The organism is Longispora urticae (assembly GCF_053902585.1).
This window is the reverse complement of record NZ_JAQZSH010000042.1, coordinates 170,977-282,501: the sequence shown is the minus strand read 5'-3', so window position 1 is coordinate 282,501 and position 111,525 is coordinate 170,977. Positions and strand designations below refer to the sequence as shown.

Genomic DNA, 111,525 nt, shown 5'->3' with positions numbered 1-111,525 from the left:
GCGTGGGCCGCGGCGGGTGCGGCCATCCGGAGGCTGCACGACGCGCCCCTGCCGCCGTGGACCGACCAGGGCATCGACGACATCGCCGCGCACCTCGACGGCGAATGCGCGTGGCTCATCGCGAACGGCGTCCTCCCGGCCGATCTGGTCACCCGCAACCGCCAGGTCGCCCAGGCGGCGCTCCGCCCGTGGGCCCCGGTGTTCATCCACGGCGACCTGCAGATCGCGCACGTCTTCGTGGACGGCGCCGAGGTCACCGGCGTGATCGACTGGTCCGAGGCGAGACAGGGCGACGCCCTCTACGACCTCGCCACGTTGACGCTCGGCCACGAGGAGCACCTGGGCGACCTCCTCGCCGGCTACGGCACCGACGTGGACCTCGACGTGATCCGCGGCTGGTGGTCGCTGCGGAGCCTGCGGGCGGCCCGCTGGCTGATCGAGCACGGCTTCGACCCGGACTCCCCGGGCTGCGAGTTCGACGTCCTCAGAGCCCGGATGTAGCCCCGCGGAAACCCGGACCGGCATGAGCCCGTGACGACGCGTGTCGGGCCCCGGGTCGGACCATCACGCCCAGCTCGGGAACGTCGAGCTCCTCCGGGTCCTGGACACCTCGGATGTCCGCGTCCGACGCCAGCCCGTGTCGTGCCAGCGTCTGCGGGGTGGGGAGAGCCCCCGGACGAGCGGTGGGCGGTGCTACGGCCGGGCCTCGCGGCGGCATCCGGCCAGGAGGATGGCGACCATGCGCCTGGCGTCGGCCCGGTCGTAGTCGGGGCCGACGATGCTGAGGTTCCCGATGGCGCGCAGGAGCGTGTAGGCGGTGATGCCGGGGCGGAGTTCGTCGGCGGCGGCGCAGGCGTCGAGCAGTGTCGCGCACGCGGGGACCAGGGTGTCGAGCATGAGGGCGTGGAGATTCTCCAGCCCCGGATCACCGGACCCGAGGGCGGCGCCGAGGCCGTGCTTGGTCACCAGGAACTCCACGAACGCGTCCGCCCAGCGGGTCAGGGCGGTGAACGGCGAGGCCGACTCCGCCAGGAGCCGGGGCGCGAGCGCGGTGCAGGTGTCGATCTGGTGCCGGTAGACGGCGGTGACGAGGTCCGCCCGGGTCGGGAAGTTCCGGTAGATCGTGCCGACGCCGACTCCGGCGCGTTCGGCGATGTCGCGGATGGGGGCCCCGACGCCCTGGTCCACGAAGACCGCCGCCGCGGCGGCCAGTACCCCGCTCCGGGTGCGTTGTGCCTGCGCCTGGCGTACTCCGACGGGTTCCGGCACGACTCCTCCATTTGCTCGCGGAACAATGTTCCGCTAAATTGGCGGAACGACGTTCCGTCAAAGTATGGCAGAGCGATCCCCCGGAGAAAGGGCAGGTCCCCCATGTCTTCCAGCCACCTCGACCAGCGGATCTTCGCAGTCAAGCCCATCACGGTCGCCGCGCCCGGCCGGAGCCTCGACCTGCGGGTGAAGGTCACCGCCCCGCTCTCGGGCCACAACCTGCCCGTCATCGTGTTCTCCCACGGCAACGCGTGGTCCCTGGACGGATACGGGCCGCTCGTCGACCGGTGGGCCGCCGCCGGATTCGTCGTGGTGCAGCCCACCCACCTGGACTCCCGCCGCAACGGCATCGGCTGGGACGACCCGCGCTTCGCCACCATCTGGCGGGTCCGGATCGCCGACCTCCACGCGGTCCTCGACGGCCTCGGCGACATCCTCCTCCAGGCCGGCGACCTGGGGACCCGCGTCGACCGCGAGCGCGTCGCGGTCGTCGGCCACTCCTGGGGCGCCCAGACCGCCGGCGCGGTCCTCGGCGCGCGCGTGCTCGACGCCGACGGCGTTCCCGGCGAGGACTTCTCCCACCCCGCGGTCTCGGCCGGCGCGCTGATCGCCGCGACCGGAACCGGCGACACCCTCACCCCGTTCGCCACCGAGCACCTCGCGTTCATGAGGCCGGACTACTCCACCATGACCACCCCGGCCCTGGTCATCGCGGGCGGCAAGGACCAGTCGCAGCTCTCCACCCGGGGGCCGGACTGGTTCACCGACGCCTACCACCTCAGCCCGTCCCCGAAGAGCCTGCTCACCATCGCCGACGGCGAGCACACCATGGGCGGCGTCGCCGGGGAGAAGGCCGCCGAAACCACCGACGAGGACCCCGCCCGCGTCGCCCTCGTCGCCGACGCGATCTCCGCGCACCTCCTGGACACCTTCACCCTCGACGGCACCGCGTGGGCCGACCTCGACAAAGCCGCCGCGGCGGGCGACGGCGCGTGGACCATCACCAGCAAGTGACCCGACCAGGAACACCGTCGGTGCCGCGTGGGCCACGGAACGGGCCAGGCCGCGACGGGGCCTGCGGGAACGCGTCAGCCCTCGGTGTCGGTCGTGCCGACGCGGCGCATCGTGTGGAAGAAGCCCGGGAAGCTGGCGCACGGGACGGGTTTGACGCGCGCCCGGGCCAGCGGCGTGAACCGTTGCAGCTCCCAGCGGGTGAACCGCGCCAGCGACAGCCGTTCGTCCCGGCATTCCGGGGCGGTGCAGATCAACACCTTCAGCACGGGGGTACTCCGTTCGCGGCACCACCGGACAGGGTGTCGAGGTCCGGACCGCCGACGGGGGCGGCCGGGGAGGCGCCGGGCCGGGTGCGCAGGGCGGCGAGGTGGCGGGCGGCTTCGATCAGGGCGAAGCACGGGACGTGTACGCGGATGCCGGAGGCGCGGCAGGGTGCGCAGTACCCGTCGTCGTCCTCCGTGTGGGTCGCGACGATCGCTCGGGCGTCCTCGTCGGTGCTGATCGCGGCGGCGGGCGCGTGGCCGATCCGTGCCGGGTCCATAGGTGACCTCCCTGGTGGCGGGGCCTCGGGGAGGGCCACCGGCCGTGGTGGGTGGGGCGCCCCCGGCTCACCTACTCGACGTCCGCCGCGCTGGGGAGAGGGCGGGAATTCGGCGAACCAGGAGCGCCCCTGCTGGCGCACCGGCCCCACGGCAGTGACCCTGAGTCCCCACGCGGTGACCAGTGCGACAGGGACGTTACGCCCGATGATGCGCTCATGCAAGATTGCATGAGATGTTGATATCCATGAAGTGTGGACTTGCCGAAGGAGACATTTCGCATAGGATGAGCGGGTGGCTAACGAAACCGGCACGCTCCGGAGTCTCATGCTCGGCAAGCAACTGCGCGAACTCCGGGAAGCGGCCGGGTTCACGTTGGACACCGTGGGCGAACACATCAACAAGAGCGGCGGCACGGTCAGCCGCTACGAGAACGCGCACGTCCCGATCAACTGGCCCGACGTCGACGCGTTGCTCAGCCTGTACGGCGTGCACGACGCGGCGCACCGGGCGGGCCTGATCCAACTCGCGAAGGACGCGTGGAAGCGCGGCTGGTGGGACGACTACACGGACGTTGTGTCGCTGCGGTTCCTTGACGTCGTGTGGCTGGAGTCTCGGGCGACGAGCATCCAGATGTTCGCGTTGGGGATTGTGCCGGGCCTCCTGCAAACGCGGGACTACATGGAAGCACTCATCCGGGAAGACCCGGCATTCGACTCCGACCAGGCAGAACGTGCCATCCAGCTTCGTCTAGCGCGACAAGAACTTCTCAATCAGAAGCATCATCCCGAGTTGAACGTGATCCTGGACGAGTCGATCCTCAGCCGGCCGGTCGGCGGTCAGAGCACTTTGGACGCGCAGCTTCGCCACCTGCTTCTGATGGCAGATCGGCCACACATCTCCGTGCGCGTCCTGCCGCTGGATTCGGGAATCTACCGCGCCCTCAGTGGCGATTTCATGGTGATGCACCTGGGCGAGCCGTTCGCTCCGTTCGGCTATTTCGAGAACCTCGGAGGCTTCCAGTTCGTGGAATCCCCCAAGGTCAATCCGATCCTCGCGACGTACGATGACATCAACCGGGCCGCCCTCTCCCCCGAGGCGTCGGCCAAGTTCATCAAAGCGGCGGGTGGAACAGGGCATGACCACGGACCTGCACGGAGCGACGTGGCGGAAGAGTAGCCGCAGCAACGGCGCCAACCAGTGCATCGAGATCGCGCTGCTCCCCCAGGTCGCCGGGGTGCGCGACAGCAAGGACCAGACCGGCCCGGCCCTCACGTTCGCCGTATCGGATTGGAAGGCCTTCACAGCGGCCATCAAGGCTGACGAGTTCTAGCACGGCTGACCCGAGGAACCCGCCCACGTGATCAGCGGCCAGGACTACCGCGACGGCCAGACCCTGTACGAGTACCACCAGCTTGGTCATGAACTTCGGCGCTGCTCGGTCGGGATCGTCCTGGGCGGCCACGACCTTGGGGTCCCTCGCCACGCCGCAGAACTATTTCACCAGGGCTACTTCGCCCGCATGGTCGTCACCGGTGGGCCCAACCGGACAAGGCCGGAAGAGTTTCCCGACGGCGAGGCCGCACGGTTTCGGGACATCGCCATGCAGTTTGGCGTGCCCGAGCAGGCGATCCTGCTGGAGCCCAGGGCGGCGAACACCGGCCAGAACATCAGCCTGTCCCGACAGGTGCTCGCTGGTGACTCCGTACCCGTCGATTCGGTGTTGATCGTGTCCATGCCTTCCATGCAGCGCCGGGCATTCGCCACCTGCCGCAAGGTCTGGCCGGAGGTCGAAACGGTGCTCTGCTCGTCGGCGGCCCTGGCCTGGCCCGACTACATCGACAGCATCGGCGACGAGGATCTGGTCCTGTCCAACCTCGTCGGCGACACGCAACGGGTCGTCGAATACCCCGCGCATGGCTACGCGATCGCCCAGGACATCTCGGATGACGTTCTGGAGGCCTTCCGACGGCTGATCGATGCCGGCTACACGTCGCGGTTGATGTGACCGGGTGACCGGAGGCGACCTCGTCCACTGGTCGGAACATCCAAACGAGCCCACGTCGGCTACAGGTCGATGGCGAGGGTGGTCTCCAGCGGGGCGAAGCCGTGGCGTTGGTAGAAGCGGATCGCGGCGGTGTTCGCGGCGTAGGCGGACACCCGGAGCTGGACGGCGCCCTTGTCGGCGGCCCAGGAGCGGAACTCGCCGACGAGCCGGGTGCCGATGTCGCGGCCGCGCCAGGGTGCCGCGACGTGCAGGCTGACCAGGTGCGCCTTGGGGGCGGTCCACATCGGGGAGGCCGCGTGGAAGGTACCCGTCAGGTGTCCCACGATTGTGCCCTTGTGGTCCGCCACCAGGACGAGGACCTCCGGGTCGGCGAGGTTCCCCTCCTCGTAGGCCCTGGCGTGGGCCTGTGGCCAGTTGGCGTCGCGCAGCCGGTCGCGGGTGGCCGCGTCCTCGGCGAACAGACCTGCGGTGGAGGCGACCAGGCCGTCGAGGTCGGCCTCGGTGGCCGCGCGCACCACCACCCCGGCCGCCGCGCCAACGAACATGTCCGCTCCGTCGTTGTCCATGGGCCCGAGCCTAGCCGCGGAACGCGCCGGGTGATCGTCTACACCAGGGGCGGACGAACCGGACGGGCGGCGGGTCCTGTGACCACATCGTGCGGGGGCCTAGGATCGGGCGATGGCTCAGTGGACCTTGGAAGAAGCCGTCGCGCTCCAGAAGGAGCTGCGGCATCGCGTCGAGGTCTCCCCGGGCCCGACGAGCCCGCGCACGGTCGCCGGCCTCGACGTCGCCTACGCGGAGGGGTCCGACCGGGTGGCCGCCGCCGTGGTCGTGCTCGACAGCACCTCGCTGCTCCCGGTGCGGCAGGCGACCGCCGCCGGGGTCGCCACGTTCCCCTACGTGCCGGGGTTGTTCGCCTTTCGGGAGCTGCCGACGCTGCTCGAAGCGCTCGGGAAGCTCAGCATCGTGCCCGACGTGCTGGTCTGTGACGGGCAGGGGCTGGCGCACCCGGAGCGGTTCGGGCTCGCGTGCCATGTCGGGCTGGAGACCGGGCTGCCGACGATCGGGGTCGCGAAGACCCTTTTCGTGGGTACCTATGACGAGCCCGGCGACAACCGGGGTGACTGGTCGCCGCTCGTGGACGACGGCGAGGTGATCGGCCGGGTGCTGCGGACCCGCGCGGGGGTCAAGCCGGTGTTCGTGTCCGTGGGGCACTTGTACGACCTGGATACCGCTACGGAGCTGACGCTGGCGTTGACGCCGAAGTACCGGCTGCCGGAGACGACCCGGGCGGCCGACCAGCTGTCGCGGTTGGCGCTGCGCGCGAGCTAGGCGTCACCCGGCTCCCGGTAGGGGACGCGGTCAGCGGTGTTCGACGCCGTCGGCCCGACCGGACGCGTGCCGGCGCGCCGCCTCGGCCGCCTCCCGGGCACCCGGCAGCAGCACCGGCAGGCCGGCGCGCAGGCGGTTCAGGAACTCGTCGATCCGCAGTTCGACGTGCTCGTCGACGACCTCGGGCACGAACGCGGCGGCGACCCCGAACCCTGAGAAGTCGGCGTGCGCGGCGGTGCCGTACTCGTCCACCCGGAGGGCGCCGGGGGCGTGCACCTCCATCACGTGCTCGTGCTCGATCACCCAGGGCGTCTCGACGGTCCCGGTCCGCAGGGTGCCGTCGTTGTGGTAGCCGTGCACGAGGTACGTGAAGGTGCCGTCGTGGATGTGCACCTCCGCGTCGCCGGCCTCCAGGGTCTCCGCCTCGGTGCGACCGCCGACGTAGAGGCCGGGCAGGCTGTCGTGGAACCCGATCCGTCCGGTGACCGTCAGGTTCCCCGTGACCACGACCACCTCGACGGCGCGCTCCACGAGGAGGTCGCGGAACGCGTCCGGGAAGTTCCCGTCCACGGTGAGGTCGCCGTCGAAGAGCAGCACGGTGGCGTACCGGCCGTCGAACGCGCTGGTCAGCGCGCCTCCCAGGCGGGCGTCGGCTTCGTCGTAGGACACGTGTTCAGGGGTGGCGGACTTCGACATGCCGAAGATCATAGGCACGCTCCGCCGTGGCGGTGGTCCAGAGTGGAGTCTCCGTCGCCGGTTGGTCGTGCCTGGCGGCGATAGGGCTTCGACGGGTACGGACCCGCGCGCCCCGATGGTCAGGTCAGGAAGTCGACGCGGTCGATCAGGCCCTCGCGGACCCGGTAGGCGACCAGTACCCGCAGCGGCTCGTCCCTGATGCCGTGGGCCACCTCGTGGTCGACCACCCAGTCGCCCTCGGTGAGGCGTCCGATGATCTCCGCCCGGCACCGGCCCAGCGCGAACTGGTCGGCGTAGCGCTCGCGCAGGGCGTCGCGCCCGACGAAGTGGCTGCCGTCGCGGCGGTTCACCCGGACGTCCGGGGCGTACGTCGCGGCGAAGGCTTCGAGGTCGTGGCTGTTGTAGGCGGCGAGTTGGCGTTCGACGACGGTCTGCGGGTCGGTCATCGCCCGATCATGCAGGGTGGTTTCCCGGATCGTCCAGCGCCGGGCCCACCGGGCGCTCAGCGGCGGAGCTTGTGGCCGGTGGTGTCGTCGATCTGCTCACGGAGGATGTCCGCGTGGCCGGCGTGCCGGGCCGTCTCCTGGATCATGTGCGCCACGATCCACTGGAGGGTCCTCGGCGGCTGCCGCGTGCCGGTGCTCAGCGCGAGCGGGTCGCCCGAGGCCGCGATGTTCGCGTCGCTGCGGGCCGCCGCCGCCCGGTATCCGGCGATCAGGTCGGGGCCGGTGGCGGTGGCCGGGACGTCCATGCCGAGGTCGACCGGGTGGTCCACGCCGAGGAGGATGACCTCGAACCAGTAGGTCTCCGCCGCCGTGAGGTGCCGGATCAGGCCGTAGAGGCTGGTGCCGGAGTCGACGCCGGGAGTGCGGCCCTGGTCCTCGGTGACTCCGGTGGCCTTGGCGATCACGGCTTCGCGCGCGGCGGTCAGGAACGCGGCCAGGACCGGGAGCGCGCCGGGCTCGCGGTGGGTGTCGGCCGGCCAGCGAGGCTCGTTGATCATGGCCGGATGGTAACAGTCCGCCGTACGAAATCATGATCTTGATTTGGGTTTGACGCATGTCACACGCTATTGCGCACGGCCCGTGCGCACGGCATGGTGAAGCCCACCACAGCGACGCCAACGCAGCCGCCGCTTCTTCCCGTCCCGCGAAGGAGCCGTCATGACGTTGTCCGTTGTATCCGGCACGGCCTGGGCAGAGGTGCACGCGCGCGCACTCGCCGCGACCCCCGAGGCGTTCGCCGACGACCGGCTGCTGAACCTGGTCGAGGGCCGCTGGTCCGACGTCGGCCGGCCCGCCGCCCTGCACACCCCCGTGGACGGCACGCTGATCGGCTGGCTGCCGCGGCTCGACGGCGACGCGGCGGGGCGGGCGGTCGCGTTCTCCGCCGCCGAGCACCGCGACTGGGCCGCCACCCCCCTCGCCGAGCGGCACGCGCGGGTCGCCGCCGCCGTGGAGGCGTTGCAGGGTGAGCGGGACCTGCTCGCGCTGCTGCTGTGCTGGGAGATCGGCAAGCCGTGGCGGCTGGCCTGCGCGGACGTGGACCGGGCCCTCGACGGCGTCCGGTGGTACCTGGACGAGATCGGGCCCATGGTGGAGGGCCGCGATCCGCTGCCCGGCCCCGTCTCCAACATCGCCTCCTGGAACTACCCGATGAGCGTGCTCGTGCACGCCGAGCTGGTGCAGCTGCTCGCCGGCAACGCCGTGATCGCGAAGACCCCCACCCAGGGCGGGGCCGTCTGTCTCACCGTCGCGCACGCGTTGATGCGCCGCGCCGGGCTGCCCGTCACGCTGCTGTCGGGCGGGGGCGAGGAGCTCTCGGAGGTACTGGTCCGCGCGCCCGAGATCGGCGCCGTCGCGTTCGTGGGCGGCCGCTCGAACGGTGGCAAGGTCGCCGCCGCCCTCCTCGACTCCGACAAGCCGCACTTCATCGAGCAGGAGGGCCTCAACGCGTGGGGCATCTGGGACTTCTCCCAGTGGGACCTGCTCGCCGGGCACCTGAAGAAGGGTTTCGAGTACGGCAAGCAGCGGTGCACGGCGTACCCGCGCTATGTCGTCCAGCGCGACCTGGTCGACGAGTTCCTCGCCATGTACCTGCCCGTGGTGTCCTCGATCAAACTCGGGCACCCGCTGGCCAGCGCCGACGGGGTGCTTCCGGAGCTGGACTTCGGGCCGCTGATCAGCGCGGCGAAGGCCGAGGAGCTGCGCCGGAAGGTGGACGAGGCCCTCAAGGGCGGGGCCGTTCCGCTGTACCGGGGCGCGCTCGGCGACCACTTCCTCCCCGGCCAGGACACCTCCGCCTACGTGGCGCCCGTGGCCCTGCTCGCCCCGCCCGGCCGGTCCCGGCTGGCGCACGCCGAACCGTTCGGGCCGGTGGACACGATCATCGTGGTGGACACGAAGGACGAGCTGCTCGCGGCCATGAACGCGTCCAACGGCTCGCTCGTGGCCAGCCTCGCGTGTGACGACCTGGAGCTCGCCGAGAAGCTGGCCGTGGACGTGCAGGCGTTCAAGGTGGGCATCAACAAGCCGCGGTCCCGGGGCGACCGGGCCGAGCCGTTCGGCGGGCGCGGGGCGTCCTGGAAGGGGGCGTTCGTCGGCGGGGAGCTGCTGGTGCACGCGGTGACGGTCGGCGCGCCCGCCGAGCGCCTGTACGGCAACTTCGCCGACTACTCGCGGTACCCGGCGACCTGATCCTGCCGGCTCCGGGCGTCCGCGACGGGTGCCCGGGGCCGCACGCCCGGGGTCGCGCCCCGCACTCCCCCGCGCTCGCGTGCGTCCCCGGCGACCCCGGCGGCGAGGATCAGACCTTCTCGCAGTTGCCGCCTGCGCCGATGGCCTGCGCCATCTTCGTGCCGTCGCTGCCGAACACCGTGATGCCCCCGGACGAGTCATCCGCGAGTTGGACAGCTATGCAGATCTTGGTTCCGGGATCGAACACGGAGTCGGGAAACTGGCGGCGCGCTTCCGCGGCCGACAGGTCCAGGTACACCCGGTACCGCTGGGTCGTCTTGTCGTACTCAGCCTTCGCGATGTGCTGGACGATCGGTTCCCACTCGGGGTTTCCCTTGATCGTGAAGACTCCGAGAGCGGCCTCCTTGCGGGTCGCCGTCACATCCGCCCAGCCCTCGGCGCTGTCGGCCGCGCCCTTGTCACGCAGGGCGAACACCAGGACGACGCCGAGGAGGAGGACGAGGAGAAGGCCACCGGCACCGGCGACGATGATCCGGCGCGTCTTTCCCGACGCCTTCACCGGGGCGGGGACGGGCTGCGGTGGCTGTGCTGGTTCGGTCACCGGCGAGAGTCTGCCACAGGTCGCCCGCCGTTTCCGCCCCGTGCGGAGGGTGCTGCCGGCTCCGGACGGCCCGCACCCGCCGCCCGGAGCCGCACGCCTAGCGCTGGACCTCGCGCTCCCCGGCTGGCTCGTCGGGACGTGGTGGCTCCTCCACGAGCACCAGGTCCGCCGGGGCGAGGTCCACCGCGAGCAGCAGCGCCTCGTGGTTCGTGGTGAGGAAGTCCGTCAGGCCCTCGGGACGTAACCGCAGCCCGGTGAGCCCGGCCGGCGGCATTACCCGCGCCAGGTCGTACCGGCCCCGGGACGGGTCGTCGAACTCCGGGCCGTGCCGGGCGGACATGTCCAGGGCGACGAGCCGGCAGACGAAGAAGTACTGCACGACCACGCCCTCGCCGTACGGGAACGTGTTGACCAGCACCTGCTGGTACCGGTCCGCGGTGGCTCCGAGCTCCTCCCGCAGTTCCCGGCGCAGCGCGTCGACCGGCGAGGAGTCCCCCGGCTCGATCCCGCCGCCCGGCGTTGTGAAATATACCGGCCTGTTGGACTTTGTCCGTCGAATGAGCAGCAACTTCCCCTCATCGTCGTACAGGACAGCCCTGGCCGCCCTTCGCACGATCTGCCGCACATCGACCTCCCGACGCCTGCTCGTACCCCTATGAACGGTACGACGTCGAACCCTATGCGTGTGAAGCAAATCCATGACGTCGATAACGTTGCGTCGCGAGCGGTTCCGATATATCGTTTCACTATCGCGATAGCCACCAGGGCTGTCGCGGACGAACGAAGAGGTAACACCATGCGACGACACTTCGAGCGGGCCGGCCGAGAGCACGGCCCCGAACACCACCACGGCCGCGGCGAGGGCCGGGGCCACGACCACGGCCGGCGCGGCGAGCACCCCGGCACCGACCGGCTCTACGCCTTCGGCCCGTTCGGCGGGCGCGGCGGCCTGGGCGGCGGGCGCGGCGGCGGCATGCGCGGACCGCACGGCCGGGGGCGCGGCGCGCGGCGCGGCGACGTCCGGGCCGCCATCATCGGGCTGCTCACCGAGCGCCCCATGCACGGCTACGAGATGATCTCCGAGCTCGACCAGCGCACCGGCGGCGTCTGGCGGCCCAGCCCCGGTTCGGTCTACCCGACCCTCCAGCTCCTGGAGGACGAGGGCCTGATCGCGGGCGAGGAGTCCGAGGGCCGCAAGCGGTTCACCCTCACCGACGCGGGTCGCGAGGCGGCGGGCAAGCTCGACGCCACGCCGTGGACCCAGTACACCGAGGAGGCCGGCAGCGCCGCGCACGAGGGGCGGGCCGCCACGATGGCCATCATGCAGGCCCTCGGCCAGATCGGGCAGGTCGGCACCGAGGAGCAGAAGCAGCGGGCCCTGGAGATCCTCCACGAGACCCGCCGCAAGCTCTACGGCATCCTGTCGGAGTAGCGGGGTGTCCCCCGCGCACGACACCCCGACGCCGGCCCCGCCGCCCGCCGCCGTTCCCGGCGACCGGCGGCGGGGTCCCGGCTAGTAGCGGTGCCGCGCCCCGTTGCGGGTCCGGGTCCGGGTGTAGCGCGCCGGCTGGTCGTTGCGCCGGCCCGCCGGGAGTTTCCGCGAGATGACGGCCCACAGTTCCACCGCGCGCCGGGGCTTCGGAATGTCCTCCGGGGCCACCGCCCACCGCATCGACGTCATGGTCATCCTCCGATCACACCGAGCACTGGGACGTCCGCGCCGGCCGCGTCGCGCGCCTTCACGGTCATGGTCGGGGTCTGGTTCGGCACGGGGCCGAGGGTCAGGTAGGTCTTCGACGAGCCCTTGAGGACGCCGGCCGCCGCCTCGATCCGGTCGACGCCGGGCGACCCGGCCGCCAGCAGGTACCACGAGCCGGACGGGGCCTTCCACCACGCGGTCGCCGCGACCGGTCCGCCGCGCGCGCTGCACAGCCGGGTGCCCTGCGCCACGGTCGTGGCCGTGCCGCCCGGGCCGAGCAGCACCGCGCGGACCATGTTGGCGCCGCCGACCAGGTCGGCGCGCAGGCACACCCAGCTGCCGGTACCGGCCTTGGCGGGCAGCGGGCCCGTCGCGAACTCCCACGCGTGCACCGCGACCACGGCCGAACCCTGCCACTCGGTGACCTGGCAGCCGAGCCGTTCCCACGAGCCCTGGGTGTCCAGGTAGCGCGCGGCCTTCGGGTCGCCGACCGTGATGTGCGCGAGGCTGATCTGACCGAGGTCGGCCAGCGTCAACGGGCCGGGGGCGGCGACGTCCTGGGTGGTCAGCCGCAGCAGCGGCCCCGTGTAGCAGGACCCGGGCACCGGGCGGACCGGATCGGTGATCCCGTCGGCGGCCGCCAGGTCCTGCCACCCGCCGCCGAGCGTCGCCACCTGGGCCTTCTGGATCCACGGGGCGAGCAGGTAGCGGGTGCCGACCAGGTGCAGCGCGCTCGCCCCGGCGGTGCCGAGGACGGGCATGGGCGACAGTTCCAGACCCTTCTCGGAGTACCGGGCGATCCGCGACTTGTCCGCCAGCAGGACGACGTCCTTGCCGTCCACCTTGCCGGCGAACAGCAGCTGCGGCACCCCGACGGGCGGGCTGCCGTCCGCGCCCCGGCCGACGACGAGCTTCTTCCCGGTGCGCCACGCGCTCACGGCCCTGCTGGTCAGGGCCGTGTTCGCGCGTTCGGAGCCGCGGGAGGGCCAGGCGGCCAGCACCGGGTTGGGGTTGTTGCGCCACTCGGTGTCCGTGACCGGGCGGACCGGCTCGACCTTCTGCGGTTCCGGGCCGCTCCACGCGCCGGTGGCCAGGGTCGCGACCCCGACGAGGGCGACGATCCCGGCCGCCCCGCCGAGCGCGCCCCGGCCGACCCGGGCGGTGCGCAGCATCGCGGGCGCGGGGGCCCGGACCTCCGTGGCGGCCGGGTTCATGGCCGGCTCGTCGAGGAGTTCGGACTGCCGTTCCGCGTCGATCCCGTAGTCGGCGTCCAGCGCGTCGCGGACCTTCAGCGCCTTGTTGACCGCCGCGTACGAGTCGGGCACGCCGACCGCCTGGAGCACCCCCGTGGCGCTCTTGCGGTCCATGCCCTCGGCGAGCAGCAGCAGGTACGCCACCCGGGCCTGGGGCTCCACGGCCGCGAGGGCCTGGTCGACCGCCGCGTGCTCGGGCCCGCCGGCCGGAGCCACCCCGGCACCGCGCCCGAACGGGCCGGGCCACGGGAACCGCCGGCCCAGCGACCGGGTCAGCACCCGGGTGAGCAGCGTCCGGTACCCGGCGTCGGGGTCCGCGGCGATCTGCCGGCCGGACCGCAGCGGCAGGGCCCGCCGGACGAGCCGGTGGGCCCGCGCCCAGCGGCGCTGCCGGCTGTCCTGCCCGGCATCGACCACATAGGCGGCCCGCACCAACCGACCGTAGTTCTCGACGAACACGGTCTCCCACCGCACGGCCATTTTGTCCTCCTCGCGTCACGCACCCGGGTCAACGGGGTGTGACACACCGAGGTGACGGCCTTTGCGCCATTTGCCAATCCCGGCTATTTGCCACGCATCAGACCTGGTGGATCGGCAGGTCGTAGCGCCGGCGGACGCTGCTGCCGAGCACGCCGATGTCCGCGCCGTACACGTGGAGTGAGATCGCGAGGGCGTCGGAGTTGTTGCGCACCGAGTGGATGTCCCCGGGCGGGACGAGGAACGACGCGACGCCCTGCGGGGTACGGGTCGTGCGCACCGGGACGAGGTGGTCGCCCGCGAGCCGGTACGCGGTCTCCTCCTCCTCGCCGACGTACGTGCCGACGACGCACCAGGACACGTGGTCGTGCACGCAGGTGGCCTGGCCGGGCAGCCAGACGAGCGCGACCAGGGAGAAGCTGCCGTCGTCCTCGACGTGCAGGACGTGCTGGCGGTAGGCGGTCGGGTCCGGGATCCGCTGGTCCGCGGCGAGCAGGTCGTCCTCGCCCAGGTAGCGGGCGAGGGTCCGGGTGACGCGGGCGGGTCCGGCGGCGACGGCGGTGCGCAGGTCCCCGACGAGGCGGGCCGCGACCGGGGAGAGCAGTCGGGTCGACATGGCAAGGACTCCTTCGGGGTCGGAGAAGACGGCCCGGTCGGCGGACGGCCGGGCCCCTGGAGAGGTGTGGCTCAGGTGAGCAGCAGCGCCCCGACCAGCACGAGGGCCGCGATCAGGGCGGAGGACAGCAGGCCGAGTACCAGCACGGGCAGCCCGGACCGGAACAGCGACCGCAGCCGGACGGCCGTGCCCAGCGCGAACATCCCGGCGGCCAGCAGCAGCCCGTCGACGAACGTGGCCACCTCCAGCACGGGGGCGGGCACCAGGTGCGCGCTGCGCAGGACGGCCATCAGCAGGAAGCCGAGCACGAACAGCGGTACGAGCGGGGGCCGTTCCCCGACCGGGGCGGCCGCGTGCCGGCGGCGTTCGGCGACGCTGACCACGGCGAGCATCGGGGCGAGCAGCACGACCCGGGTGAGTTTCACGGCGACCGCCACGGCGAGCGCGCCGCTCACCGGTGCGGCCGCCGCGACGACCTGTGCGACCTCGTGCACGCTGCCGCCGGCCCAGATGCCGTACCCGGCCGGCGACAGTCCGGTCGGGGGGTACAGGGCCGGCAGCGCGAACATCGCGATGCTGCCGCACAGGGTGACGAGGCCGAGCGCCTTGGCGACGTCCTCCTCGTCCTGTTCGCGGACGCCGTTCATCGCGACCACCGCCGACGCCCCGCAGATGGAGAACCCGGTCGCGACCAGCAGCGACAGCCCCTCGCCGACGCCGAGGACCCGGCCCAGCCAGCGGGTGGCGACGAACGTGACGCCGACGGCCACGACGACCAGGGCCAGCACGCCGGGGCCGAGGGCGAGCACCTCGCCGAACACGAGCTTGAGCCCGAGGAGCGCGACCCCGATCCGCAGCAGCCGCCGGCTGGCGAGCTTGATCCCGGGCGTGAACGACGGCCGCAGCAGCCCGGCGTTGGCGGCGACCGCGCCGAGCAGCACCGCGACGGTGAGCGCGCTGACGGCGGGCAGCAGCCGGTTGGCGAGCACCGCGAGGGCGACGCCGGCCCCGACGACGGCGAGCCCGGGCCACACGGACACGGAAGTCCGGACGGGGGTCTCGATGCTGTCGGTGGCCATGTCGCCACGATGGCAGCGGGCGGCTGTCGTGAGTAGACGGTGCTTTCCTGGGGGCCGATAAGCCTCGGTTATGGGTCCCCGGGGGCCGGCCGGTCCCGGTACCCGGATGAGGGGTCTAGGCCGGGGTCCGGCGGGCCACCGTGACCAGGGCGTCGATCGTGGCCCGGACGACCGGCACCCGGATCAGGTCCGGCCAGGTGTACACGGCCGTGCGCCGCCGGATCGTCGACTCCACCGGCACGGCCACCACGCTCGGGTGCCGCAGGAACGACAGCACCAGCATCGGGACCAGCGCCACGCCCAGCCCCGCCGACACCAGGCTCTGGATCGCCAGGTTGTCGTCGGTGGCGCACACGACGTCGGGGGTGAACCCGGCCCGTTCGCACGCCCGGACGAACGCCCCGGAGCAGCGCGGACACCCGCCGATCCACCGCTCCCCCGCCATCTCGGCCAGGTCCACCCGGTCCCGGTCGGCGAAGGGGTGCCCGACCGGCAGCAGCAGCGCCAGCCGGTCCTCCAGCAGCGGCACCCGGAGCATGCCGGCCGTCGCCTCCTCCTCGTCCTCGTCGCCGTAGGAGAACCCGATCACCAGCTCGCACTCGGCGTGCCGGAGCAGCGCGAACGAGTCGGGGGGCTCGCGTTCGATCAGTTCGAGCCGGAGCCGGGGGCGTTCCGTGGACAGCGCGGCGGCGGCGCCCGGCACGATCGACGTGTTGGCGCTGGGGAAGGCGCAGATCCGCACCGTGCCGAAGTCCAGCGCCGCCACCGCCCGGACCTGCTGGTGGGTGACCGCCAGCTCGTCGAGGACCGCGGCGCCGCGCTCCGCGAGGATCCGGCCCGCCTCGGTGAGCCGCAGGCCCCGGCCGACCCGGAGGAACAGCGGGCCGCCGACGTGGCGTTCCAGGGCGCGCATCTGCTGGCTGATCGCCGGCTGGCTGCAGGTCAGCTCGCGGGCGGCGGCCGAGAACGAACCGGCCCGTACGACGGCGGCGAACATCTCGAGTTGACGGGTGTCTATCACCGCACCACCATAACCACAGCTTTGGGGTACACAAAGGAGCATCGGTCTTGCCGATGGGTTCGCCGGCCCGGGACGATGGTCGGGTGCCCCACTACCTGCGCGACGTCCCGCCCGCCGGCGTCCTGTACGTCGTCCACGAGGCGCTCCGGCGCGGCTTCGCCCCGGGCGACGCCGACTGGGTCAACCTGGGCCAGGGCCAGCCGGAGACGGGCCCGCTGCCCGGCGCGCCGAACCGGATCACCGGCGTGGACCTGGCGCCGGAGGACCACGGCTACGGGCCGGTGAACGGCACCCCCGAGCTGCGCACCGCCATCGCGGAGCACTACAACCGGCTCTACCGGAAAGGCCTCGCGAGCCGGTACACCGCCGCGAACGTCTCCGTCACCCCCGGCGGCCGGCTCGCCCTGAACCGGATCTTCACCGCGCTCGGCGACCTGGCCATCGGCTACCGCGACCTCGACTACTCGTTCTACGAGGACCTGATCGGCGCGCACCTGACCCGGCTGAGCCCCGTGCCGGCCGCCGTCCCGTTCGCCCCCGCCGCGCTCACCGCCCTGGTCGAGCGGGCCGGGATCGGGGCGTTCCTGCTGTCCAACCCGTGCAATCCGACGGGTACGGTGCTCGCCGGCCCCGACCTCGCCGACCTGGTCGACCGGGCCCGCCGGGGCGGGTGTGCGCTGGTGGTGGACGAGTTCTACAGCCAGTTCGTCTACGACGGCGGCCCGGTCAGCGCCGCCGCGCACGTGGCCGACGTGGACGCCGACGACGTCCTGATCGTGGACGGGCTGACGAAGGGCTTCCGGTACCCGGGGTGGCGGCTCGGCTGGGTGCTCGGGCCGCGCGCCGCGATCGAGGTGCTCGACCGGTCCGGGGGCGGCCTCGACGGCGGGCCCTCCCGGGTCACCCAGCGGGCGGCGCTCGCGGCCCTCGACCCGGCGTACGCCGACCGGGAGACGGCAGCGACCCGGGCCGCGTTCCGGGCCAAGCGCGACCTGATGGTCGACGGGCTGCGCGCGCTCGGGATCCGGGTCGACACCCCGCCGGCCGGCGCGTTCTACGTGTGGGGCGACGTGGCGGGGCTGCCGGCCGGGCTCGACCACGCCGACGGGTTCTTCGACGCGGCCCTGGACCAGCGGGTGATCACCGTGCCGGGGCACCTGTTCGACGTGGACCCGGGGCGGCGCCGGCGGGGCGGGCGGCGGCACGGGGAGTACGTGCGGTTCTCCTACGGGCCGCCGGCCGAGGTGCTCACCGAGGGCCTGACCCGGCTCGGCAAACTCCTCGGCTGACCCCGGCCCCGTCGGGTCACCCGGCCGGTCGCGGCTCCTGGTCGGAGATCTCGGCCGGTTCCAGGATCCTGATCTCCGGGGTGCCCGCCAGTGCCGGGGCGTTCTCCGGCACCGCCCACACCCGGTTCCGCAGGAAGGCGAGGAAGCCCTCCGCCGCCGCCCGGGTCCCGAAGTCCAGGTCGACCAGCACGTAGCGCGGGTCGTCGGCCGGGCGGTGGATCCGGTGCCGGAGCGCCCCGGCCTGCCGCCGCGCGTCGGCGAACCGGTCGAACGCGGCCTTCCAGGTGTCGTAGTCGGTGATGGCGTGCTCGATGCGCAGCGTGGTCATGGCTACCTCCTCGGGTTCTCCCCCCAGCGTCGGCCGCGCGGGCGCGTACCCCCATCCCAGGTTTCTGGGGTTTCCCGCCGCCGCCGGGTCGGCGAGCCCGGGAGGCGGCCTAGGCTCGGGGGATGGCGAGGTCGGCGGAGGCGGTGGCGCGGATCGTCCGGGCGTGCGCGGGGTCGGGGGATGTGCGGGAACGGCTGCTCGACGAGCTGCGCCGGGCGGTCGGCTTCGACTTCCACGCGTTCGTGCGCACCGACCCGGAGACCTCCGTCGGCGTCGCGCCGCTGGCGACCGTGCCGACCGTGCGGGACCTGCCCCGGCTGATCCGGCTCAAGTACCTGACCGACACCAACCGGTGGACCGGGCTCGCCGAACCGCCGGTCGCGCTGCTCAGCACGGGGGATCCCGCCCGCAGCCAGCTCTGGCGGGAACTTCTCGACGGGTACGGGGTCCGCGACGTCGCCTCCGTCGTGTTCCGCGACCGGCACGGCTGCTGGGCGTTCCTCGACCTGTGGCGGACGTCCGGCGTGTTCCACCCGGGCGAGGCGGCGCTGCTCGCGGACATCGCCGGGCCGGTGGCGGCGGCGCTGCGCCGGAGCCTGGCGGGCACGTTCGTCGCCCGGCCGGCGGGGGCCCGGCGGCTCGGCCCGCTCGTGCTGCTGCTGTCCCCGGAACTGGCGGTGCTCGGCCAGACCCCGGACACCCACGACTATCTGCGGGTACTCGTCCCGCCCGCCCCGGACCGGCCCCCGATCCCGGCGAGCGCGTACAACGTGGCGGCCCAGCTGCTCGCCGTCGAGGCCGGGGTGGACGGGAACCCGGCGTCGGCCCGGGTGCACCTCGCCGACGGGCTGTGGCTGACCCTGCGCGCGGCCCGGATCGGCGGCCGGGACATCGCCGTCACCATCGAGGAGACCGCCCCGGCGGACCGGGTGCCCCTGTTCTGCCGGGTGCACGGGCTGAGCGCGCGGGAGGCGGAGCTGGTCGGGCACCTGGTGGGCGGGGCGGACACCCGGGAGGTCGCCCGGCGGATGTTCCTGTCGGAGCACACGGTGCAGGACCATCTGAAGTCCGTGTTCGCGCGGACGGGGGCGCACAACCGGCGGGAGCTGCTGGCCCGGGCGCTGGGGTAGGGGCGGCTCCGGTCCCGGCTGGGAGGCGTAACCGGCCGTGCGGTCCCGGCTGGGAGGCGGGGCTGACGTTGCGATCCGGGCCGGCGCGCGGTTTCCGGGCGGACAGAACTCGGCGGCCGGTCGTAGGCTCGGCGGATGACCGAAACCGTCGCGGAGCGCTATGTCCGGCTGGGGCTGCGGCTCGACCGGCTCGTCGAAGGAACCGTCGACTCCTACGTGGGGCCGCCGGAACTCGCGGCCGGGGTCGCCGCCGAGGAGCTGCCCGAGGCCCACGAGCTGGTCGACCAGGCGGACGCGCTGCTCGCCGAGCTGCCGGAGAGCTGGCTGCGCGACCAGGTGACCGGCCTGCGGACCAGCGCCGGGATGGCCGCGGGCGAGGCGCGCTCCTTCAGCGACGAGGTGCACGGGTACTACGGGGTGCGCCCGACCATGACCGACGAGGCCGTCTTCGCCGAGGCGCACGAACGCCTCGACGCGCTGCTGCCCGGCACGGGGTCCCTGGCCGAGCGCCAGGAACAGTGGCACAGGTCCATGTGGGTGCCGGAGGACCGGGTCGAGGGCGCGGTGGCCGCGATCCTCGCCGAAGCCCGCGCGTGGACCGGCCGGCTCGTCGACCTGCCGCCCGGGGAGGGCGTCGACCTGGAGTTCGTGCGCGACGTGCCGTGGAACGGGTACAACACCTATCTCGGTGGGCTGCGCGGCCAGGTCGAGATCAACACCAGCCGGCCGATGACGGCGTACCACCTGCTGCATCTCGTCCTGCACGAGACGTATCCCGGCCACCAGGCCGAACGCGTGTGCAAGGAGGTGGCGCTCGTCCGCGGCCGGGGGCTGCTGGAGGAGACGATCGTGCTGGCGCCGACCCCGCAGTCGCTGATCTCCGAGGGCATCGGCGAGTACGCCCCCGAGGTGCTGCTCCAGGGTGAGGCCGGCGCCACGTTCGCCCGGATCCTGCGGGACACCGGCGTCGACTTCGATCTCGACCGCTCGGCCGCCCTGGCCCGGGCCACCGAGGCGTGCGGGTGGTCCAGCGTCAACGCGTCGCTGATGGTGCATGAGCACGGGGCCGGCGAGGCGGAGGTGACGGCCTACCTGCGGCGCTGGTGGCTGGTGGACGCCGACGGGGCCGGGCGGGCGTACCGGTTCATGACCGACCCGGACTCGCGGACCTACGGCTTCAACTATCCCGCCGGGCAACGGCTCTGCCGCGCGTACGCCCAGGCGGTGCCGGACGGCTTCCGGAAGCTGCTGACGGAGCAGGTCCGGGTGGGCGACCTGCTCGGCGCCAGCGTCTGACCGCGCGGCGGCGTACCCGGAAAGTGCGGTTGACCTGCGGTCTGCGGCCGTGGGCCGGGCGCGGTGCGGCTGCTACGCGGTGACCGCGTCGACCGGCTGGCGGGGGGCGTCGGGGAAGTTCTCCTCGTCGAAGAAGACCCAGCCGTCCACGTCGACCCGGTAGATGCGGTGGTGGTTCTCGCCGTTCGCCATCCGCTGGGCGTCGATCGCGCGCGCCGCCCGGGGCCAGCGGCCGGCGAACACGGCGATCGCGTCGTCCACCCCGGTGGTGGGCAGCTCCACGGCCGTGCCGGTGAACGTCGCGCCCCGGACCTCCTGGCCCAGCTCGGTCAGGTCGATGGCCAGCACGCTGCCGGCGACCCGGGCGTCCCGGCGGATGTTGACGCTGTGGAACCGGGTCGGGCGGGAGATGAAGTACAGCCGGTCCGGGGCCAGGGTGCTCGCGAACCACACGTTGCACACCACCGGCGCGCCCTCGTCGTTCAGGGTCGCGACCTGCATGACCTTCCCGGTCGAAACGTAGTCCTCGAGGAGCTGCCGGGCGTCGGCCATATCGCGGGTACCTCCGTGTCGGGTGCCTTTCCGACACAGTAGACGGTTTGACCCCGCCCTCAACACCCCACGAAGTGCCCTAGTTACCCGACGTGACGTCGGATACCGGGTCGGTGCGCCCGGCCCCCGCACCCCCCGGAAAGCGCCGTGTGGTCGGCCCCGGAACGCGCCGCGTCGTCGCCGGTCCCGGGCGGGAGGCGAGGACGCGGCGCGGGCGTGGTCAGCGCTCCAGAATGGCCGTGACGCCCTGGCCGCCGGCCGCGCAGATCGAGATCAGGCCCCGGCCGGAACCCTTCTGTTCGAGCAGCTTGGCGAGGGTGGCCACGATCCGGCCGCCGGTCGCCGCGAACGGGTGCCCGGCGGCGAGCGAGGAGCCGTTCACATTCAGCCGGGAACGGTCGATGGACCCGAGCGGGGCGTCCAGACCCAGCTTCTCCTTGCAGAACTCGGGACTCTCCCACGCCTTGAGGGTCGCCAGCACCTGGGACGCGAACGCCTCGTGGATCTCGTAGAAGTCGAAGTCCTGCAGGGTCAGCCCGGCGCGCTGGAGCATCTTCGGCACCGCGTAGGCCGGGGCCATCAGCAGGCCCTCGCCGCCGTGCACGTAGTCGACGGCGGCGGTCTCGCTGAACGTCAGGTACGCGCGGACCGGCAGCCGGTGCGCCTTCGCCCACTCCTCGCTGGCCAGCAGCACCACGGCCGCGCCGTCGGACAGCGGGGTGGAGTTGCCGGCGGTCATCGTCGCGCCCTCGCCCCGGCCGAACACCGGCTTGAGCTTCGCGAGTTTCTCCACGCTGGAGTCGGGGCGCAGGTTCTGGTCCCGGTTCAGCCCCAGGTACGGGGTGACGAGGTCGTCGAAGAACCCGGCCTCGTACGCGGCGGCCAGGTGGTGGTGGCTCGCGGCGGTCAGCTCGTCCTGGTCCTCGCGGCTGACGCCCCACTCGGCGGCCGTGACCGCGGCGTGCTCCCCCATGGACTTGCCGGTCCGGGGCTCGGCGTTGCGCGGCATGTCCGGCACGAGCTGGCCGGGACGCAGGCGGGTGATCAGCTTGAGTTTGCCGCCCAGGGACCGGGCCCGGTTCGCGTCGAGCATGATCTGCCGGAGGTCCTCGTTGACGCCGAGCGGCGCGTCGGAGGTGGTGTCCACGCCCCCGGCGATCCCGGCCTCGATCTGGCCGAGCGCGATCTTGTTCGCGACCAGGATCGCCGCTTCGAGACCGGTGCCGCACGCCTGCTGCACGTCGTAGGCCGGCGTCCTCGGGTCGAGTCTGCTGCCCAGCACCGCCTCGCGGGTCAGGTTGAAGTCGCGGCTGTGCTTGAGCACCGCGCCCGCGGCGACCTCGCCGAGCAGCTCGCCGGCCAGCCCGTACCGGCTGGTCAGCCCGTCGAGCGCGGCGGTCAGCATGTCCTGGTTCGCGGCGTGCGAGTACGGCCCGTTGGACCGGGCGAACGGGATCCGGTTGCCGCCGATCACGGCGACCCGGCGAATTTTCTGGGTCATGCTTCCACTCTAACCTACTGGCGAGTAAGATTACGCCGGAGTAGGGAGGCATTTTTCCATGACCGATCGGTACCAGAAGTTCGCCGCGTCCGGCGCAGGGCGCTTTCTCGTCCCCAAGCTGGGGCTGCCCGATCCCGCGAAACTCCGCCGGTACCGGCCGGGCCAGCCCGTCGTGGCCGGCCCCGTCCTGCTGGGCGCCGCCGCAGGTGGCAGGCTCGACGCCGCGCTGACCAAGACCCTCGCAGCCGTCGAGGCCACCGTGCACACGGAGCCGAGCGAGGCCCCCGAGGCGCGGTACCACGCACTGGTCTTCGACGCCACCGGCATCACCTCCAGCGCCGAACTGCGCCAGCTCTTCGACTTCTTCCACCCCACGATCCGCCGGGTCGCCGCCTCCGGCCGGGTCGTCGTGCTCGGCACCCCGCCCGAGGACACCTCCGGCCGGGGCACCCGCACCGCGCAGCGCGCCCTGGAGGGCTTCGTCCGCTCCGTCGGCAAGGAGCTCAAGCGCGGCGCGACCGCCCACCTGGTGTACGTGGCCCCCGGCGCCGAGGAGGCCGCCGACTCGACCCTGCGGTTCCTGCTCTCGGCGAAGTCGGCCTACGTGGACGCCCAGGTCATCCGGATCGGCCCCGGCACCGTCGGCGACGCCCCCGGGGACAAGCCGCTCGACGGCAGGGTCGCCCTGGTCACCGGCGCGTCCCGGGGCATCGGCGAGGCCATCGCCCAGGTGCTGGCCCGCGACGGCGCGCACGTCGTCTGCCTCGACGTCCCCGCGATGGGCGAGGCCCTGTCGAAGGTCGCCAACGCCGTCGGCGGCACCGCCCTGCAACTCGACATCACCCGCGACGACGCGGCCGCCACCCTCGCCGAACACCTCCGCGAACGGCACGGCGGCGTCGACATCGTCGTGCACAACGCCGGCATCATCCGCGACAAGACCCTCGGCCGGATGAAGCCCGAGCTGTGGGACGCCGTCCTCGCCGTCAACCTCACGGCACAGGAACGGATCACCGAGGGCCTCCTCGGGGTACTGCGCCCCGGCGGCCGGATCATCTCGCTGTCCTCCATCGCGGGCATCGCCGGCAACGTCGGACAGACCAACTACGCCACCTCCAAGGCCGGCGTGATCGGCTTCGTCCAGTCCTGGGCCCCGGAACTGGCCCAGCGCGACGTCACCATCAACGCCATCGCGCCCGGGTTCATCGAGACCCAGATGACCGCGTCGGTGCCGCTGTTCATCCGCGAGGCCGGCCGGCGGATGAACTCGCTGTCCCAGGGCGGCCTGCCCGTCGACATCGCCGAGACCGTCGCCTGGTTCGCCCACCCGGGCTCCGGCGGGGTGACCGGCAACGTCGTGCGGGTCTGCGGTCAGAGCCTGCTGGGGGCCTGACGTGGTCAGCGTGCTGCGCGCGTTGGCCACGGTCACCCACCGGGGGGACACCCTGCCGGCGGCCGAGGGGCACCGGGAGGTGACCGTCGACCGGGGGGCGCTCGCGGCGTACGCCAAGGTGTGCGGTTTCCGGGTCTCCGACGTGCTGCCGGCCACCTATCCGCACGTGCTGTCCTTCCCGCTCCAGATGGACCTGCTCACCCGGTCGGACTTCCCCTTCCCGGTACTGGGGATGGTCCACATCGCCAACCGGATCACGGTGCACCGGCCGGTGCTCGCCCCGGAGGCGTTGAGCCTGACCGTGCGGGCGGTGGACCTGCGCCCGCACGACAAGGGGCGGCAGTTCGACGTGGTGAGCGAGGCGCGGGTCGACGGGGAACTCGTGTGGCAGGACTGGTCGACCTATCTGCGCAAGGGCGGCTCCGGGGCCCCCGCCGCGGACGGTGCCGCGGACCGACCCGAGGCGCCGAAGCCCAGCGCGGTGTGGCAGGTGCCCGGCGACATCGGCCGGCGGTACGCGGCGGTCTCCGGGGACGCCAACCCCATCCACCTGTACGCGCTGACCGCGCGCGTCTTCGGCTTCCCCAAGGCCATCGCACACGGGATGTGGACGAAGGCCCGGTGCCTGGCGGCGTTGGAGGGCCGGCTGCCGGCGGCGTACACGGTGGACGTCCGCTTCAAGCTGCCCGTACTCCTGCCGGCGAAGGTCGGGTTCTCCTCCGACGGCGGGGAGTTCTCGGTGCACGACGTGCGGACCGGCAGGCCGCACCTGAGCGGGACGGTGTCGTAGGGGGGCTCGGCACCTGGGCGGCGGCGTTGTTGGGCGCCGCCGCTCCCCCCGGGTCCGGTGGGGGCGGTCGTCGTCACCGGACCCTCCCTGTCTCCGGGGCCGAGCTCTGGCCGGGGGTCGCCGGTTCAGGCCGACGGCGGGGTCCAGCGCGCGCCCGTGAGCAGGGTGCCGAAGCCGAGCCAGACCAGGTTCATCAGCCGGGCCGCGGCCACCTCCGGGTCCGCGTCCGGGTGGTCGGCGATCCAGTCGGCGAGGGCCTCGCCCGCGCCGACCAGCGCCGTGGCCATCGCGGCCAGGTCACCCTTGACCGGGCCGGGTTCCATCAGTTCGGCCGCGCCGCCCAGCAGGGCGCTCACGGCGTCGACGACCCGGGCCCGGCTCTGCTCGACCTCGCTGGCGAAGGGGACGCCCTGGGCGCGGGCCTGGCGGTACAGCACGATCCAGGCGTCGCGGTGCGCGGCCACGAAGCCCAGGAAGGCCCGCAGGCCCTGCCACAGGCGTTCGTCCGGGGCCATGTCGCCCACGATCTTCTCCGCCACGGCCGTCATGAGCGCCTCGGACTCGCGGTGGATGCACGCGACGAACAGCTCCTCCTTGGTGCCGAGGTAGGCGTACACCATGGGCTTGGAGATGCCGGCGCGCTCGGCGATCTCGTCCATGGAGGCGGCGTGGTACCCGTGCTCGGCGAACACGGCCACAGCGGCGTCGAGCATCTGCCGCTCCCGGACAGCCCGGGGAAGTCGCCGCGATTTAGTCGTCGTCATACTTGCCAGTCTACCTACCGCGACGTAACCTTACTCGCAAGTAGGTTAGAGCAAACGGAGGAAACACCATGGCCGAGATCGACGGCTTCGGGAACCTGAGCGAGATCAGCCCGAGCGACTTCGCGAAGCTCGTGAAGACCGCGCCCAAGGAGGTGTTCGCCCAGATCCTGGAGGACCCCGACGCGCGGACCACGGTCCTCGACGAGGTGTTCAACCGGATGCAGCAGGTGTACAAGGGCGGCAAGTCCACCAACGCCATCCTGCACTGGAAGATCCTGGACAAGCCGGGCGGCGGCTACGACCTGTACGAGACGGTGCTCAACGGCACCGAGTGCACGGTGAACAAGGACGGCGAGGGCGAGCCCCGCGCCACGATCAGCCTGAACGGCACCGAGTTCCTCAAGCTCGCCTCGGGCAACGCCTCCCCGCCGGTGCAGTTCATGACCGGCAAGATCAAGATCAAGGGCGACCTCGGGTTCGCGGCCGGCCTCGCCAGCCTGTTCAACATCCCCAAGGCGTAACGACGTGGTCGACTTCGAGCTCACGGAAGAACACGAGGAGCTGCGGACCTGGATCCACGGCTTCGCCGAGTCCGTCATCCGCCCCGCCGCCCACGAGTGGGACGAGCGGGAGGAGACCCCCTGGCCGATCATCCAGGAGGCCGCGAAGATCGGGCTCTACGGATTCGAGACGGTCGCGGAGTTCTGGGCCGACGGCACGGGCCTGTCCCTGCCGATCGCGCTGGAGGAGCTGTTCTGGGGCGACGCGGGGATCGGGCTGGCCATCTACGGCACGAACCTCGCCGTGGCCTCGATCTACTCCGCCGGTGAGCCCGAGCAGCTGGTCGAGTGGATCCCGCAGTGCTACGGCGACGAGGCCAACCCCGCCGTCGCCGCGTTCTGTTCCACCGAGCCCGAGGCCGGCTCCGACGTGGGCGCCATGCGCACCCGCGCGGTGTACGACGAGGCGAAGGACGAGTGGGTCCTCAACGGCAACAAGTGCTTCGCGACCAACGGCGGCATCGCCGGCGTGCACGTCGTGATGGCCTCGGTCGACCCGTCGCTCGGTTCGCGCGGCCAGGCCGGTTTCGTGGTGCCGCCCGGCACCCCGGGGCTGACCAGCCCGACGAAGATGAAGAAGCTGGGCCTGCGCGCCTCGCACACCGCCGACGTGTACCTCGACGACGTGCGGGTGCCCGGTTCCTGCCTGCTCGGCGGCAAGGAGGCGCTCGACGAGCGGCTGGCGAAGGCCCGCGAGGGCAAGAAGGCCAGCAACAAGTCGATGCAGACCTTCGAGCTGACCCGGCCGTCGGTCGGCGCGATGGCGGTGGGCATCGCCCGCGCGGCGTACGAGTACTCCTTGGAGTACGCGAAGTCCCGGGTGCAGTTCGGCAAGCCGATCGTGGAGAACCAGGCCATCGCGTTCATGCTCGCCGACATGGCCATGGACATCGAGGCCGCCCGGCTGCTGGTGTGGCGGGCCGCGTGGATGGGCCGCAACGGCAAGAAGTTCACGATGGGCGAGGGCTCGATGTCCAAGCTCAAGGCCGGCGAGGTCGCGGTGCGCACCACCGAGCAGGCGGTGCAGATCCTCGGCGGGTACGGCTACAGCCGGGAACACCCGGTCGAGCGGTGGTACCGCGATTCGAAGATCTTCACTATCTTCGAGGGTACGTCCGAGATCCAGCGCCTGGTCATCGCGCGCCAGATCTCCGGCGCGTCGCTGCGTTAGTTCCGTGCAGTCGTCGGTCTCCCCCTGGCTCCCCCAGGGGGAGGCCGGCCCACGCCCCGCCCGCCCCCGCCCTCGTCCCCCGGGAGACCGCAGGTGTACTCGATCGGCGCACTCACCCGCCTGGCCACCACCTTCGTCCGCAGCGGGCTGCTGAACCCCGGGCGACCCGACCGGATCGTCCGCCAGGTGGGCGCGCTCGCGCGGTGGGGGCTGAGCCTGGCCGGGGAGTACACGTCGGCGGCCCGGCGGGACCCGCACCGCACGGCCATCATCGACGACGCCGGCAGCCTCACCTTCGCGGAGGTGGACCTGCGGACCAACCGGCTGGCGCGGGACCTCGCGCGGTTCGGTACCCCCCGGATCGGCCTGTTGTGCCGCAACCACCGCGGCGCGGTCGAGACCATGATCGCGGCGAGCAAGGTCGGCGCGGACGTCGTGCTGTTGAACACCGGGCTGTCGGCCGGCCAGCTGCGCACCGTGCTGGAGCAGCAGCAGGTCGAGGTCCTGGTCGCCGACGAGGAGTTCACGCTCGACGGGGTGGACCTGCCCCGCTACACCGCCTGGTCCGACAGCGGCGCCAGCGACCTGGAACGGATCTGCGCCGACGGGGCCGCCGAACCGCTGTCCCCGCCCGCGAAACCCGGCCGGACCATCATCCTGACCTCCGGCACCACCGGCGCGCCCAAGGGTGCCCGCCGGCCCGCCGCGCACAGCCTGGCCCCCGTCGCCGCGATGCTGTCGAAGATCCCGCTCAAGGTCGGCGACAAGGTGCTGATCGCCGCGCCCGTGTTCCACACCTGGGGCTTCGGCGGGCTCCAGTTCTCCACCGCGCTGCGGGCCACCCTCGTGCTGCGGCGCAAGTTCGAGCCGGCGGCCGTCAACCGGCTGCTCGCCGAGCAGGCCTGCACCGCGCTGTGGGTGGTCCCCGTCATGCTGCAACGCCTCCTCGAACACGGGAACGTGCCCCGGCTGCCCGACCTGCGCGTCGTGGCCGCCAGCGGCTCCGCGCTGCCCGGGGACCTGGCCACCGAGTTCATGGACTCCTACGGCGACGTCCTCTACAACCTGTACGGCTCCACCGAGGCGTCCTGGGTGGCCGTCGCCCAGCCCGCCGACCTGCGCGCCGCCCCCGGTACGGCCGGCCGGCCGCCGCTGGGCACCCGGCTGGCGATCCTCGACGGGGACGGCACGGAGACCGCCGCCGGCGCCACTGGGCACATCTTCGTGGCCAACGAGATGCTGTTCGACGGGTACACCCACGGGGACGGCAAGGAGATCCGGGACGGCATGCTCCGGACCGGCGACGTCGGGCACCTCGACGCCGAGGGCCGGCTGTTCGTCGACGGCCGCGAGGACGACATGATCATCTCGGGCGGGGAGAACGTGTACCCGCGCGAGGTCGAGGACCTGCTCAGCCGGCTCGACGCCGTCCTCGAATGCGTGGTGGCCGGGGTGGACGATCCCGAGTGGGGGCAGCGGCTGGCCGCCTGGGTGGTGCTGCATCCCGGGGCGACGCTGGACGCGGACGCGGTGCGGGCGCACGTGCGGGAGCACCTGGCGCGGTTCTCCGTCCCCAGGGATGTGGTCTTTCTCGACGTTCTGCCGCGCAACGCCACCGGGAAGGTGCTGATCCGCGAACTGCCCCGCTAGCCGCCGGTCATGGCGGGAACCCCGGCCGGCGCGCTGCCGCTCGCGGTCCCGACAGCCCTCTGAGGACCCTCGAAACCGGTGGCCCGCGCGCGCCCGCGCAGATTACCCTGCGATCGGTTGAAACTACTGTCGGATACCGGGCTCTATCGCCATACACGATCTTATGCGTGGGATTCTGCCCTGACCTGCTGTAACTCCACGGGAGGGCATGTGTCCACACTCGCACAGCGCAGCCCGTTCAGAACCGTCCACACCTCGCGGATCGAGATCCGGTGCTTCGGCGGATTCCGGCTCCGGGTGCACGGGCGTCCCATCGACTACTCCACGATCAAACCCCGGACCCGCACCGCCCTGCGGCTGCTCGCCATGCGCGCCGGGCACTCCGTGCACCGCGAGACCCTGATCGACGCGCTGTGGCCCGGCACCGACGCCGTCCCCGCGACGCACAACCTGCACGTCACCCTCTCCAGCCTGCGGAAGTTCCTCGACACCGAGGCCGGCGGGTCCTGCCAGCTGGCGCGGTCCGGGGACGCGTACCAGCTCGTGCTCCCCACCGGGGGGTACTCCGACGTGGCCACCTTCGGGGCCGCCATCGACACCGCGCACGACGCCCGGCTCGCCGGCGACTTCGACACCCTGGCCGTCGCCCTGCGCACCGCGCTCGACGTCTACCACGGCGAACTGCTCCCCGAGGACGGCCCCGAGGAGTGGGTCGTCGGCACCCGCGAGGCGCTCCGCCGCCGGGCCGCCACCGCCGCCGTGGACCTGGCCCGCTCGGCCATGCTCCGCGACGACCACGACGAGGCCGTGTCCGCGGCCGAACAGTGCACGGAGATCGACCGGTACTGCGACGCCGGCTGGCGGCTGCTCATCGACGCCTGTACGCGGCTCGGTGACCGGGCGGCGGCGGGGCGGGCCCGGCAGAGGTACGCCGAGGTCGTGGCGACCCTCGGTTGACCCGGCCCGGACCGGGGCGCGGGTCGGGCCGACCGCGCCGAGGGGCGCGGGTCGGATCCGGTCCAGCCCGCACCACAGGCCGGGACCGGTCGGCCCCTGCCGGAGCGCGGTCTTCCGCCGGGCCGACCGGCGGGGTCGGCGTCGGCCCGCGTCGTGCCCGCTCACCGGCCGTAGAACTCGAGTTCGGCGACGGCCGCCGGCCTGTCGGGCGGTCCGTAGCCCGACCCGACGGTGAACCGCGCCCGGCGCGCGTCACTGACGCGCGCCGGGAACGTCTGCGCCCCCGGCGCGTCCCGGACCTGCCACGTCAGCCGGGTCACCCGGCCGGCCCCGTCGGTGACCTCCACGGTGAGCACCGCCGGACGGCCCCCGGCCACGAACGCCTTCTGGTCGGCCGACACCCCGGGCGTGACGATCACGTCGATGAGCCGGAACGCCTTGGCGAAGTCCACCTCCACCCAGCCGCCCGGGCCGGCGGGGGCCCAGTAGGTGTCGCTCTTGCCGTCGTACACGCGTTCCGGAGAGGTGCCGGTCGCCGAGCCGGACGCGCGGGCCGCGCTCGGGACCCGGGCCGCCGGCTTGGAGGTGCGGTCCAGGACGGCCGCCAGGCCCTTGCCGGGGAGCGCGCGCAGGCCCGGGGTCGCCGCGATCGTGACCAGGGCGAGGACGCCGGCCAGCAGCAGGACCGGGCGGCGCCAGCTGATGGGGCGGCGGGCGGTGCGCCGGGTGCCGGCGTCGTACACCCGGCGGGGGAAGACCCACGCGACCAGCCGCCGCCACCGGGTGGGCGGGACCACGACGGCGGCGGGGGTCAGGGGTCCGCCGCAGCGGCGGCAGAACCGGCGGGCCGGGTCGTTGCCGGTGCCGCAGGCGGGGCACGGGGTCTCGCCGGGGAGCAGGGGGCGGTCCTCGGCGTGGTGGCGGGTGGGGCGGCGGACGGTGGGTTCGTCGGTGGGTTGGCGTTCGGTGGGGCGGACCGGGGCGGGGGTCCACTGGTCCGGGGCCGGGGCCGGGGGCGGTGGCGGGGGCGCGGCGGGGGCGGGCGACGCCGGAAGGGCTTCGTGCGACGGCGGGGGCGCGTCGGGGGCCGGGGGCAGCGGGCCTGCCGGGCGGGGTTCCGCGCCGGGCGCCGGACGGGGCTCCGGCCGGGTGAAGTTCCAGGTAGGACGGTTCGCCTCCGGACCGGCGGGCCGGGTGCGCGGGGCGGGTGCTTCCGGCCGCGCGGCCGGTCGGGGCTCCGTCGGCGGGACAGCCGGTCGGGCTTCGGCGGTGGCCGTCCCCTCCCATTCCAGGAACGCCCCGCACGCCCCGCAGAACTGCGCCCCCGCCTCGTTGCGCTCCCCGCACTGCCGGCACACGATCACGACGCCACCACCTCCACCGTCACGAGCACATGGGCCGGCACCGCCTCCACGATCGCCGCCCGCAGCCTCCGCTGGTTCACCTGGCCGGGATCCGGCACGGCCACCCGCACCACCACCTGCGCGGGCCCGCTCCCGGGCACCTCCCCGCCGGCGACGTCCGACCAGCCGCACACCCCGCTGTCGACCACCTCCACGGCCCCGCCGGTGAGCAGCCGGGCGTGCGCGGCCAGGCCCCGTTTCGTCCCCCGCCAGCGGTGCAGTTCCACGGCGTGCGCGACGAGGTCCCGGCGTTGGGCGACCGGCCAGCTCTCGTCGAGGGACAGCGCGACCCAGCCGGCGAGCCAGTCGAGGAAGTCCTCCGGGACCAGGGCGGGGTCGAGGTACGCGGGGAAGCAGTCCAGGGCCAGGAACACCGGGGCGAGCACCTGGTCGAGGGCCTCGGTGAAGCGCTGGGTGAAGGCGTTCTCCAGGTACACGCCGGGGAGGCGCTCCCCGATCGGGTGCGCCGTCGTCAGGCCGGGTGCGCCGAGTCTCATGCCCGGCCCACCCGGACCTGGTGGCCGTAGGAGAAGACCAGGCCGTTCGGGGACAGGGTCAGGCGCGGTACGGCGCCGCCCCGGTTGCCGGAGACCGGGTCCGCGCCGAACAGCCGGACCTCCTCGACGAGTTCGACGCCGGGGATCCGTTGCAGGACGGCGAAGATCTCCCCGGAGTGCACGGGACGGCCGAAGGGCCAGCCGGTGCGGTCGGGGCCGCCGGTGATGGGGTGCAGGTAGGCGTACAGCTCCTGGAGGGCGCGGGCCCGGAGCACCTCGGGTTCGGTGCGCGGCCGGGCCTGGAGTTCGGCGACGACGGTGACGCCCTGGTAGAACGGGGGCTCGACGGAGATCCGGGCCCCGATGCACCGGCGTTCCTCCAGGTGCCGGGACACCTTGGACAGCAGGGCGGCGCTGGGCTTGAGGTCGGCGAACCGCAGGTCGTCGGTCGCGGTGACGGCGGGGACCACGAGCACCCGGACGGCGCCGGACTCCTCGCTGACGGGGACGCACCGGACCCGGGCCGCGTCGGGGGCGGCCTCGCGGGCGAGCTGTTCGTAGTCCTCGGCGGTGACGGCGCGGTCCCGGGTGCGCAGGGTCAGCGGGCCCCGGGTGGCGGCGTCCTCGACGGACTCGCCGTCCACGCCGCCGGTCGCGGGGGCCCGGTTGGCGACCGTGGACACGAACGGGACGGGGTCGCGCTGGGTCTGGAGCATGCCCCGGGCGACGTTGCCGCGCCGGCCGCCGCCCGTGCGGTACACCGGAATCCTGATCGTCGTGCCCTTGGCCGGCACGGCCCCGTAGTGCCGCAGTCCGCCGTCGGCCTCGCGGACGGCCGGCCCGAACAGCAGTTCCCCGGCGCCCCGGTCGACCATGAAGTGCCGGTCGGTGGCCCCGGACCCGGCGAACGACGTCACCTCCCGCCACTCGTCGGCGTCCACGAGCACGGTCAGCGGTTCGGCGTCGGCCACGACCGGGCGGTGTTCCAGGGGGAAGCGCTGGCCGGGGACGCCGGTGGACATGCCGACGACCTCGTCGCGGACCACGTCGGCGTGCACGACCCCGACGGTGCCGCCCATCGTCGACGCGGCGACGGACAGCAACCGGGGCGAGGCGCGGTAGAACGGCTGGCCCTGGGCGGGTGCCACGACCCGGCAGCGCAGCCAGGCGGCGCGGTGCCGGCCCAGGACGGAGGGGGTGTGGTTCGGGGGCACGTGCAGCAGGACGTCGCCGGGCCGGTTGAACCCGCCGGTGGAGTCGGCGTCGACCTCGCACTTCTCCCAGCCGGCCCCGGTCCACGCCTCCCACACCAGCGGCGGGTCGCGCGGGTCCACGCCGACGCCGGCCACGTCGCAGTCGACCCGCAGCAGGACCAGACAGTGCGGCACGGCCACGTCCAGACCGAAGAGCACGACATCGCCGGGTACGGGCTGGGCCGCGAAGCACGCCAGTCCCGCCCCGGCGGCAAGCTCCTCGGACCGGTCGGCGGGCACGTCGCTCCCGGTGGCGGTGAGCACCCGGTCCAGGGCGCAGGGCACGATCCGCAGTTCGCGGTCGACGGTGAACAGCACCGGGTCCTCGGTGTCGAGGCGCTGGCTGGCGACCTGCGCCCCGGCGGGCACCACGACCGTCTCCGGCTGGGCGGCGGCGAGCCGGTAGGTGACCTCGCCGGTCGCGGCGGTCGGCGGGAACAGGCGTACCCCGATCAGGTCGAGGAATTTGAGATAGTGCAGGTCGGGTACGCGGTTCATCCGGTACAGCACCGTGTCGACCATGAACGCGAACGTCTCGATCAGCGTCACGCCCGGGTCGGACACGTTGTGGTCCGTCCACTCCGGACAGCGCTGCTGCACCATGCGCTTCGCCTCGTCGACGAGCTCCTGGAACCGCCGGTCGTCGAGGTTCGGGCTGGGCAGGGACATCAGTCCGCCTCCTCGTGGGTGGGGATCACGTAGAACGGGAACACCAGGTTGCGGGGGTCGTTGTCGCCCCGGATCTCGTACCGGATGTCGATCATGAGGATGCCCTCCTCGACCGAGGCGAACCCGACCCGCACGTCGTGCAGGGTGATCCGGGGCTCCCAGCGCTCGAGGGACAGCCGCACCTCGTACGCGATCCGGCCGGCCGTGGCGACGTCCGCCGGGGCGAACACCAGGTCGTGCACCGCGCAGCCGAACTCGGGGCGCATGGGGCGCTCGCCGGGGGCGGTGGCGAGGATGAGGCGGATGCTCTCGGCGATCTCGCGGTCGCCGCCGACGAGGGCGATGGAGCCGGTGGCGTCGGTCCGCACCGGAAACGCCCAGCCCCTCCCGACGAACTCGCTCACTGCGGGCTCCTCTGGTGTCGTCTCATCCTCAGCCTCCGATCAGGACGGTCGGGCAGCCCATCAGGATCGGCGCGCCGCAGCCCGCCATGTCCCCCATCCGGGCCGCCGGCATCCCGCCGATCAGCACCGTCGGGCACCCGGGCGGGACCAGCGGGGTCGGCGGGTGCACGGCGGGCGGCGGGAAGGAACAGGTGTGCAGGTCCCCGACCCGGGCGGCCGGTACGCCGCCGATCAGGACGGTCGGGCACCCCGGTCCGGTCACCACCCCCGGGTGGCCGGTCGGATCGCCGACCCGCGCCGCTGCTGGCATGACTCCCCCTAGTTGATCTTGACGATGCCGCCGCTGACGGTCACCTGGCCGGTGGCCTTCAGCTCGGCCTCGGCCGTACCCTGCGCCGAGACCTTCTGGCCCTTGATCTCGACCGGGCCGCTGCCGCCGTCGACGCTGACGCCCATGCCCTTGATCTCGACCTTGCCGGTGCCGGCGTCGAGCACCAGGCCCCGGGCCCCCGTGACGGTCACCTTCCCCGACTTCCTGTCCAGCTTCACCGAGAGCTTCCCGTCCCCGGTCGCGAGCAGGACGCCCTCGTTCTCGACCAGTTCGAGCCGGTGCCCGGTGCGCGAGACCAGGGCGCGGGCCGCGATCTCGCCACTGCCCCCGTCCACGGGCTGCGCCGACAGCTTCGGCAGGGTGTCCTTGCCGTTGTAGAGGCCGCCGAGCACGTACGGGGCGTCCATGTCGCCGCCCGTGAACCCGACGAGCACCTCGTCGCCGACCTCCGGCAGGAACAACGCCCCGCGCCCCTTGCCCGCCCCGGGCGCCACCAGCCGGGCCCAGCCGCTGGTGAAGTCCTTGGCCAGCCACGGGTACGTGAGCCGCACCCGGCCCAGCTCCAACGGATCCCGCACGTCGCTCACGAGTCCCGGCACCAGTCCCCGGTCGCCCCGGGTGTCCGCGCCGCCCGCCTGGACCAGCCCGAACAGCGACCGCTCCTGCCGGCCGGAGACGATGAACGCCGTCTCGTACCCGTGGTCGCTGAACAGGTGCCGGGTACTCGTCAGCACGTACTTGCCCGCGAACTGCTCGCCCACCCCGCCCAGGGCCACCGACGCCCCGGCCCGCAGCTTCGGGTTCCCCTTGGCCACGCCGTCGAGCTCCACACACGCGCCGCCGAGCTGGGCGGCCACCGCGGCGGCCGTGGCCCGGACCGAGGCGGTGGTGCGCCAGGACGGGTCGGCGGCCACGTACGGCGGACTCTGGAACCTGCGCCCCAGGGCCACCGGGTCCAGCCCGGCCACCTCCGCGCCGGCCGTCGTCGGGGCGGCGGTGGCCGAGACCTCCTGCTTGCGTTCGAAGTCCCAGCCGCGTACCTCGACGCTGGGTACCTGCTCCGCGGCCGACACGCACGCGCGCAGCGAGACCAGGTTGCGGCCGGCCTCCAGGACCAGCGGGTCGGTGTGCGCCTTCGCCTTCGGGTCCGGGGCGCCCTTCGGGGCCGCCGGCAGCCGGAAGTCCAGCTTCCCCTCCGCCACCGCGAGCTGCGCGCCGACGAGGTCCGCGAGCCGGGACAGGAACTCCCAGTCGCTCACGTTGTCCTGGCTGAGCTGGGTGTGGGCGGCGCCGCTGACCCCCGGTACCGGATCGAGGGTCCCGGTCCTCACCCCCGCCCGCTGGGCGACCTTGCGCACGATGTCGGGCACGGTCATGTTGGGGTACGCGGCGACCCGGCGGCCCCGGAAGAGCCGGTGCGCGACATCCAGGCCGCGGACCTCCGTCACCGAACCCGACGGGTCCAGCTCGACCTCCACGGCCGTGACCTCCCCGGCGAGCAGCAGCTGCGGGCCGGTCGGCTCGGCCGTCTGCACCTTGAGCGCCACCCGCGCGCCGATCACGAACTTGGCCTTGCCGAGCACCACGTGCTGCGGGTCGCGGAACCGGAGCACGAACAGGTCGGGCAGGTTGCGGCTGTCGTCCACATAGGCGTAGGTCAGCATCGTGGCCACGTCGGCGGCCAGCGGCACGTCCTCGACCTCCACGACCAGGGTGTTGGCGAAGCTCTCATTGGCCACGGGTGATCTCCTCCAGCCCGGGGACGAGCAGCCGGCGGCCCGGGGCCAGGCGCAGCGGATCGTCCACCCCGTTGGCCTCGGCGACGGCCCGCCACAGCGCCGGGTTCCCGTACGCGCGGTGCGCGACCGACTGCAGGGTGTCCCCCGCGACGACCACGTGCACGTCCCGGGCCGCGAGCGCGCCGGACGTCGGGTTCTGGCCGCCCTGCTCCCCGGAGATCTCCTCCAGGCTCACCGTGCACACCGCCCGCACCGGAATGCCGCCCGGCGTGAACAGGGTGTACTTCGCCGACACCGACTTCAGGAACCCGGGGAAGCTGGTCAGCCCGCCCCAGTGGAAGATCACCCACGGCGGGGTCTTCATCTTCTTGTACCGCACCGTGCACGTGAACAGCTTCTCCACCGCGTTGACCACGTCGTCGTTCATCTTCTCGGTGGCGTCGAAGAACAGCTCCAGCGCCAACTTCGCCGGCTCCGAACCGAGGAACTCCGGCGGCCCGGCCTTCTTCGCCTTCGCCTGCGGGTTGCGCCCCCACTTCGCCGCCTTCGTGAGGGTCAGCTCCTTCGGGTTGAACTGGAAGTCGATGTTGCCGATCACCGTGGCGCCCGGGGCCGCCGTACCCCCGTCGGCCGGGGGTTCGCGCATCTCCAGGAACGCCCGTTGCAGGCTCGCCGGCGCCCCGTCCCGCCCGCCGCCCGGATTGCGGTGCGTCGACGTGCCCGCCGCCGTGAACGTGACCGGCCCGGTCATGACGCCACGAACCCGTGGTGCGCGAGTTCCAGGGTCTCCGTCGCCACCTTCGGGCTGTCCAGGGTGAGCTGCGGCCCCGTCCAGCGCACCGGCACCACCCCGTGCAGGTTCCACGCCACGATCTTCAGCCCCACGGCGTTGCGGGCCTCGATCATGGCCGTCATCCGCTTGACCCCGTTGGACAGGTCCGCGAACCAGGCGGCGATCTTCCTGCTGTCGGCGGTGACCGGCCGGGTGAGCTTGATGTTCGGGTACTTGATCCGGGTCGGCAACTGCCACACCCAGCCGTTCTGGCCGCCCTCCTCCCGCTGCTCCATCACGACCTCCACGCCCAGGCCCTCGCAGCTCTGGAACGCGCCGAGGCTGTTGCCGTCCACGGTCACCACGAAGGAGATCGCGACCGCCTCGACGTCGGGCCTTCCCGCCATGGGTTCCTCCTGGTGGCTCGGGTGGTTCTGTGGTGCGTCGTGGGACGCGTGGGGCCGTCGTGTCGCTGGTCGGGTGCCGGGGCGGGGTTCGGGCGGTGTGGCAGGTGGTCGGGTGGCTCTTGTCGGGGCTCTTGTCGGGCTGTGGCTGGTGGCTGGTCAGTGGCGCAGGTCGGTGAGGGAACCGCGGCGGTCCCGGTCCAGTCGGAGTTCGGCCTTCAGGCGGCGGAGCAGCGGGTCGAACAGCTTCTTCAGGAGTTCCTCCTGCGGGGCGCCGTCGCCGGTCGCGGGGGCCTGGGCCGGTGCGGCCTCCGCCCGCTGCACGAACGCTTCCTCGGTACGGACCAGGGACGGTGTTATCGGCGGCGGGTCCGGTTCCGGGAGGCGTTGCACGGGGGCCGGTGGGTCGGGGTCGGGCGGGTCGGGCTGGGTGGTGGCCGTGGGAAGCGGCAGGGTGGGCACGGGTCGGGCGGCGGCCCATGGAGTGGACGTGGCTCCGGTGGTCCATGGTGCGGATGGTGCCCGGGTGCCGGGAAGTGGCGCCGTCGCCGGGTAGGTCTGGGCGGTCACCTCGGATCGGGTCGGGTTCCGCGTCCCGGCGTGGAACGGGGAGGTCGTCCCGGCGTGGGGCGCGGAGGACGCCCCGAAGTGGGACGCGGAGGCCGTGCCCAGGTGGGACGCGGAGGCCGTGTCGGTGTGGGACGGATAGGGCGTCCCGGGGTGAGGTGGAGAAGTCGCTCCGGGGTGGAGCGGGGCGGTCGCGCCCGGGCCGGACGGGTCCTGGATTCGTTGCAGGGCCATGGGCAGGGACTGGTGGCCGAGGAGACCCGTGCTCGGCCCTGGGCTCGGAGCGGGTAGGGCCAGGACCCGGACGGCCCCTGATCGGGCGTCCCCTGCGGATGCCGATCCCGAACCGAGGGGAAGGTCTCCGGTGGTGTCGGACCAGGTCGGGCTGGTGGCCGGCGCGTTCTGGGCCGACAGGTCGCCGGGGGCACGCTGCGACGCGGGGCCGCCTGGGCCACCTGGGCCGTTGCTGTCCGCGAGGCGCTGCACGACTCCGCCGACGGTCGGGGCGCCCGACGGGCCACCACCTGGCACGGACCCGCCGGACCGGGAGCCCTGGGTGCCAACCGGCAGACCAGCTGTCCCGCTGCCGCCGAGCGGATTCGCCGAGCCCGGCGTTTCACCGAGCAGGCCGAACGAGTCCCCGCTGTCGCCCAGGCGATGGGTACCGAGGAGTCCGGTGGAGTCCCCGGTTTCGCCGGACGGAACCGCCGAGGCCCCGGCATCCGATAGGTCATCGAAGCCAGTGGTAGCCGACAGGTCGGCGGAGCCCCCAGCCCCGCCCGACTGTGCGGTGTCCCAGGGGCTGTTCGACTGTGCGGCGTCCCAGAGGCCGTCCAGAAGGCCGGAGGTGCCCTGTGGGGGGCCGGAGAACGGGGAGGTGTCCGAGGTGAGGGCGGAGTCGCCGATGCTGCCCGGGGGGCCGGTGAGGCCACCGGCGGGGTCGCCCGGCAGGTCGGCGGTGCGCTGGACGGCACGGTCGTCGTGGCCGGTGCCCGGCTGGTCCGGGTTCGTTTGACGGTGCAGGGCCGTGGGCAGCTCGCCCGGGGCCAGAGGCGCGCCCAGGCCGAGCCGGCGGTGTCGCGGACCGTCGCCCATTCGTGCCGCGCCCCGTTCAGACGACGTCTGGCCGCCCGATGACGGATCCGCGCTGGTGGAACGCTGGAGGAAGGGGCCCGCCGAGCCGGTCCGGTCCGTGCCCGGAGCCGGCCCTGTCGGGAACGTGCCGGAGCTGAGGTCGCCGGAGATGCCGAGGTCGCCGGAGATCAGGCCGGTACTCCCGCTGGCCATCTCGCCCGAGGTGGCGGTGGATCCCGGGTACAGGTCGAACGTCGTGCCCACGCCGAGCCCGGATGCGTCCGGCGCGCCGGGGGTCGCCTCATCCGCCAAGCCGTCGGTCGGACCTCCGGCCGGTCCCGTGGTCGGCCCGTGGCCCGGGGCCAGGGAGAGTTCCCGCTGGATGGTCGGCCCGTGGCCGTGGGAGGAGGTGGGGTCCGGGTGGGCGGTCCCGGTGTGACCGGTGCCCAGGTCGGCGGTGCCCAGGTCGGCGACGCCCAGGTCGCCGGTGTCCAGGACGCCGGCTCCGGGGGTCCCGTCAGGATCGGCTGCGAGGTCGGCACCGTCGCGGGTGGAGGCCGGAGACGCGGCCGCACCGAGCAGCGGCGCGTCCGTGAGGTCGCGCTGCACCGACGACGCAGCACCATCCGTTGCCGTGGCATGGTGCGGCTCGTCATGTGGATGGCCCCAGTGCGCGGCGTGCCCCGCGTGCTCGGCGTTCCCGGCGTGGCTGGTGTGCTCGGCGTGGTTGGCGTGCCCGGCGTGCTCGGCGTGCCCGGCGTGGCTGGCGTCGTCCCGGTCCGGGTGGGCGTGCGGAGCGACACCCTGGCCGGTCGCTGCGAAGTCGCCATCCGTGCGCCGCGCCGGGGATGTGCCTCCGATGGGTGCCCCGACATGAGACCCGCCGACCGAGCGCTGGACCGACCCTTCACCCGCGCGCGTGCCCGACGCCCGGCCGCTGTCCGCCGTGGGCCGGAGTCCGGACGTCGGGGGCTCGGCCAGCGGAACCAGCGTAAGGACCAGGTCCGACCGGCCACCGGTCGTGGTCACGGCACCGGATCCGGGGGTCCGTCCCGCGCGGGACCGCCCTCCGGAGACGTCACCGGCTCCGCCGCCGAACCGCTGCACCACCCGGTCCACCAGCCGTGACACCGGCCCGGGCTCGACGATCGGCAGGCTCTCCTCCACCGGCTCGGGATCGACAGGTCGTACCGGTGCGGCCTCGACCGTCCCGGACGGCTCCCCCGGCCCCACCGTGTGCCGCAACGGGGCAAGGAACGTCGGGTCCTGCCAGGCCGCGAGTCCGGCGCTGAACCGCGCGGTCGGGTTCGTCACCGGATGCTCGGCGACCACCCGCTGCAACGGCGGCAGGTGCCGCCAGTCCCCGACCGGCGCCCGCGCGACCTCGGGCAGGGACGAGTCCCACCCGGCCCCCGCCTCCCGCGACCGCCCACCGTCGGCCGCGCCCGACGCCTCTGACCCGCCGGCCGCGCCTGAGGTCTCGGACCCGTCGGCCGGAGCTGCGCGCTTCCACGGCCACATCGGGCTCACCGACCCCGCGCCACGGGCGGGCACGTTCCCGCGCGCCCGCCCCGGACCGACGACAGCTCCAGGACCCCGCGGCCGGTATCCCCTACGACCGGCCAGCCACGAGCCACGGGCTGCTCCACGCCGACGACGGCACAGGTCCCGCGCCCACCGCCCGCGGCCAGGCCGCCTTCCACCGCCCAAGCCGTGCCCCGCCCCACGGCAGCATCCGGGCCGCCGGCCACGAGCCGGCCGTCTGCCGCGAGCGGGCCGTATCCCACGAACCGGCCACCTGCCACGAGCCCGCCGTATCCCGCGAGCCGGTCCGGCGCGAGCAAGCCGCATCCCGCGAGCCGGTCCAGCGCGACCCGGCCATATCCCACGAGCCGGTCCAGCGCGACCCGGCCGCATCCTACGAGCCGGCCCGGCGCGATCCGGCCATATCCCACGCGTTCCGCCGCGAGCCCCGTGTCGTACCCCATCAGCCCGGCCCTTTCATCCGTGTGTTGATCTTCGCGATCTCGTTGGTGTACCGGAGCCGGTCGGCGTGCTCCAGGTCGAGGATGTCGTCGAGCGCCCAGTGGAAGTGGTAGGCCACGTACGCGATCTCCTCGTGCAGCCGGTCGGTCGCGTACGTCACGATTCCCCCGGGCGGCCACCGCCCGCCATGTCCACGGTGAACGCGTGTCCGCAGGACGGGCAGGCCACCCCGGCGCGGGTGTGGCCCTCGCTGTTGATCCGCCGGTACAGGTCCTGGAGGAACGCGAGGTCCGCCGCGAACAGGTCCTCCACGACGCCGGCGTGCACGTCGGTCACGTCGCCGAGCTGGGTGATGACCCGGGCGAGGAGGACGACGGTGAGGTACGCCGGGTTCTCGCGGACCCGGTCGTCGCGCAACGGGACCAGCTCGTCGCGCGCCGTGGCCAGCCGCATGACGCCGGAGCGGTGCAGGGTGCCGGCGGGGTCCACGTACCCCCTGGGGAGCTCGAACGCGAACTCGGTCCGCAGCCGCTCCGGGGTCTCGGCCGGCGCCGGGGCGGTGCGCCTCATTCGACGATCAGCTCCTCGTAGGTGACGACGGCCTTCTCGGTGAGGATGCTGGTGTCGCCGGCCTTGAGGGAGCCGATCTCGAGGCTCTTCAGCCATGCCCCGTGCAGGATGTACCGCTTGATCGCCTTCTGCTCGTAGTCGAAGATGATCACGGCGGCGGTCTTGCGGGCGTCGGCCATCTTGCCGAGCCGCGAGTCCTTCATCCACTTCTCGAAGCTGTTGCTGCCGGTCAGGCCGCGGGTGAAGGTGACCTCGCCGGCCTTGGCCCGGCCGGGCAACTTCTTGATCATGTACTTGCCGTCGGGGGTGTTCGTCTTCAGTTCGATCACGTCCTGCTCGAACTTCAGGCCGCTGACCTCGTTGATCTGCGTGATCATCACGCCGTCGACCTCCAGCCCGAAGGAGTGGCCGACCGAGCTGTCCAAATCGGGGAGCGCCATCCGCTTCTACCTCTCCGCTACTCGTTGACCAGGCTGGTGCCGCCGGAGAACTGCGACAGCCGGAAGATGACGAACTCGGCGGGTTTGACGGGCGCCACCCCGATCTCGCAGACCACCTGGCCGAGGTCGATGCCCTCGGCGGGGTTGGTCTCCCGGTCGCAGCGCACGAAGTAGGCCTCGTCGGGGGTGAGCCCGAACAGCGCGCCCTTGCGCCACTCCATGACCAGGAAGGACGCGACCGTGCGCCGGATCCGGGCCCAGAGGGCGTCGTCGTTGGGTTCGAAAACCACCCATTGGGTACTGTTCATGATTGACTCCTCGAGGTAGTTGAAGAGCCTTCGCACGTTGAGGTACTTCCACGCCGGGTCACTCGACAGGGTCCGCGCGCCCCACACCCGGATCCCCCGCCCGGGGAACGCCCGGATGCAGTTCACCCCGATCGGGTTGAGCAGTTCCTGCTCGGTCTTCGTCATCTGGGTCTGCAGGGCCACCGCGCCCCGGATGATCTCGTTGGCGGGCGCCTTGTGCACGCCCCGGGAGGCGTCGTTGCGGGCCCACACCCCGGCCATGTGCCCGCTGGGCGGGATGAAGTTGTTGGTACCCGTCGCCGGGTCGAAGACCTTGATCCAGGGGTAGTACAGGGCGGCGTACTTGGAGTCGTAGCCGGCGTCGTTCATCCGCCAGTCGCGGACCTGCTGCGGGTTGAGCCCGGGCGGGGCGTCCAGGATGGCCATCCGGTCGCCCATCAGCTCGCAGTGCGCGATCATCGCCAACTGCACGGCCTTGACGGTCTCGCCGTCGACGGCCCCGGCCTGGTACGCGCTCATCAGGTCGGGCACCGCGACCATGGTCACCTCGTCCACGGCCTCCAGGCCGCCGAAGCCGGTGCGGTCGGAGACGTCGCCCACGTACACGTCGGCGACGACCCGGGCGGGGACGGCCGGCGGGGCGGGCGGGGCGCTCAGGGCCACCGAGCCGAGGTCGGGCCGGGTGGCCGCGCCCGTACTCTGCTGTTCGGTCAGGGTGATCAGCTTCGAGCCGTCCTTGACCCGGGTCACCACGTTGTCGCGGCCCTTGCGGGCGGTCACGTTCTCGAAGGTCTCGGCGGCCTTGCCGTCCCGCTTCACGACCAGGGTGAACCGGTCGTCGGGCGGGTTCTCCCCCGTCGGTCCGGTGACCTCCACGACCAGGTCGCGGGCACCGGCGTCGCGGGCGGCGACCCGGTACGGGCCCAGCACGGCCTGCGGGCCGGCCGGCAGCGCGGTGGTCTCCTCGTCGGCGCGCTCGCCGCCCACCCGCACGATGTAACAGTTGCCGCCGCCGTTGAGGAAGTAGCCGTACACGGCCTGGGGCAGGTAGCAGCCCTCGGCGAACTCGCCGAACGCCTTCGTGTACTGGCTCCAGTTCGACACCAGGGTCGGCGTGTTGTACGGGCCGGCCGCCGCGAAGCCGACGAAGGCCGCGATGGCGGTGCCCACGCCCTCAATGGGCCGCGAACCGGCTTCGACCTCCTCGACGTACACGCCGGGGGATTGGTAGGTGGGCATCCGGTCCTCCTTGTCGACACGTAACTAGATCTTGTGCCGGGCCCTCGTCGCCCGAAACGGGCAGCTGGTCCCGTCGTGGGGGTAGTGGTCCGTGCCCCATCGGGCACCCCGGGGCCGGAGCCCGCGCGCCGTCAGGGCACCGTCCGCGACGCACCCGCCGCGTTGTCCGCCGCCGTCTGGCTCCGGACCGCCGGCAGCACGCACACGTGGTCGGCGTCCCGCGCGCCCCGCCACACGTAGCCCGCCTTACAGGTGTCCGCCCCCGACGGTCCCCCGTTGGGTTCGCGGCGCGCACCTGCCTGGGCGTTGTCCTGGCCGGCCTGGGTGCGGACCGCCGACGTGACGCACACGTAGTCGGTGGAGAACGCCTCGCGCCAGACGTACCCGGAGCGGCAGTTCTTCGGCGGGGTCTGCAACCGGGCCGTGGCCTGCGCGTTGTCCTGCCCCGTCTGGGTGCGCACGGCCGAGGTCACGCACACCGTGTCGGTGGGGATCGCCTCGCGCCAGACGTAGCCGGCGACGCAGGTCCGGGAGCCGTACGCGCCGTTGGTCCACCGGGACGCGGCCGCCCCGTTGTCGGCGAGCGCCTGGCTGTGCGTGGCCGGGAGGACGCACACGTGGTCGGACGGGAACGCCTCCCGCCACACGTAGGCCGGCTTGCAGGCGTCGGCGGGTCCGGCCGTGGCGCTCGGACTGGGCGAGGGGGACGGCGACCGCGGGGCGGAGGCGGACGGGGACGGCGCGGAGGAGGGCGACGGCGGCGACACACTCGGCACGGGGCTCGCCGCCGTCGCGACTGGGGTCGGGGTCGGGCCGGACGGCTGGCCGGTCAGCAGGGGCGCGACCTTGGCCGCGCCGAAGCCGATCCCGGCGAGCAGTACGAGGACCCCGACGAGGATCGGCACCGACCGGGTGAACAGGGCCACCGCCTCCCGGCCGCCGTCGAGCCGGGCGGGCGGCACGGGCGGTCGGGGCGTGACCTGCACGGTGAACCGGTGGGGCCGGGGCGCGCCCACGAACCGCCAGGGCGCGGTGACGGTGAGGGGGACGGCGGTGCCGCCGGGCGGGACGGCCACGTCGCCGGCCGGGACGCCGAACCGGAGCCGGCCGTCCGGGTCGCTGGCCGTGATCCGGACGGGTTCGACGGTGTTGCCGGCGTTGGTCAGTTCGAGGCGGTGCCGGGTGCGGCTGCGGCCGGAGGTGTTCTGGGGGACGAGGACGGCGCCGAGTTCGCGGTACGCGCCCACGTCGAGGGTGCCGTCCGCGGTGGCGACCAGCCCGGGGTGCACGGTCGAGGCGGCCTGGACCCGGAACGACGCCCGGCCGGCGGGGCTGGCGGAGCTGCGCGGCGGGGCGAACCGCACGGTGGCCTCGGCCCGGTCTCCGGGGTACACGGACAGGGTCGGCGGTTCGACGGTGGCCCACGCGGCGGCGGGGCCGAGGACGGCGAGGGTGAACTGTTCGACCCGGGTCCCTCCGTTGTGGACACGGAGGGTGACCGCCGTCGTCTCCCCCGGCTCGACGGCCGCGTGCCGGTCGGCGAGGACGAGGGACGCGCCGGCCCGGTCGCCCTGGGGCACGACGGGTACGGCCGTGGTCGGCTGCCGCACGGGCTGGCCGGCGGGGCCGTCCCAGCGGAGGTAGGCCCCGCACGAGGGGGCCGAACAGAACTCCGCGCCGTCAGGGTTCGCCTGACCGCACTGTCGACACTCGAGGGCCACAGTTCACGATCCCGCCGGGGGCGGGGTCCGCCACAGGGCGCGCGGGGCAGTCCCGGTGGCACTTTGGGGCAGGACGGGGTTTGGAACCGGGCGGGACCGGGCACTAGGAGGTACTTATCGACAGGAGGCACTATGTTCGCCATCATCGCAGCCGTGCTGTTCGGCTTGGCGTTGCTCTTCCAGCTCGCGGGCATCGACCCGGGTCTGATCGACGCGGCGACCCTCACCACGGCGGGCCTGCTCTTCCTCGCACTGAACTTCGCGGTCGGCACGGCGACCGGCGGGTGGTCCCGCCGCTTCTCCCGCAGGCGCTGACCCCGGCCGGTCCCGGCCCGCACCCCTGACCGGGGCGGCCGGGCGCCCGGCAACGGGACGACCGGGGACCCCGGACGGCAAAGGTGTCGTCATCCGCACGTAGGGATGACGACACCTTTCCGCGACTTCATTCGAACACCTGGTCGGTTACAGTTGTCGATCATGCTGGAGAGCTGCCCCTGATTGTCGACATTCAGTCACCTGATCCTGGTCTTGGGGACGTGTGGTGGGCAAGAATGGGGATGCGAGGAGGAAATGTGGCCGACCCCGATGATCTTCGGGCCCGGGTCGCTGGCGAGTTGCAGCGGGCCCGGTCGCGGAGCCTGTTACTGACCGACGCCGTGGACGACGCCGATCTGGTGCGGCAACACTCCCCCCTGATGTCCCCGCTCGTGTGGGACCTCGCGCATATCGGCAACCAGGAGGAACTCTGGTTGCTCCGGGACGTCGGCGGCCGCGAGCCGGTCCGGTCCGACATCGACGCGTTGTACGACGCCTTCAAACACCCCCGCGCCGACCGCCCCACCCTCCCCCTGCTCGGCCCCGCCGAGGCCCGGGGCTATGTCCGGGATGTCCGGCACAAGGTCGAGGACGTGCTGGAGACCGCCCCGCTGGAGGGCCGGCCCCTGCTGACCGACGCGTTCGCGTTCGGCATGATCGTGCAGCACGAGCAGCAGCACGACGAGACGATGCTCGCCACCCACCAGCTCCGGGTCGGCGACCCCGTGTTGCCCGCCGTCCCGCCGCCGCCGGGGAGTCCGGTGTCCGGCGAGGTCCTGGTGCCGGCGGGACCCTTCACGATGGGTACGGACTTCGAGCCGTGGGCCCTGGACAACGAGCGCCCCGCGCACCGGGTCGATGTGCCGGCCTTCCTGATCGACGCGGCCCCGGTGACGAACGCCCAGTTCGAGGCGTTCATCCGGGACGGCGGCTACTCCGACGAGCGCTGGTGGACGCCCGACGGCTGGGCGCACGTGCGCGCGGCGGGGCTGACCGGGCCGGCGCACTGGGGCCCGGACGGGACGTACACCCGGTTCGGCCGCACCGAGCCCCGGATCCCTGACGAGCCCGTGGTGCACGTGTGCTGGTACGAGGCCGACGCCTACGCCCGCTGGGCCGGCAGGCGGCTGCCGAGCGAGGCCGAGTGGGAGAAGGCGGCCCGCTGGGACCCGGCGACCGACCGGTCCCGGCGCTACCCGTGGGGCGACGACGACCCCACCGAGGAGCACGCGAACCTGGGCCAGCGGCACCTGTCCCCCGCCCCGGTGGGCGCGTACCCGGCCGGGGCCTCACCGCTGGGCGTGCACCAGCTGGTCGGCGACGTGTGGGAGTGGACGTCCTCGGTGTTCACGGGCTACCCGGGCTTCCGGGCGTTCCCGTACCGGGAGTACTCGGAAGTGTTCTTCGGGCCGGAGTACCGGGTGCTGCGCGGCGGCTCCTTCGGCACCGACGCGGCGGCGTGCCGGGGCACGTTCCGCAACTGGGACTACCCGATCCGGCGGCAGATCTTCGCCGGGTTCCGCTGCGCTCGGGATGTTGACGACGACGAACGGAGCTAACACATGTGCCGTCACCTGGCGTACGTCGGAGAACCGGTCACCCTGGCCGAGCTGTTGTTGGACCCGGAGCACTCGCTCCGGCACCAGGCGTGGGCCCCACAGGACATGCGCGGCGGCGGCACGATCAACGTGGACGGCTTCGGCGTCGGGTGGTACCCGGGCGACGGCGCTCCCCCGGTGCGGTACCGGCGCGCGGTCCCGATCTGGGGCGACACCAACTTCGCCTCCCTCGCCCAGTCGGTGCGCTCCGGCGCCATCGTCGGCGCGGTGCGCGCGGCCACGCCCCGGATGCCGGTGGTGGAAACCGCGTGCGCGCCGTTCACCGAGGACCAGTGGCTGTTCAGCCACAACGGGGTGGTCCGTGGCTGGCCGGAGATCATCACCGGCGTGGCCGCGAAGCTGCCCGTGCTCGACCTGATCACGCTGGACGCGCCGACGGACTCCGCCCTGGTGTGGGCGCTGGTCCGGGACCGGCTGCGGTCCGGGATGGACCCGGTGAAGGCCGTGGCCGCCACCGTGACCGAGGTGTACGAGGCGGCCCCGACCGCCAGGCTCAACCTACTGCTGACCGATGGGGAGACGATCGTGGCCAGTACCTGCGGACACTCGCTGTGGACCCGCCCCGGGACCGTGGCATCGGAACCGTTCGACACCGCCGGCGACTGGGTGGCGGTGGACGATCACCGGATCGTGACCGTGACCCGGACCGGTACGACCACGGAGGCCATCTGATGGAACTCGACATCTACCTCGACCATACCGACCTGGCCAAACAGCTTCGGGCCGACGCCTCGGCCGGACTGACCGCCACCCCGAAGTGGCTGTCGCCGCGCTGGTTCTACGACGCCCGGGGCAGCGAGCTGTTCGAGGAGATCACCCAGCTCGACGAGTACTATCCGACCCGCACCGAGCGGGCCATCCTCACCGAGCGGGCCGCCGAGATCGCCGAGCTGACCGGCGCGCGGACCCTGGTGGAGCTGGGCTCGGGGTCCTCGGACAAGACCCGCCTCCTGCTCGACGCGCTGGCGCCCGAGCTGTTCATGCCGCTGGACGTGTCGGTGAGCGCGTTGAAGGCGGCGGCGGTGGCCGTGCACGCGGAGTACCCGAACATGCGGGTGCACGCCCTGGTCGCCGACTTCAACCGGCACCTGGAGCGGATCCCGGCGGCCGAGTCCCGCCTCGTCGCTTTCCTGGGCGGCACGATCGGCAACCTGATCCCCGACGAGCGGGCCCGGTTCTACGCGGACCTGCGCGGCGCCCTGGAGCCCGGCGAGTGGCTGCTGCTCGGCACGGACCTGGTCAAGGACCCGGGCACCCTGGTGCGGGCCTACGACGACGCGGCCGGGGTGACGGCCGAGTTCAACAAGAACGTGCTGCGGGTGCTCAACCGCGACCTGGGCGCGGACTTCGACGTGGACTCGTTCGCGCACGTCGCGCACTGGGACGCCGAGCACGAGTGGATCGAGATGCGGCTGCGCGCCGAGCGGGACATGCGGGTGCACCTCGCGCGGCTCGACCTGACCGTGGAGTTCGCGGCCAAGGAGGAGCTGCACACCGAGGTGTCGGCGAAGTTCCGCGAGGCGGGCGTGGCGGCGGAGCTGCGCGCGGCCGGGTTCGAGCCGACGCGCTGGTGGACCGACCCGGACCGCCTGTTCGGCCTCACCCTGGCGGTCGCGGCCTAGAATCAAGATCATGAACATCGGGGTACTGGGTACCGGCACCGTGGGCCGGACCATCGCCAGCCGGCTCGTCGAACTGGGGCACGCCGTCACCATGGGCGCGCGCCAGGCCGGCAACGACAACGCCACCGCCTGGGCGGCGGCGCACCACGGCCGGGCCGGGACGTTCGCGGAGGCGGCGGAGTTCGGCGCGATCGTCGTCAACTGCACGGCCGGCACCGGCTCCCTGGAGGCCCTCGCGGCGGCCGGGGAACGCCACCTGGCCGGCAAGGTGCTGATCGACGTGTCCAACCCGCTGGACTTCTCGGCCGGGCTCCCGCCGACCCTGGCGGTGGCCAACACCGACAGCCTGGCGGAGCGGATCCAGGCGGCGTACCCGGCGACCCGGGTCGTCAAGGCGCTCAACACGGTGACGGCCTCGGTGATGGTCCGCCCGGCCACGGTGCCCGGGGACCATGTCGTGTTCGTCGCGGGCGAGGACGCCGACGCCAAGGAGCTGGTCCGGGGGTTGCTGGCCGAGTTCGGCTGGCCGGCGGCCCGGGTGCTGGACGTGGGCGGGGTCCGAGCGGCCCGCGGCCTGGAGATGTACCTGCCCCTGTGGCTGTCGCTGTACGGGGCGCTGGGCACCGGGGAGTTCAACATCGCGGTGCACGCCGCGCGGTGACCCGCGGGGAGGGGGCGCCGCCGGCCCGCGGCGCCCCCTCCCCGTGTCCTCCCCCTAGAGGTGGCAGGGCCCGTCCTCGACGTTGGCCCGGGCCTCGCCGATCACCACGTCGGTGAGCAGGGTGTCCAGGGCCACGGCCTGCTGGACGACCACCCCGCCGGAGATCGTCGTGCTGTTCAGCCGCAGCTCACCCACGACCAGCGGGATGGTCAGCGGGGCGCTGCCCACGGTGACCGGCACCCCGTTGATCTTCAGGCTGGCGATGTGCGAGGCGCCGGCCAGTTCCGGCACCAGGCCGCTCGGTCCGGCCACGCAGGTGACCGACGCCTTGGACTGCACCACCCCCAGTTCGATGGTGACCAGCGGGACGATCGCCCCCGCCGTGATCCGGCTCTGCTCGATCCGGGTCGTGGACGTCGCGTTGTCCCCGGCCGCGGGCGGCAGGTTCTGGTTGTCCGGGGTCAGGTCGGTGGTCGCGTCGAGCCCCGTGAGCTTCACGGTGACGATGCCCGCCGACAGGTTCACGTTCGCCAGCACCTCGTGGTCGTCGACGCAGGGCACGTCCGGCGGGTTCGCCCGGGTCACGATGATGCCGGCCAGGTTGAGCGCCGTCGCCTGACAGGAGAAGGTGCCCGCCCGCTTGGATGTCTGGATCCGCAGGTCCGACAGGATCGGGCTGGCCCCGCTCGGGCTGGCCTTCAGCGTCGTGCGGACCTCGATGTACCGGCCGACGAGCCCGAACTGGACCCCGTTGCCGACCGGCAGGTACGGCTGCGCGGCGAGTCCGGCCTCCGTGTCGGCGGTACGCGCCTCCACGGTGATCGACGTACCCGGCGGCACGCTGCCCTGCGGCTCCGTGTTCCAGGTGACCTTCCCCCACGGCGCGCCCGCGAACCCGGCGTCCTGCACGACGTTCCAGGTACCCTGCGGGGCGGTGATCTCGCCCAGGACGGACCCGGTCATGTCGCTGTAGTTGTACGGGCCGGCCCCGGCGCCCAGGTCCACGGTGAGGTCCACCGCGCCGATCCTGTGTCCGCCGCCGCCGACCGCCCCGCCGGCCGGGTCGATCCGCATCGCGTTGCTGGTGTTGAGGTTGGCCACCCAGACCTTGCCGTTGGTGTCGACGGACACCCCGGTCGGCCCGGCGCCGCCCGGCAGGGTCACGTTGCCGACGTAGGTGCCGTCGGTGCGCAGGTGTCCGACCGTGGTCTGCGCGCCCAGGATGGAGTGCGCGACCCACACGTTGCCGCTGCGGTCGACCGCCACGCCCTGCGCGTACTGGTTGCCGTGCGCGAACGTGCCGAGCACCGTGCCGTCCGCCGCGAGCTTCACCACGGCGCCGCGGTCGACAGTGGTGTGCCAGATCTCGCCGGTCACCGGGTCCATGCCCAGGCCGTAGTCGCCGTGCGTCGTGTTCAGACACGCTCCCCCGGTGCCGGGGACGTAGCGCAGCAGGTTGGCGCCGTACCGGGCCGACCACAGGGTGCCGGCCTTGTCGATCAGGCCGCCGTAGCCGCCGCAGCCCAGGTTGAAGGAGCTGCCGGGCACGGTCTGGCCGGTGACCCCGTTGACCTTCTGGTGCGCGGTGTTGGAGCCGCCGGTCCACACGTCGTTGTTGCCGTCCACGGCCACGGTCCGGGTGTTGGTGCCGTCGACCCGGGTGTAGTTGACCAGGCACTCGTCGGCGGCGGTCGTGACCCCGCCGTTGCTGTCCGCGCCGCCCGCGTTGGTCCACGGCCGGATGTCGCCGAGCCCCCGGGACGTGGCGTACAGCCCGTCGGAGTTGCGGTCGACGCAGGTGTTGTAGCCGAACGGGCCGGCGAGGTAGTCGCCCGCCGGGTTCGGGCTGCCGTCGGAGTTGACCCGGGTGCCGCCGACGATCACGCCGACCCGGGTGATGGAGCCCTTGCCGCCGCCGGCTTCCGCGCGGTTGGACAGCCAGGTGTTGCCGAACCGGTCGACCGTGGTGCGGGACGGGTCCTTGCCCTGACCGGCGGGCGCGGAGTTCCACTCGCCGACGATCGCGCCGGTGTTGACGTCGGCGCGCACCATCGTGCCGCGCGCCGAGGCGGCGATGTTCACGAACGGGAAGAACGCCTGGGCCTTGTCCAGTTGCAGCTGGTTGCCGTTGGGCGCGTTGTGGTTCACGTCGTTCAGCACGCCCTGGTCGAACTGGGCGTCGGTGGTGTAGAGCACGTTCGATCCCGGTACGGGCGCGGCCTGCGCCGCCGACGGGATCACGAGGAGGGACAGGGGCAGGGCGAGCGCGAGGAGCGCTCCGAGGGTTCTTCGCATGGCGGTTCCCCTTCACGACGTGATCACCGAGAGTAGTGAGCACGTTGCGAGGAGCCTAGATTGACCACAGTGGACACATTGTCCTCGATCAGACGCATAGCTCCGGGCTCAGGGGGAAGTGCCCCGCAGCACCGACCGGTGCCGGACACCCATCCCGACCAGCTCGATCATGCCCATACGCTCGTAGAACGGCTTCACGTCGGGATCGCAGACGAGGTCCACGGAGTAGAGATGTACGGCTTCGGTAAGAATCCTGTGAACCAGCTGTGAGCCGATCCCCCGGCCCTGGTACTCGGGGAGCACCTCCAGCCACGGCACGAACCCGGTGAGCACGCCGTCACTGATCAGGTTGACGAACCCGACGATCCGGTCGCCGTCGAGGGCGAGGACCACCCGGTGGCTGCCCCGGAGCGCGGCGGCGTGCGCCTCGGGGGTGGGCGCGGCCGGCCAGCCCACGAAGAAGCCCGCCAACTGGTCGGCGCGCAGGTCGGAGGTGTCAGTCGAGTACCGGATCATGAGGTTGATTGTCGCGGACCGCGCCAGCCGTTTTTCCCGTGGCAAGATCGACGGATGACGGAGACAGCGGTGGAACGGCGGCGTCGGATCCTGCGCGGGTGCCGCAGGTGGCTCGGCGGCGCGCCCATGCCCACCCCCGGGCAGCGGCTCGCCCAGCTCACCGAACACGTGGGCGCCTTCGAACGCGGGGACATGTACGGCGACGGCGGCCCGGTCGGCGCCCTGGAGACCCGGGTCGCGGAGCTGCTCGGCACCGAGGCGGCCCTGTTCGTGCCCACCGGGACGATGGCCCAGCAGGTGGCGCTGCGGATCCACGGCGGCACGGTGGCCATGCACCCGCTGTTCCACCCGGAGGTGCACGAGCGGCACGCGTACTCGACGCTGTCCGGGCTGCGGGCCGTGTGGCCGACCACCGCGCCCCGGCTGCCCACCCCCGACGAGGTCGCCGGGTGCGAGCCCTTCGACACCCTGATGCTGGAACTCCCGCTCCGCGAGGCCGGCTTCCTGCTGCCCACCTGGGACGAGCTGACCGCCACCGTCGCCGCCGCCCGGGACCGGGGCGCGAAGGTGCACCTGGACGGGGCCCGGCTGTGGGAGTGCACGGAGCACCTCGGGCACGGCCTGGCGGAGATCGCCGCGCTCGCCGACTCGGTGTACGTGTCCTTCTACAAGACCCTCGGCGGCATCTCCGGCGCGGCCCTGGCCGGCTCGGCGGACTTCGTGGCGGAGGCCCGGGCGTGGCGGCACCGGTACGGGGGCAACCTGTTCCAGCAGTGGCCGGCGGCGCTGTCCGGGCTGGTCGGGCTCGACACGGAACTGCCCCGGCTGCCGGAGTACCTCGCGCACGCCAAGGTGGTCGCGGGGGCGCTGGCCGGCCACGTGACGGTGTACCCGGAGGTGCCGCACACCCACGAGTTCCAGGTCTGGCTGCCGTACCCGGCCGAGCGGGTCAACGAGGCCGGGCTGGCGCTGGCGGAGCGGACCGGGGAGTGGCTGTTCGGCGGCTTCTGGGACGCGGGCACGCCGGGCTGGTCGAAGACCGAGGTCACGGTGGCGGCGTGGAGCCTGGAATGGTCGGCCGAGGATGTCACGGCGGCGGTGGAGGGACTCCTGGCCGAGTTGGCCTGAGGCGGGCGGCACACCGGCGACGGACGGGGTCGCGCACACCAGCCGACCCGGCGCGGCCGCGTCTACCCGCCGGCGCCGGCCCCGGCAACCAGCCCCGCCAGGAACTCGTCCAGCAGGCTCAACTGCCGCTCCGCCGGAAACGCCGCCGGATCCAGCAGCGCCTGCACCACCACCCCCAGCGCGAACGACTGCGCCGTGGCCGCCACCTCGGACGGGTCGGCCCCGGCCGGCAGTTCCCCCCGCCGCTGGGCCGCCTCGACGTGCACCTGGAGCTTGTCCCGCGACCGGGCGTAGCGGCGGGCCTGCTCGGCGCCCAGTTCCGGGTCGGACAGCGCGACGTCCCACGAGCCGACCCAGATCCTGCTCATGGCCGGCTCGTCCCCGGTCAGGGGCAGGATGTCGCACAGTCCGGACCGGAGCGAGGCCAGGCCCTCGGCGGGCGGCTCGAACCGGTCCCTGGCCTCGGTGCGCTCGAACAGCACGTCGAGCGCGTGGCCGACCAGGGCGCGCTTGTTGGGGAAGTAGTGCACGAGCAGGCCGGTCGACGCGTCCATCTCGGCGGCGACGGCGCGCAGGGTCAGGCCGCCGAAGCCGCGCTGGGCGAGCACCCGCCAGACGGCCTCGGAGACGTCGCGGCGGCGGGCATCGTGATCTCCTCGGGCGGGCGGCATGCGTGTTAGCGTACCTACCGAACGTTCGTTATGTATAAGGAGGCTGCCATGTTCGCCCTGCCCCTCGGTGACCGCGCCGAACTCCGCCCCCTGGAGCCCTGGCGGGCGGAGGAGTTCCTGGCGAACCTCGACCGGTGCCGCGAGCACATCGCGCCCTGGGTCGGCGCGTCCTTCGTGGCCGCCGACCTGGACGGCGCCCGGCACGTGCTGCGCCGCTACGCCGAGCGGGTGGCCACCGACTCCGGCGGGATCTGGGGCATCTGGCTGGACGGCACCCTGGTCGGGGGCGTGCTGTTCGTGTCGTTCGACGCCACCTCGGGGGTGGCCGAGGCCGGCTGCTGGCTGGAGGAGTCCGCGCAGGGCAACGGCCTGGTGACCCGGGCGATGGGGTACCTGCTGGACTGGACGTTCGGGGTGCGCGGCCTCAGCCGGGTCGAGTGGCGCACCATCGCCGGCAACGAGCGCAGCATCGCGGTGGCCCGCCGGCTGGGGATGAGCCGGGACGGGGTGCTGCGCGAGGTCAACCCCGGGCCCGACGGCCGGCTCGACGACGAGATCTGGTCGCTGCTGGCGCGGGAGTGGCGGGCGTAGCAGGCCGCCGGAACGCACGAAGGGTACCGGCTCAGCCGGTACCCGAACGAGGATCTGAAGCGGTGGGACCAGGGCTTTCAGAGGAGGAGTGTCCAGAGCCTCCCAGCAGGGCCACTCCTCCCCTGAAAGCGCGAGCGGTGCCCCGGACCTCCTGAGGGGAGAAGGTCCGGGGCACAGGCCTCTAGAAGGTCAGGTTCCAGGCGTCGATCTTGCCCACGTCCTGACTCGCGATGTCCTGGACCTTGAGCTTCCACACCCCGTTGGCGACCTCGGAACTGGCGTTGACCGTGTACGTCTTGATGACGTTGGCCACGCTGTCGTTGTTCGCGAAGTCCTCCAGCAGGTACACCGTGCCGTCCGGGGCCACCAGCGAGATGACCAGGTCACCGCGGTAGGTGTGCTTGACGTCCACGCCGACCTTCAGCGTGGCCGGGGCGTTGCCCGTGACGCCGCTGACCGTGATCGAGGACGTCACCGTGGTGTTGTCCCCGACGGTCACGTCGTTGAGGTTCTCGAAGTACGCGCCCGGCGGGACCGTGGAACCCACGGCCTTGAGCGCGTCGACCTGGCCCTCGCCGAAGAACGCGTTGTTCGCCGTCGTGCCGGTGCACCGGGTGTCCGACGGGCACGCCACGTCCTTGGCCTGGCTGGTCAGCTTCGTCCGGAGCTGGGCCGGGGTGTCGGTCGGGTTGGTGCTGGCGAGCAGCGCCGCGACGCCGGCCACGTGCGGGCTGGCCATCGAGGTGCCGTTCATGTTGCCGTACTTGCCGCCCGGCAGGGTCGAGTAGACCCCGCTGGAGCCGTCGCCGCCCGGGGCCGCGACATCGATGATGCCGTTGCCGAAGTTGGAGTACGACGCCTTCACGTTGCCGTTGCCCATCGCCGCCACGGTCACGACGCCCGGCAGCTCGGTCGGGATGTCGATGCACGCGTTGGTGATGGTGCGGGTGACCGGCGTCGAGTCGTTCGGGCTCTCGGAGTCCGTCGTCTTGTTCGCCAGGTTGTAGTTGGAGTTGCCGGCGGCGGCCACGTTCAGCACGCCCTTGCCCTCCGCGTACGCCGTGGCCCGCTTGACGCCCTCGATGATGGCGGCCTGGTCCACGTTGTCCGGGCAGTTGAACTGCCACGGGTCGGTGAAGTAGCTGTTGTTGGTGACCTTGAAGCCGTGGTCCCCGGCCCAGATGAAGCCGCAGATCGTGTTCTCCGCGAAGAACAGGCTGGTCGAGGGCTCGGCGATCCGGACCGAGGAGATCTTCACCCCGGGGGCGACGCCGATGACGCCCTTGCTGTTCTTGGCCGCCGCGACGGTGCCGGCGACGTGCGTGCCGTGCTGGCCGACGTCGCGCCACGCGCCGGTGCGGGTGTCGGCCTTGCCGTACGCGCAGGACGCGGAGTCAGCCGCGTTGAAGTTCGGCGACAGGTCCTGGTGCTGGTCGTCCACCCCGGTGTCGAGGATGCCGACCTTGACCGACGACGAGCCCGTGGTGACCGCCCACGCCTGGTCCGCCTTGATCTGGGTCATGTCCCAGCGGTTGGACTCGGCGAGGGTGGTGGTGCTCTGGGTCGGGTTCGGCGGGAGCGCCGGGTTGTACGCGTCGGCCGGCACGTCCGAGGTCCGGGTCGCCCCGACCTGCTGGACGCCGGAGACGCCGCGCATCGTCGCCGCGAACGACGCCGAGGAGGAGTGCGCGACGATGACGCCGATCGCGTCGTACGAGGCGAAGACCGTGCCGGAGTTGTTCGCCACGGCCGTCTTGGCGCCGGCCGTGTCATTGGGGGCGGTGATCACCAGGTACGCCCGGGTGCCCGCGGCCCACACGGCGGCCGGTGCGCTCGGAGCCGCGGCCGTGACCGTGGCCGGGGCCACGAACGCGACGGTGGCACCGAGTGCGACGGCGGCGAGGGCGGATCGCCGCAGTCGACTGGCAGTGAGGGGGTTCAATGCGTCCTCCGCTTGCTAGGGGGTGACGCAACTTAGCCAAACTCTGACTTAAGAAGAAAAGGCATTGTGCTTAAGAGTCACTTAAGAGCCCCGCGACCGTGATCAGATGGCTACTTGTGCCCAGCATGGCCGGTTCCTCCTCGACACCCCGGAGCAGCTCCAGCATCAGCGCGCGCTGATCAGGGGCCGCCAGGACCTCCGGGAGCCGGGCCGCCATCCACAGTGCACTCTCCACACACACCACCCGGCGCACGGCCAGTCCGGCGTCGCGCGCCTCGGCCGGCGGCTCGTCGGGGTGGTGGAAGTAGGCGGTGGTGAAGTACGGGCCGCCGCCGTGCACGCCGGTCGCCAGGACGTCGCGGACGAGGCCGACGAAGAGCGGATCGGCGGCGTACCCCTTGACGAAGCCGTCGAACAGGGACGCGAACCGGCCGATCGTCGCGCCGAGCACCACCCCGCCCGGCCGGAGCACCCGGCGGGCCTCGGCCCAGGCCAGTACCCGGTCGGCCCGGTCGGTCAGGTGGTAGAGCGGGCCGAACAGCAGCACCGCGTCCACGCTCGCGTCGCCGACGTCCAGGGCCCGGGCGTCGCCGAGCGCGGCGGTGACCCCGGGCAGGGCACCTGCGGCGGCCACGTGGTCGGGGACCGGGTCGATGACGTGCACCCGGTGCCCGGCCGCGGCCAGCGGAGCCGCGTAGACGCCGGTCGCGCCGCCCACGTCGAGGATGTCGGCCGGGGCGGCCGGGAGGGCCCGTTCGAGGATGTCCCAGGTGCGGAGGTACTCCAGCAGGCCGGTGCCGGCGGTGAGCCGGGTGCGCTCGCCGCCGCGGTTGTAGTAGTCGAGGACGTCGGGTCTCAGCATCGCCCCATCCTGGCTCGCGCGCCCGCCCCGGTCGATCGAAATACACCACGATCAGAGGGTTACGGCGACACCTCCCCCGGCGCGCGGCGGCCGTCCGGGGCACCCGGCACGGGATCCGACGGCTCCGCCGCCGGAGGGCGCTCCGGCACGTGGCCCGGGCGGGGCCGCCGGGTCGAGGGGGCGCATCGGCCGGGCGGGTCAGCCCAGCCGCGCCAGGATGCCCGTCAGGTCCGCGCCCGCCGGCAGGGTGCCGAACGCGATCCCCCAGTCCCCGCCGAGCCGCGAGGCGCAGAACGCGTCGGCGACGGCCGGCGGCGCGTACCGGATCAGCAGGGAGGCCTGGAGCAGCAGCGCGAGCCGTTCCACCAGCCGGCGCGCCCCCGCCTCGGTCGCGTCCGCCAGCGCGAGGGCCCGCAGCGCGGCGTCGTAGCGCGGGTCGACGCCGACGGCCAGGGCCAGCTCCGCCTGGAACGCCTCGACCGTCTCCGGCCGGCGCATGGCGCGCAGCGCGTCGAGGGCGGCCACGTTGCCGGAGCCCTCCCAGATCGAGACGAGCGGGGCCTCCCGGTAGAGCCGGGGCATGCCGGACTCCTCGACGTAGCCGTTGCCGCCCAGGCACTCCAGGGCCTCGGCGGCGTGCGCGGCGCCGCGCTTGCAGACCCAGTACTTGGTGACGGCGAGGGCCAGGCGGCGGAAGTCGTCCTCGCCCCGGTCCTTGGCCCCGGCCAGGCGCAGGGCCACCGTCGTGGCGGCCTCGGATTCGAGGGCCAGGTCGGCGAGCACGTTGCGCATCAGGGGCTGGTCGCGCAGGGCCTTGCCGAACGCCGTGCGGTACGTCGCGTGGTGGGCCGCCTCGCGCACCCCGGTCCGCATCCCGCTGGCCGCGCCGAGCACGCAGTCCAGCCGGGTCATGTTGACCATCTCCAGAATGGTGCGCACCCCGTCGCCCTCGTCGCCGACCAGCCAACCGGTCGCGTCCTCGTACTCCACCTCCGCCGACGCGTTGGACCGGTTGCCGAGCTTGTCCTTCAGCCGGACCAGGCGCATCGGGTTGCGGGTGCCGTCGGGCAGCACCCGGGGCAGCAGGAGACAGGACAGCCCGGCGGGGGCCTGGGCGAGCACCAGGAACAGGTCGGACATCGGGGCGGAGGTGAACCACTTGTGCCCGGTCAGCCGGTAGGTGCCGTCCGGCCGCGGCACCGCCGTCGTCGTGTTGGCCCGCACGTCCGAGCCGCCCTGCTTCTCGGTCATCGACATGCCGGCGACCAGCCCGCGCTTCGTCGACGGCTCCCGCAGGCCGAAGTCGTAGGCCGTGGAGGTCAGCAGCGGCTCGAACCGGGCGGCCAGCTCCGGGTTGCGGCGCAGGGCGGGCACCACGGCGTAGGTCATGGAGACCGGGCAGCTGTGCCCGGCCTCGACCTGGCCCCAGACGTAGAACTGGGCGGCGCGGGCCACGTGCGCGCCCTTGCGGTCGTCGGCCCAGGGCGCGGCGTGCAGCCCGTACCCGACGGCGGTGGTCATCAGCTCGTGCCACGCCGGGTGGAACTCGACCTCGTCGATCCGGTGCCCGTACCGGTCGTGGGTGCGCAGCACCGGCTCGTTCTCGTTGGCGAGCCGGCCCAGCTCCCGGGAGTGTGCCGTGCCCGCCAGGGTGCCCAGCTCGCGCAGCGTGGGGACCGACCAGTCCGCGCCCTCCCGCTCGACGCCCTCCAGGAGCGCGGGGTCGTCGGCGAGATCGCGGCCGACCAGCGGCGGCACCTGGTTGGTCACCTCGTGGGTGGCGGACATGGGGTTCCTCCTCACACCGGGAACCCCATGTTACCGCCAGGTAGCCCTGCTCAGCAGGCCGGCGGCGCCGGTTGGCCCGCGGTCAGCTTCACGAACGCGGCCGAGATGTACCCGCCGTCGGGCTTGCGGTCCCAGACCGAGGTGGTGCCGTACGGGCCGGTGACCGAGCCGCCGGTGGCCACGCACGCGACCTGGATGACGTCGTTGTGCGCCTGCGAGCCGACCACCGAGTACGTCGTGCCGGGTCCACTGCGCACGTTCACGCTGGTGAAGGTGCCCGAGTTGACCGTGCCGGTCGTACCCGTCGGGGTGGGGCCGCCGCCGCCGTAGTTGACCAGGTTGCAGCAGGTGTTGCCGTAGATCTTGGTGCCGTTGCGCTCGGCGTAGCCCTGGTAGGCGCTGGTGCCCTCGTACCAGGTCCAGCCGCCGATGTCCTTGCCCTGGACCGCGATGGCCGTGCTGCCCTGCCACAGCGTCCAGTGGGTGTGGTCGCCGTTGGCCGAGCCGCCGCACGGCAGCTCCTCGGCGATGTTGCCGAGCTGCTCGCCGAGGGTGACGTCGGAGCCGTCCGCCTTGGTGGTGGTGTTGCGCAGGTGGTAGTAGCCGGTGGTGTAGCCGTTGTCGTGCACCACCTTCAGGAACGGCCAGGTGCCGCCGGTGGTGCAGAACCGGTAGAGCTTGCCGGCCCGGGAGGTACGGACCTTGCCGTCACCCCCGTAGAAGTCGATCGAGTTGTACGGCCGGGAGGTACCCGAGTTGCCGTGCACGCCCCAGTGCGCCCAGCCCTTGTTCTGCTCCCAGGGCAGGGCCAGCCCGGTGGGCGTGCCGGCGAGGGGGGCCGGCTGGTTGAAGAGCGCCTTCTCCTCGGCGTCCACGACGGCGAGCGGAGCCTGCCGGGCCGCCGCGCCGAACTCGGGGGTGCCCTCCAGCGTCACCCGCCACGCGCCGCGCACCCGCTGGGCGAGGAACAGGGCGGTGACCGGGGAGGCCTCGACCCCGCCGGGGACCCGGATGATCGCGCCGCCGAACACCCAGGCACCGGAGCGGCGCTTGGGCTCGACCATCGTCTCGAGGGTTGGGGCCGCGAGGGCCGGGCTCGCGTACGCGGCTCGGGCCTCGGCGCCGTGCTGGGCGACGAGGGTGGTCGCGACGGTCTGCCGGAGGGTGGTGTCGTCGGTGGGGGCGGCCTGGGCGGGGACGGAGCCGACGGCGATCGCGCCGAGCAGAGTGCCGAGGGCGACTCCGGAGCGTAACCAGAGTGGAGACATTGGGTACTCCTTGAGAGGGGTGGTACAGCAGGTTTGATATTCATCGCCTTCAGTACCACCGGTCAAAGGATGTCCACTGTGTGAACGTTCCACCGAAATAACAGCCGTGACCTGCGGGGATGCGGCCCGCCGGTCGGCAATCAGTGAATCATGAGAAACTCGGCAAACGGGGAGATTCCCGAATTGGCCACGGTTGTCACCCGGAGTCTCCGGGGTCCGGAGCCGTCCCGGCGCAGGGCGCGCGGACCGGGGCTGGAGCCTGGTATTACAACGCTCAGTTGCGGGTTTGTCAGTCGTGAACCCGACGCGCGGGACGCTCTCTATTGCAAATGGCGCACCAATTCGTGACCCGGCGAAAATGATCAGAAGTCAATAGCTGGAGAAAATTTGTTTTCCCGAGATCGTGACACCCGTTTGCTTGATTGGGCCAAATCTTTGCCATAGCCTGGCCGAGTTATCGATTGACACCCCCCGTTGACGATAAGGAACCCGGCAATGAGTGAAGCACTCACGTCGTCGGAGTACATGGCCGCCACCTACCGCATCGCGCTCGCCGAGACGACCCGCGCCGTACTGAGCATCGGACGATGCTCCGACGGCGACCGGGTCATCAACTACTGCGCCGGCACCGGCGAGGACAACCTCGCCATCGCGGCGGCCGTGGCCCCGACGGGGGTCGTCTACGCGGTCGACGTCGATCCCGCCAAGCTGGCGCAACTCGATGCGCTGGCCACGGCCCGCGGCCAGGCTGACCTGGTCAGGGCCTGGCCGAAGGACGCCATGTTCGCCGCCGACACACCTCATGTACCCACCCATGTCGCCTGCCTGTTCGGCCTGCACCGGCTGCCCGACCCCGCGTTGGCCACCCGGCGCTGGGCGGAGGGCGGCAGCCCCGCCACGAAGCTGCTGACGGCCGACTGGGCCACCCAGGGCGAGTCCACGCTGCCGGCCGTCTCGGCCGCGTGGACCCTGGTCACCTCGGTCACGCTGGAATTCCCGGTGCCCGCTATGGTGCCCACCGCCCGCCGTTCCGGTGACGCCGCGCCGGCCCCGCGACTGATGGCGAGTGTGGTGGTGCGGGAATGGACGGGAGCGACGCGTTGACGGTCGTTTCTCCGACCGTATTAGCGACGAGAACCGGACTGACTTAATCCATCATGTACAGTCGCGCGGCCGCTCATTCGACCACTGAGGACGACTGGTCGACTTTGCAGACAATTGAAGCGGAAAGGGGTGGCTCGGGCTCTCGCCCGGGCCACCCCTCCTCAGTTCCCGCTGATTAGCAGACCACGGTCTTCTCGACGGTGACCGTCGGTCCGAACGGGCCGTAGTTCGCGCTCGCGTTGAACTCCGCCTTCACGGTCGCGCCGCAGCCGACCGCGTCGCCGCCGAGGAAGTACTGCGCGTTGCCGTAGACCCGGGACGGGCCCGAGGTCTGGCCTAGCTGGTTGCCGCCGACGACGTAGCTGCGGCCGCCCGTGTAGACGTTCACCGGGCTGAAGGGACTGCCGCCGGTCACCTGCGCGTACGAGTGCGCCGAGGCGCCGTCCGTGTAGACGCAGACCCGGTAGGTGATGCCGCCGCCCGAGAACGTCGAGCTGCACGACTCGCTGCTGCTGGCCGAGGCCGGACCCGCCGCGACCATCAGCCCCGCGGTGGCCAGCCCGGCGAGAACCGCCGCCGCCGCGCCCCGCTGTGCGTACTTGCGCATGCCTACTCCTTGAGTTGGTGTTCCCACGCCGGCTCCCCCGGCGACATCCACTGTGGATCGGATGTAATACATTATGTATCACTCGTCTGGATGGATGATCAACTTTGACCGGAGGGGTGAGGTGCAGATCACAATGGAGTGTGCGCAGGCCAGGGGTGCCGTCACCCTGATAACCCACTGTGGCTGGTTGCCCACTGGGAGACGCACACCTATTCTGTAGCCGCATCGACCCTGCTTGGCACGGCACGCCCGACACATCAATACATCCAGTGATGTTTACGAGGTCCCGCCCACGCCTCGCGACCATGGCCCGTTTCTAGGAGACAACCCCGGTGCTACTCGCCGACGAGTTCTTCCTGATCGCCCACGACGACACCGACGGGCGTCGCCGGTTGCACGGCAGGGCCACCGACCTCGGGCTCGCCGGCGCGCTCCTCGGCGAACTGGTCCTGTTCCAGTGCCTGGCCATCGAGAACGGCATCGTCACCGTCATCGACCGCCAGCCCCCCGCCGACCCGCTCGCCGCCGTCGTCCTCGGCGACATGCTCGGCTCCCCGCAGCACCGCGACATCCGGACCTGGCTGGCCTACCTCAGCCAGAACGCCCACGAGAACGTCGCGCACCGCCTCGTCGAACTCGGCTTCCTGCACCGCGAGGAGTCGCGGATCCTGTGGCGCACCACCGTGAAGTACGTGCCCGTGGACTTCGCCCAGACCGGCTGGCCCGCGCCCCGGCTCCGGATGTCGCTCACCGAGGGCCGCCCCATGGACCTGCACGAGATGGCCCTCGCGTCGCTCGTCGAGGCCGCCGGGCTGTTCGAGACCGTGGTGTGGGACGGCAACCAGGCGACCGCCCGGCGGTACCTGCGGCGGATCGTCTCGACCCTCCCCGCCTCCCTGCGCGAGCTCGCCGGGCACGTCGAAGCGGCCGTCGGGGACGCCGTCCTGACCCACAGGGGTTGACGCCCCCACGTCTCCCCTGTGCACCTCCCCATCCCCCATCCGAAGGAAGACACCCCCCATGTCCACAACCGGACGCAACAGCCCGGACCGCGTGTCCCAGGCGTTGGCGAGCAGCAGACTAGGCGTGCCCGCCGTCGTCTTCTTCGTCATGTCGGCCGCCGCCCCCCTGACCGTCGTCGGCGGCGTCATCACGACCGGGTACGCGGTCACCGGCATCACCGGCCTCCCCCTGGCCTTCCTCGCCGTCGCCGCCGTCCTCATCCTGTTCTCCGTCGGCTACGTCGCGATGGCCCGGCACGTGTCCAACGCGGGCGCCTTCTACACGTACGTCACCCGGGGACTCGGCCGGCCGGCCGGGATCGGGGCCGCGTGGGTCGCGCTGCTCGCGTACAACATGATGCAGGTCGGCCTGTACGGCGGCTTCGGCTTCATCGCCAAGCCGCTGCTCGACGAGTGGTTCGGCCTCGACCTCGCGTGGTGGGCCATCGCCCTGGTCTCCTGGGCGCTCGTCGCCATCCTCGGCGTCATGCGGGTCGACATCAACGGCAAGGTCCTGGCCGTCCTGCTCGTGGCCGAGATCGCCGTGATCGTGGTCTACGACGCGTCCAGCCTGCTCAACCCGGCCGGCGGCACGGTCAGCTACGAGACCCTCAAGCCGGGCAACCTGTTCGTGTCCGGCCTGGGCGCGCTGCTCGTCATCGCGGTCACCGGCTTCGTCGGCTTCGAGGGCGCGGCCGTGTTCGCCGAGGAGACCAAGAACCCGCGCCGCACCGTGCCGATCGCCACCTACGTCTCCGTCGGCATCATCGCCGGCCTCTACGCCCTGTCCGCCTGGGCGATGACGGTGGCCACCGGCCCGCTGAACATCGTCGACACCGCCCGCAAGGACGGCCCGGAGACCATCTTCGTACTGGCCGGCGCGCACCTGGGCACCACGGCCGTCCACATCGGCCACGCGCTCCTGCTGACCAGCCTCGTCGCGGCCATGATCAGCTTCCACAACACCATCGCCCGGTACGCGTTCGCCCTCGGCCGCGAGCGGGTGCTGCCCGCCGCGTTCGGCCGGACCAGCCGCCGGTCCGGCGCGCCCAAGGTCGGCTCCCTCGCCCAGAGCGCGCTCGGCCTCCTCGTGATCATCGTGTACGCCGCCGCCGAACTCGACCCGCTCACCCAGCTCTTCTTCTGGGCCGGCACCAGCGGCGCGTTCGGCGTACTCCTCCTGATCACCGCCACCTCCGTGGCCGTCATCGGCTTCTTCAACCGCGAGCCGAACGGCGAGTCCGCGTGGCGGCGGCAGATCGCCCCGGGCCTGGCGGTCCTCGCCCTCACCGCGATGGTCGTCATCTCCGTGAGCAACTTCTCCGGCCTGCTCGGCGTCGAACCCACCTCGTCGCTGCGCTGGATCATCCCGGCCCTGTTCCCGCTGGCCGCCGCCGTCGGCATCGGCTGGGCGCTGATCCTCAAGGCCACCCGCCCCGACGTGTACCGGTCCATCGGCCTCGGCGCGAACAGCTCCATCGGCCGCACCGGCCCGAGCGTGCTCGCCCCCGAGGCCCCGGTCCAGCCCCGGGTCGGCGAGGGCGTCCGATGAGCACCGTGGGCATCACCCGGGCCGGCGACACCGACGCGCACCTCGTCGCCGGCCTGATCGCCCAGGCGTTCAACGACCTCGACGTCGCGCGGTGGCTCGTCCCCGACCCGGTCGACCGGGCCAGGATCCTGCCGCCCCAGTTCCTGATCCTCGTCGAGCACGCGCTGAAGTTCGGCGAGGTGCACCTGACCGTCGCCCGGGACGCCGCCGCCGTGTGGTTCCCCCGCGACGGCTCCCCGCTGCCCGCGCCGAACGACTACGACCGCCGGCTCGCCGAGATCTGCGGCCCCTGGACGGACCGGTTCCACACCCTCGACGAGATCTTCGACGCGAACCACCCGCACGAGCCGCACGACCACCTCGCGCTGCTGGCCGTCCTCCCCGGCCGGCAGGGCAAGGGGATCGGCAGCGCGCTGCTCCGGCACCGGCACGAGGCGCTGGACGCGGCGGGCCGGCCCGCGTACCTGGAGGCCAGCAGCCCCGACAGCCGGGATCTGTACCTCCGGCACGGCTACGAACTCCGTGGCGAGCCGTTCACGGTGCCGGACGGCACTCCCCTGTGGCCCATGTGGCGTCGCCCGCAGTGATGTCCGGTCGGCCCCGGTCCCTGGGGTTTCCGGTGCCCCTCCGCGGGCGCCGGAAACCCGGGGACCGGGGCCGCCGGCCCGGCGTCCGGGGCCGCGCCGGAACCCGGTGACTCCGCCCTCGACCGCCCGCAGGCCCGCCCCGGCCTGCCCGGTGACAGGCCCCGGCCGCACCATGGGCCCGGGTTCCCTTTCTCCGGGGGCCGACCCCGCTCCGGACCAGCCCGGGACGAGATCGCGACCGGGCCCGCTCCGGACCAGCCCCGCGACGAGGCCGTGACCGGGCCCGCTACAGCAGGGGCTTCAGGACCGCCACGGCCGTGTCGATGTCCGCGTCGTCCACGTCCTGGTGCGTGACCAGCCGGACGATCGTCGGACTCATGGCCCCGATCAGCACGCCGCCCGCGCGGGCCCCCGCGATCACCGCCGCCGCGTCCGGCACGTTCAACAGGACGATGTTCGTCTCGGCGGCCACGCCGAGTGCCCCCGCCAACCGGGCCGCCCGCGCGTGGTCCTGGTCGAGCCGGGCGATGTTGTCCAGCGCGTAGTCGCCGGCCGCCGCGTAGATGCCGACCTGGCGCAGGCCGCCCCCCATCCGCTTCCGGATCGGCCGGGCCCGCGCGATCCGCTCCGCACTGCCGAGGACCAGCGAGCCGGCCGGCGCGCCGAGCCCCTTCGACAGGCAGACGGCCATCGTGTCGAACAGCCGGCCGTACTCGACCAGCGGCACGCCCGTCGCCACGTGCGCGTGCCAGATCCGCGCCCCGTCGCAGTGCACGGCCAACCCGCGCTCGTCCGCCACCGCGCGCAGGGCCCGGAGGTCGGCGAGCGGGACGACCGTACCCCCGCGAAGGTTGTGGGTGTTCTCCACGACCACGGCGGCCGTGGGGACCGCGTGGTAGCCCCCGGAACGCACCATCGCGGGCACCTCCGAGAGGTCGCGGAACGTGCGGCTGCTGATCCCGCCGTAGGCCGCCGCCGCGCCCAGCTCGTAGGCCAGCACGTGTGCGTCGGTGTCGGCGAGGATCTCCTGCCCCGGCTGCGCGACCAGCTGGACGGCGATCTGGTTGGCCATCGAACCCGTCGGCGTCCACAGCGCCGCCTCGTGGCCGAACATCGCGGCGACCCGGTCCTGGAGGGCGTTGACGGTGGGGTCCTCGCCGTACACGTCGTCGCCGACCTCGGCGCGGGCCATCGCGGCGCGCATCTCCGGTCCGGGCCTGGTCACCGTGTCGCTGCGAAGATCAATCATGCTGACACCCTACGTCCCGGGCGGGGCGGTCGCCGGGCTCTCCGGCACACCTTGTGCGGCCGCGCTCAGCTCACAGGTTCACCGGCTCGGGCCCGTTGGCACCTGGGCCTGATGCGACGACCATGTTCGCCGGATGGGCCCGCGGTGTGCCGACTGAGCTCAACGAACACATTTGCTGGCCTGTGCCCCATTCTTTTCAACGAACATGTTCGTCGGTCCGGGCTGAGGCACCCACGGACTTCCCACCAGACCCCTTCGACAGGTACGCGGCGTCAGAGCCGCCCGGCCACCGACAGCGCGAGCGCCGCGAGGACCAGGAGCACGGTCAGCAGCGTGGTGGTGCGCAGGGCCAGTGTTGCCCGCGAGGCGCGTGGCCGGGTGGCGTGGCCGGTGCGCCGGGCCACGTGGCAGCCCCCGCAGCGCCGGCAGAACTCGGCGCGCCAGGTCCCCCGCCCGAGGGCGACCGTCTCGACGGCCTCGTCCACGCTGACCGTCGGGAACCCGGCCGCCCGAAACGGACACGGCCGCTCCACCACCCTCGCCCGGCCCGTGGCGGTCACCGGGCCCGCCGGTGGGGGCGGGTCGCCTCGATGGCTTGCAGGGCTGTGGTCGCCGCGTCGCACGGATAGCGTTCCCGGCGGAGCCACAGCACGCGGCAGCACAGGCACAGGCCGCCCTCGCCGAGACTGTGCGCGGCCAGGATGTGATCGGCGAGGAGCTTGACCAGGGCCGCGAAGGGGGACGGCTCCCCTGCCGGCCGATCCCAGAACTGACCGCGTGACCTGTGGTGCTCGCCCATCGCGCTGACCCTCCTCCGTCTGGGAGGGGCGGCAGGAGTCCGAGACCGGGGAAGTTCGATCGGACTCCCGCCGCACCCACACGGCCTGGGAATCAGCCCGTGACGGAGAAACTACGAGAAGTCGGGCGAAGGATTATTCCGCCAGGTCATAGACACCCAGCCGGGAGGCGACCCTGCGCAGATCGGAGTCGACGGTCCTGCGGCGCGCCCGGTGAACCATCGCGGACACCTCGTCGCGGGCGACCGTCGACAACCGGAAGAACTGCGGGGCCGCCCGCTCGGCGTCCAGGAACGCGGCGAGCGCCTGCCGGTCCCGTCGACCCGTCGCGGCCAGCGCGCGTCCACGGTCCAGGTGGTAGGTGCAGGCCCGGTCCTTGTGCGGTAGTGCCCCGGGGTGGACCTGGTCCGCGAGTTCCAGTGCCCGGTCGGGTTCGCCCGACTCCAGCGCGACCGCCATCCGCCACAGGGTGATGTTCGTCGGGCCGAAGGAGAAGTGCGTGCCGGGGCCGGTCGGTTCGCCCAGGGTCCGGGCCTCGCGTTCGGCCTCGGCGAGGTGTGCGGCCGTGTCCGTGGGGCGGTGCGTGACGGTCGACAGGAACGCGGCGGACAGGTGCAGCATGCCGTAGGCCCGACGGGCCATCGGGTCGGCGGTGTGGGCCTGGAGGGCGGTGGCGGCGTTCTCGGCGAGGGTGGCGGAGGCGCGGGCCTCGATCGGCATGGCGTGTGCCAGGGTGTGCCGGGCGACCCCGACCCATGCGGGGTCGCCCGAGTTCTCGGCGGCCCGGACGCACAGCTCGGCGGCGTGCCAGGCGAGGTCCCGGTATCCGATCGCACGCAGCAGCGAGGACGTCAGGTAGGCGCCCTCGGCGAGGTCCGCCGGTCCGGTCCACGCGAGATCGTGCAGCAGGTCGGGCAACAGTGGCGCGAATCCGCCGAAGTCGCACTCCTGCCGGAGCGCCATCACCTGCCGGGCTGCGGCCCTGGTCTCCTCGGGTGTGCGGCGCGCCGGCCGGCGCTCACCGTGCAGGAGTTCGGCGACCGCGACCCGGATCGCCGGCACCGCAGCGACGGCCTGGGACCTGCGCGGATCGGCGGGGTCGCCCGGCTGGTCGAGGAGCTGGGCGACGGTGATGTCCAGCGCGCCCGCGATCGCGACCAGGGTCGCCCGGCGGTCGACCGTCTTGACGCCCTTCTCCACCTTTGAGATGTAGGACTGCGAACAGCCCGACAGGCCCGCCAGGACCTCCTGGGTCATCCCGCCGCGCACGCGACGCCAGTACCGGATCCGCTGCCCGAGGAACTCCATGCCCCGAGCCTACGTCCGCGTCCCACCGGTCGACAGCCCACGATTCCGGCGCGTTCCCTAGGTTCGACGCGCACCTCAGCCGGGCTCCGAATCCGGCGGCGGCGGCGAGCGACGAGGTGGAGCCGGCCGATCGCGGTGCGAGCGAGCCACGAGGCAGGACTGCGGAGTCAGGGAAGATTGAGGGATGGGGCGGGTCGAGTATTGGAATGAGGCTGGGGCGCCGGCGGCCAACAGTCTGGTGCAGGCGTGCGGGGTGCTCGCCGTGGATGGTGGCGGGCGGATCCTGTTGCAGCGGCGACGGGACACCGGGCAGTGGGCGCTGCCGATGGGGAAACAGGAGATCGGGGAGACACCGAGTGCGTGTGCCGTGCGGGAGACACACGAGGAGACCGGCGTCCGGGTCGAGATCACCGGGCTGCTGGGCATCTACTCCGACCCCGGGCACATCGTCGCCTACACGGACGGCGAGGTCCGACAGGAGTATGAGGTCACCTTTCTGGCCCGGCCGACCGGTGGCGCACCGGCCGCGAACGACGAGGCCAGCGACGTCGGCTGGTTCGCACCCGACGAACTCGACATCCTCGACATCCATCCGACGATGCTCCGCCAGATCGGCCACTACCTGGCCGGCCGCTATCCCCATGTCGACTGACGCCACGGCCGACCACCGCCCCGGCTACTTCGAGGGACGGCGGGGCCGGCGATGGCGGCTGGCAACGTCAGGTGGGGGGCGGTACCTCGTAATCAGAAAAAGGGTTAGAGGGTTTCGATTTTCAGGTCGCCGGAGGCGTGGCGGGCGCGGATCTGCTTCTTGTCGAACTTGCCGACCGAGGTCTTCGGGACCTCCTCGAGCAGGGTCCAGCGCTCCGGGAGCTGCCAGCGCGGCAGGCGCTCGGCGAGGAAGGCGTGCAGCTCCGTGAAGGACACGGCCGCGTCCTGGCGGAACACGACCGTCGCCAGCGGGCGTTCGCCCCACTTGTCGTCGGGGACGCCGACGACGGCCGCCTCCAGGACCGACGGGTGGGCCATGATGTGGTTCTCCAGTTCCACAGAGGAGATCCACTCGCCGCCGGACTTGATGACGTCCTTGGAGCGGTCGGTCAGTGTGAGGAAGCCGTCGGGGCTGATCCGGCCGACGTCGCCGGTGCGGAGCCAGCCGTCGGGGAACACCTCGCCCCGGTAGTAGCCGGCGGTGATCCAGGGGCCGCGGACGAGGAGTTCGCCGACGCTGGCGCCGTCGTGGGGCAGGATCTCGCCGTTCGGGCCGAGGAGGCGGGCCTCGACGCCGGCGTGGAACCGGCCCTGGGTGAGGCGGTAGGCCATGACCTGGTCGTCGGGGGTGCCCAGCGGCGCGCGGGCCAGGGAGCCCAGCGGGGACATCTCCGTCATGCCCCAGGCGTGCAGCAGGGTCACGCCGTGCCGGTCGTAGGCCTCCATCAGGCTGGGCGGGCAGGCCGAGCCGCCGATGATCGCCTCGGTGATGGACGACAGGTCGCCGCCGGTGGCCTCGACGTGCTGGAGCAGGCCCTGCCAGATGGTCGGCACGCCGCCGGCCTTGTTCGGGCGGGTGGCGGCGATGAACGCGGCCAGCGGCTCCGGGGTGAGGAACCTGTCCGGCATGGCGAGGCCCGCGCCGGCCAGGAACGCCGAGTACGGCAGGCCCCAGGCCAGCACGTGGAACTGGGGCACGATGCCCAGGATCAGGTCGCGGGAGGAGATGGCGAACACGTCCGGCATGACGCTGGCCATCGAGTGCAGGTAGATGGAGCGGTGGCTGTAGACCACGCCCTTGGGTTCGCCGGTGGTGCCGGAGGTGTAGCACATCGCGGCGGCGGTGTTCTCGTCCAGCACCGGCCACGGGTACGTGCCGGGGCGGTCGCCGATCAGCTCCGAGTACAGGTGGAAGTTCTGGCCCTCGGGCTGCTCGAACGCCCCGTTGACGATGACGTGCTCGACGCCGGGCAGGTGCGGGAGGAGCTTGACGAAGCCGGGCAGCAGGGAGTTGTCGACGATGACGACCCGGTCCTCGGCGTGCCGGGCGGTGTAGATGATCTGGTCGGCGGGCAGCCGGATGTTCAGCGGGTGCAGGACGGCGCCCATGCAGGGCACCGCGTAGTACGCCTCGACGTGTTCCTGGTTGTTCCACATGAACGTGGCCACCCGGTCGCCCTCGCCGATCCCGAGCTCGGCCAGGGCGTGCGCGAGGCGGGCGGCGTTCGCGGCGACGTGCGCGAAGCTGGACTCCCGGTAGCCGCCCGGCTCGGCGGTGAGGAGGCGGGCGGTGCCGTGCACGGTGCCGCCGTACTCCAGGAGCCGGGAGAGGTTGAGCGGGACATCCTGCATCGTACTGCGCATAACGGAACCCCCAGGGTCGACGATTACTCATCAGTATGGTGTCTCAGGTCACACTGGGGGAAGGTGTAACCCGCCGGGACGCGGCCCCGGATCGCACCTCCGGGGCCGCGTCGGACTCAGGTCGGCCAGGTCGGTCGGGGGCCGCGCCCTGGGTTCCGACCGGGATTCAGGCCCGGCTCCGGCCTTTCGGTGGCCAGGCCGGAGCCGGAGCCTGTGGCCCGGGTCAGATCCGGGACGTGAACGTGGACAGGAACAGCTCCGCCTTGGGGTTGCCGGCGTTGTCGAAACAGATCACGTCCACGACGGCGTCCACGCCCGCGTAGCTCCACGCCGACGTCAGGTTGCAGTAGTTGGACGTCGGGCTGTTGGCCGTGAGCTGGGTGGTGGTCTCCTTCGTGCCCAGGTTCGGGTACTTCACGATGTACCGGCCGACCGGGATCGTCGCGCCGATCGTGTTGGCGTTCAGCGCGGTCGGGTAGTTGAAGTTCGTCTGCCCGACGTTGCCGGCGCTCCACACGTAGCCGAAGTACTTCGGCGGGGCGAAGGAACCCAGGACCGTGCGTTCCCGGTGGTAGGACAGGGTGAACTCGGCGTTCGTCGGGGCGCCGGCCTGGTTGTAGCAGTACACCGTGGCCAGGATGTCCGTGCCCGAGGAGCTCCACTTGTAGATGTTGCACCGGCGCGGGGCCGCGTTCGGCTGGATGGCCGTGGCCTGGAGGTTGCCGGAGAGCATCGTGGCGAGGCCGACGCCGTAGAGCTTGAACGTGTACTGGCCGACCCCGATCGGGCCGCCCGCCGCGCCGAGCCCGGTGGAGTTGTAGGAGTCGGTGATGCCGGCGGTGCCGTAGCGCAGGTAGGCGTGGCTGCCCGGCTGGCTGCTCGGCAGCACCCCGGAACTGACGCTCCACATCACGGTGAACGGGGTGTCGTCGGCCGCGCCGCCCGGCTTGTGGCACTGCACGTCCACGATCTCGTCGGTGCCCGACGGGGTCCAGAACACGATCTCGCAATAGTTGCCGGTCCGGTTCACGGGCGTGACGTGCACAAAGCCCTTGGGGGTACCGATGTGCGGGAACTTCACCCGGAACCGGCCCGTCGCGAGCTTGCCACCGGACGCCCAGCTGGCCGGGAACGCGGTCTTCCACGTCCCCCACTGGCGGCTGGTGTTGAGGGTGGTGAAGAGGGGGACGGTGGGGTTGTCGACGAGGGCGAAACCCCACTGGTCGGCGGTGGCGGCCTGGGCCGGGGCGACCGGCCCGAGCACCGCGCCGCATACCGCGACCAGCAGGGCGACTATCAAGGATCTAGCGCGCATGGAGTTCATCCAATCGACATCTGACGATGGTTGACTGGAGGGTCCCACTGTCACGCCAAGGTCACAACGCGCTGTCGCCTTTGCTACAGGGGGGCCGCCCCGGAAGATCCGGAACGGCCCCTTTTCGGGTACTGACCTGGTCAGTCCACACAGGATCGGCGTGGACCGTCCGCGCGGCGGGGTGGCGCGCGGCGCGGGGTTGTGGCGCGGGTCGCCCGTGGGCTAGAAGGCGCGGGTGACCGTGATCGTGACGTTCGAGCAGCCGTTGGCCAGGGTGGTCAGGGCCGACTTCTCGGCGGAGTCGACGGTCAGCCGCCAGCGGAGCTTGGTCGCGACCCACTCGCCGACGTAACGGCACTTCTCCAGCTGCGGCATCCACGTCGCCGGGTCCTGGTCGCCCTTGGCCTGGTTGACGTTGTCGGTCACCGCGACCAGCGAGCGCACGTCGCCCAGGTCGTTGGCGAACAGCTGGCGGCGCGCCGTGGTCCAGCTCCGCGCGCCGGAGTCCCAGGCCTCCGCGAGCGGTACGAAGTGGTCGATGTCCAGGTCGGCGGGGTTGGTCCAGGAGGCGCCGTCGTAGTAGGAGTACCAGCGGCCGCCGGACAGGGTGCAGCCCGAGCCGACCGAGGGGGTGGTGGTGGCCTCGGCGATGAGGACCTCGTAACGGGTGTTGCAGCCGTCGCTGTCTGCGTCCACCCAGTGCGGGAACAGGTCGCGGCTGTAGCCGGTGCGGACCTCGGCGGCGACCGGGAGGCCGGCGACGGCGGTGCGCAGCGGCTGGGAGACGGTGTCGGCCCAGGCGGGGGTGGCGAGCAGGGTGCCGGCGACGGCGGCGGTGAGCAGGGTGGCGAGGCGGGCGAGGGTTCGCGTCATGCACGCATCGTGTTATTTGTCCACTATAGACAACAACGTACGGGATCCGAACGGCGGCGGAACGGTGGGCGACCGGCGGCGGACAGCTGGGACTCCGGCGGATCCGGGGACGCGAGGCCGGCACGGGTCCGCCGGGAGCAGCGGGGATGCGGACCGGACCACGTCGTCGGATGGCGGGTGGCGCGGGACGGCGCGTGAGAGGGGGCCGCTCCGGGGTCAGGCGACGCGGGTGATCAGGGACGGGCCGTTGTTGCGGACGTTGTTCACCTCGCGCGACACCTCGTCCGCGACCACCAGGCTCGTCGCCGGGACCAGCAGGGCGCGCAGCGCGTCGGAGTCGTGGCCGGCCGGGGACAGCCAGGCGTCGTACGCGTCGGCGGGGACCACGAGCGGCGCGCGGTCGTGCACCTTGCCCGCCTCGTCGGTGGCGACCGTGGTCAGCACGACCGCCGACCACAGCCACGCGTCCGGGTCCTCCTTCGGCAGGGCCGGGTCGCGCCACAGCTCGTAGAGGGCCGCCAGGGCGAGGACGCCGTCGTCGGGGCGGTGCATGTAGAAGGGGGTCTTCTCCGGAGTCCACTCGTAGAAGCCGTCCGCCGGGAGGATCGCGCGGCGCTTCTCCCAGGCCTTGCGGTACGCCGGCTTCTCGTCCGCCGACTCCAGCCGGGCGTTGATCAGCTTGCGGCCGATGTTGACGTCCTTGGCCCAGGACGGGACCAGGCCCCAGCGGACCGCGCGCAGCTGGCGCTCCGGGTGGTCCTCGTGGATCCGGTCGAGGACCGCGTACACCTGCTTGGTGGGGGCCACGTTGAAGTCGGGCTCCAGCACCTCGGACACGGCGACCCGGTCGACGCCGAACTCCTCGACGATCGCCTCGGGGGCGAGCCGGGACACGTACCTGCCGCACATGCCCCCATCCTGCCCGAAGACCGGCCCGGGCGGGCGCCGGACGGCGGAGCCGGCGGGCGTCTGGCGCGCGTGGCGGGTGGCGGGTGGCAGCGGGTGGCGGGTGGCTGGTTGCGTCCGGCGGCGGGCGCCTCCGCGCGCTGGCGCGTGCCCTCCGCGCGGCGGGCGGGCGCTGCCCCGTGCCCTCCGCGCGGCGGGCGGGCGCTGCCCCGTGCCCTCCGCGCGGCGGGCGGGCGCTGCCCCGTGCCTTCCCCGCGGCGGGCGGGCGCTGACGCGTGCCCTCAGCGTGGTTCCGGCGGGCGTCAGACCGACCGGTACACCTGGCCGTGGGGTTCCAGGCAGTGCCCCTCGGCCGCCGCGTGGTCCACCTGGAGCGTGGTGTGGTCCAGGTGGTGGCCCTCGCGGAGCAGCACCTCGATCTCGGCCTGCACCGCGTGGCAGTCCCCGCCGCGGTCGACCAGGATGTGCGCCGACAGCGCCGGCTGCCCCGAGGTGATCTGCCAGACGTGCAGGTCGTGCACCTCGGCGACCCCCCGGACGGCGGCGAGCTCCGCGCCCAGCGCCTCCGGGTCCAGGCCGGCCGGGGCGGCCTCCAGCAGGATCCGGCCGGACTCGCGGAGCAGGCCCACGCCGGCCTTCACCATCAGGGCGACCACGATCAGGGTGGCGATCCCGTCGGCCCGGGTGAAGCCGGTGAGCAGCACGAGCAGGCCGGCGACGGCGGTGGCGACGAAGGCGAACAGGTCGTTGAGGACGTGCTGGAACGCGCCCTCGACGTTGAGGCTGGACCGGTTCGCCTTGCTCAGGCACCACGCCGCCGCGATGTTGACCACGATGCCGGCCATCGCGGTGACCAGCATCAGCCCGCCCTTGACCTCGGGCGGGTCGATCAGGCGCTCGATCGACTCGTACGCCAGCCAGGCGCCGAGCAGCAGCAGGCTCAGCCCGTTGGCCTGCGCCGAGAGGATCTCCGCCCGCTTGAGCCCGAAGGTGTACCCGCCGCGCGGCGGCCGGGCCGCGAGCCGCATCGCGATCAGCGCCAGGACGATCGCGGCCGCGTCGGTGAGCATGTGCGCGGCGTCGGAGATCAGGGCCAGGGACTGGGCGAGGAGGCCCACGACGACCTCGACGGCCATGAAGCCGGTGATCAGGACGAGGGCGATGGTCAGCCAGCGGCGGTCGGCGTCGGCGGAGACTCCGTGCGAGTGGGAATGGCCGTGGCCGTGGGAGTGGTCGTGGCTCATCGGGCGTCCTGGTCTGCGGGGTGGAGCCCGGCGGGCTCGGCGGCTACGGGAAGGGGCGTTCCGGGGCGGCGGTGCGGCGTGACGTGCTCGGTCCGGTGGGCGTCGTCGGCGGCCGGGTGCCCGACCACGGGCGGCAGCGGCACGGAGCTGACTCCGGACCGGGCCAGGCGGGTGTCCGCGGCCGGCGGGGGTGCCTCCGTCGCCGGCACCCGCCCACCGGGCGCAGGTCCCTCTCCCCCGTCGGGGGGCGGGCCGTCGGCCTCGGGGTGGGGTTCCACGGCGAGGACGACGCCGAGCAGGTCGCCGAGCGCGTGGGTGAGCCGGGGGTCGGCGATCTCGTAGCGGACCTTGCGGCCCTCCCACGACGCGACGACGAGGCCACAACCACGCAGACAGGACAGGTGGTTACTGATCTTCGACCGGGACTCGCCGAGCCGGTCGGCCAGCTCGCTAGGGTAGGCCGGCGCGGCGGCCAGCTCCACGAGGATGCGGCACCGGGTCTCGTCCGCGAGGGCCCGGCCGATCCGGGTCATGGCGTCGAGATGGGTCTCAGCGGTCAGCACGCCTGAACCATACAGGATGTGCTGAACCATTACCAGACCCTAACCCGCGCGGAGCACCTCCAGGACCACCGGGTCGATCCTGCCCTCCACCAGGCGCTCCTCCATGTTCGCCGAGCCCGCCCAGGCCGCGAGTCCGGCGTCCAGGCCGCGGTCCACGGCGTACCCGAGGGCGGTCAGGCGCGCCGTGACCTCCTCGGCCACCGCGCCCTCCAGGGGCAGCAGCGACTCCGGGTCGGCGTGCCCGAACAGCTGGTCGTGCAGCACGTACAGGCGGGCCAGCTCGGCCACCGGGTCCTTGTGGTCGTCCACCCGCAGGTCCACGGCCACGTCGCTCCCGCCGCCGTAGCCGCCGCCCGGGGAGACGACGTACAGCGCCGCGCTCTGCCGGCCCCGGCTGTCCCCGCCGGCCGCCTCGCCCGCCGCCAGCGCGCGCAGCAGCCGCTCCGGGAAGGGCAGGTCCGCGCTGCCCAGCCAGGAGCGTTCCATCTCGGCGACCACCTCGGGGCCGGTCAGGATGTTGCCCTGGATCGCGTAACCGTCCCCCGCCAGGCCGCCGGCCCAGTCGAAACACCCCTCACCGGTGTACGTGGCCCCCTCGCCCGTCGGCGCCACCACCCCGAGCTGGCGGTCCGCGCGGCCCTGGTCGGCGGCGGTCAGGCCCGCGACGACGTCGGCGGCGGTCAGCCCGGTGCGGAGCAGCGCGAGGGCCTGGGGCCGGTACGCCAGGTTCGCGTACGCCTGGGTGGCCAGCGCGCCGACCCCGGCCTCGGCGGCGGGGACGGCCATGCCCACGGCGAGGAACTTGCTGGCCACGGCCACGCCGAGCGCGGATCCGTCGGCCGAGCGGGCGACGATGGAGTAGGTCATGGGCCGGAGCCTACCGATCGTTCAGGGGGCTGCCCACCCCCCGAGCGGCGCTTCGGAACCGACCCGTCGGACGGTGCCGGGCGCGCCGGGCCGACGCCGTGGTCAGTGCCTTCAGGTGCCGGGGACCGCTCACCGTAATCATCTGAAAGCAGTTGATCGGGGGGGTTAGAGCCAGCCGCGTTCCTCGGCGATCCGGGCCGCCTCCGGGGAGGTGCGGGCGCCCGTCTTGCCGATCGCCGAGGACAGGTGGTTGCGGACCGTGCCCTCCGAGAGGCGCAGTGCCCGGGCCAGGTCGGAGACGGTGCCGCCGGCCACCGCGGCGAGGAGGACCTCGTGTTCGCGCGGGGTGAGCGGGCTCGCGCCCGTGGCCAGGGACTCGGCGGCGAGGGCGGGGTCGACGACCCGGAGGCCGGCGTGCACCCGGCGGACCGCGTCGACCAGCTGCTCCGGGGGCGCGTCCTTCACCACGAAGCCGACGGCCCCGGCGGCCATGGCCCGGGCGAGGTACCCGGGGCGGCCGAACGTCGTGCAGATGACGATCCGGACCGCCGGCAGGGCGCGGTGCAGTTCGGCGGCGGCGGTCAGACCGTCCTTGCCGGGCATCTGGACGTCGAGGAGCGCCACGTCGGGGAGGGTCTCCCGGGCGGCGGGCAGCACCTCGTCGCCCGAGGCCACCTGGGCGACGATCTCGATGTCCGCCTCCAGGCTGAGCATCGCGGCCAGTGCGCCCCGGACGAGCGCCTGGTCGTCGGCGAGCAGTACCCGGATCATGCCTTCTCCTCCACGGACGCCCTGATCATGAAACCGCCGCCGGGCACGGGGCCCGCGTCGAGGGTGCCGCCGACGGCCGCCAGACGTTCGCGGAGGCCGGTGAGGCCGTTGCCGGGGAGGGCGGCCGGACGCGCGGTCCCGTCGGTGGCCGCCTCGGCCGGGCCGTGGTCGCGGACCTCCAGCCAGGTCGCCCCCAGCCGGATCTCACACCGGGTCGCCCCCGAGTGCCGCAACACGTTGGTGACCCCTTCCCGGACCACGTACGCGAAGGACTCCTGCAGCTCCGGCGGCACGTCGTCCACTGCCTGCGGCAGGTCCGCCACGATGTCGGCGGCGGCGAGGGCCACGTTCGCGCCGGCGAGCTCGGCGGCCAGGGAGGCCTTCCGGTACCCGGAGACCGTCGCCCGGACCTCCGTCAGCGCCTGTCGGGACAGCCGTTCCAGGTCGGCGATCTCGGCGACGGCCCGGTCCACGCCGGTCGGGTCGGACTCCAGGATCCGCCGGGCCAGGCCCGCCTTCACCGTGATCGTGGTCAGGCTGTGCCCGAGGACGTCGTGCAGGTCCCGGGCGACCCGGGCCCGTTCCTCGCTCACGGCCATCGCGGCCAACTCGTGCCGGGCGGTGTGCAGCTCCCGGTTGACCGTCATCAGCCGGCCCATCAGACCCACCGAGGCGGCGATGGCCAGCAGGCCCAGCCACGCGCCCATCACCTCCTGGCCGGTGACCACCATCGCCGCCAGCAGTCCCGCCATCAGACCGCCGGTCAGGCCGACCGCCCAGCGGAACGGCAGCATCACGGACAGCGGGCCGATGATGTACGTCGCGAGCATCATCGTGCCCAGCCCGCCGATGACCAGCAGCGCGACGAGCAGCACGGTCAGCCAGCCGACCAGGGCGAGCTTGCGGGGCAGGGGCGCGTTCCACAGCGCGAGGACGCCGAAGCCGTAGCTCAGGCCGTAGACGGCGAGGATCGCGAGGTGCACGGCCTTCGCGGTCGTCGAGGTGTCGTCGGCGCGGAGGATGTCGACCGCGAACGAGAGCAGGAACAGCGAGAAGAACACCGTGACCACGATGCCGACCCGGCGGCCGAGAGGGCCGCGCACGGCGCCCGGCGCCGGGGGTACCGGCGCCGGGCGGGTGGAAGTCGTCATATCGGGAGACTAGACGCGGGCCGAGTCGGTCACGTACCGGCGGGCGGCCAGCAGACCGGCCAGCACGGCGTACCCGCCCAGGACCGCCGCCGCCGTGCCGAGCACCGGGTGCGGGGCGAAGGCGGCCTGGCCGACCTCGCGGAGCCAGTACGTCGGCGTGATCTTCATGATGTTCTGCATCCAGTCGGGCACGATCTGCGCCGGGATCCACATGCCGCCCAGCAGGCCGAGCACCATCATCAGGCCGCTGACGATCGGCTGGAGGCTGTCGACCGTGGCGTACTGGCCGATCATGATGCCGAGCACCGCGAACGGGGCGGCGGCGAGCCACAGCCCGATGATCAGCCGGGCCCACTGGCCGCCGCTGAGGTCCACGCCCTGGATGACGCCGAGCAGCGAGACCAGGGCGATGGTCGGGAACGCCATCAGCATGGCGAGCAGCCCCTTGGTCAGCATGTAGGTCACGCCCGACATCGGGGTGAGCCGCAGTTGGCGCTGCCAGCCGATCCCGCGCTCCATGGCGATCTGCGCGCCGGTGGACAGGGCCGCGCCCATCGAACCGTAGCCGGCCATGGCGACCATCAGGGACGCGGCGACCGGGGAGCCGTCGGGGTAGGTGGCCCCGTTCTTGGCCCACAGGCCGCAGTAGATGAGGAACAGCACCGAGGGCATCACGACCGTGAAGACCGTGAAACGGCTGTTGCGGAGTACGAGGCGGGCCTCGATGGCCAGGTAGCGGAGGTTCATCGGGCGTCCTCTCCGGTGAGCGCGAGGAACGCGTCCTCGAGGTTGACAGCGGTGATCTCGATGTCGTGGGCTTCGGGGTGGCGGTGCAGCAGGGCGCGGACGGTCGCGTCGGAGTCCGCGCAGCTCAGGACCGCGCGGCCGTCGCGGAGTTCCAGCGAGGTGACCCCGGGCAGGGCCGCGAGCTGGGCCTCGGTGGCGTCGGGGACGACCGCCCGGAGGGTACGACCGGACGCGGCGGACCGGACCTGCGCCACGGTGCCGTCGGCGATCACCCGGCCGGCGCGGAGCAGGACGACCCGGTCGGCGTACTCCTCCGCCTCCTCCAGGTAGTGGGTGGCGAACAGCACCGTGCGCCCCGCGTCGGTGTACTCCCGCATCGACCGCCAGAACTGCCGCCGGATCTCGACGTCCATGGCGACCGTCGGCTCGTCCAGTACCAGCAGATCGGGGTCGCTCACCATCGCGAGCGCGAACCGGACCCGCTGCTTCTGCCCGCCGGACAGCTTGCCGCACTTCTGCTTCGCGATGTCGGTGATGCCGACGGTGGCCATCGTCGGGGCGACCCGTTCGGGCTTGCCGTGCAGGGTGGCGACGATCTCGATCGTCTCGCGGACCGTGGCGTTGGCCCGCAGGTTGTCCTTCTGGAGCATCGCGCCGATCACGCCGGCCCGGACCGCCTCGCGCGGCGTCTTACCGAAGATCCGGACGTCGCCCGCATCGGGCCGGCTCAGGCCGAGGAGCATGTCGACGGTGGTGGACTTGCCGGCCCCGTTCGGGCCCAGGAGGGCGACGACCTCGCCGGGGGCGATGGTGAGGTCGATGCCGTCGACGGCGCGGAGGTCGCCGTAGCGCTTGTGCAGTCCGGTCAGACTGACGGCCGTTCCGGCCTGGACAGTCGCTGTCGTTGTCATGCCCATGACTCTGCCGGGGGTGGGGCGGGTGGGCCTCGGTCGCGAGTCATGATCTTGGCATGACAGTTGTCATGGGCGGGTGGGTGCGGCGCGGACGTCGGCTCGGTCTTGGGTCCGCTCGGTCCCGGGTCGGCACGGCTCCGGGCCCGGTGGTCAGGACTCGTCGAGGGTGATCGTGTCGCCGGACTCCGCCAGCCCGCGCACCCCGGGGTGCAGCGCCCGGGCCGCCAGGAGCTTCGGCAGCAGGTCCCGGTCGGTGGTCATGGCCCGGAACGCCAGCCCCACGGTCACGTCGTGCTCCGGCCGGTGGATCACCTCGACCGGGTCGCCGGCCCGGATCTCCCCGGGCACGATCACCCGCAGGTACGCCCCCGGGACGCCGCGTTCCGTGAACCGCTTCACCCAGCCGCGCTCCCCCAGCCAGCCGGCGAAGGTCCGGCACGGGATCCGGGCGGCCGTCACCTCCAGCACGACCTCCGCGCCGACCCGCCAGCGCTCGCCGACCAGCGCGCCGGTCACGTCGAGGCCGGTCGTCGTCAGGTTCTCGCCGAACACGCCGTCGCGCAGCTCGCGGCCCAGTTCGGCGGCCCAGGTGTCGAGGTCCTCGCGGGCGTAGGCGTACACCGCCTGGTCGTCGCCGCCGTGGTGGCGCAGGTCGCGGATCCGGTCACCGACCAGGCCGCTGCCGCCGACGCCCTTGGGGCCGGGGGCGGCCACGGCCACCGGGCCGGGCACGGGGCGCTTGTCGATGCCGGTCTCGCCGACGCCGGCGTGTTCGGTCGGGGTGATCCGGCCGAGGTTCAGGGAGAGCACGGAAGCCATGATCGCCAGCCTATCCGGCGGGTCCGGGGCGGGTCGCGGGGAATATCTCCGGGTCACGGCCGGCTCTCCGTGGCTCTGTGGCCGGGGGTCAGGGCCGGACCCAGCCCCGGCGCACCGCGAACACCCCCGCCTGGAACCGGCTCTCCGCCCCCAGCCGCTCGACGGCGAGGGAGATCAGCCTCCGCACGGTACGCACCGACACGCCGAGCCGGCGCGCGATGGCCTCGTCCTTCTGCCCGGCGGCGAGCGCGTCGACCACCTGGCGGAGCCGGGCCTCGTCCGCCTCGTCCAGCGGCTCGGCCACCGGCCCGAACAGCTCCGACTCGCGCCACAGCACCTCGAACACCGTCGTGAGCGGGTGCACGAGGGCGGGGCCGTGCAGGACGTACGCGCCCTGGCCGTGCCACGCCGGGTCGTACGGCACCAGGGCCACGTCCTCGTCGACCAGCAGCAGGCGCAGCGGCGGGTCCGGGTGCAGCCGCACCTCGTCGCCCTCGGCCACGCACTCGCGCAGGAAGTCCGCCATGTCCGGATCCGCCGCCGCCGCGACCGACACGATCGTCCGGCTGTGCACGCCGCGCGCCCGGCTCTGCTGGGACATCGCCCGGCCGGCGTCCAGCGCGATCGGCGGCAGCGCGGGTCCCGGGTTGACGCTCCACACCCGGCGCTGCGCGCTCCGGGAGAACTGGTGCATCCGGGACCGGACCGCGTCCGGGCCGCGCAGTTCCTCGATCAGCCCCTCGACGGTACGGCTGCGGCCGCCGATGAACTCCGACACCAGCCCCTCGGCGGAGTCCCGCAGCCCGGACAGCGCCTGGCGACGGGCCTCCAGGGCCTCCTCCTCGCGGGCGATCAGCAGGTCGACGGCGCGTTCGGGGCCGAGGATCTTCACCGGGCCGTCGGGTTCGGGGACCTGCTTGAGGAGTCCGTGCTCGGCGAGTTCGGCGAGCGCGCGGGCAGCGGCGTCGGGGCCGAGCTGCGCCTCGAGTTCGGGGACGGTGGTGGGGTGGGCCAGGAGGATCCGGTAGGCGGACACGGCCACACTGGACACTCCGAACTGCTCGAACACCGGCACCCTCCCCCACCGCGGGGCTCACCGAAGGCCCGGCGGCTGACCGGGCGCGTCGGGTGTCCACTTGTGGACACGCCCTTCTTTGCCAGAGGGAAGCCTTACATTCGCCCGGCCGGGCGCGCAATGATCCCCTCCGGCATACCTGGCCGACGAGGGGGAAGAATGAAACGTTTGGCCGCCATTGTAGGCGGGGGGCTGCTGATCGCGGCGCTGCTGGCCGCCGGGGCCGCCGGTGGGCCGGCCGGGGCGGTGACGCCGTCGGTCTGGCCGCAGCCGTCGCCGTCGGGCACCACGGTGATCAACCCGGAACCGGACGAGCCGGCCGAGTCGCCGAAGCCGTCACCCTCGGAAACGGTGTGGACCCAGCCGCCGTCCCCGTCGGGGACGCCGCCGCCCGGGACGTACCCGTGTGTGCATCCGCCGGTCTACCCGCAGCAGCCGAAGGAGTGCCTGAACAACTGGCTGTGGCCGGAGAAGAAGGCCTGAGCGGCCCCTCGTCCCGGGCGGGGAATGCGTCGTCGCGGGCCCGGCGCGTGTCGTTGCGGGCCGGGCGCCGGTCGTGTCCGGCCGGGGACGTTTCGTCGTCGACCGGGGGCGTGTGGTCGCCGGCCGGGGGCGTGTGGTCGCCAGCCGGGGGCGTTTCGTCGCCGGCCAGGCGCGGGTCGTGTCCGAGCTGAGGGCGCGGAGGAGCCGCCGGTCGTGGTGGGACCGGCGGCTCCGGACTTACCGTTCCTAGTAGACGCGGGTCACCGGGGCGACGAAGGTGTCATCCCGACCGGCGAGGGCCGGCGCGAAGGCGAACAGCGAGTTCACCCGGGACGCCTCGGTGGTGCTGGGGTTCGGGTTGGTGCAGGACGTGCCGGCGCTGCCGCCGGACATCAGGATCGCGCAGTTGCCGTTGTAGTTGTCCGGCAGACCGAGGATGTGGCCCAGCTCGTGCGCGAGGATGCGCAGCGGGCTGTGACCCTGGTTGACCTGGGTGGTGTCGATGTAGACGGTGCCCCGGCCCAGGCCCTGGACGTAGGCGCGGGAACCACCGCTGTTGGTCACGTAGACGCGGATCGTGGGGGTGCCGGTCTTGACGAGCCGCAGGTTGGGGACCCGCTGGTTCCAGATGGCGGCGGCCTGGTCGGTGGTGCCCGAGTACTGGCCGGCACCGCTGGCGTTGTAGACCACGGTCCGGACGGCGAGCGGCGCCGGGGCGGCCGCGGGCGCGGCCTGGGCGATGCCGCCGCCGAAGAGCAGTGCGCTGCTCGCGACCGCGACAGCGATGGTCACGTTCCGCACACCGCGCAGGAAGCTCTTGGGAGTCATGTTCACGCTCCATGATGAGGGGTTCATGTAACAGGGCCTGTTAGGCCTTACACAGATTTAGATTTATGAATAATGCACTGTCAAGGGGCAGACACGAAGTTGTCCTCCGATGACGCGCATCTGCGCAGGATGCCGCGCAAATCAAGGGTTTTCCCTATGTGACAGCCGGAGCCCGCAAGGGTCCGCACTGTGCCACATTCAGCATGCATCGAAGTTCATCACTAGCAAAACGTGAGAAGTTTCCACTATCTTCGGCGGAACCCGGTACCACCTCTCGACTGTTGGAGTGTGAGACCACATGAACCGCACCCTGTGGCGTTCCGCCGCCGCCCTCCTCACCACCGGACTCAGCGTCGTGGCGTTCTCCGGCACCGCCGCGGCCCGCCCCGCCGACACCCTCGTCACCGACCGGTCCCAGCAGGCCGCGCGGGACTTCTGGACCCCCGACCGGATGCGCGCCGCCGCCCCGATGGACGCGCCCCGGGTGGCCGTCCCGCCGACCCACCAGGTCGCCGCCGGCACCCCGGCCACCGTCGCCCCGACCGTCATCCCGCAGGCCGGCGGCCCCTGGACCGGGGCCGGCGCCATCGTCAGGACCGCCGGCCGGGTGTTCTTCACCTACCAGGGCCGGACCGCCTCCTGCTCCGGCAACGCCGTGACCAGCGCGAACAAGAGCACCGTCATCACCGCCGGGCACTGCGTGAAACTCGACGGCGCGTTCCACACCAACTGGGTGTTCGCGCCGGCCTACAACAACGGCAACACGCCGTACGGCACCTGGAGCGCCCGCGCCCTGCAGGCCACCCCGCAGTGGGTCGCCAGCGAGAACATCAGCTACGACATCGGCGCGGCCATCGTCGGCACCCTGAACGGGGCGTACCTGACCGACGTCGTCGGAGCCCAGGGCATCGCCTTCAACCAGGCGAAACAACAGAACATGTACGCGTTCGGGTACCCGGCCGCCGCCCCCTACGACGGCACGAAGCTCATCTACTGCAGCGGCAAGGCGTTCAACGAGTTCCTCGGCACCGGGGACCTCGGGCTGACCTGCAACATGACGGGCGGGGCCAGCGGCGGGCCGTGGTTCCTGCAGTTCAACGAGAGCGCGGGCACGGGCCTGCTGAACTCGGTGAACAGCTTCAAGTACAGCTTCTCGAACACGTGGATGTTCGGCCCGTACTTCGGCGCGGACGCGGCGAACCTGTACAACGCCACGCAGAACGCGTAGCGGGCGACCGGGCCGGCCCCCGTCGCGGGGTCGGCCCGGGGTCGCGGGGGCCGGCGCGGCGCGTTCTGCCCCGCGCCGCGCCGGTACCGTCCCGCCGGGAGTGCCGGAGGCGGCGACCGGTCCGGGTCGGTCGGCCCGTGGTCGGCGGAAAGTCGCTGGCACGGGGGCGGTTCGGTGCCCGGAGAGGGTTTTGTCGGGGGTGGCGACTAAGGTTTCGTGGCGTGGCAACATTGACCGAACTCGTCGATCCGGGCTGGGCTACCGCGCTGGAGCCCGTGCAGCCGAACATCACCGCGATGGGTGAATTCCTCCGCGAGGAGATCGCCGCCGGGCGCAGCTACCTGCCCGCCGGGGAGAACATCCTCCGCGCCTTCACCCAGCCGCTGGACAACGTCCGGCTCCTCCTCGTCGGCCAGGACCCCTATCCGACCCCCGGCAACGCCGTCGGGCTGAGCTTCTCGGTGTCGCCCGAGACGCGCAGGATCCCGCCGAGCCTGATCAACATCTTCAAGGAGTACATGACGGACCTGGGCCTGCCCAAGCCCGCCACCGGTGACCTGACGCCGTGGGCCGAGCAGGGCGTGCTGCTGCTCAACCGGTCCCTCACCACCGCGCCCCGCAACCCGGGCGCGCACAAGAACAAGGGCTGGGAGAAGGTCACCGACCAGGCGATCCGCGCCCTCGTCGCCCGGGACAAGCCGCTGGTGGCGATCCTGTGGGGCCGCGACGCCCAGGGGCTCAAGCCGCTGCTGGGCTCGACGCCCTGTGTGGAGTCGGTGCACCCGAGCCCGATGTCGGCCGACCGGGGCTTCTTCGGCTCGCGGCCGTTCAGCCGGGCCAACGAGATGCTGGTCGCCCAGGGCGCCGAGCCGATCGACTGGACCCTGCCCTCCTGACCGACCTGCGCCGGGTCGGCGGTCCGCCCGCCGGCCCCTGACACCCGGAATCACACCGGCCCGGGGTGGGAGCACGACTCCCGCCCCGGGCCGGACGCGTTCGTGCCCGCACAGCGACCGGCGGACCCGATGCGCGGGCCCTGCCGGGCGACAGCGAGCTGATCCCGCCCCTGCGCGGTCCTGCCAGATGACGGCGAGCTGATCGATTTCCCGACCCGATGCGCGGTGACACCTCCCGACCCGACAGGCGGCGGCACGTCCCGGTCCGGTGGGCGGCGACACCCGGTTCGGAGTCCTTGGCTGGCACAGCCCTGGAGCGGCGATCCTGCTCGGCCGTGGGCCGGGCCGTGGGCCGCAACTGTTGTCGCGGGCTGGGGCGCGGCGGCTCCCGCACGTGCGCAACTAGTGGTCATGTCCACTTCGTGAACCCGGTTCGACGTGCCGATCGGCGGGCCGGCGGGGTCTGCTGGAGGGGCGCGGGAGGTTCCGCGTACCCAACCCAGGAGGCAATGATGACTTCTGTCCTTACCCGTTCCCGGTTCGCGGCGCTCGCCCTCGCCGGCGCGGCCACGCTGGCGGCCGTCGCCGTGCCCACGGCGGCCTCGGCGGCGGTCCCCAACCACTGTTTCTACAACGTGACCGCGGCCGGCGTGGGACAGCCCGTCCGGTCCGCCCCGTCGTTGAGCGCGTCCGTCGTGGGCAGCCTGGGCGGCTCGCCGGTCATCACGCACAACTACACGTGGACCAGGGACAACATCGTCTGGTCGGCGGACTTCTACGTCGCCAACCGGGTGTACCCGCTGCGCAACCTCGCCACCGGCGTCGTCTACGCGGCCAAGGACCACTGCGAGAACTCGAACTCCTGACCCGCTGACCGCCCGGCCCGGACTTCGCCACACCCCTCGGGCACGCGACTCCGGGCCGGCACCACAGCTCCGCGTCCGCTCACGGCCCACACCGACACACCGGCGGCCCACCGGACCGAGCCCGCACCGGCACCGCGGTTGCGAACCCCGCACCGCCCGGGGCGACGGCACACCCACCGCACCGAGCCCAGGCCGGCACCACAGTTCCGAACCCCGCACCACCCGAGGCAGCACACCGGCCCGCCCGGAGCGACGGCACGGACCCGACGCCGCGCCGCCGCCCCGGCCGAACCTCGACGTTCTCCGGTTCGACGAGCCGCAGGGTGACGTGGCCGCACGGAAACGGCCGAGCGGTCCACCGGCGCCCGGGCTCGCGCCTGACCGGTCGAACCCGCCCGGTCACCGGTGCCCGCCCGGCCGGCCCCGTGCCACGAGCCACACGGCGGGCCGAGCTGGAGGCCCTAGCTCTGTGGGGCGTAGGTCACGGTGACCGGGGTGTGGTCCGACCAGCGGTCCTCGTAGGTCGCCGCGCGCTCCACCCGGGCGGCGGTCGCGCGGGCGGCCAGGCCGGGCGTGCTCACGTGCAGGTCGATCCGCCAGCCGGCGTCGTTGTCGAAGGCCTTCCCCCGGTACGACCACCAGGTGTACGGGCCCGGGCCCTCCGGGTGCACGCTGCGGACGACGTCGACGTAGCCCACCTCGTCGTACAGCCGGGTGAGCCAGGCGCGCTCCTCCGGGAGGAAGCCGGCCGTCTTCTTGTTCGTCTTCCAGTTCTTCAGGTCCTCCTCGCGGTGCGCGATGTTCCAGTCGCCGCAGACCAGCACCTCGCGACCCTCGGACTCGGCACGTTTGCGCAGGCCGGCGAGGTAGTCGATGAACTCCGCCATGAAGCGTTCCTTCTCCGACTGGCGCTCGGTGCCGGTCTCGCCGGAGGGCAGGTAGAGGCTGGCGATGGTGACGCCGGGGAGGTCGACCTCCAGGTAGCGGCCGGAGCCGTCGAACTCGGTGGAGCCGAAGCCGACCCGGTGTTCGAAGGGCTCGCGGCGGGTGAGCACGGCCACACCGGCCCTGCCCTTGGCGGCGGCGGGCGCGTAGAACGTGTGCCAGCCCTCGGGTTCGCGGACCTCGTCGGCGAGCTGGTGCGCCTCGGCGCGCACCTCCTGCAGGCAGACGACGTCGGCGCCCGTGGTGGCGAGCCACTCGAGGTAGCCCTTGCCGGAGGCGGCGCGCAGGCCGTTGACATTCACGGTGGAGACAGTCAGCACGGAGAGCAGGCTACCCGGTACCACCGACATTCCCGGGGACCGAGGAACCGCCGCCCAGCTTGTGGCACGTTTTCGGCACTCCCGCGCGTTCCGGGACGGCACCGAAGCCGTAGACGGCCGACACGGTCACCATGCGGCACTCCCGCGCGTCCCGGGACGGCACGGTCAGGGTGCGCGGAGGGTGGCGAGGTGGTCGCGGAGGGTGGTCACCACCGGGTCGGTGTGCCAGCGGTCCAGGTCACGGACTGCGGCGAGCACCGCCTGGAGCCCGGCCGCGCCCCGGTGCCCGTCGAGCTGGCCGACCGCCCGGTGCAGGGTGCCGACCGCCGCGTCGAGGTGGCCCTCGCCCGCGTGGGCGCGCGCCAGCGTACCCAGCAGGAGGGTTGTGGTCTTGGTCGTCGGCAGTGCGGTGGCGCCCTCCAGGAGCGCGCGGGCCCTGGCTGGGTGGCCGAGCCGCAGGTGGCAGGCCGCCGCGAGCCTGGGGCCCGGCACCGGGCCGAGCAGGAACCGGCCCACGTCGTCCACGTCGAAGTCCGCGAGCAGGGCGTGCGCCGCGTCGAGGGTCGCCTCGCAGTCGCGGGCCGCGCCGAGCATCGCGTGCGCCTCCGCGACGTGCAGCAGGCCGAGGGCGCGCAGGGACGGGCTGTGCCGGGCGCTGGCCACGGCGCGGCGGGCGAGGGCGGCCCCGGCGGCGGGGTCGTGCCGGCCGTAGAGGGCGACGTAGCTGGTGCGGAGCAGGGCGTGGGTCTCCGCGACCGGGTCGCCGGCCTCGCGGGCGGCCGCCGCGGCCCGGTCGAAGTGGGCGAGGGCGGTGGTGTGGTCGGTGCGGGCGGAGGCGTCCCAGACGACCCGGCCGTGGAGGGTGGCCGCCTCCGCGAGGGCGGTGTGCGCCCGGGGCCGGAGGATCGGGTCGCGGAGGGTGCGGGCCAGGTCGGCGGCCTCGCGGTGGCAGGCCGCGACCGGGGCGAGCAGGCGGGCCGAGGGGACGGTGTCGTAGCGGCGGGCCAGCGCGTAGAGCTGGTCGTGCAGGTCGAGGAGCCCCTCCTCCTCCGGCAGGACCGTCCCGGTCGGAGACGCGACCCCCGGCCCCGGCACGTCGACGGCGAGGGCGCTCCGAGGCGTGGGGCCCGACGACCGGACGGGGGTCGGGGCGGCTCCCGAGGGGGCCGCGTGAGCCGTCGCGCCGTCCACCGCCCCGCCGGGCAGGACATCGGCGGGCTCCGTTGGCGCCGGCGGGTCGGCGGCGCTCCGATCCTCCGTCCCCGGGGCGGTCGGGACGCCCGTGCCACCGGACTCCGCGAGGGCCGCGTGCAACTCGTCGGCGGACCAGCCCAGCGCCGCCGCCAACCCGGCCCGGAACCCCGGCTGCGGCACGGTCCGCGCACCCTCCCACCGCGCCACTGTGGACCGGTCGACCCCGAGCCGCTCGGCGAGCGTCTCCTGGCTGAGGCCCCGGGCCCGGCGGCGCGTGGCGAGAGGGGTGCGGGGACGGCGCATGCCACAAAAATGCCACATGGATGCGACATGGATGCCATGGTCCGCGCGGGGCCGGTTCGCGAAGCTGGGGGCATGATTCCGCGCACCGCGACGGCGTTGGGCCTCCTCGACACCCGGGAAACAGCAGGACTCTTCCGGGTACGTGGGCTGGTCCTCCACGCCGACACCGACTATCCGTACTGGCTCGCCCCCGGCCCGACCTACGGCCTCGTGCACGACGGGCGGTCCTGGACCGTGTCGGGCGGGCCGTGGGTGACCCCGGGGCGGACGTACCGGCTGTGGCGCTCCGGGGTGCCCGCCGCCGCGGTGCCGACGTCGCACGGGGAGGCGTGCCTGGCCCGGGGCAGCGTGTATCTGGCGCGGTGGGGGCCCGGGGGCGGGTGGCGGCTGTGGCGGCTGGCGGGGGCTCGGCGCGCGGAGTGGTCGGGCGACCCGTGAGCCGCGCGGCGGCGCGGCGGTGGCACGGCAGGGACCCGTCGGCGCGGGTGGGGCCCGGCGGTGCTCCGACCGGCCCGGACGCCGGGGTCAGCCCGTCGCCAGGGCCGTGCGCTTCGCCCGGACCCGTTCGTCGTGCAGCCGGATCCGCCGGTCGCGGTACTTGAGGTCGACCGTGATCGGGGTCGCCAGCAGGATCGAGGAGAACACGGCCGTGGCCATGCCGACGAACAGGACGAGGGCAAGGTCCTTCAGGGTGCCGGCGCCGAGGAAGCCGACCCCGATGAACAGCATCCCGGCGACGGGCAGCAGCGCGATGACGGAGGTGTTGATGGAGCGCATCAGGGTCTGGTTGACGGCGAGGTTGGCCGCCTCGGCGTACGTCTGCCGGGTGCCCGCCGTGACCCGTTCGGTGTTCTCCTGCACCTTGTCGAACACGACGACGACGTCGTACAGGGCGAAGCCGAGGATGGTCAGCATGCCGATCACGGTGGAGGGCGACACCTCGAAGCCGATCAGGGAGTACACGGCGGCGGCCACGACCAGGTCGAAGATCAGGGCGACGATCGCGGCCACGGCCATCCGCCACTCGAACCGCACGACGAGGTACGCGATGACGAGCGCCAGGAAGATGAGCAGTCCCCACAGGGCGGCCTGGGTGATCTGCGAACCCCACGCGGCGCTGACCCGGTTGTCGGACACCTGGTCGGGGCTCACCTTCAGGGTGGTGGCCACCGCGTTCTTCACGGCGAGGGTCTTCTCGGCGGTCAGCGGGGCCGTGCGGACCAGGTAGGTGGGGGTGGTGCCGCCGACCCGCTGGGCGGACACCACGACCGCGCCCGCGGCGGTGACCGCGTCCCGGGCGGCGTCCACGCTGGCGGCCGACGACGCCGGTACCTGGAAGGAGTTTCCGCCCTTGAACTCGATGCCCAGGTGGAAGCCCCGGAACACGAAACTCACGATCGCGATCGCGACGATGACCAACGAGACGGTGTACCAGATCCGCCGCTTCCCCACGATGTCCAGCTTCGCCTCGCCCCGGTACAGCCGGGCCAGGAAGCCTCGCCCCGGGGCCGCTGTCTTCAGCACCCGGCCCAGGCCCGACACCCGGGGCGACAGGAACGCCCGCATCCCGGCGAGCATCGTCATCATCGGGTGCCGGAACAGGAACACCACCAGGAGGTCGAGGATCGTGGCCAGGCCGAGCGCGAACGCGAACCCCTTCACCGCGCCGACGGAGACCACGTACAGCACGACGGCCGCGCCGATGGTCACCACGTTCGCGGAGATGATCGTGCGCCGGGCCCGGATCCAGGCCCGGTCCACGGCGCTGCGCGGCGAGCGGCCCTCGTGGATCTCGTCCTTGAGTCGTTCGAAGTAGATGACGAACGAGTCGGCGGCCACGCCCAGGGACACGATGAAGCCGGCGATCCCGGCCAGGGTCAGGGTGAAGCCGATCTGCCGGCCCAGCAGCACCAGCGCGGCATACGTGAGCAGGGCCGAGATCACCAGGCTGCCGAGGATGACGGTGCCGAGGAGGCGGTAGTAGAACAGGGCGTACACGATGACGAGGAGCATGCCGATCCCGGCCGCGAGCAGGCCCGCCCGGAGCTGTTCGGTGCCCAGGGTCGCCGAGATCGAGTTCGCCTCGCCCTGCTCGAACGACAACGGCAGCGCGCCGTACTTCAACTGGTTCGCCAGCTCCTCCGCCTGCTGCCGGCTGAACGAGCCCGTGATCTGCGCGTCGGAGTTGATCACGCCCTGGATCCGCGGCGCCGACACCACCCTGTTGTCCAGCACGATGGCGACCTGGTTCATGGCCCCGTTGTCGTAGGCCTCCCGGGTCAGGTCCGTCCACCGCTTCTGGCCGTCCCCGGTGAACGTCAGGGTCACCTGCCAGCCCTGCTGGAACCCGAAGCTGGCCCCCGACACGTCCGTCCCGACGACCTTGGCCACGTCCAGCAGGTACTTGAACCCCTCGTCGCATGCCACCACCTGCACGTCGGCCTGGTCGATGCTGCCGGGCGGGCGCTCGTTGAGCTGCCGGCACGTCACGGCCGGCACCCGGAGCTGGAGTGCCGCCGGCAGCACCGCGACCTCCTTCGGCGTCAGCGTGCCGAACGGGGCCAGCTCGGCGGCCTTCGCGGCCGCGTCCTCGGGGGTCGCCATCGCCTCGGCGACCGCGTACGCCGGGCCGAGCTTCGCCCTGACCTGGTCGAGGGTGGGCGTGCCCGGGCCGTCGGCGGGCGGGGCGGGCTCGGCGGCCGTGATCGGCGCCCCGCCCACCACCTTGCGGAACTTCAGCTGCGCGGGCTGCCCGACCTGCTTGATCGCGTCGCCGCCGGAGCCCGCGACGGACACCTTGATGTTGGAGTCGCCCTCGGTGACCACCTCGGGTTCGGCCACGCCGAGGCCGTTGACCCGGTTCTCGATGATCCGCCGGGCCTGTTCGAGGCTGCTCGGGGAGGGGGGTTTGCCGTCGGGGGTGCGGGCGATCAGGGTGAGGGTGGTGCCGCCGACCAGGTCGAGGCCCAGCCGGGGCTTGAGGCGTTCGGCGCCGAACAGCTTCCCGGGGCCGGTGAACAGGACCAGGGACCACAGGCCGACCAGGATGACGCCGAGTACGGCGACCTGCCGCCACGGCCGCGTCCGCTCCCCCGCCATCGCCGCCCCATTTCTCGACAATTACCCCTCATTGAACCACCGGGGAGGGCGGCGGGTCCGGCGATGTCCGGGATCCACCGTCCGCCGGCCGTCCTGGGGGCGGCGGGGGCCCTGCCGACCACGCTGGCCGGGTGATCACGTTCCGGGCTTCACACCGCCGGATCGCTGACGCAGGTTTCCCCGGGACTCTTGTGCTCCGCGAGGAAGATCGTCTGAGCCATCATCCGGTACCCGGACATCTGCTCGCGCAATGTCTCCAGCGACTCCTCGGGATGCACGGAGTCGATCACGGCGTTGGGCCCGTCGGCGTTGAACTGGTGCGACACCCCTCGTGGCACCTGCATGTCGACCCAGGAGTTCTCCGGCACGATCACGTTGTGCCGGGTCAGCGGAGGGCCGCCGTCCTCCGCCGGGAACTCGTCGGTGAACTCGTGGAGGCTCCCGCCCCGCCACCCCACCGACGGCGACACCGTGAACGCCGTGAGGCTCGAGACCCGGATCGACGTCGCACCGCCGGTCATCATCCGGACGAACCGCAGGCCGGTGTGCATGTGCATCCGCGAGCACAGGTCGCGGCCGCGCGCGTCGTAGAAGTCCATCAGGTACCGGTCCGCGAAGAACCCGTCGAAGGGCGCCTCCAACATGTAGACGTCGCCCTCCTCGAACGCCTGGGCCCGCCTGATCTCGCCGGCCGGCGTGGGCCGCGCGGCCTCCTGCCGGTGCGCCTCGCGGACGAGCTCCGCGAGGCCCGTCACCACCGTCATCGCCGCCTCCGGCGGTAGCCGCAGGACCGGCGTCAGGCGGTTGCCCTGCGGATCCGAGTGGTCACGGATACTCATGAGCTCGTTCTGGCTGTCCGGTTCCGACTTCATTCGGCCCATGTACTGAGACCCCCTTCGTCCACTGAGAACCTCTCGGTAACTGACGGCGACGTGTTGGCGGCGCCAACCCTGCCCGGGACGTGATACATCGTGCCACGATCGGCGTCCGCCGTGTGCCCGCACAGAGGCCGATGGCCGACTCTCCATGAAAGACTCCACGAGCCGTCCGTCCACTGTGCACTAATGACCGGGCCGCGGGTCCGAAACGGGTCAGACGGGCGACGCGCTTCCCGCTAGTGTGAGCCCGACGAGACGTCCAGGACTCTGACGGCGCGGCTCACTCGGAGGGTGGCGAAGGCGATGCACGGCGTGTTCAGGGAACAGGAAACCAACGCCCACGTGGCCGCCCGGACAGATCTGCTCGCCGGGGAGCCGCTCCCCCCGCCGGCGTGGACCCCGGTGGCGGCGAGAGCTGAGTCCTTTCTCGACGGAGGCGACGCCGCGACGCTGGCGACGCTCGCTGACCGCGGTGTCGTGCTGACGCGCCTGGACGAGCCCCTGACGGACGACGCCTTCCGCGCGTTCGGAGAACGGCTCGGATCGGCGATGCCGGAGCTCGACCCGGCGGTGCAGCCCTTCGTCACGGACGGCGTGATCCTGAATCTGGTGACGACGGGGCCGGGGACCGCCGACGCGGACCTGGCCCCGTTCACGACCAGCTACCTGTCGCTGCACAGCGAGGGCAGCGGCCGGCCCGCCGACGGACAGCCGCGGTACATCGCGCTGCTGTGCCACGAGCCCGGCGGCGAGGGCGGCGCCCAGACGGTCCTGACCTCCATGGCCGGTGTCTCCGACCGGCTCGCCGACCACCACCGCGCCCTCCTCTCGCGCACCCGGTACCGGCACGGGGCGGGCAGTCCGTACGTGCTCCGCACCATCGCCGGCGTGGACCGGTACTCGTTCCGCGACTTCATGGCGCAGCCGCTCGACTGGACCTACGACGGAGAGGACGCCGGACCTGACGACGTCAACGCGGCGCTGCTGGCTCTCCTCGACGCCATGTACCACCGGGCCGGCTCCGTCGGAGTGCGGTGGAGCCGGGGCCTGCTGGCCGTCATCGACAACACCCGACACTTCCACGGCAGGACCGCCGCCACCGCCGATCCGGCGCGGACCCAGCGGCATCTCAAGCGACTGCGGATCGTCTCATCGAAAGGGTGTCAGGGAGTCCATGCAGCTGTTCGGATCTGAGCACCGGCCCCGGTCCTTCACGGTGCCCCCCGCCGCCGTCGACGCCGCGGAACGTCTCGCGGTACTCCCGCACGGGCCGGTCGACTTCATGTCGGACGTCGACGAGCGGATGCTGGAGGTCTACCGGCGGGCCACGGACCCGGACGACCCCTTCGAGCTTCGCGACCTCTGGCTGGGGCGGGTGGAGCACGAGCTCGGTCCGCACAGCCGGCGGTCCGAGCTCGCCGAACTGTGGCGTTCCAGCCGCGTCCGCCGGAACGTGGAGCCCGCCGACGTGCTGCGATCCCGCGCCACGGCCAGGTTCGTCAAGGAACTGTTCAACTCCTACTTCCGTGACGACCTCTACGGCGAACTGCGGCCCCAGGCCCAGATCGTGCTCTCGGGCGGCGCGGTCGACGAGCAGGAGTGGGGCCTGCCGGAGACCCTGAAGGAGTGCATCCGGTTCGCGCTGGAACGGGACTGGTACGGGTACTCCGACTCCCGGGGACGGCTGCCCGCCCGCGAGGCCATCGCCGCGTACGAGAACGCCCGCATCGCCGGGGACGCGTACGGCCCGGAGAACGTGGCCATCACGATGGGCGGTACGGCGGCGATCAGCTCCATCGCGGACTTCGTCCTCCAGGGCGGCTCGGTGCCGTCCGGTCCCGTGCTGTGCGCCACCCCGAACTATCCGCCCCTCGTGGAGGCGGTGGCCCGCCGGCACGACGTGCGCCTGGTACCCGTCGGCTCGGAGGACGGCCGGACCTCCCTCGCCCCGTTGCTGGCGGCGCTGACCCCGGACACGCCGATGGTGCTGTTGCAGACGGTGGGCAACCCCACCGGAGCGGCCGTGTCGGAGGCGGAACTGGCCACCCTGATCGACGCGTGCGGGCCCCGGACGCTGATCGTTCTCGACGAGTGTCACGAATGGCTCGGCCCGCCACCGCGGCTCACCGCGAGCCGCACCGCGGCCAACGTGGTCCGTGTGTCGAGCCTGTCCAAGAACTGGTCCGCGCCCGGCATCAAGACGGGCTGGCTGCTCGCGGACACCGGCTTCGTCGCGGAGTACTACGAGTACGCGTCGACCACGTTCGGCGGGCCGCCGTCGTTCTTCTACACGCTCGTCGAGGTCCTCGCCCGGATGGAGCGGTGGATGCTCGACGGCGTCGACCGCCTCGGCCTCTCCCACCTCCACGAGTTCGAGGCCGGCTACAACATCCGGCACGACCTGCTCCAACGGGCCTACGACTCCTACCGCCGGGAGCGGAGGGAACGCGAGTCGGGTTTGCTGACCTTCCGGGACGCGGCCTGTGCCCGGTTCGTCGAGGCGTCGGCGGGGATCGTCCGCCCGCACTACTCGATCAACATGGCGGTCCAGTTGTCGGGCTGGGACGACTCGTACCTGTGCTTCCGTGACCTGCTGCGGGAGACCGGGGTGTCGGTACTGCCCGGCATCATCACGTTCTGCTTCTCCGGCAGCTTCATGCGGGTCACCTCGGCCCGCCGCTGGGAGGATCTGTCCACGGCCGTCGACCGGATCGGGAGCTATCTCGCGCCGGTCGGCCCGGTCGAGCTCGCCGGGCTCGGCTAGGGATCGCGGATGAGCCTACGATTCGGTACCGGAAAGGTGGTCCTGGGAATGGTCCACCTGGCGCCGCTGCCGGGAACGCCGTTCCACGAGGAGGGGTCGTTCGGGCGGACCCTGGAGACCGCGGTGCGCTCCGCCCGCGCGCTGTACGACGGCGGCGCGACCGGCTGCCTGGTCCAGACGGTGGACCGGGTGTATCCGGTGGCCGACACCGCCGACCCGGCCAGGACGGCCGCGCTCGCGCTGATCGTCCGGGCGATAGCGGACGCCACCGGCGACGGGTTCCACGTCGGGGTCCAGATGATGCAGAACGGCGTGCGGCCGGCGCTGGCGGTCGCGAAGGTCGCGGGCGGCGGATTCGTGCGTGTCACGGCGCTGGTCGGCCAGACCATGTCGGTGCACGGGCTGGTCAGCCCCGACCCGCACGCCATCATGGAGTACCGGCGCGGGATCGACGCCATGGGGATCACGATGATCGCCGAGGTCGCCACCATGCACTACAGCTGGCGCGGCACGGAGCGCGGCCCCGGTGAGGTGGCACGGGGCGCCCAACTCGTCGGAGCCGACGCCGTCGCGGTCTCCCACCCGGTCGAGGAGGAGGCCGTCGCCCTCGTCGCGGCCGTCCGGCGATCCGCTCCCCGGCTGCCCGTCCTCCTCGCCGGGCACGTCAACCACGACAACGCGGCCCGGCTGCTCTCCGTCGCCGACGGCGCCTTCGTCGGTACCTGCCTGGAGCGCGACGGGTGGGGTGGCGCCATCGAGGTGGACCGGGTGCGCGCGCTGATGGCGATCGTCGACGACATCGGGGAGACGGGCTGATGGCCGAGGAGATGCTCCGGGAGATCCACCGGCTCCCCGCCGACCTGGCGACGCTCCCCGCCGAGCTCGCCGGGGAACTGACGGCGGCCGTTCCGGTGCGGGTCCTCGCGGACATCCAGCGGGTGGTCGTCGTCGGCGACGGCGACAGCCACCACGCCGCGCTCGCCACGACGCTGGCGTTCCGGACGTTCGCCGGCCTCGACGCCACACCGACGACCGCGCTGCCCCTGCTGCGGTACGGCGCCGACCGGCTCCGCCGGCACGCGGCCGGCACCACGCTGGTGATCGGCGTCAGCGCGTCCGGTGCGACACCCCGCGTCGTGGCCGCCCTGCACGCCGCCCGTGCGGCCGGGGCGAGGACCCTCGCCGTGTCCGGCGCTCCGGACAGCCCGATCAGCCAGGTCGCGGACGGTGCCGTGTGGTACCGGCTGCCGGGCAAGGAGGCGTCCCCGGGCATCCGGACGTACCAGGCCTCCCTGCTGGCGTTGCTCACCGCCGCCATCCACCTGGGCGGCGCCCGGGGCACCGCCGACGTGCCGGGCCTGACCAGCGAACTGGCGGCCGCCGCGGCGGTGGTGGACGCGACCTCCGCCGCGCTCGCCGCCACGGAGGGGCCGGCCCTCGACCTGATCGCCGCGGCGGGGGCCCTGATCACGCTCGGCAGCGGCCCGGGGCACGGCACGGCGCTGTACGCGGCGGCCAAGTTCATCGAGGCGGCCGGCCTCCTCGCCTGGGGGCAGGAGACCGACCAGTGGTGGCACGTGGAGCGGTTCGCCAGTTCCGCCAGTCCGCCGCTCGTGTTCGTCGCGCCGCCGGGACGGGCCGAGCAGGAGGTCGCCGAGCTCGTCCGCCGGGCCTCCGACCTGGGCCGGAGTGTCTGCGTGGTGGTCGACCCCGCGCACCGGTCGCTCACCGAGCACGCGACCGTCGTACTCCCCGTGGTCGGCCACGTGCGGGAGGAGTTCTCCCCGCTGGCCTACCACCTGTTCGCCGGCCGGCTGGCGGCCCGGGTGGCGCAGGCCATGGGCCGTAGACCGTTCCAGGTGCACGCCGCCCGTCGACCCGAGAACCCGTGAGGCAGCCGATGACGCGCAGCTTCGACCCCGTCCACCACTACCTCGGCCAGCCGCCGTCGCCGCCGTTCGGTGGACGGGGAACCGTCCTCGAGTGCCTCGACCACCAGGTCCGGTGTCAGGCGGCGGCCCCGTTCCTGACCACTGTCTCTCCGGACGGCGGACGGACCACCCTCTCGTACGGCGAGGTCGACCGGGCGAGCCGGGCGCTGGCCGGCTGGCTCCTGACCGAGGCCGGACTGCACCCCGACCTGGCCGTGGGGTTCGCCCCGCGCAACGACAGCCGCTCGGTCGTGGCGATCCTCGCGTTGCTGCGCGCGGGCTGCCGGATCCTGCTGGTCAATCCGGCCGACCCGCCGGCCCGGGTCGAGCAGCAGGCCACCCAGATCGGGGTCACGGCCTGGGTGCGGCACACCGGGGCGGCACCGACCGGGATCGGTACCGACATCACCGTGCCGGACGCGGCGCCCGCCGACCGCGGGTACCCCCTTCCCGCACTGGATCCGTTCTCCGACGCGCTCTACTTCGGCACCTCGGGCTCGACGGCCGCCTCGAAGCTGGTCGCCCAGTCCCACGTCAACGCGGCGGCGAACGCGGCGGCGGTGATCCGGCACCACCGGCTCCGGCCCGGCGACCGTCTGTTGGCGTGCCTGCCCATCCACCACGTCAACGGCCTGCACTTCACCGTGTTCGCGGCCGCGGCGGCCGGGACGCACGTCCTGCTCCTGGACGGGTTCGACCCGTTCGGCTACGGGGGCGTCCTGGAGATCTTCCAGCCCCGGATCGCGAGCGTGGTGCCCAGCATCCTCGAGGCGCTGGCCGCCTCCTGGCGGCTGCGCACCCCGCCCCCGGGTCTGGACTACTTCGTCTCCGCCGCCGCCCCGCTGGCGGCCGCCACGGCCGGTGCCGTGCTCGGCAGAATCGGCACCAGGGTGGTACAGGGCTACGGGCTGACGGAGACCACCAACTTCTCCACGACCCTTCCGACCGACGTCGACGGCGACGAGTACCGGCGGCTCATGGTGGACGTGGAGATCCCGACCGTCGGCACCGCCGTCCTCGGCAACGAGGTCGCGGTGCTGCGCGGGGACGGGACCCGGGCCGACCCGGGAGAGGTGGGCGAGATCTGCATGCGGGGCCACAACGTGATGTCGCGGTACGTGAACAACGCCGAGGCGACGGAGGCCGCCTTCCGGCACGGCTGGTTCCACTCGCAGGACCTGGGTGCCGAGCGGACCGACCCCGGCACCGGCCGGAGCTACCTGGTGATCACCGGAAGACAGAAGAACATCGCGAAGGTACGCGGGGAGGCGGTCTCCCTGGACGAGATGGAGCGCGTCCTGCGCACCGTCGGGGAACTACGCGACGCCGCGTGTGTCGCCGTCCCGGACCGCTTCCTCGGCGAACGGGTGGTGGCCGTCGTCGCCTGGCGGAACGGCACGACCGGCCCGGACGGGATCCTGTGGGCCCGGCTGCGCGCGCACTTCGCCGAGACGTCGCTCCCCAGCCGGATCGTCCCCGTCACCGACATTCCCCGGACCGCCACGGGCAAGCTGCTGCGCCCCCAGCTCACCGCCCGGGTGGAGGCGGACGGGCTCTAGCTCCGGGTCACAGCGACCGTTGGAGGTGGATCCAGCGCCGCCCGGTGTCGTCGCCGTGGACCTGGCCGCACCGCACGAACCGATGCCGGGTCAGCAGTTCGACGGACCCGGTGAGGTCGGGGTGCGCCTCGGCCCGGACCGCGTCCGCGCCCTGCTCGGCCGCGACCTGCAGCGCCATCCGCAGACACGACACGCCCACCAGCGAACCCGCGACGATCTCGCCGGGGGCCACGACCAGTCTCCGGAGGTACCGGGGCCGGGCGGCAGGGGGGAAACACGCCCGGTCGACGTCCTCGGGCGGCGTGTCGGTGAGGGTGAACATCCCCACGGGGTGGTCGTCGCGGAGCAGCAGCCAGACGGAGCGGGCCGCGACGAGTCCGGCGGTCGTCCCGGGCCGCCGCACCGGTGCCGCCGTCCCGGTGGCCGCCGCGTGGTGGGCGTCGCTCGCGCACAGCAGCTCGTGGACGACCGGGGCGTCCGAGGCGCGCTCCCAGCGCCAGGCGGGCGTCCCGGCGGTCACGGCGCCCCCGCCCGTCCCGTCCTGCCCGACACCAGGCAGATCCTCTCCCGCGCAACCAACAGCATCAATCGATCGTACATAGTGGAACGTCGGCGTGGGGGGCGTTCCGGGGTTGACAACGCCGACCCGATTCGGCGAATGTAAACACTCTCACAGCCGAGCTCGGGGTCGAGATCGCTCACCGCTCGCCGCGATGGACATCGCACGTTGTGACGACTCCTGGAGGCCGTGAGTGCGTCGTTGGTGGCAGAACACGGCCGGTGGCCTTCCCGAGGCGTACTGGTACCTGTGGGTGGGCAACCTCATCAACCGGTCCGGCGGGTTCGTCGCGATCCTGCTGACCTTCTACCTGAACCGCGAGCGGCACTTCGACGCCACCCTGGTGGGCCTGATCATCGGCCTGATCGGCGCCGGCGGCACCCTGGGCGTGATCATCGGCGGTCAGCTCGCCGACCGGTGGGGCCGGCGTAGCACGCTGCTGGTCGCCCAACTGAGCACCGCCGCCAGCCTCCTCCTGCTCGGCCTGGTGCACCAGAAGATCGCGATCATCGGGGTGGGCTTCCTGCTCGGCCTCAGCCAGAGCATGGCCCGGCCGGCGTTCTCGGCCATGATGATCGACGTCGTGCCGGCGGAGGCGCGGATGCGCGCGTTCAGCCTGAACTACTGGGCCAACAACCTCGCGTTCTCGATCGCGGCGCTGCTGGGCGGCTTCGTCGCCGACATGAACTACCTGACCATCTTCGTGGTGGACGCCGTGACCACGATCGTGGCGGCCCTGATCATTCTCTCCAAGGTCCCGGAGTCACGCCCGAAGCCGAAGGAGAAGACCGGCGAGGTCGTGGCCTCCGGGTCCCCGCTGCGCGACCCGGCGTTCCTCGTGATCTGCGGCCTGACGTTCCTGATGTCGCTGGTGTTCATGCAGTACGCGACGAGCCTGCCGCTGGTGATGGCCGGGGAGGGGCTGGGCGCCAAGACCTACGGCGCGGTGATCGCCCTCAACGCGGTCATGATCGTCGCCGGCCAGCCCTTCGTGCCACGGCTCCTGGAGGGCCGGGACCGGACCCGGATCCTCGCGGTGGCCGCGCTGGTCGTGGGCGCCGGCTTCGGCCTCACCGCGCTGGCCCACAACGTCTGGATGTTCGCCCTGACCGTGGCGGTCTGGACCGTCGGCGAGATGATCCAGTCCCCCGCCGGCTCGACCGTGCTGGCGGAGCTGTCGCCCGAGCACTCCCGCGGCCGGTACCAGGGGGTGTACTCCTTCGCCCTGGCCATCGCCGCGTTCGCGGCCCCGGTGACCGGCGGCTTCGTCCTCGACCATCTCGGGGCCAAGGTCCTGTGGGTGTCCTGCCTGGGCGTCGGGGCCGCGGTCGCCGTGCTGTACCTGGTGTCGGGTCCGGCCCGGGACCGGCGACTGGCCCTGCTCGCCGAGCAGGACCAGGAACCAGCGAACCGGTAGCGGCCGGCATGCGCGTCCACGGGCCGGCGCTGCGCCTCGGCCTGCACTCCGGCCAGCAGTACCGCGACTTCGACGAACCGCTGCTCCTCTGGCGGCGGGCCGAGGAGCTCGGCTACGACTGGATCTCCCTGTTCGACCACTACCGGCCCCCGATCGACGGTCCTGGCGGTCCCTGTCTGGACGGCCCCAGCCTGCTGGCGGCGCTCGCGGCGCGTACCGGTCGGATCCGGTGCGCGATGCTGGTCTCCGCCGTCACCTGGCGGCCGCCGGCCATCGCCGCGGCCATCGCCGCCACCCTCGACCACGTCAGCGGCGGCCGGCTCGAGTTCGGGCTCGGTGCGGGGAGCGCCGATCACGGGTACGCCCAGTACGGCATCCCGTTCCCCGACGTGGCCACCCGGTTGGGGATGCTCGACGAGGCGTGCCGGATCGTCCGTCGCCTGTGGACCGAGCCGGTCACCACGTTCGACGGCGCGCACTTCCAGCTTCGGGACGCCTACCTCGAACCGAAGCCGGTGCAGGCCCGGGTGCCGTTGGTGATCGGCGGCTCAGGTCGGCGCCTGCTCGGGATCGCCGCCGAGCACGCGGACATCTGGAACACCCTCGCGGGCGACCTGACGCGGTACCGGGCAAGGGTCGCCGTGCTGGAGCGGCACTGCCGCGAGCTGGGCAGACCCGCCGCCGACATCCGGCGTTCGGTCACCTTCCGGGTCGTGCTCGGCGCGGACGAGGCGACCGCGCGGGCCCGGATGGCCGAACGCGTCGCCCTCCTCCCCGCCGACTCGCCCGACCTGGCCGAGTACCTGATGTGCGGCACTCCCCGGCAGTGCGTCGAGGCGCTGGCACCGTTCGTCCGGGACGGCGTGGGCGACCTGATCCTGGCGGTGCGCCCGCCCCTCGACTGGGCGACGATCGAGCTCTTCGCGCGGGAGGTCTCCCCGGCGTTGCGCGCCCTGGCGTCCCGCGGCGCGGCGTGATCGCCCCCATGGCGATTGTGGACAGCGGGGCGGCGCCGCGTTGACTAGATTGCAGCTATGACCGAAACAGTGACGCGGGTGATCGCTCTGGCCAACCGGCACATCCCCGGCGGCGGAACGCTCTCCGTGCACGATCTCGACGTGGAGCTGGTCGGGCTCGGATTCGGGTCCCTGAGGACCGTCGCCTTCATGGTGGACGTCGAAGAGGCCTTCGAGATCTCGTTTCCCCCGCACCTGATCACCGCTGACACGTTCCGCACCCTGCGTTCCATTGTGGACGCCGTCACCGCACTGGGGCCCACGTGCTGATCTCCCGGCGGGACGGCAGCACACCCGCGCGGGCCGTGCCCGCGGTGGGCGAGGTCGCGGCCCGGGGGGTGCACCACCTCGTCGAGGCGCAGCGGGACAGCCGGCCGGACGCGTGCGCCGTCCGGTGCCACCGCGGCCGGCAGCTCACCTACGCGGAGCTGTGGGCGGAGTCGGGCCGGGTCGCCCGGGCACTGGTCCGAAACGGGGTCGGCGCGGCCGATCCGGTGGTCATCGCGATGGACCGCTCGGTGGAGATGGTCGTCTCGATGCTGGCCGTGGCCCGCGTCGGAGCCTGGTACGTGCTGCTGGACCCGTATGCCCCGGCCGCCCGCAACCGCCTGATCGCGGACGAGATCGGCGCGCGGGCGGTGGTCGAGGCGGCCGACCAGCCGGACTGGGCGATGCCGGAGCTGCCGGGACGCGTGGTCCTGCCCCTGCCGGCGGATCCGGACGACCCCACGCCGGCACCACACGCGGTGACGAACGGCGAGGACGCGCTCTACGTCGCCTACACGTCGGGTTCGACCGGGCACCCCAAGGGGGTCGTCGCCCCGCACCGCGCCGTCGTGAACTTCCTCGCCGCCCACGACCTGTGCCGCGTCACCGGCACGGACCGGGTGGCGTCGCTGTCCAGCCCCGCGTCGGACGCCACGACGTTCGAGGTGTGGAGCACGCTCGCGGCGGGCGCCACGATCGTGGTGCTGCCCGGGATCGGGGAACTGGACCTCGGTGACTGGCTGGCGGTGCTGCGGCGCGAGCGGGTGAGCGTGATGTTCCTGATGACGCCGCTGTTCAACCTGATCGCCCAGGAGGACCCGGCCGCGTTCGCCGCCCTGGACACCGTCATCTTCGGCGGCGAGGCGCCCAACCTGGCGACCGTCCTGCGGGTCTGTCGGAGTTCGCCGCCACGGCGCCTCGTGCTCGGCTACGGGCCGACGGAGTGCACGGTGTTCGCGACCCGCTTCGAGTGCACCACGGAGTCGCTGGCCGGGCGCGACCGGATCCCGCTCGGCGATCCGCTGGCGAACTACGAGATCTACCTGCTCGACGCGGAGGGCCGGGACGTGGGCCCCGGGGAGACCGGGGAGATCTGCGTCGGCGGCCCCGGGGTCGGCAACGGGTACCTCGGTCGGCCCGAGCTGTCCGCCCGGCAGTTCGTCACGCTGCCCGGCGTCCCCGCGGTCGCCCTGCCGCCGGCCGCGGTCTACCGGTCCGGTGACCTCGCCGTTCACCTGCCGGACGGGTCGTTGCGGTTCGTGAGCCGGGCAGATCGACAGATCAAGATTCGGGGGTACCGGGTGGAGCTCGAAGAAGTCGAACAGGGCGTGCTCGCGACCGGCCTGGTCCGGGCGGCGGTGGTGGAGCGGGTGGAGCGCGGACGGCCGGCCCACCTGGTGTGCTTCTACACGGCCGCCACCGAACCGGCACCGGGCGCGTTCACCGTCGAGCTCTCCGCCGCGGTGGCCCGGCACCTGCCCGGGTACATGGTGCCCGCGCGGTGGGTCGACGCGGGCCGGATGCCGATGACCAGCAACGGAAAAGTGGACCGGGCCAGGCTGCTGGCCACGCTCGACAGCGCGGACGGACGGGGTGGCGAGCATGACTGACCAGGGAGTTCCGACAGATCCGACCGACGCGGTCCTGGAGGTCCTGCGGGACGCGATCGGCACGACGGACATCTCACCGGCGGACGACTTCTACTTCGTCGGTGGGCACTCGCTGCTGATCGTGCGCGTGATCCAACGGCTGCGCCGGCAGTACGGCCTCGAGTTGAGTCCGCGCCAGTTCGGCGCGAACTCGCAGATCGCGGCGCTGATCGCCGCCTGCCGGCCGGTCGTGCCCAGGGAGTCGCCCGATGGCGGCTGAGCCCCGGGCGCTGCGCGTGGAGGCCGTCGCCGAGCTGCCGCCCGACGTGGGGCCCACCGGCTGGCGGTACCCGGCTGTGTCGCTCTCGCCCGGTGCGCTGCGACTGAGCGCGGCCGATCCGCGGTGGCGACGGCACTACCTGGTGGCGCGCCAAGGGGCCGCGACGGTGGGTGTCCTCCCCGTGGACATCCCGTTGTCCGACACCATCGCCGACGCCGCCTACGACCTCGCGGTGATCTCGGCGCGCTGGTCCGCTCCCGCCCGCCTGACGTCGCTGGCATATCTCGGCGGGCGCCAGGGCCTGGTCAGCGGCGTGCTGGTGTCCACCGAACTGTCCCCCGCCAAGGCCGAGCGGGCCTGTGCGGCGCTGGTGTCCCGGGGCGTGGCGATGGCCACGGAGGCCGGGCGGCTGGCCATCGCGCCGTACGTCCAGGCCGACACCGGCGCCGCCTTCCAGGCCGGCTTCGGTTCCGGGGCCAGCCGGGAGGTGATCGGGTCCGCGAGCGCGCTGCGCCTGCGGGGCACCGGGCCGGACGACTACCGCGCGCGGCTCCGTCGCGACCAGCGGCAGACGCTCGCCAGTGACGACCGGCGGTTCGCCCGGTGCTCGTTGTCCAGCGCGACGGTGGACGCCGGCACGGTCGTGGACGAGATCGCGCCCATGGTCACCGCGGTGAAGGCGAAGTACGGGCTGGCGGAACACCCGCGGTTCGTGGCGCTCCGGCTCCGGCGCTGGATCGCCGCTGGGGCCGGCCGGTATCCCGCCTTCGTCGTCCGCGACGCCGACGCGGTGGTGGCGGCCACCGTCTGCTGCCACTTCGGCGACCGGCTCGAAGTGCACGAGCTGGGCATGGCCGGCCCGGAGTCACCGGGACGCCTGTCCGCCTACCTGGAGGCGACGATCCACGCGCCGCTCCGCTACGCGTACGCCCACGGGTGCGCCGACGTGGCACTGGGGCTGGCGGCGACCACAACGAAACGGAAGCGGGGGGCGACGGTCACCGACGTGACGGCGTTCGCCGCGGCCACGACCATCGGAGGGCCGGATGGCCAGCAGTGAACATGTCCACGCGGTCGTGTGCGGGGCGTGGCGGACCCACCTCGGCGGCGCGGTGGACACGGCGTCGAACTTCCTGGCCGTCGGCGGCGACTCGATGCGCGCCATCTGGATCATGGAGGAGGTGGAGTCGGCGCTGGGCATCGAGTTTCCGCTGGAGACCCTGCTGACCGGGGTGCTCGGCGAGGTCGTCTCGGAGTGCGAGTCCCGGTACGCGGCGGCGGCGGGGTGAGTCTCGCCCGGGCCGTCGCGTCCGCTGTCCGGCGGCACCCCGAGGAACCGGCACTGGAGGTGCGCGGCGCTCAGCTCACCTACACGCAGCTCTGGCACGCGTCCGGCCAGCTGGCGCGGGAGATGGCGGACCTCGTGCCGGCGCCCCGCCGGGTCGGACTGCTGGGCGGACGCTCGCTGATCAGCTACGCCGGGTACCTGGCGGCCCTCCGGCTGGGCGCGACGGTGGTACCGATGAATCCGCAGTTCCCCGCCGCCCGCACCGTGGCGGTCGCCTCCGCCGCCGGGGTGGACCTGATCCTCGTCGACGACACCGTCGACCCGGCGGTCGCCGAGGGCCCGGCCCCCGTGCTGCTGCCGCGCCTCGACGGGCCGGCCATCGCGGACGGCACCTGCGCCGAGGTCGACGGGGCGGCGGTGGCCTACATCCTGTTCACCTCCGGCTCCACCGGAACACCGAAGGGCGTTCCGATCACGCACGCGAGCGTGCTGAGCTACGTGCGGCACATCACCGCCCGGTACGGCCTGGGCCCGGGGTGCCGGCTGACCCAGAACTTCGACCTGACGTTCGACCCGTCCGTCTTCGACCTGTTCGGTTCGTGGGTCAGCGGCGCGACGCTGGTGGCGCCCGAGCCCGCCGAGGTCCTGTTGCCCACCCGGTACGTCAACCGGCGCGCGATCACCCACTGGTTCTCCGTGCCGTCCACCGTCTCCTACGCGCGCCGCGCCCGGACCCTGGCCCCGGCGGCGATGTCCGGCCTGCGGTGGAGCATCTTCATCGGTGAGCCGCTGACCCTGGAACAGGCCGAGGCGTGGCGGACGTCCGCCCCGGGGAGCCAGCTGGAGAACGTCTACGGCCCGACGGAGCTGACGGTCAGCTGCACGGAGTACCGGCTGCCGGCCACCGCGCCGGTGACGAGCAACCGCACCGTTCCGATCGGCGCGGTACTGCCGGGCCTGGAATGGATCCTGGTCCGGGACGGTGCGGTCACCCCGGACGAGGGGGAGCTCTGCGTCCGGGGGACCCAGCGGTTCCCCGGCTACCTCGATCCGGCCGACAACGCCGAGCGCTTTCTGCGGGTCGTCGACGGGCAGGTGCGGGTGCACGCCGGTGGTCCGGTCGGCCCGGACCACTGGTACCGCACCGGCGACCGGGTGCGGTCGGAGGACGGCGAACTGGTTCACCTCGGCCGGCTGGACCGGCAGATCAAGCTGCGCGGCTACCGGGTCGAACTCGGCGAGATCGAGGCGGCGCTCCGCCAACAGGACGGGGTGGACGACGCCGCCGTACTGTGCGACCCGACCGGGCAGCGCCTGCACGCCTTCTACACCGGCCGGGAACTGGACGGCACGGTGCTGGTCGCCGGCCTGGCGGCGCGACTCCCGGCGTACATGGTGCCGGCGGAGCCGCGACACCTTGCCGACCTGCCCCTCAACCCGAACGGCAAGACCGACTATCTCCAGCTGTCGGCCCTGCTCCGCGACGAACGGTGAGGTGACCGCGGTGCGGGTGGAACGACACAGCGTGGGGCGGATCCTCGACGAGCCGGTGGACGCGTACGTCCTCGACTCGGGGCGGGGCATGCGGATCGTGGTCTGGACGTACGGGGCGACCCTGGTCGAGGTGCGGGTCACCGACCGCACCGGTCGGATGGCCAACGTCGTCGGCCGGCTCGACGACCTGCCCGCCTACCTGGCCAACACGGGCTACGTCGGAGCGACCGTCGGACGGTACTGCCGGTCGGTACGCGACGCGACCTTCGCCCTCGACGGCACGCCACACCTCCTCGACCGCAACGCCGGGCGGCACCACATCCACGGCGGCGGCCACGGCTTCGACCGCCGGGTCTGGCGGGCCGAGACCGAACAGGGGAAGGAACACGCGGCCGTGCACCTGTACCTGGTCAGCCCGGACGGCGACCAGGGCTACCCGGGAACCCTGTCCGTGCGCAGCAGCTACCTGATCGACGTCCGGAACCGACTGACCATGGAGTACGAGGCCACCACCACGGCGTCGACGATCGTCGGCCTGACCAACCACGCCTACTGGAACCTCTCCGGGGGTGGCGTCGTCGACCGGCACGAACTGGCGCTGAACGCCGGGAGGTACCTGGGGTTCGACGCCGAACTCCTGCCCACGGCGGAGCCGCCCCGGCCCGTGCGCGGCACCCCACTGGACTTCACCCGCGCCAGGGTGCTCGGGCGTCAGCCGGTGGACAACTTCTTCGTGCTCGACGGGACCGACTGGGCCGCGGACCTGTCCGACCCGGAGAGCGGCCGGCGCATGCTGGTGCGGACCGACGCCCCGGGCCTCGGTGTCTACACCGCCGACAGCTACGCCGCACCGCGGTCGGGCATCTGCCTCGAAACGGGGGCGTGGCCCGACGCGCCCAACCGGCCGGACTTCCCGTCGGTGCGCCTGGACCCGGGTTCGGTCCACCGCAGCAGCACCACGCACGAGTTCCGCGTGCTGGCCGGTCAGCGGTAGCGGACGGCCAGGGCCTCGACCGCCGCGCGCACGGTACTCCGGGCCGCCTCGTGGTCGTCCGCGTCGCCGTGCAGCACCGCGACGTGGCCGTCGGTGCCGTTCCGCCAGTCGACCGGATCGCCCGCCCCGCGCCGCAGATCCACCCGGCGCACGCCCGGCAGGTTCAGGGCCGCGGCGGGCGGCGCCAGGGCGGCGACGTGCAGGGCGTCGGTCGGCGGCTGGACGAAGTACTGGAACGCCACCCGCCGGAAGGTCAACGGGACCGACCCGGTGGGAAGTCCCAGCGCGTTCCGCAGCGCGGCGCGCACGACGTCGAACCCGGCCGCCCGCCGCACGGTGGCGGACAGCGCGCCGCCGAGCCGCCCGTTCACCTCGATCAGGCGGGGCCCCGACGCCGTCAGCTTCACCTCGGTATGGGTGACCCCGTGTCTGATGCCCAGTGTCCGCACGGCCCGCTCCGCGAGCTGACAGGCCGACCGTTGGACCTCCGGCGGGACGGTGGACGGGAGGACGGCGCCCGTCTCCCGGAACGGCGGGCAGAGCGGGAAGCGTCCGGTGACGAACAGGTGCTCGACCGCGTCGCCCCGCACGACCGACTCCACGGACAGGTAGTCGCCCCAGTCCGGCCCGGCGACCGACCGGTCCCCGAGCAGCATCTCCTCGACGACGAACGGGTACGTCAACAGGTCACCGTCGACCACGCCGAGTTCCGCGAGGACCGCCGCGGCGTGACCGGCGTCGTCGACCGCGACCGTCCGCGCGCTGCCGACGCCGACCCGTGGCTTGAGCACCGCCGGCACGCCGACCTGGGCGAGGGCGCCGGACAACTGGTCGGGCCGGGTGATGGTCGCCGAGCGGACGGTGTCCACCCCGGCCCCGGCCAGGGCCGCGCGCTGGGCCGCCTTGTCCACGCAGCGCCGTGCGGTCTCCACCGAGTGGTACTCCAGGCCGGCGGACGCCGCCACGGCCGCCGTGAACGGGAGGCGCCCCTCGCTGAACGTCGTCAGGTGCCGGATCCCCGCCTCCGCCAGGTGGTCGGCGACCGACCGCGCCGACCGACCCGTGATGTCGACGAGCGTCCCGCAGGAACCGATCAGCCGGCGGTTCGCCGCGACGTGTGGCAGTCCGAGGTCGCACAGGAACACCGGCCGGCACAGGTCGGCGCTCGCGGCCAGTACGTCGACCGGACTCGCGGCGCCCAGGTCGTAGCAGACCGCGACGGTCGGCAAGCTTCGGGCATCGGTGGGTGCGGGGGCCGGCATTCCTAGCCGACCAGCGCGCGGCTGACCGCCGCGGCCAACAGGGCGACCTGTTCGCCGCCCCGGTCCCCGGTGTACAACCGGAGGAACGGCGGTTCGGTCTCCGCCATGCTCGACGCGGCGGAGACCCTCGGCACGGAGAAGCCGAAGCTGACCCCCTTGGTGAGGTGCAGGTGGCTCCGCCGCGCGGTGGCGAGCATGTGGTCGATGAGCGGCTCCAGCTCGTCGCGGTGGTTGCGCCCGGCCTCGTGGAAGGAGAACGTCACGCAGCCGCCCGCGTAGGGCAGCGTGCGGGCGATCGCCAGGTCCGGATGGTCCCCGAGCCCCGGGTAGCAGACCTGGCCGAGTTCGCGGACGCGTTCGTCGGCGTGCAGCGTCTCCGCCACGTACAGCGCGTTCGCGCTGATCCGGCGCATGCGTCGTTGGAAGAAGGCCCGGTCGAACCGGGGGAACAGCTGGGCGTGGTGGCGGTAGAGGATCGCGCCGAGATTGCGTCGCAGCCGCTCGAAATGGGGGCGCAGCCGCACCGGGTACGCGACCAGGCCCGCCATCCCGGCGTCGAGACCGAGCTGGAGGTACTTCGAGCAGCTCTCGTAGTACAGCACCTCCACCAGGTCGTCGCTGGCGAGCGCCGCGTCGGGCAGCGCGCCCGACACCATCGTGCCGTCGATGACGACCGTGGTGCGGTGGGTGACCACCGACCTCAACTCGGCCAGGAGCCGGGGAATGTCGATCATCCGCTGCTGCGCCGTGTTGGCGACGGGGTCTACGAAGAGACACCTCGGACGGTGCTCCCGGACGCCCGCCAGGATCTCCTCGACCGAGTACCCGGGCGCGTGCGCGATCCGGACCGACGGCAGGGCGGTCAGCTGCTCGGCGGCCTCGAAGTAGATGTACGGGGCGAGCAGCACCGTGTCGCCCGGCCGCAGTCGGGCCCGGAGCAGGAACGCCTCGATCAGCGAGTACGCGGCCATGCCCGAGGAGGTGACGCTCAGCCCCCGCTGGTCGGGTGCCAGGCCGAGCACCTCCAGGAGTTGGGTCTCGATGCCGTGGCAGCTGGCGTGCTCGTAGCGTTCGTAGTTGACGCCCGGGGAGTCCTGCGCGCCGGTGTCGAAGAACTGGACCGCCCTGGACTGCGCGTACGACGGCGAGCACCACTCCATCGCGCCCCGGACGTAGGAGAGCGTCGCCAGGCCGTACCGGAGGATCACCTCGCCACCGGCCAGCGTGTCCGCCGGGTCCCGGTCGGCCCCGGCCTCGACGGCCACCCGCTCCGCCGTGATCCGCTGGACCGTCGCGTCGGTGGCCTCGCGGAGCCGGGCCACGACCGAACCCTCGACGGCGAGGAGGTTCTGCGCGCAGTACTCCGTGTGCTCGTCGATCTCCTGCCTGGCCGACAGGAGGTCCAGCCGGACGGTGCCCAGCTGCGTCAGGAGGTCGGTCCGCTGCGCGGCGAGCGCGCTGCCCGGGGCCTCGACGGGGTCGGGTGCCTCCCGCATCGGCCGGGTGATCCGGACCGGCAGGTCCGCCACCGCACGGCCGCGCAGGTCCAGGAGCCGAATCAGGTCCGGGTCGGTGAACGGGAAGCGGTGGATGCGGGACAGGGTGCTGTGGTGCAGGTTGCCGCCGCACAGCGGAATCCCGACCGGGCCGGTCAGCCGGCCCTGGGCCGCCAACCGCAGGCACGCGATCACCGCCGCCGCACCGGCCGGCTCGACCAGGATGCTCTCGTGCACCAGCAGCGCGTACGTCGCCGCGGCCAGCTCCTCCTCGCTGAGCACCACCGTGTCGGCGAGGTACTCGCGCAGGATCGGGAAGGTGATCGACCCCGGATCCAGGTTCACCGCGAGACCGTCGGCGAACGTCGGCTGGTGCAGCACCTGCGTGACCTCGTCAGCGGCGAGGCTCGCGGTCACCGACGCGTACC

111 protein-coding genes and 3 pseudogenes (2 of these 114 cut by a window edge) are annotated in these 111,525 nt (G+C 72.7%); 48 read left to right on the top strand and 66 right to left on the bottom strand.

Annotated features, from left to right (window positions below; genetic code table 11):
* On the top strand, positions 1-501 hold the 3' portion of the coding sequence (locus PT931_RS30985) for a phosphotransferase family protein (RefSeq protein WP_456249338.1). The gene continues 246 nt to the left of window position 1, outside the view; only the last 501 of its 747 coding nucleotides appear in the window; the start codon falls outside the window, past its left edge; the stop codon is at positions 499-501.
* A gap of 192 nt (positions 502-693) precedes the next feature.
* Here PT931_RS30985 and PT931_RS30980 read toward each other — a convergent pair whose 3' ends face one another.
* Complete coding sequence (locus PT931_RS30980) at positions 694-1,269, bottom strand: TetR/AcrR family transcriptional regulator (protein WP_456249259.1); 576 nt, start codon at positions 1,267-1,269, stop codon at positions 694-696.
* A 102-nt stretch (positions 1,270-1,371) separates the two neighbouring features.
* Here PT931_RS30980 and PT931_RS30975 point away from each other — a divergent pair, with 102 nt between their 5' ends.
* The gene (locus PT931_RS30975) at positions 1,372-2,283 is read left to right on the top strand and encodes an alpha/beta hydrolase family protein (protein ID WP_456249258.1); all 912 of its coding nucleotides are present in this window, start codon (positions 1,372-1,374) and stop codon (positions 2,281-2,283) included.
* A gap of 74 nt (positions 2,284-2,357) precedes the next feature.
* Here PT931_RS30975 and PT931_RS30970 read toward each other — a convergent pair whose 3' ends face one another.
* Both PT931_RS30970 and PT931_RS30965 read right to left on the bottom strand, forming a co-directional pair.
* Positions 2,358-2,549, bottom strand: coding sequence for a hypothetical protein (locus PT931_RS30970; protein ID WP_456249257.1), 192 nt, complete (start codon positions 2,547-2,549; stop codon positions 2,358-2,360).
* The gene (locus PT931_RS30965; RefSeq protein WP_456249256.1) at positions 2,543-2,824 is read right to left on the bottom strand and encodes a hypothetical protein; all 282 of its coding nucleotides are present in this window, start codon (positions 2,822-2,824) and stop codon (positions 2,543-2,545) included. The genes PT931_RS30970 and PT931_RS30965 overlap by 7 nt, the downstream gene beginning before the upstream one ends.
* Positions 2,825-3,116: 292 nt before the next feature.
* Here PT931_RS30965 and PT931_RS30960 point away from each other — a divergent pair, with 292 nt between their 5' ends.
* The 3 genes from PT931_RS30960 to PT931_RS30950 are packed head-to-tail and all read left to right on the top strand — an operon-like array spanning position 3,117 to position 4,830.
* Entirely contained in the window at positions 3,117-4,001 is an 885-nt protein-coding gene (locus tag PT931_RS30960; RefSeq protein WP_456249255.1) for a helix-turn-helix domain-containing protein, read from the top strand.
* Positions 3,961-4,155 (top strand): DUF397 domain-containing protein, encoded by a 195-nt coding sequence (locus tag PT931_RS30955; protein WP_456249254.1) that lies wholly within the window; start codon positions 3,961-3,963, stop codon positions 4,153-4,155. Before PT931_RS30960 ends, PT931_RS30955 begins: the two co-directional genes overlap by 41 nt.
* Before the next feature lie 27 nt (positions 4,156-4,182).
* The gene (locus tag PT931_RS30950; protein WP_456249253.1) at positions 4,183-4,830 is read left to right on the top strand and encodes a YdcF family protein; all 648 of its coding nucleotides are present in this window, start codon (positions 4,183-4,185) and stop codon (positions 4,828-4,830) included.
* Between the two features lie 59 nt (positions 4,831-4,889).
* Here PT931_RS30950 and PT931_RS30945 read toward each other — a convergent pair whose 3' ends face one another.
* A complete protein-coding gene (locus tag PT931_RS30945; protein ID WP_456249252.1) occupies positions 4,890-5,396 on the bottom strand; it encodes an N-acetyltransferase family protein in 507 nt (168 codons plus the stop codon).
* 112 nt (positions 5,397-5,508) lie between these two features.
* Here PT931_RS30945 and PT931_RS30940 point away from each other — a divergent pair, with 112 nt between their 5' ends.
* Positions 5,509-6,162, top strand: a complete 654-nt coding sequence (locus PT931_RS30940) for an endonuclease V (RefSeq protein ID WP_456249251.1) — start codon at positions 5,509-5,511, stop codon at positions 6,160-6,162.
* A 30-nt stretch (positions 6,163-6,192) separates the two neighbouring features.
* On the opposite strand, the gene PT931_RS30935 is transcribed toward PT931_RS30940, so the two are convergent.
* The 3 genes from PT931_RS30935 to PT931_RS30925 all read right to left on the bottom strand — a co-directional run bounded on the left by PT931_RS30935 (position 6,193) and on the right by PT931_RS30925 (position 7,861).
* On the bottom strand, positions 6,193-6,858 hold the full coding sequence (locus PT931_RS30935) for a hypothetical protein (protein ID WP_456249250.1): 666 nt from the start codon (positions 6,856-6,858) through the stop codon (positions 6,193-6,195).
* A 119-nt stretch (positions 6,859-6,977) separates the two neighbouring features.
* A complete protein-coding gene (locus tag PT931_RS30930; protein WP_456249249.1) occupies positions 6,978-7,304 on the bottom strand; it encodes a nuclear transport factor 2 family protein in 327 nt (108 codons plus the stop codon).
* 56 nt (positions 7,305-7,360) lie between these two features.
* On the bottom strand, positions 7,361-7,861 hold the full coding sequence (locus PT931_RS30925) for a DinB family protein (RefSeq protein ID WP_456249248.1): 501 nt from the start codon (positions 7,859-7,861) through the stop codon (positions 7,361-7,363).
* A 160-nt stretch (positions 7,862-8,021) separates the two neighbouring features.
* Between PT931_RS30925 and PT931_RS30920 the strand changes: the two genes are divergently transcribed.
* On the top strand, positions 8,022-9,554 hold the full coding sequence (locus tag PT931_RS30920) for an aldehyde dehydrogenase family protein (RefSeq protein WP_456249247.1): 1,533 nt from the start codon (positions 8,022-8,024) through the stop codon (positions 9,552-9,554).
* Between the two features lie 109 nt (positions 9,555-9,663).
* Here the strand turns inward: PT931_RS30920 and PT931_RS30915 are convergent, their stop codons facing one another.
* Both PT931_RS30915 and PT931_RS30910 read right to left on the bottom strand, forming a co-directional pair.
* A complete protein-coding gene (locus tag PT931_RS30915) occupies positions 9,664-10,155 on the bottom strand; it encodes a hypothetical protein (protein ID WP_456249246.1) in 492 nt (163 codons plus the stop codon).
* A gap of 97 nt (positions 10,156-10,252) precedes the next feature.
* Positions 10,253-10,855, bottom strand: coding sequence for an NUDIX domain-containing protein (locus tag PT931_RS30910; protein WP_456249245.1), 603 nt, complete (start codon positions 10,853-10,855; stop codon positions 10,253-10,255).
* A gap of 96 nt (positions 10,856-10,951) precedes the next feature.
* Between PT931_RS30910 and PT931_RS30905 the strand changes: the two genes are divergently transcribed.
* On the top strand, positions 10,952-11,587 hold the full coding sequence (locus tag PT931_RS30905; protein ID WP_456249244.1) for a PadR family transcriptional regulator: 636 nt from the start codon (positions 10,952-10,954) through the stop codon (positions 11,585-11,587).
* 81 nt (positions 11,588-11,668) lie between these two features.
* Here the strand turns inward: PT931_RS30905 and PT931_RS30900 are convergent, their stop codons facing one another.
* The 5 genes from PT931_RS30900 to PT931_RS30880 all read right to left on the bottom strand — a co-directional run bounded on the left by PT931_RS30900 (position 11,669) and on the right by PT931_RS30880 (position 16,300).
* Positions 11,669-11,842: a hypothetical protein gene (locus PT931_RS30900; RefSeq protein WP_363727679.1), complete on the bottom strand. Its 174-nt coding sequence runs from the start codon at positions 11,840-11,842 to the stop codon at positions 11,669-11,671.
* Positions 11,839-13,587 carry a hypothetical protein gene (locus tag PT931_RS30895; protein WP_456249243.1) on the bottom strand — a complete coding sequence of 583 codons (1,749 nt, stop codon included), beginning with the start codon at positions 13,585-13,587 and terminating at the stop codon, positions 11,839-11,841. Before PT931_RS30895 ends, PT931_RS30900 begins: the two co-directional genes overlap by 4 nt.
* Positions 13,588-13,684: 97 nt before the next feature.
* Positions 13,685-14,200 (bottom strand): hypothetical protein, encoded by a 516-nt coding sequence (locus PT931_RS30890; protein ID WP_456249242.1) that lies wholly within the window; start codon positions 14,198-14,200, stop codon positions 13,685-13,687.
* Between the two features lie 71 nt (positions 14,201-14,271).
* A complete protein-coding gene (locus tag PT931_RS30885; RefSeq protein ID WP_456249241.1) occupies positions 14,272-15,279 on the bottom strand; it encodes a YeiH family protein in 1,008 nt (335 codons plus the stop codon).
* A gap of 115 nt (positions 15,280-15,394) precedes the next feature.
* Positions 15,395-16,300 carry a LysR family transcriptional regulator gene (locus PT931_RS30880; protein WP_456249240.1) on the bottom strand — a complete coding sequence of 302 codons (906 nt, stop codon included), beginning with the start codon at positions 16,298-16,300 and terminating at the stop codon, positions 15,395-15,397.
* An 83-nt stretch (positions 16,301-16,383) separates the two neighbouring features.
* Between PT931_RS30880 and PT931_RS30875 the strand changes: the two genes are divergently transcribed.
* A complete protein-coding gene (locus PT931_RS30875) occupies positions 16,384-17,589 on the top strand; it encodes a pyridoxal phosphate-dependent aminotransferase (protein WP_456249239.1) in 1,206 nt (401 codons plus the stop codon).
* Positions 17,590-17,605: 16 nt separating this feature from the next.
* Here PT931_RS30875 and PT931_RS30870 read toward each other — a convergent pair whose 3' ends face one another.
* Positions 17,606-17,917 (bottom strand): hypothetical protein, encoded by a 312-nt coding sequence (locus PT931_RS30870; protein WP_456249238.1) that lies wholly within the window; start codon positions 17,915-17,917, stop codon positions 17,606-17,608.
* A 122-nt stretch (positions 17,918-18,039) separates the two neighbouring features.
* On the opposite strand from PT931_RS30870, the gene PT931_RS30865 reads away from it, so the two are divergent.
* Both PT931_RS30865 and PT931_RS30860 read left to right on the top strand, forming a co-directional pair.
* Positions 18,040-19,047 carry a helix-turn-helix transcriptional regulator gene (locus tag PT931_RS30865; protein WP_456249237.1) on the top strand — a complete coding sequence of 336 codons (1,008 nt, stop codon included), beginning with the start codon at positions 18,040-18,042 and terminating at the stop codon, positions 19,045-19,047.
* A 135-nt stretch (positions 19,048-19,182) separates the two neighbouring features.
* Positions 19,183-20,343, top strand: a complete 1,161-nt coding sequence (locus PT931_RS30860) for a hypothetical protein (protein WP_456249236.1) — start codon at positions 19,183-19,185, stop codon at positions 20,341-20,343.
* A 72-nt stretch (positions 20,344-20,415) separates the two neighbouring features.
* Here PT931_RS30860 and PT931_RS30855 read toward each other — a convergent pair whose 3' ends face one another.
* Positions 20,416-20,895, bottom strand: coding sequence for a pyridoxamine 5'-phosphate oxidase family protein (locus PT931_RS30855; RefSeq protein WP_456249235.1), 480 nt, complete (start codon positions 20,893-20,895; stop codon positions 20,416-20,418).
* 220 nt (positions 20,896-21,115) lie between these two features.
* The gene (locus PT931_RS30850) at positions 21,116-22,396 is read right to left on the bottom strand and encodes an acetyl-CoA C-acetyltransferase (RefSeq protein ID WP_456249234.1); all 1,281 of its coding nucleotides are present in this window, start codon (positions 22,394-22,396) and stop codon (positions 21,116-21,118) included.
* Positions 22,397-22,454: 58 nt separating this feature from the next.
* Between PT931_RS30850 and PT931_RS30845 the strand changes: the two genes are divergently transcribed.
* Positions 22,455-23,789 carry a 3-oxoacyl-ACP reductase gene (locus PT931_RS30845; RefSeq protein ID WP_456249233.1) on the top strand — a complete coding sequence of 445 codons (1,335 nt, stop codon included), beginning with the start codon at positions 22,455-22,457 and terminating at the stop codon, positions 23,787-23,789.
* Position 23,790: 1 nt separating this feature from the next.
* Positions 23,791-24,579: a MaoC family dehydratase gene (locus PT931_RS30840; protein ID WP_456249232.1), complete on the top strand. Its 789-nt coding sequence runs from the start codon at positions 23,791-23,793 to the stop codon at positions 24,577-24,579.
* Between the two features lie 125 nt (positions 24,580-24,704).
* On the opposite strand, the gene PT931_RS30835 is transcribed toward PT931_RS30840, so the two are convergent.
* Complete coding sequence (locus PT931_RS30835; RefSeq protein WP_456249231.1) at positions 24,705-25,343, bottom strand: TetR/AcrR family transcriptional regulator; 639 nt, start codon at positions 25,341-25,343, stop codon at positions 24,705-24,707.
* 68 nt (positions 25,344-25,411) lie between these two features.
* On the opposite strand from PT931_RS30835, the gene PT931_RS30830 reads away from it, so the two are divergent.
* The 4 genes from PT931_RS30830 to PT931_RS30815 all read left to right on the top strand — a co-directional run bounded on the left by PT931_RS30830 (position 25,412) and on the right by PT931_RS30815 (position 29,681).
* On the top strand, positions 25,412-25,864 hold the full coding sequence (locus tag PT931_RS30830) for an SCP2 sterol-binding domain-containing protein (protein WP_363727652.1): 453 nt from the start codon (positions 25,412-25,414) through the stop codon (positions 25,862-25,864).
* Positions 25,865-25,868: 4 nt separating this feature from the next.
* Positions 25,869-27,074: an acyl-CoA dehydrogenase family protein gene (locus PT931_RS30825; RefSeq protein WP_456249230.1), complete on the top strand. Its 1,206-nt coding sequence runs from the start codon at positions 25,869-25,871 to the stop codon at positions 27,072-27,074.
* Positions 27,075-27,167: 93 nt separating this feature from the next.
* Positions 27,168-28,724, top strand: a complete 1,557-nt coding sequence (locus tag PT931_RS30820; protein WP_456249229.1) for an AMP-binding protein — start codon at positions 27,168-27,170, stop codon at positions 28,722-28,724.
* 210 nt (positions 28,725-28,934) lie between these two features.
* On the top strand, positions 28,935-29,681 hold the full coding sequence (locus PT931_RS30815) for an AfsR/SARP family transcriptional regulator (RefSeq protein ID WP_456249228.1): 747 nt from the start codon (positions 28,935-28,937) through the stop codon (positions 29,679-29,681).
* Between the two features lie 161 nt (positions 29,682-29,842).
* On the opposite strand, the gene PT931_RS30810 is transcribed toward PT931_RS30815, so the two are convergent.
* The 14 genes from PT931_RS30810 to PT931_RS30745 all read right to left on the bottom strand — a co-directional run bounded on the left by PT931_RS30810 (position 29,843) and on the right by PT931_RS30745 (position 45,058).
* Entirely contained in the window at positions 29,843-31,045 is a 1,203-nt protein-coding gene (locus PT931_RS30810) for an NADase-type glycan-binding domain-containing protein (RefSeq protein ID WP_456249227.1), read from the bottom strand.
* Complete coding sequence (locus PT931_RS30805; protein ID WP_456249226.1) at positions 31,042-31,581, bottom strand: phage tail protein; 540 nt, start codon at positions 31,579-31,581, stop codon at positions 31,042-31,044. Before PT931_RS30805 ends, PT931_RS30810 begins: the two co-directional genes overlap by 4 nt.
* Positions 31,578-33,503 (bottom strand): putative baseplate assembly protein, encoded by a 1,926-nt coding sequence (locus PT931_RS30800; protein ID WP_456249225.1) that lies wholly within the window; start codon positions 33,501-33,503, stop codon positions 31,578-31,580. Before PT931_RS30800 ends, PT931_RS30805 begins: the two co-directional genes overlap by 4 nt.
* Positions 33,503-33,907, bottom strand: a complete 405-nt coding sequence (locus PT931_RS30795) for a GPW/gp25 family protein (protein WP_456249224.1) — start codon at positions 33,905-33,907, stop codon at positions 33,503-33,505. The genes PT931_RS30800 and PT931_RS30795 overlap by 1 nt, the downstream gene beginning before the upstream one ends.
* A gap of 28 nt (positions 33,908-33,935) precedes the next feature.
* Entirely contained in the window at positions 33,936-34,217 is a 282-nt protein-coding gene (locus PT931_RS30790) for a PAAR domain-containing protein (RefSeq protein WP_363727635.1), read from the bottom strand.
* Between the two features lie 8 nt (positions 34,218-34,225).
* Entirely contained in the window at positions 34,226-35,977 is a 1,752-nt protein-coding gene (locus PT931_RS30785) for a VgrG-related protein (RefSeq protein ID WP_456249223.1), read from the bottom strand.
* A complete protein-coding gene (locus PT931_RS30780; RefSeq protein WP_456249222.1) occupies positions 35,967-36,728 on the bottom strand; it encodes a CIS tube protein in 762 nt (253 codons plus the stop codon). Before PT931_RS30780 ends, PT931_RS30785 begins: the two co-directional genes overlap by 11 nt.
* The gene (locus tag PT931_RS30775; protein WP_363727629.1) at positions 36,725-37,156 is read right to left on the bottom strand and encodes a phage tail protein; all 432 of its coding nucleotides are present in this window, start codon (positions 37,154-37,156) and stop codon (positions 36,725-36,727) included. Before PT931_RS30775 ends, PT931_RS30780 begins: the two co-directional genes overlap by 4 nt.
* A 156-nt stretch (positions 37,157-37,312) precedes the next feature.
* On the bottom strand, positions 37,313-40,315 hold the full coding sequence (locus tag PT931_RS30770; RefSeq protein ID WP_456249221.1) for a hypothetical protein: 3,003 nt from the start codon (positions 40,313-40,315) through the stop codon (positions 37,313-37,315).
* Positions 40,316-40,781: 466 nt separating this feature from the next.
* Positions 40,782-40,940 (bottom strand): DUF6760 family protein, encoded by a 159-nt coding sequence (locus PT931_RS30765; RefSeq protein WP_456249220.1) that lies wholly within the window; start codon positions 40,938-40,940, stop codon positions 40,782-40,784.
* Positions 40,937-41,350: a hypothetical protein gene (locus PT931_RS30760; RefSeq protein WP_456249219.1), complete on the bottom strand. Its 414-nt coding sequence runs from the start codon at positions 41,348-41,350 to the stop codon at positions 40,937-40,939. Before PT931_RS30760 ends, PT931_RS30765 begins: the two co-directional genes overlap by 4 nt.
* Positions 41,347-41,790: a phage tail protein gene (locus PT931_RS30755; protein WP_363727622.1), complete on the bottom strand. Its 444-nt coding sequence runs from the start codon at positions 41,788-41,790 to the stop codon at positions 41,347-41,349. Before PT931_RS30755 ends, PT931_RS30760 begins: the two co-directional genes overlap by 4 nt.
* Before the next feature lie 17 nt (positions 41,791-41,807).
* Positions 41,808-43,337 carry a phage tail sheath family protein gene (locus tag PT931_RS30750; protein ID WP_456249218.1) on the bottom strand — a complete coding sequence of 510 codons (1,530 nt, stop codon included), beginning with the start codon at positions 43,335-43,337 and terminating at the stop codon, positions 41,808-41,810.
* Positions 43,338-43,468: 131 nt separating this feature from the next.
* Positions 43,469-45,058, bottom strand: a complete 1,590-nt coding sequence (locus PT931_RS30745; RefSeq protein ID WP_456249217.1) for a hypothetical protein — start codon at positions 45,056-45,058, stop codon at positions 43,469-43,471.
* A gap of 132 nt (positions 45,059-45,190) precedes the next feature.
* Between PT931_RS30745 and PT931_RS30740 the strand changes: the two genes are divergently transcribed.
* The 5 genes from PT931_RS30740 to PT931_RS30720 all read left to right on the top strand — a co-directional run bounded on the left by PT931_RS30740 (position 45,191) and on the right by PT931_RS30720 (position 49,275).
* The gene (locus PT931_RS30740) at positions 45,191-45,373 is read left to right on the top strand and encodes a hypothetical protein (protein WP_456249216.1); all 183 of its coding nucleotides are present in this window, start codon (positions 45,191-45,193) and stop codon (positions 45,371-45,373) included.
* A gap of 242 nt (positions 45,374-45,615) precedes the next feature.
* A complete protein-coding gene (gene egtB, locus PT931_RS30735) occupies positions 45,616-46,932 on the top strand; it encodes an ergothioneine biosynthesis protein EgtB (RefSeq protein ID WP_456249215.1) in 1,317 nt (438 codons plus the stop codon).
* 3 nt (positions 46,933-46,935) lie between these two features.
* Positions 46,936-47,664, top strand: coding sequence for an ergothioneine biosynthesis protein EgtC (gene egtC / locus PT931_RS30730; RefSeq protein ID WP_456249214.1), 729 nt, complete (start codon positions 46,936-46,938; stop codon positions 47,662-47,664).
* Positions 47,664-48,614 (top strand): L-histidine N(alpha)-methyltransferase, encoded by a 951-nt coding sequence (gene egtD, locus PT931_RS30725; RefSeq protein WP_456249213.1) that lies wholly within the window; start codon positions 47,664-47,666, stop codon positions 48,612-48,614. Before egtC ends, egtD begins: the two co-directional genes overlap by 1 nt.
* A 10-nt stretch (positions 48,615-48,624) precedes the next feature.
* A complete protein-coding gene (locus PT931_RS30720) occupies positions 48,625-49,275 on the top strand; it encodes an NADPH-dependent F420 reductase (protein ID WP_456249212.1) in 651 nt (216 codons plus the stop codon).
* A 54-nt stretch (positions 49,276-49,329) separates the two neighbouring features.
* Here PT931_RS30720 and PT931_RS30715 read toward each other — a convergent pair whose 3' ends face one another.
* Positions 49,330-51,570 (bottom strand): Vgb family protein, encoded by a 2,241-nt coding sequence (locus PT931_RS30715; RefSeq protein ID WP_456249211.1) that lies wholly within the window; start codon positions 51,568-51,570, stop codon positions 49,330-49,332.
* A gap of 108 nt (positions 51,571-51,678) precedes the next feature.
* Positions 51,679-52,086, bottom strand: a complete 408-nt coding sequence (locus PT931_RS30710) for a GNAT family N-acetyltransferase (protein ID WP_456249210.1) — start codon at positions 52,084-52,086, stop codon at positions 51,679-51,681.
* Positions 52,087-52,140: 54 nt separating this feature from the next.
* Here PT931_RS30710 and PT931_RS30705 point away from each other — a divergent pair, with 54 nt between their 5' ends.
* A complete protein-coding gene (locus PT931_RS30705; protein ID WP_456249209.1) occupies positions 52,141-53,214 on the top strand; it encodes a threonine aldolase family protein in 1,074 nt (357 codons plus the stop codon).
* 62 nt (positions 53,215-53,276) lie between these two features.
* Here the strand turns inward: PT931_RS30705 and PT931_RS30700 are convergent, their stop codons facing one another.
* On the bottom strand, positions 53,277-53,885 hold the full coding sequence (locus tag PT931_RS30700) for a TetR/AcrR family transcriptional regulator (RefSeq protein WP_456249208.1): 609 nt from the start codon (positions 53,883-53,885) through the stop codon (positions 53,277-53,279).
* A 48-nt stretch (positions 53,886-53,933) separates the two neighbouring features.
* Here PT931_RS30700 and PT931_RS30695 point away from each other — a divergent pair, with 48 nt between their 5' ends.
* Positions 53,934-54,476, top strand: a complete 543-nt coding sequence (locus PT931_RS30695) for a GNAT family N-acetyltransferase (protein ID WP_456249207.1) — start codon at positions 53,934-53,936, stop codon at positions 54,474-54,476.
* 181 nt (positions 54,477-54,657) lie between these two features.
* Here the strand turns inward: PT931_RS30695 and PT931_RS30690 are convergent, their stop codons facing one another.
* The 4 genes from PT931_RS30690 to PT931_RS30675 all read right to left on the bottom strand — a co-directional run bounded on the left by PT931_RS30690 (position 54,658) and on the right by PT931_RS30675 (position 60,336).
* Positions 54,658-56,418 (bottom strand): S8 family peptidase, encoded by a 1,761-nt coding sequence (locus tag PT931_RS30690; RefSeq protein WP_456249206.1) that lies wholly within the window; start codon positions 56,416-56,418, stop codon positions 54,658-54,660.
* Positions 56,419-56,488: 70 nt separating this feature from the next.
* The gene (locus PT931_RS30685; protein ID WP_456249205.1) at positions 56,489-57,280 is read right to left on the bottom strand and encodes a class I SAM-dependent methyltransferase; all 792 of its coding nucleotides are present in this window, start codon (positions 57,278-57,280) and stop codon (positions 56,489-56,491) included.
* A 198-nt stretch (positions 57,281-57,478) separates the two neighbouring features.
* Entirely contained in the window at positions 57,479-59,068 is a 1,590-nt protein-coding gene (locus tag PT931_RS30680; protein WP_456249204.1) for an isovaleryl-CoA dehydrogenase, read from the bottom strand.
* A gap of 50 nt (positions 59,069-59,118) precedes the next feature.
* Positions 59,119-60,336 carry a peptidoglycan DD-metalloendopeptidase family protein gene (locus PT931_RS30675; protein WP_456249203.1) on the bottom strand — a complete coding sequence of 406 codons (1,218 nt, stop codon included), beginning with the start codon at positions 60,334-60,336 and terminating at the stop codon, positions 59,119-59,121.
* A 495-nt stretch (positions 60,337-60,831) separates the two neighbouring features.
* On the opposite strand from PT931_RS30675, the gene PT931_RS30670 reads away from it, so the two are divergent.
* Positions 60,832-61,440 (top strand): hypothetical protein, encoded by a 609-nt coding sequence (locus PT931_RS30670; RefSeq protein ID WP_456249202.1) that lies wholly within the window; start codon positions 60,832-60,834, stop codon positions 61,438-61,440.
* A 175-nt stretch (positions 61,441-61,615) separates the two neighbouring features.
* Here PT931_RS30670 and PT931_RS30665 read toward each other — a convergent pair whose 3' ends face one another.
* Positions 61,616-62,047: a hypothetical protein gene (locus PT931_RS30665; protein WP_456249201.1), complete on the bottom strand. Its 432-nt coding sequence runs from the start codon at positions 62,045-62,047 to the stop codon at positions 61,616-61,618.
* A 332-nt stretch (positions 62,048-62,379) separates the two neighbouring features.
* Between PT931_RS30665 and PT931_RS30660 the strand changes: the two genes are divergently transcribed.
* The 3 genes from PT931_RS30660 to PT931_RS30650 are packed head-to-tail and all read left to right on the top strand — an operon-like array spanning position 62,380 to position 65,187.
* Complete coding sequence (locus tag PT931_RS30660) at positions 62,380-63,009, top strand: GOLPH3/VPS74 family protein (RefSeq protein ID WP_456249200.1); 630 nt, start codon at positions 62,380-62,382, stop codon at positions 63,007-63,009.
* 58 nt (positions 63,010-63,067) lie between these two features.
* The gene (locus PT931_RS30655; RefSeq protein ID WP_456249199.1) at positions 63,068-64,600 is read left to right on the top strand and encodes an APC family permease; all 1,533 of its coding nucleotides are present in this window, start codon (positions 63,068-63,070) and stop codon (positions 64,598-64,600) included.
* Positions 64,597-65,187: a GNAT family N-acetyltransferase gene (locus PT931_RS30650; RefSeq protein WP_456249198.1), complete on the top strand. Its 591-nt coding sequence runs from the start codon at positions 64,597-64,599 to the stop codon at positions 65,185-65,187. Before PT931_RS30655 ends, PT931_RS30650 begins: the two co-directional genes overlap by 4 nt.
* Positions 65,188-65,473: 286 nt before the next feature.
* On the opposite strand, the gene PT931_RS30645 is transcribed toward PT931_RS30650, so the two are convergent.
* From PT931_RS30645 to PT931_RS30630, 4 genes are all read right to left on the bottom strand, one after another.
* Positions 65,474-66,436: a threonine aldolase family protein gene (locus tag PT931_RS30645; RefSeq protein ID WP_456249197.1), complete on the bottom strand. Its 963-nt coding sequence runs from the start codon at positions 66,434-66,436 to the stop codon at positions 65,474-65,476.
* 272 nt (positions 66,437-66,708) lie between these two features.
* Positions 66,709-66,969, bottom strand: coding sequence for a hypothetical protein (locus PT931_RS30640; protein ID WP_456249196.1), 261 nt, complete (start codon positions 66,967-66,969; stop codon positions 66,709-66,711).
* A gap of 23 nt (positions 66,970-66,992) precedes the next feature.
* Positions 66,993-67,235 carry a hypothetical protein gene (locus PT931_RS30635; RefSeq protein ID WP_456249195.1) on the bottom strand — a complete coding sequence of 81 codons (243 nt, stop codon included), beginning with the start codon at positions 67,233-67,235 and terminating at the stop codon, positions 66,993-66,995.
* A 133-nt stretch (positions 67,236-67,368) separates the two neighbouring features.
* Complete coding sequence (locus PT931_RS30630) at positions 67,369-68,541, bottom strand: helix-turn-helix domain-containing protein (RefSeq protein ID WP_456249194.1); 1,173 nt, start codon at positions 68,539-68,541, stop codon at positions 67,369-67,371.
* A gap of 184 nt (positions 68,542-68,725) precedes the next feature.
* On the opposite strand from PT931_RS30630, the gene PT931_RS30625 reads away from it, so the two are divergent.
* Positions 68,726-69,193 (top strand): NUDIX domain-containing protein, encoded by a 468-nt coding sequence (locus tag PT931_RS30625; protein ID WP_456249193.1) that lies wholly within the window; start codon positions 68,726-68,728, stop codon positions 69,191-69,193.
* Between the two features lie 104 nt (positions 69,194-69,297).
* Here PT931_RS30625 and PT931_RS30620 read toward each other — a convergent pair whose 3' ends face one another.
* The 13 genes and pseudogenes from PT931_RS30620 to PT931_RS30560 all read right to left on the bottom strand — a co-directional run bounded on the left by PT931_RS30620 (position 69,298) and on the right by PT931_RS30560 (position 82,135).
* Positions 69,298-70,896: a long-chain fatty acid--CoA ligase gene (locus tag PT931_RS30620; protein ID WP_456249192.1), complete on the bottom strand. Its 1,599-nt coding sequence runs from the start codon at positions 70,894-70,896 to the stop codon at positions 69,298-69,300.
* 223 nt (positions 70,897-71,119) lie between these two features.
* Complete coding sequence (locus PT931_RS30615; protein ID WP_456249191.1) at positions 71,120-72,211, bottom strand: hypothetical protein; 1,092 nt, start codon at positions 72,209-72,211, stop codon at positions 71,120-71,122.
* Between the two features lie 222 nt (positions 72,212-72,433).
* Positions 72,434-73,084 carry an HNH endonuclease family protein gene (locus PT931_RS30610; RefSeq protein ID WP_456249190.1) on the bottom strand — a complete coding sequence of 217 codons (651 nt, stop codon included), beginning with the start codon at positions 73,082-73,084 and terminating at the stop codon, positions 72,434-72,436.
* A 216-nt stretch (positions 73,085-73,300) separates the two neighbouring features.
* Positions 73,301-73,993, bottom strand: a complete 693-nt coding sequence (locus PT931_RS30605; RefSeq protein ID WP_456249189.1) for an SOS response-associated peptidase — start codon at positions 73,991-73,993, stop codon at positions 73,301-73,303.
* 299 nt (positions 73,994-74,292) lie between these two features.
* Positions 74,293-75,234: a cation diffusion facilitator family transporter gene (locus PT931_RS30600; protein ID WP_456249188.1), complete on the bottom strand. Its 942-nt coding sequence runs from the start codon at positions 75,232-75,234 to the stop codon at positions 74,293-74,295.
* A 254-nt stretch (positions 75,235-75,488) separates the two neighbouring features.
* Positions 75,489-75,827, bottom strand: a pseudogene (locus PT931_RS30595) (ArsR/SmtB family transcription factor); the annotation flags it as partial.
* Positions 75,828-75,836: 9 nt separating this feature from the next.
* A complete protein-coding gene (locus PT931_RS30590; RefSeq protein WP_456249187.1) occupies positions 75,837-76,664 on the bottom strand; it encodes a DUF1028 domain-containing protein in 828 nt (275 codons plus the stop codon).
* A 165-nt stretch (positions 76,665-76,829) separates the two neighbouring features.
* Complete coding sequence (locus PT931_RS30585) at positions 76,830-77,435, bottom strand: response regulator (protein ID WP_456249186.1); 606 nt, start codon at positions 77,433-77,435, stop codon at positions 76,830-76,832.
* Positions 77,432-78,586, bottom strand: coding sequence for a sensor histidine kinase (locus PT931_RS30580; protein WP_456249185.1), 1,155 nt, complete (start codon positions 78,584-78,586; stop codon positions 77,432-77,434). Before PT931_RS30580 ends, PT931_RS30585 begins: the two co-directional genes overlap by 4 nt.
* Positions 78,587-78,595: 9 nt before the next feature.
* Positions 78,596-79,333 carry an ABC transporter permease gene (locus PT931_RS30575; RefSeq protein WP_456249184.1) on the bottom strand — a complete coding sequence of 246 codons (738 nt, stop codon included), beginning with the start codon at positions 79,331-79,333 and terminating at the stop codon, positions 78,596-78,598.
* Positions 79,330-80,244 (bottom strand): ABC transporter ATP-binding protein, encoded by a 915-nt coding sequence (locus PT931_RS30570; RefSeq protein WP_456249183.1) that lies wholly within the window; start codon positions 80,242-80,244, stop codon positions 79,330-79,332. The genes PT931_RS30575 and PT931_RS30570 overlap by 4 nt, the downstream gene beginning before the upstream one ends.
* Before the next feature lie 153 nt (positions 80,245-80,397).
* Positions 80,398-81,066 carry an MOSC domain-containing protein gene (locus tag PT931_RS30565; RefSeq protein WP_456249182.1) on the bottom strand — a complete coding sequence of 223 codons (669 nt, stop codon included), beginning with the start codon at positions 81,064-81,066 and terminating at the stop codon, positions 80,398-80,400.
* A gap of 88 nt (positions 81,067-81,154) precedes the next feature.
* Complete coding sequence (locus PT931_RS30560) at positions 81,155-82,135, bottom strand: helix-turn-helix transcriptional regulator (RefSeq protein ID WP_456249181.1); 981 nt, start codon at positions 82,133-82,135, stop codon at positions 81,155-81,157.
* A 165-nt stretch (positions 82,136-82,300) separates the two neighbouring features.
* Here PT931_RS30560 and PT931_RS30555 point away from each other — a divergent pair, with 165 nt between their 5' ends.
* The gene (locus tag PT931_RS30555; RefSeq protein WP_456249180.1) at positions 82,301-82,624 is read left to right on the top strand and encodes a hypothetical protein; all 324 of its coding nucleotides are present in this window, start codon (positions 82,301-82,303) and stop codon (positions 82,622-82,624) included.
* Positions 82,625-82,870: 246 nt separating this feature from the next.
* Here the strand turns inward: PT931_RS30555 and PT931_RS30550 are convergent, their stop codons facing one another.
* Entirely contained in the window at positions 82,871-83,452 is a 582-nt protein-coding gene (locus PT931_RS30550) for a snapalysin family zinc-dependent metalloprotease (protein WP_456249179.1), read from the bottom strand.
* 298 nt (positions 83,453-83,750) lie between these two features.
* Between PT931_RS30550 and PT931_RS30545 the strand changes: the two genes are divergently transcribed.
* From PT931_RS30545 to PT931_RS30535, 3 genes are all read left to right on the top strand, one after another.
* The gene (locus tag PT931_RS30545) at positions 83,751-84,680 is read left to right on the top strand and encodes a trypsin-like serine peptidase (protein ID WP_456249178.1); all 930 of its coding nucleotides are present in this window, start codon (positions 83,751-83,753) and stop codon (positions 84,678-84,680) included.
* Between the two features lie 221 nt (positions 84,681-84,901).
* The gene (locus tag PT931_RS30540) at positions 84,902-85,576 is read left to right on the top strand and encodes a uracil-DNA glycosylase (protein WP_456249177.1); all 675 of its coding nucleotides are present in this window, start codon (positions 84,902-84,904) and stop codon (positions 85,574-85,576) included.
* A 512-nt stretch (positions 85,577-86,088) separates the two neighbouring features.
* A complete protein-coding gene (locus tag PT931_RS30535; RefSeq protein ID WP_456249176.1) occupies positions 86,089-86,442 on the top strand; it encodes a hypothetical protein in 354 nt (117 codons plus the stop codon).
* Between the two features lie 461 nt (positions 86,443-86,903).
* Here PT931_RS30535 and PT931_RS30530 read toward each other — a convergent pair whose 3' ends face one another.
* Both PT931_RS30530 and PT931_RS30525 read right to left on the bottom strand, forming a co-directional pair.
* Positions 86,904-87,707, bottom strand: a complete 804-nt coding sequence (locus tag PT931_RS30530) for an exodeoxyribonuclease III (protein WP_456249175.1) — start codon at positions 87,705-87,707, stop codon at positions 86,904-86,906.
* 165 nt (positions 87,708-87,872) lie between these two features.
* Positions 87,873-89,204 (bottom strand): helix-turn-helix domain-containing protein, encoded by a 1,332-nt coding sequence (locus PT931_RS30525; protein ID WP_456249174.1) that lies wholly within the window; start codon positions 89,202-89,204, stop codon positions 87,873-87,875.
* A gap of 72 nt (positions 89,205-89,276) precedes the next feature.
* Here PT931_RS30525 and PT931_RS30520 point away from each other — a divergent pair, with 72 nt between their 5' ends.
* Entirely contained in the window at positions 89,277-89,642 is a 366-nt protein-coding gene (locus PT931_RS30520; RefSeq protein ID WP_456249173.1) for a hypothetical protein, read from the top strand.
* Positions 89,643-89,732: 90 nt separating this feature from the next.
* On the opposite strand, the pseudogene secF reads toward PT931_RS30520, so the two are convergent.
* From secF to PT931_RS30505, 3 genes and pseudogenes are all read right to left on the bottom strand, one after another.
* A pseudogene (gene secF / locus PT931_RS30515) lies at positions 89,733-90,656 on the bottom strand (protein translocase subunit SecF); the annotation flags it as partial.
* Positions 90,657-90,722: 66 nt separating this feature from the next.
* Positions 90,723-92,303: pseudogene (gene secD / locus PT931_RS30510) on the bottom strand (protein translocase subunit SecD); the annotation flags it as partial.
* Between the two features lie 149 nt (positions 92,304-92,452).
* Positions 92,453-93,142 (bottom strand): hypothetical protein, encoded by a 690-nt coding sequence (locus PT931_RS30505; RefSeq protein WP_456249172.1) that lies wholly within the window; start codon positions 93,140-93,142, stop codon positions 92,453-92,455.
* Between the two features lie 330 nt (positions 93,143-93,472).
* On the opposite strand from PT931_RS30505, the gene PT931_RS30500 reads away from it, so the two are divergent.
* From PT931_RS30500 to PT931_RS30480, 5 genes are read left to right on the top strand one after another with little or no spacing between them, the layout of a single operon-like run.
* Positions 93,473-94,375 carry a TauD/TfdA family dioxygenase gene (locus PT931_RS30500; protein ID WP_456249171.1) on the top strand — a complete coding sequence of 301 codons (903 nt, stop codon included), beginning with the start codon at positions 93,473-93,475 and terminating at the stop codon, positions 94,373-94,375.
* Positions 94,356-95,945, top strand: a complete 1,590-nt coding sequence (locus PT931_RS30495; protein WP_456249170.1) for a pyridoxal phosphate-dependent aminotransferase — start codon at positions 94,356-94,358, stop codon at positions 95,943-95,945. Before PT931_RS30500 ends, PT931_RS30495 begins: the two co-directional genes overlap by 20 nt.
* A 9-nt stretch (positions 95,946-95,954) precedes the next feature.
* Positions 95,955-96,761, top strand: coding sequence for a BtpA/SgcQ family protein (locus PT931_RS30490; RefSeq protein ID WP_456249169.1), 807 nt, complete (start codon positions 95,955-95,957; stop codon positions 96,759-96,761).
* Positions 96,761-97,837, top strand: a complete 1,077-nt coding sequence (locus PT931_RS30485; protein ID WP_456249168.1) for an SIS domain-containing protein — start codon at positions 96,761-96,763, stop codon at positions 97,835-97,837. Before PT931_RS30490 ends, PT931_RS30485 begins: the two co-directional genes overlap by 1 nt.
* A gap of 8 nt (positions 97,838-97,845) precedes the next feature.
* On the top strand, positions 97,846-99,435 hold the full coding sequence (locus PT931_RS30480; RefSeq protein ID WP_456249167.1) for a class I adenylate-forming enzyme family protein: 1,590 nt from the start codon (positions 97,846-97,848) through the stop codon (positions 99,433-99,435).
* Positions 99,436-99,442: 7 nt separating this feature from the next.
* Here PT931_RS30480 and PT931_RS30475 read toward each other — a convergent pair whose 3' ends face one another.
* Positions 99,443-99,955, bottom strand: a complete 513-nt coding sequence (locus PT931_RS30475; RefSeq protein ID WP_456249166.1) for a hypothetical protein — start codon at positions 99,953-99,955, stop codon at positions 99,443-99,445.
* Positions 99,956-100,187: 232 nt separating this feature from the next.
* Here PT931_RS30475 and PT931_RS30470 point away from each other — a divergent pair, with 232 nt between their 5' ends.
* From PT931_RS30470 to PT931_RS30430, 9 genes are read left to right on the top strand one after another with little or no spacing between them, the layout of a single operon-like run.
* Positions 100,188-101,411 (top strand): MDR family MFS transporter, encoded by a 1,224-nt coding sequence (locus PT931_RS30470; protein WP_456249165.1) that lies wholly within the window; start codon positions 100,188-100,190, stop codon positions 101,409-101,411.
* 8 nt (positions 101,412-101,419) lie between these two features.
* Positions 101,420-102,388: an LLM class flavin-dependent oxidoreductase gene (locus PT931_RS30465; RefSeq protein WP_456249164.1), complete on the top strand. Its 969-nt coding sequence runs from the start codon at positions 101,420-101,422 to the stop codon at positions 102,386-102,388.
* Positions 102,389-102,445: 57 nt separating this feature from the next.
* Entirely contained in the window at positions 102,446-102,697 is a 252-nt protein-coding gene (locus PT931_RS30460; protein WP_456249163.1) for a phosphopantetheine-binding protein, read from the top strand.
* Positions 102,691-104,304, top strand: coding sequence for an amino acid adenylation domain-containing protein (locus PT931_RS30455; protein ID WP_456249162.1), 1,614 nt, complete (start codon positions 102,691-102,693; stop codon positions 104,302-104,304). The genes PT931_RS30460 and PT931_RS30455 overlap by 7 nt, the downstream gene beginning before the upstream one ends.
* On the top strand, positions 104,297-104,563 hold the full coding sequence (locus PT931_RS30450; protein WP_456249161.1) for an acyl carrier protein: 267 nt from the start codon (positions 104,297-104,299) through the stop codon (positions 104,561-104,563). The genes PT931_RS30455 and PT931_RS30450 overlap by 8 nt, the downstream gene beginning before the upstream one ends.
* Positions 104,553-105,623 carry a hypothetical protein gene (locus tag PT931_RS30445; RefSeq protein WP_456249160.1) on the top strand — a complete coding sequence of 357 codons (1,071 nt, stop codon included), beginning with the start codon at positions 104,553-104,555 and terminating at the stop codon, positions 105,621-105,623. Before PT931_RS30450 ends, PT931_RS30445 begins: the two co-directional genes overlap by 11 nt.
* Positions 105,610-105,852 (top strand): acyl carrier protein, encoded by a 243-nt coding sequence (locus PT931_RS30440; protein ID WP_456249159.1) that lies wholly within the window; start codon positions 105,610-105,612, stop codon positions 105,850-105,852. Before PT931_RS30445 ends, PT931_RS30440 begins: the two co-directional genes overlap by 14 nt.
* Complete coding sequence (locus PT931_RS30435) at positions 105,819-107,345, top strand: amino acid adenylation domain-containing protein (protein WP_456249158.1); 1,527 nt, start codon at positions 105,819-105,821, stop codon at positions 107,343-107,345. The genes PT931_RS30440 and PT931_RS30435 overlap by 34 nt, the downstream gene beginning before the upstream one ends.
* 10 nt (positions 107,346-107,355) lie before the next feature.
* The gene (locus tag PT931_RS30430; protein WP_456249157.1) at positions 107,356-108,339 is read left to right on the top strand and encodes an aldose epimerase family protein; all 984 of its coding nucleotides are present in this window, start codon (positions 107,356-107,358) and stop codon (positions 108,337-108,339) included.
* Here the strand turns inward: PT931_RS30430 and PT931_RS30425 are convergent.
* Entirely contained in the window at positions 108,330-109,568 is a 1,239-nt protein-coding gene (locus tag PT931_RS30425; protein WP_456249156.1) for an ATP-grasp domain-containing protein, read from the bottom strand. The two genes, PT931_RS30430 and PT931_RS30425, sit on opposite strands and share 10 nt — an antisense overlap.
* 35 nt (positions 109,569-109,603) lie before the next feature.
* A protein-coding gene (locus tag PT931_RS30420; protein WP_456249155.1) for a pyridoxal-phosphate dependent enzyme crosses the window boundary here: on the bottom strand, positions 109,604-111,525 show its 3' portion. Its footprint extends 643 nt past the window's final position; the window shows 1,922 of its 2,565 coding nt (coding positions 644-2,565); its start codon lies off the right edge, out of view; its stop codon occupies positions 109,604-109,606.

Excerpts from the sequence above, each read along its gene's own strand:
- PT931_RS30775 (WP_363727629.1), bottom strand. The coding sequence starts at position 37,156 with ATGGCGGGAAGGCCCGACGTCGAGGCGGTCGCGATCTCCTTCGTGGTG.
- PT931_RS30920 (WP_456249247.1), top strand. The coding sequence starts at position 8,022 with ATGACGTTGTCCGTTGTATCCGGCACGGCCTGGGCAGAGGTGCACGCG.
- PT931_RS30885 (WP_456249241.1), bottom strand. The coding sequence starts at position 15,279 with ATGGCCACCGACAGCATCGAGACCCCCGTCCGGACTTCCGTGTCCGTG.
- PT931_RS30750 (WP_456249218.1), bottom strand. The coding sequence starts at position 43,337 with ATGCCCACCTACCAATCCCCCGGCGTGTACGTCGAGGAGGTCGAAGCC.
- PT931_RS30740 (WP_456249216.1), top strand. The coding sequence starts at position 45,191 with ATGTTCGCCATCATCGCAGCCGTGCTGTTCGGCTTGGCGTTGCTCTTC.
- PT931_RS30930 (WP_456249249.1), bottom strand. The coding sequence starts at position 7,304 with ATGACCGACCCGCAGACCGTCGTCGAACGCCAACTCGCCGCCTACAAC.
- PT931_RS30495 (WP_456249170.1), top strand. The coding sequence starts at position 94,356 with ATGCAGCTGTTCGGATCTGAGCACCGGCCCCGGTCCTTCACGGTGCCC.
- PT931_RS30485 (WP_456249168.1), top strand. The coding sequence starts at position 96,761 with ATGGCCGAGGAGATGCTCCGGGAGATCCACCGGCTCCCCGCCGACCTG.
- PT931_RS30670 (WP_456249202.1), top strand. The coding sequence starts at position 60,832 with ATGAGTGAAGCACTCACGTCGTCGGAGTACATGGCCGCCACCTACCGC.
- PT931_RS30720 (WP_456249212.1), top strand. The coding sequence starts at position 48,625 with ATGAACATCGGGGTACTGGGTACCGGCACCGTGGGCCGGACCATCGCC.
- PT931_RS30965 (WP_456249256.1), bottom strand. The coding sequence starts at position 2,824 with ATGGACCCGGCACGGATCGGCCACGCGCCCGCCGCCGCGATCAGCACC.
- PT931_RS30890 (WP_456249242.1), bottom strand. The coding sequence starts at position 14,200 with ATGTCGACCCGACTGCTCTCCCCGGTCGCGGCCCGCCTCGTCGGGGAC.
- PT931_RS30955 (WP_456249254.1), top strand. The coding sequence starts at position 3,961 with ATGACCACGGACCTGCACGGAGCGACGTGGCGGAAGAGTAGCCGCAGC.
- PT931_RS30625 (WP_456249193.1), top strand. The coding sequence starts at position 68,726 with ATGGGGCGGGTCGAGTATTGGAATGAGGCTGGGGCGCCGGCGGCCAAC.
- egtB (WP_456249215.1), top strand. The coding sequence starts at position 45,616 with ATGCGAGGAGGAAATGTGGCCGACCCCGATGATCTTCGGGCCCGGGTC.
- PT931_RS30675 (WP_456249203.1), bottom strand. The coding sequence starts at position 60,336 with ATGTCTCCACTCTGGTTACGCTCCGGAGTCGCCCTCGGCACTCTGCTC.
- PT931_RS30580 (WP_456249185.1), bottom strand. The coding sequence starts at position 78,586 with ATGACGACTTCCACCCGCCCGGCGCCGGTACCCCCGGCGCCGGGCGCC.
- PT931_RS30465 (WP_456249164.1), top strand. The coding sequence starts at position 101,420 with ATGCGCGTCCACGGGCCGGCGCTGCGCCTCGGCCTGCACTCCGGCCAG.
- PT931_RS30665 (WP_456249201.1), bottom strand. The coding sequence starts at position 62,047 with ATGCGCAAGTACGCACAGCGGGGCGCGGCGGCGGCGGTTCTCGCCGGG.
- PT931_RS30760 (WP_456249219.1), bottom strand. The coding sequence starts at position 41,350 with ATGAGGCGCACCGCCCCGGCGCCGGCCGAGACCCCGGAGCGGCTGCGG.
- PT931_RS30635 (WP_456249195.1), bottom strand. The coding sequence starts at position 67,235 with ATGGGCGAGCACCACAGGTCACGCGGTCAGTTCTGGGATCGGCCGGCA.
- PT931_RS30590 (WP_456249187.1), bottom strand. The coding sequence starts at position 76,664 with ATGACCTACTCCATCGTCGCCCGCTCGGCCGACGGATCCGCGCTCGGC.
- PT931_RS30800 (WP_456249225.1), bottom strand. The coding sequence starts at position 33,503 with ATGTCCCTGCCCAGCCCGAACCTCGACGACCGGCGGTTCCAGGAGCTC.
- PT931_RS30680 (WP_456249204.1), bottom strand. The coding sequence starts at position 59,068 with ATGTCCGCCACCCACGAGGTGACCAACCAGGTGCCGCCGCTGGTCGGC.
- PT931_RS30655 (WP_456249199.1), top strand. The coding sequence starts at position 63,068 with ATGTCCACAACCGGACGCAACAGCCCGGACCGCGTGTCCCAGGCGTTG.
- PT931_RS30710 (WP_456249210.1), bottom strand. The coding sequence starts at position 52,086 with ATGATCCGGTACTCGACTGACACCTCCGACCTGCGCGCCGACCAGTTG.
- PT931_RS30620 (WP_456249192.1), bottom strand. The coding sequence starts at position 70,896 with ATGCGCAGTACGATGCAGGATGTCCCGCTCAACCTCTCCCGGCTCCTG.
- PT931_RS30945 (WP_456249252.1), bottom strand. The coding sequence starts at position 5,396 with ATGGACAACGACGGAGCGGACATGTTCGTTGGCGCGGCGGCCGGGGTG.
- PT931_RS30575 (WP_456249184.1), bottom strand. The coding sequence starts at position 79,333 with ATGAACCTCCGCTACCTGGCCATCGAGGCCCGCCTCGTACTCCGCAAC.
- PT931_RS30715 (WP_456249211.1), bottom strand. The coding sequence starts at position 51,570 with ATGCGAAGAACCCTCGGAGCGCTCCTCGCGCTCGCCCTGCCCCTGTCC.
- PT931_RS30490 (WP_456249169.1), top strand. The coding sequence starts at position 95,955 with ATGAGCCTACGATTCGGTACCGGAAAGGTGGTCCTGGGAATGGTCCAC.
- PT931_RS30855 (WP_456249235.1), bottom strand. The coding sequence starts at position 20,895 with ATGGCCGACGCCCGGCAGCTCCTCGAGGACTACGTTTCGACCGGGAAG.
- egtD (WP_456249213.1), top strand. The coding sequence starts at position 47,664 with ATGGAACTCGACATCTACCTCGACCATACCGACCTGGCCAAACAGCTT.
- PT931_RS30865 (WP_456249237.1), top strand. The coding sequence starts at position 18,040 with ATGGCGAGGTCGGCGGAGGCGGTGGCGCGGATCGTCCGGGCGTGCGCG.
- PT931_RS30610 (WP_456249190.1), bottom strand. The coding sequence starts at position 73,084 with ATGACGCGAACCCTCGCCCGCCTCGCCACCCTGCTCACCGCCGCCGTC.
- PT931_RS30850 (WP_456249234.1), bottom strand. The coding sequence starts at position 22,396 with ATGACCCAGAAAATTCGCCGGGTCGCCGTGATCGGCGGCAACCGGATC.
- PT931_RS30550 (WP_456249179.1), bottom strand. The coding sequence starts at position 83,452 with ATGACTCCCAAGAGCTTCCTGCGCGGTGTGCGGAACGTGACCATCGCT.
- PT931_RS30905 (WP_456249244.1), top strand. The coding sequence starts at position 10,952 with ATGCGACGACACTTCGAGCGGGCCGGCCGAGAGCACGGCCCCGAACAC.
- PT931_RS30605 (WP_456249189.1), bottom strand. The coding sequence starts at position 73,993 with ATGTGCGGCAGGTACGTGTCCCGGCTCGCCCCCGAGGCGATCGTCGAG.
- PT931_RS30900 (WP_363727679.1), bottom strand. The coding sequence starts at position 11,842 with ATGACCATGACGTCGATGCGGTGGGCGGTGGCCCCGGAGGACATTCCG.
- PT931_RS30685 (WP_456249205.1), bottom strand. The coding sequence starts at position 57,280 with ATGCTGAGACCCGACGTCCTCGACTACTACAACCGCGGCGGCGAGCGC.
- PT931_RS30805 (WP_456249226.1), bottom strand. The coding sequence starts at position 31,581 with ATGAGACTCGGCGCACCCGGCCTGACGACGGCGCACCCGATCGGGGAG.
- PT931_RS30935 (WP_456249250.1), bottom strand. The coding sequence starts at position 6,858 with ATGTCGAAGTCCGCCACCCCTGAACACGTGTCCTACGACGAAGCCGAC.
- PT931_RS30835 (WP_456249231.1), bottom strand. The coding sequence starts at position 25,343 with ATGACGACGACTAAATCGCGGCGACTTCCCCGGGCTGTCCGGGAGCGG.
- PT931_RS30770 (WP_456249221.1), bottom strand. The coding sequence starts at position 40,315 with ATGTGGCCGTGGAAGCGCGCAGCTCCGGCCGACGGGTCCGAGACCTCA.
- PT931_RS30600 (WP_456249188.1), bottom strand. The coding sequence starts at position 75,234 with ATGAGCCACGACCACTCCCACGGCCACGGCCATTCCCACTCGCACGGA.
- PT931_RS30645 (WP_456249197.1), bottom strand. The coding sequence starts at position 66,436 with ATGATTGATCTTCGCAGCGACACGGTGACCAGGCCCGGACCGGAGATG.
- PT931_RS30445 (WP_456249160.1), top strand. The coding sequence starts at position 104,553 with ATGGCGGCTGAGCCCCGGGCGCTGCGCGTGGAGGCCGTCGCCGAGCTG.
- PT931_RS30925 (WP_456249248.1), bottom strand. The coding sequence starts at position 7,861 with ATGATCAACGAGCCTCGCTGGCCGGCCGACACCCACCGCGAGCCCGGC.
- PT931_RS30480 (WP_456249167.1), top strand. The coding sequence starts at position 97,846 with ATGACGCGCAGCTTCGACCCCGTCCACCACTACCTCGGCCAGCCGCCG.
- egtC (WP_456249214.1), top strand. The coding sequence starts at position 46,936 with ATGTGCCGTCACCTGGCGTACGTCGGAGAACCGGTCACCCTGGCCGAG.
- PT931_RS30525 (WP_456249174.1), bottom strand. The coding sequence starts at position 89,204 with ATGCGCCGTCCCCGCACCCCTCTCGCCACGCGCCGCCGGGCCCGGGGC.
- PT931_RS30975 (WP_456249258.1), top strand. The coding sequence starts at position 1,372 with ATGTCTTCCAGCCACCTCGACCAGCGGATCTTCGCAGTCAAGCCCATC.
- PT931_RS30615 (WP_456249191.1), bottom strand. The coding sequence starts at position 72,211 with ATGCGCGCTAGATCCTTGATAGTCGCCCTGCTGGTCGCGGTATGCGGC.
- PT931_RS30505 (WP_456249172.1), bottom strand. The coding sequence starts at position 93,142 with ATGAGTATCCGTGACCACTCGGATCCGCAGGGCAACCGCCTGACGCCG.
- PT931_RS30555 (WP_456249180.1), top strand. The coding sequence starts at position 82,301 with ATGAAACGTTTGGCCGCCATTGTAGGCGGGGGGCTGCTGATCGCGGCG.
- PT931_RS30565 (WP_456249182.1), bottom strand. The coding sequence starts at position 81,066 with ATGGCTTCCGTGCTCTCCCTGAACCTCGGCCGGATCACCCCGACCGAA.
- PT931_RS30845 (WP_456249233.1), top strand. The coding sequence starts at position 22,455 with ATGACCGATCGGTACCAGAAGTTCGCCGCGTCCGGCGCAGGGCGCTTT.
- PT931_RS30440 (WP_456249159.1), top strand. The coding sequence starts at position 105,610 with ATGGCCAGCAGTGAACATGTCCACGCGGTCGTGTGCGGGGCGTGGCGG.
- PT931_RS30460 (WP_456249163.1), top strand. The coding sequence starts at position 102,446 with ATGACCGAAACAGTGACGCGGGTGATCGCTCTGGCCAACCGGCACATC.
- PT931_RS30520 (WP_456249173.1), top strand. The coding sequence starts at position 89,277 with ATGATTCCGCGCACCGCGACGGCGTTGGGCCTCCTCGACACCCGGGAA.
- PT931_RS30910 (WP_456249245.1), bottom strand. The coding sequence starts at position 10,855 with ATGGATTTGCTTCACACGCATAGGGTTCGACGTCGTACCGTTCATAGG.
- PT931_RS30570 (WP_456249183.1), bottom strand. The coding sequence starts at position 80,244 with ATGACAACGACAGCGACTGTCCAGGCCGGAACGGCCGTCAGTCTGACC.
- PT931_RS30695 (WP_456249207.1), top strand. The coding sequence starts at position 53,934 with ATGTTCGCCCTGCCCCTCGGTGACCGCGCCGAACTCCGCCCCCTGGAG.
- PT931_RS30700 (WP_456249208.1), bottom strand. The coding sequence starts at position 53,885 with ATGCCGCCCGCCCGAGGAGATCACGATGCCCGCCGCCGCGACGTCTCC.
- PT931_RS30650 (WP_456249198.1), top strand. The coding sequence starts at position 64,597 with ATGAGCACCGTGGGCATCACCCGGGCCGGCGACACCGACGCGCACCTC.
- PT931_RS30895 (WP_456249243.1), bottom strand. The coding sequence starts at position 13,587 with ATGGCCGTGCGGTGGGAGACCGTGTTCGTCGAGAACTACGGTCGGTTG.
- PT931_RS30450 (WP_456249161.1), top strand. The coding sequence starts at position 104,297 with ATGACTGACCAGGGAGTTCCGACAGATCCGACCGACGCGGTCCTGGAG.
- PT931_RS30790 (WP_363727635.1), bottom strand. The coding sequence starts at position 34,217 with ATGCCAGCAGCGGCGCGGGTCGGCGATCCGACCGGCCACCCGGGGGTG.
- PT931_RS30830 (WP_363727652.1), top strand. The coding sequence starts at position 25,412 with ATGGCCGAGATCGACGGCTTCGGGAACCTGAGCGAGATCAGCCCGAGC.
- PT931_RS30585 (WP_456249186.1), bottom strand. The coding sequence starts at position 77,435 with ATGATCCGGGTACTGCTCGCCGACGACCAGGCGCTCGTCCGGGGCGCA.
- PT931_RS30545 (WP_456249178.1), top strand. The coding sequence starts at position 83,751 with ATGAACCGCACCCTGTGGCGTTCCGCCGCCGCCCTCCTCACCACCGGA.
- PT931_RS30860 (WP_456249236.1), top strand. The coding sequence starts at position 19,183 with ATGACCGAAACCGTCGCGGAGCGCTATGTCCGGCTGGGGCTGCGGCTC.
- PT931_RS30940 (WP_456249251.1), top strand. The coding sequence starts at position 5,509 with ATGGCTCAGTGGACCTTGGAAGAAGCCGTCGCGCTCCAGAAGGAGCTG.
- PT931_RS30870 (WP_456249238.1), bottom strand. The coding sequence starts at position 17,917 with ATGACCACGCTGCGCATCGAGCACGCCATCACCGACTACGACACCTGG.
- PT931_RS30705 (WP_456249209.1), top strand. The coding sequence starts at position 52,141 with ATGACGGAGACAGCGGTGGAACGGCGGCGTCGGATCCTGCGCGGGTGC.
- PT931_RS30630 (WP_456249194.1), bottom strand. The coding sequence starts at position 68,541 with ATGGAGTTCCTCGGGCAGCGGATCCGGTACTGGCGTCGCGTGCGCGGC.
- PT931_RS30780 (WP_456249222.1), bottom strand. The coding sequence starts at position 36,728 with ATGACCGGGCCGGTCACGTTCACGGCGGCGGGCACGTCGACGCACCGC.
- PT931_RS30535 (WP_456249176.1), top strand. The coding sequence starts at position 86,089 with ATGACTTCTGTCCTTACCCGTTCCCGGTTCGCGGCGCTCGCCCTCGCC.
- PT931_RS30755 (WP_363727622.1), bottom strand. The coding sequence starts at position 41,790 with ATGGCGCTCCCCGATTTGGACAGCTCGGTCGGCCACTCCTTCGGGCTG.